Source organism: Paenibacillus sp. FSL W7-1287 (genome assembly GCF_038004245.1).
Taxonomy (GTDB): Bacteria; Bacillota; Bacilli; order Paenibacillales; family Paenibacillaceae; genus Pristimantibacillus; species Pristimantibacillus camelliae.
In genome coordinates this window covers 627,844-743,186 of sequence record NZ_JBBORD010000001.1, presented here as the reverse complement: position 1 = coordinate 743,186, position 115,343 = coordinate 627,844, and the positions used below count along the sequence as shown (strand labels likewise).

The 115,343-nt window shown below is 42.7% G+C and carries 95 protein-coding genes and 3 pseudogenes (2 of these 98 only partly in view); 28 read left to right on the top strand and 70 right to left on the bottom strand.

Going from position 1 to position 115,343, the window contains the following annotated elements; translation table 11 throughout:
• Positions 1 to 1,247, bottom strand: the 5' portion of a protein-coding gene (locus NSQ99_RS03485) for a glycosyl hydrolase 115 family protein (protein ID WP_340835073.1). It extends 1,618 nt beyond the left edge of the window; only the first 1,247 of its 2,865 coding nucleotides appear in the window; its start codon is at positions 1,245 to 1,247; the stop codon falls past the left edge of the window.
• Positions 1,248 to 1,306: 59 nt separating this feature from the next.
• Here NSQ99_RS03485 and NSQ99_RS03480 point away from each other — a divergent pair, with 59 nt between their 5' ends.
• From NSQ99_RS03480 to NSQ99_RS03460, 5 genes are all read left to right on the top strand, one after another.
• The gene (locus tag NSQ99_RS03480) at positions 1,307 to 2,113 is read left to right on the top strand and encodes a helix-turn-helix transcriptional regulator (protein WP_340835072.1); all 807 of its coding nucleotides are present in this window, start codon (positions 1,307 to 1,309) and stop codon (positions 2,111 to 2,113) included.
• 230 nt (positions 2,114 to 2,343) lie between these two features.
• A complete protein-coding gene (locus NSQ99_RS03475; RefSeq protein WP_251666953.1) occupies positions 2,344 to 2,946 on the top strand; it encodes a glycosyltransferase family 2 protein in 603 nt (200 codons plus the stop codon).
• 52 nt (positions 2,947 to 2,998) lie between these two features.
• Positions 2,999 to 4,033 carry a polysaccharide biosynthesis protein gene (locus tag NSQ99_RS03470; RefSeq protein ID WP_340838720.1) on the top strand — a complete coding sequence of 345 codons (1,035 nt, stop codon included), beginning with the start codon at positions 2,999 to 3,001 and terminating at the stop codon, positions 4,031 to 4,033.
• Between the two features lie 70 nt (positions 4,034 to 4,103).
• Entirely contained in the window at positions 4,104 to 4,703 is a 600-nt protein-coding gene (locus tag NSQ99_RS03465; protein WP_340835070.1) for a glycosyltransferase family 2 protein, read from the top strand.
• A 66-nt stretch (positions 4,704 to 4,769) separates the two neighbouring features.
• A complete protein-coding gene (locus tag NSQ99_RS03460; RefSeq protein ID WP_340835068.1) occupies positions 4,770 to 5,618 on the top strand; it encodes an SDR family oxidoreductase in 849 nt (282 codons plus the stop codon).
• A gap of 70 nt (positions 5,619 to 5,688) precedes the next feature.
• Here the strand turns inward: NSQ99_RS03460 and NSQ99_RS03455 are convergent, their stop codons facing one another.
• Both NSQ99_RS03455 and NSQ99_RS03450 read right to left on the bottom strand, forming a co-directional pair.
• Positions 5,689 to 6,591: an SDR family oxidoreductase gene (locus NSQ99_RS03455; protein WP_340835065.1), complete on the bottom strand. Its 903-nt coding sequence runs from the start codon at positions 6,589 to 6,591 to the stop codon at positions 5,689 to 5,691.
• Positions 6,592 to 6,758: 167 nt separating this feature from the next.
• Positions 6,759 to 7,025, bottom strand: coding sequence for a hypothetical protein (locus NSQ99_RS03450; RefSeq protein ID WP_340835063.1), 267 nt, complete (start codon positions 7,023 to 7,025; stop codon positions 6,759 to 6,761).
• Between the two features lie 149 nt (positions 7,026 to 7,174).
• On the opposite strand from NSQ99_RS03450, the gene NSQ99_RS03445 reads away from it, so the two are divergent.
• The gene (locus NSQ99_RS03445; protein ID WP_340835062.1) at positions 7,175 to 8,746 is read left to right on the top strand and encodes a BCCT family transporter; all 1,572 of its coding nucleotides are present in this window, start codon (positions 7,175 to 7,177) and stop codon (positions 8,744 to 8,746) included.
• A 36-nt stretch (positions 8,747 to 8,782) separates the two neighbouring features.
• On the opposite strand, the gene NSQ99_RS03440 is transcribed toward NSQ99_RS03445, so the two are convergent.
• The 13 genes from NSQ99_RS03440 to NSQ99_RS03380 all read right to left on the bottom strand — a co-directional run bounded on the left by NSQ99_RS03440 (position 8,783) and on the right by NSQ99_RS03380 (position 21,294).
• Positions 8,783 to 9,652, bottom strand: coding sequence for a DMT family transporter (locus NSQ99_RS03440; RefSeq protein ID WP_340838719.1), 870 nt, complete (start codon positions 9,650 to 9,652; stop codon positions 8,783 to 8,785).
• A gap of 380 nt (positions 9,653 to 10,032) precedes the next feature.
• The gene (locus NSQ99_RS03435) at positions 10,033 to 10,164 is read right to left on the bottom strand and encodes a hypothetical protein (protein WP_340835061.1); all 132 of its coding nucleotides are present in this window, start codon (positions 10,162 to 10,164) and stop codon (positions 10,033 to 10,035) included.
• A 577-nt stretch (positions 10,165 to 10,741) separates the two neighbouring features.
• A complete protein-coding gene (locus NSQ99_RS03430; RefSeq protein WP_340835059.1) occupies positions 10,742 to 11,611 on the bottom strand; it encodes an NAD-dependent epimerase/dehydratase family protein in 870 nt (289 codons plus the stop codon).
• 222 nt (positions 11,612 to 11,833) lie between these two features.
• Positions 11,834 to 12,688 carry a MetQ/NlpA family ABC transporter substrate-binding protein gene (locus NSQ99_RS03425; RefSeq protein WP_251666961.1) on the bottom strand — a complete coding sequence of 285 codons (855 nt, stop codon included), beginning with the start codon at positions 12,686 to 12,688 and terminating at the stop codon, positions 11,834 to 11,836.
• Positions 12,689 to 12,709: 21 nt separating this feature from the next.
• Positions 12,710 to 13,372: a methionine ABC transporter permease gene (locus NSQ99_RS03420; RefSeq protein ID WP_340835058.1), complete on the bottom strand. Its 663-nt coding sequence runs from the start codon at positions 13,370 to 13,372 to the stop codon at positions 12,710 to 12,712.
• Positions 13,365 to 14,114, bottom strand: a complete 750-nt coding sequence (locus NSQ99_RS03415; protein WP_340835056.1) for a methionine ABC transporter ATP-binding protein — start codon at positions 14,112 to 14,114, stop codon at positions 13,365 to 13,367. Before NSQ99_RS03415 ends, NSQ99_RS03420 begins: the two co-directional genes overlap by 8 nt.
• 145 nt (positions 14,115 to 14,259) lie before the next feature.
• A complete protein-coding gene (locus tag NSQ99_RS03410; RefSeq protein WP_340835054.1) occupies positions 14,260 to 15,225 on the bottom strand; it encodes a M15 family metallopeptidase in 966 nt (321 codons plus the stop codon).
• A 216-nt stretch (positions 15,226 to 15,441) separates the two neighbouring features.
• Complete coding sequence (locus NSQ99_RS03405; RefSeq protein WP_340835051.1) at positions 15,442 to 16,275, bottom strand: creatininase family protein; 834 nt, start codon at positions 16,273 to 16,275, stop codon at positions 15,442 to 15,444.
• A 45-nt stretch (positions 16,276 to 16,320) separates the two neighbouring features.
• Positions 16,321 to 17,691 (bottom strand): MFS transporter, encoded by a 1,371-nt coding sequence (locus NSQ99_RS03400; RefSeq protein WP_251666966.1) that lies wholly within the window; start codon positions 17,689 to 17,691, stop codon positions 16,321 to 16,323.
• A gap of 312 nt (positions 17,692 to 18,003) precedes the next feature.
• A complete protein-coding gene (locus tag NSQ99_RS03395; protein ID WP_340835050.1) occupies positions 18,004 to 18,261 on the bottom strand; it encodes a hypothetical protein in 258 nt (85 codons plus the stop codon).
• 71 nt (positions 18,262 to 18,332) lie between these two features.
• Positions 18,333 to 19,082, bottom strand: coding sequence for a helix-turn-helix domain-containing protein (locus NSQ99_RS03390; protein ID WP_340835049.1), 750 nt, complete (start codon positions 19,080 to 19,082; stop codon positions 18,333 to 18,335).
• 137 nt (positions 19,083 to 19,219) lie between these two features.
• Positions 19,220 to 19,669 (bottom strand): DUF1801 domain-containing protein, encoded by a 450-nt coding sequence (locus NSQ99_RS03385; RefSeq protein WP_251666968.1) that lies wholly within the window; start codon positions 19,667 to 19,669, stop codon positions 19,220 to 19,222.
• Positions 19,670 to 19,791: 122 nt separating this feature from the next.
• Positions 19,792 to 21,294, bottom strand: coding sequence for a malate:quinone oxidoreductase (locus NSQ99_RS03380; RefSeq protein WP_340835048.1), 1,503 nt, complete (start codon positions 21,292 to 21,294; stop codon positions 19,792 to 19,794).
• Positions 21,295 to 21,777: 483 nt separating this feature from the next.
• On the opposite strand from NSQ99_RS03380, the gene NSQ99_RS03375 reads away from it, so the two are divergent.
• A complete protein-coding gene (locus NSQ99_RS03375; protein WP_340835046.1) occupies positions 21,778 to 23,040 on the top strand; it encodes a phytoene desaturase family protein in 1,263 nt (420 codons plus the stop codon).
• A gap of 4 nt (positions 23,041 to 23,044) precedes the next feature.
• Positions 23,045 to 23,899, top strand: coding sequence for an RNA polymerase sigma-70 factor (locus NSQ99_RS03370; RefSeq protein WP_340835044.1), 855 nt, complete (start codon positions 23,045 to 23,047; stop codon positions 23,897 to 23,899).
• Positions 23,900 to 24,175: 276 nt separating this feature from the next.
• Here the strand turns inward: NSQ99_RS03370 and NSQ99_RS03365 are convergent, their stop codons facing one another.
• The 5 genes from NSQ99_RS03365 to NSQ99_RS03345 all read right to left on the bottom strand — a co-directional run bounded on the left by NSQ99_RS03365 (position 24,176) and on the right by NSQ99_RS03345 (position 31,023).
• Positions 24,176 to 25,285, bottom strand: coding sequence for a glycoside hydrolase family 88/105 protein (locus NSQ99_RS03365; protein ID WP_340835043.1), 1,110 nt, complete (start codon positions 25,283 to 25,285; stop codon positions 24,176 to 24,178).
• 442 nt (positions 25,286 to 25,727) lie between these two features.
• Positions 25,728 to 26,603, bottom strand: coding sequence for a carbohydrate ABC transporter permease (locus NSQ99_RS03360; RefSeq protein ID WP_251666973.1), 876 nt, complete (start codon positions 26,601 to 26,603; stop codon positions 25,728 to 25,730).
• A 21-nt stretch (positions 26,604 to 26,624) separates the two neighbouring features.
• The gene (locus tag NSQ99_RS03355) at positions 26,625 to 27,569 is read right to left on the bottom strand and encodes an ABC transporter permease (RefSeq protein WP_340835041.1); all 945 of its coding nucleotides are present in this window, start codon (positions 27,567 to 27,569) and stop codon (positions 26,625 to 26,627) included.
• A gap of 98 nt (positions 27,570 to 27,667) precedes the next feature.
• Entirely contained in the window at positions 27,668 to 29,218 is a 1,551-nt protein-coding gene (locus NSQ99_RS03350) for an extracellular solute-binding protein (protein WP_340835039.1), read from the bottom strand.
• Positions 29,219 to 29,517: 299 nt separating this feature from the next.
• On the bottom strand, positions 29,518 to 31,023 hold the full coding sequence (locus NSQ99_RS03345; RefSeq protein WP_340835037.1) for an extracellular solute-binding protein: 1,506 nt from the start codon (positions 31,021 to 31,023) through the stop codon (positions 29,518 to 29,520).
• 148 nt (positions 31,024 to 31,171) lie between these two features.
• Here NSQ99_RS03345 and NSQ99_RS03340 point away from each other — a divergent pair, with 148 nt between their 5' ends.
• Positions 31,172 to 33,499 (top strand): helix-turn-helix domain-containing protein, encoded by a 2,328-nt coding sequence (locus tag NSQ99_RS03340; RefSeq protein WP_340835034.1) that lies wholly within the window; start codon positions 31,172 to 31,174, stop codon positions 33,497 to 33,499.
• Between the two features lie 121 nt (positions 33,500 to 33,620).
• Here the strand turns inward: NSQ99_RS03340 and NSQ99_RS03335 are convergent, their stop codons facing one another.
• The 7 genes and pseudogenes from NSQ99_RS03335 to NSQ99_RS03310 all read right to left on the bottom strand — a co-directional run bounded on the left by NSQ99_RS03335 (position 33,621) and on the right by NSQ99_RS03310 (position 39,000).
• A complete protein-coding gene (locus NSQ99_RS03335) occupies positions 33,621 to 33,872 on the bottom strand; it encodes a hypothetical protein (protein WP_340835032.1) in 252 nt (83 codons plus the stop codon).
• A 15-nt stretch (positions 33,873 to 33,887) separates the two neighbouring features.
• Positions 33,888 to 33,989, bottom strand: a pseudogene (locus tag NSQ99_RS23225) (S-layer homology domain-containing protein); the annotation flags it as partial.
• A gap of 123 nt (positions 33,990 to 34,112) precedes the next feature.
• Positions 34,113 to 35,678 carry an alkyl hydroperoxide reductase subunit F gene (gene ahpF, locus NSQ99_RS03330; protein ID WP_340835030.1) on the bottom strand — a complete coding sequence of 522 codons (1,566 nt, stop codon included), beginning with the start codon at positions 35,676 to 35,678 and terminating at the stop codon, positions 34,113 to 34,115.
• A gap of 199 nt (positions 35,679 to 35,877) precedes the next feature.
• On the bottom strand, positions 35,878 to 36,441 hold the full coding sequence (gene ahpC / locus NSQ99_RS03325; RefSeq protein ID WP_251666980.1) for an alkyl hydroperoxide reductase subunit C: 564 nt from the start codon (positions 36,439 to 36,441) through the stop codon (positions 35,878 to 35,880).
• Positions 36,442 to 36,733: 292 nt separating this feature from the next.
• Complete coding sequence (locus tag NSQ99_RS03320) at positions 36,734 to 37,360, bottom strand: nitroreductase family protein (protein WP_432806919.1); 627 nt, start codon at positions 37,358 to 37,360, stop codon at positions 36,734 to 36,736.
• A gap of 25 nt (positions 37,361 to 37,385) precedes the next feature.
• On the bottom strand, positions 37,386 to 37,880 hold the full coding sequence (locus NSQ99_RS03315) for a MarR family winged helix-turn-helix transcriptional regulator (RefSeq protein ID WP_340835027.1): 495 nt from the start codon (positions 37,878 to 37,880) through the stop codon (positions 37,386 to 37,388).
• A gap of 244 nt (positions 37,881 to 38,124) precedes the next feature.
• Positions 38,125 to 39,000, bottom strand: coding sequence for an AraC family transcriptional regulator (locus NSQ99_RS03310; RefSeq protein ID WP_432806920.1), 876 nt, complete (start codon positions 38,998 to 39,000; stop codon positions 38,125 to 38,127).
• Positions 39,001 to 39,218: 218 nt separating this feature from the next.
• On the opposite strand from NSQ99_RS03310, the gene NSQ99_RS03305 reads away from it, so the two are divergent.
• The 5 genes from NSQ99_RS03305 to NSQ99_RS03285 all read left to right on the top strand — a co-directional run bounded on the left by NSQ99_RS03305 (position 39,219) and on the right by NSQ99_RS03285 (position 44,359).
• Positions 39,219 to 39,680 carry a helix-turn-helix domain-containing protein gene (locus NSQ99_RS03305; RefSeq protein WP_340835026.1) on the top strand — a complete coding sequence of 154 codons (462 nt, stop codon included), beginning with the start codon at positions 39,219 to 39,221 and terminating at the stop codon, positions 39,678 to 39,680.
• A 190-nt stretch (positions 39,681 to 39,870) separates the two neighbouring features.
• A complete protein-coding gene (locus NSQ99_RS03300) occupies positions 39,871 to 40,563 on the top strand; it encodes a response regulator transcription factor (RefSeq protein ID WP_251667087.1) in 693 nt (230 codons plus the stop codon).
• Positions 40,560 to 41,564, top strand: coding sequence for a sensor histidine kinase (locus tag NSQ99_RS03295; RefSeq protein ID WP_251666985.1), 1,005 nt, complete (start codon positions 40,560 to 40,562; stop codon positions 41,562 to 41,564). The genes NSQ99_RS03300 and NSQ99_RS03295 overlap by 4 nt, the downstream gene beginning before the upstream one ends.
• A 106-nt stretch (positions 41,565 to 41,670) precedes the next feature.
• Entirely contained in the window at positions 41,671 to 42,432 is a 762-nt protein-coding gene (locus tag NSQ99_RS03290) for an ABC transporter ATP-binding protein (protein WP_340835024.1), read from the top strand.
• Complete coding sequence (locus NSQ99_RS03285) at positions 42,422 to 44,359, top strand: ABC transporter permease (RefSeq protein WP_340835023.1); 1,938 nt, start codon at positions 42,422 to 42,424, stop codon at positions 44,357 to 44,359. Before NSQ99_RS03290 ends, NSQ99_RS03285 begins: the two co-directional genes overlap by 11 nt.
• A gap of 129 nt (positions 44,360 to 44,488) precedes the next feature.
• Here the strand turns inward: NSQ99_RS03285 and NSQ99_RS03280 are convergent, their stop codons facing one another.
• The 12 genes from NSQ99_RS03280 to NSQ99_RS03225 form a co-directional block, all read right to left on the bottom strand.
• Positions 44,489 to 52,750, bottom strand: a complete 8,262-nt coding sequence (locus NSQ99_RS03280; protein ID WP_340835021.1) for a GLUG motif-containing protein — start codon at positions 52,748 to 52,750, stop codon at positions 44,489 to 44,491.
• Between the two features lie 36 nt (positions 52,751 to 52,786).
• Positions 52,787 to 54,007 (bottom strand): nucleotidyltransferase domain-containing protein, encoded by a 1,221-nt coding sequence (locus tag NSQ99_RS03275; protein ID WP_340835020.1) that lies wholly within the window; start codon positions 54,005 to 54,007, stop codon positions 52,787 to 52,789.
• Complete coding sequence (locus NSQ99_RS03270; protein ID WP_340835019.1) at positions 53,997 to 55,694, bottom strand: ABC transporter ATP-binding protein; 1,698 nt, start codon at positions 55,692 to 55,694, stop codon at positions 53,997 to 53,999. Before NSQ99_RS03270 ends, NSQ99_RS03275 begins: the two co-directional genes overlap by 11 nt.
• Entirely contained in the window at positions 55,691 to 56,161 is a 471-nt protein-coding gene (locus NSQ99_RS03265; RefSeq protein WP_340835018.1) for a hypothetical protein, read from the bottom strand. The genes NSQ99_RS03270 and NSQ99_RS03265 overlap by 4 nt, the downstream gene beginning before the upstream one ends.
• Positions 56,158 to 56,421, bottom strand: a complete 264-nt coding sequence (locus NSQ99_RS03260) for a PqqD family protein (RefSeq protein ID WP_340835017.1) — start codon at positions 56,419 to 56,421, stop codon at positions 56,158 to 56,160. Before NSQ99_RS03260 ends, NSQ99_RS03265 begins: the two co-directional genes overlap by 4 nt.
• The gene (locus NSQ99_RS03255; protein ID WP_340835016.1) at positions 56,418 to 57,302 is read right to left on the bottom strand and encodes a hypothetical protein; all 885 of its coding nucleotides are present in this window, start codon (positions 57,300 to 57,302) and stop codon (positions 56,418 to 56,420) included. The genes NSQ99_RS03260 and NSQ99_RS03255 overlap by 4 nt, the downstream gene beginning before the upstream one ends.
• A 373-nt stretch (positions 57,303 to 57,675) precedes the next feature.
• Positions 57,676 to 58,281, bottom strand: a complete 606-nt coding sequence (locus NSQ99_RS03250) for a hypothetical protein (RefSeq protein ID WP_340835015.1) — start codon at positions 58,279 to 58,281, stop codon at positions 57,676 to 57,678.
• A gap of 204 nt (positions 58,282 to 58,485) precedes the next feature.
• Positions 58,486 to 58,632 carry a hypothetical protein gene (locus tag NSQ99_RS03245; RefSeq protein WP_340835014.1) on the bottom strand — a complete coding sequence of 49 codons (147 nt, stop codon included), beginning with the start codon at positions 58,630 to 58,632 and terminating at the stop codon, positions 58,486 to 58,488.
• 78 nt (positions 58,633 to 58,710) lie between these two features.
• Positions 58,711 to 59,112, bottom strand: a complete 402-nt coding sequence (locus NSQ99_RS03240) for a response regulator (RefSeq protein WP_340835013.1) — start codon at positions 59,110 to 59,112, stop codon at positions 58,711 to 58,713.
• 13 nt (positions 59,113 to 59,125) lie between these two features.
• Entirely contained in the window at positions 59,126 to 60,448 is a 1,323-nt protein-coding gene (locus NSQ99_RS03235; RefSeq protein ID WP_340835012.1) for a sensor histidine kinase, read from the bottom strand.
• Between the two features lie 136 nt (positions 60,449 to 60,584).
• Positions 60,585 to 61,256: a YdeI/OmpD-associated family protein gene (locus tag NSQ99_RS03230; RefSeq protein WP_340835010.1), complete on the bottom strand. Its 672-nt coding sequence runs from the start codon at positions 61,254 to 61,256 to the stop codon at positions 60,585 to 60,587.
• A 91-nt stretch (positions 61,257 to 61,347) separates the two neighbouring features.
• Positions 61,348 to 62,001: a FusB/FusC family EF-G-binding protein gene (locus NSQ99_RS03225; RefSeq protein ID WP_340835008.1), complete on the bottom strand. Its 654-nt coding sequence runs from the start codon at positions 61,999 to 62,001 to the stop codon at positions 61,348 to 61,350.
• Between the two features lie 437 nt (positions 62,002 to 62,438).
• On the opposite strand from NSQ99_RS03225, the gene bioB reads away from it, so the two are divergent.
• On the top strand, positions 62,439 to 63,434 hold the full coding sequence (gene bioB / locus NSQ99_RS03220) for a biotin synthase BioB (RefSeq protein ID WP_340835007.1): 996 nt from the start codon (positions 62,439 to 62,441) through the stop codon (positions 63,432 to 63,434).
• Positions 63,435 to 63,526: 92 nt separating this feature from the next.
• Here the strand turns inward: bioB and NSQ99_RS03215 are convergent, their stop codons facing one another.
• The 4 genes from NSQ99_RS03215 to NSQ99_RS03200 all read right to left on the bottom strand — a co-directional run bounded on the left by NSQ99_RS03215 (position 63,527) and on the right by NSQ99_RS03200 (position 65,852).
• On the bottom strand, positions 63,527 to 64,252 hold the full coding sequence (locus tag NSQ99_RS03215) for a 3-ketoacyl-ACP reductase (RefSeq protein WP_251667000.1): 726 nt from the start codon (positions 64,250 to 64,252) through the stop codon (positions 63,527 to 63,529).
• Between the two features lie 72 nt (positions 64,253 to 64,324).
• The gene (locus tag NSQ99_RS03210) at positions 64,325 to 65,101 is read right to left on the bottom strand and encodes an AAC(3) family N-acetyltransferase (protein WP_251667001.1); all 777 of its coding nucleotides are present in this window, start codon (positions 65,099 to 65,101) and stop codon (positions 64,325 to 64,327) included.
• A 130-nt stretch (positions 65,102 to 65,231) separates the two neighbouring features.
• Complete coding sequence (locus tag NSQ99_RS03205) at positions 65,232 to 65,531, bottom strand: hypothetical protein (protein ID WP_340835006.1); 300 nt, start codon at positions 65,529 to 65,531, stop codon at positions 65,232 to 65,234.
• A gap of 120 nt (positions 65,532 to 65,651) precedes the next feature.
• Complete coding sequence (locus NSQ99_RS03200; protein WP_340835005.1) at positions 65,652 to 65,852, bottom strand: YwbE family protein; 201 nt, start codon at positions 65,850 to 65,852, stop codon at positions 65,652 to 65,654.
• Positions 65,853 to 66,006: 154 nt separating this feature from the next.
• On the opposite strand from NSQ99_RS03200, the gene NSQ99_RS03195 reads away from it, so the two are divergent.
• A complete protein-coding gene (locus tag NSQ99_RS03195; RefSeq protein ID WP_340835004.1) occupies positions 66,007 to 67,839 on the top strand; it encodes a dihydroorotate dehydrogenase in 1,833 nt (610 codons plus the stop codon).
• A 624-nt stretch (positions 67,840 to 68,463) separates the two neighbouring features.
• Positions 68,464 to 69,363, top strand: coding sequence for an EamA family transporter (locus tag NSQ99_RS03190; RefSeq protein WP_340835003.1), 900 nt, complete (start codon positions 68,464 to 68,466; stop codon positions 69,361 to 69,363).
• A 102-nt stretch (positions 69,364 to 69,465) separates the two neighbouring features.
• Here NSQ99_RS03190 and NSQ99_RS03185 read toward each other — a convergent pair whose 3' ends face one another.
• Positions 69,466 to 71,154, bottom strand: a complete 1,689-nt coding sequence (locus NSQ99_RS03185; protein WP_340835002.1) for a methyl-accepting chemotaxis protein — start codon at positions 71,152 to 71,154, stop codon at positions 69,466 to 69,468.
• 208 nt (positions 71,155 to 71,362) lie between these two features.
• On the opposite strand from NSQ99_RS03185, the pseudogene NSQ99_RS03180 reads away from it, so the two are divergent.
• A pseudogene (locus NSQ99_RS03180) lies at positions 71,363 to 72,913 on the top strand (IS1182 family transposase); the annotation flags it as partial.
• A 214-nt stretch (positions 72,914 to 73,127) separates the two neighbouring features.
• On the opposite strand, the gene NSQ99_RS03175 reads toward NSQ99_RS03180, so the two are convergent.
• Together NSQ99_RS03175 and NSQ99_RS03170 are read right to left on the bottom strand one after the other, a co-directional pair.
• Positions 73,128 to 74,309 (bottom strand): amidohydrolase, encoded by a 1,182-nt coding sequence (locus NSQ99_RS03175; RefSeq protein WP_340834999.1) that lies wholly within the window; start codon positions 74,307 to 74,309, stop codon positions 73,128 to 73,130.
• Positions 74,310 to 74,385: 76 nt separating this feature from the next.
• Entirely contained in the window at positions 74,386 to 75,819 is a 1,434-nt protein-coding gene (locus NSQ99_RS03170; RefSeq protein WP_340838718.1) for an MFS transporter, read from the bottom strand.
• Positions 75,820 to 76,137: 318 nt separating this feature from the next.
• Here NSQ99_RS03170 and NSQ99_RS03165 point away from each other — a divergent pair, with 318 nt between their 5' ends.
• On the top strand, positions 76,138 to 77,253 hold the full coding sequence (locus NSQ99_RS03165; protein WP_340834996.1) for a GGDEF domain-containing protein: 1,116 nt from the start codon (positions 76,138 to 76,140) through the stop codon (positions 77,251 to 77,253).
• A gap of 66 nt (positions 77,254 to 77,319) precedes the next feature.
• Here the strand turns inward: NSQ99_RS03165 and NSQ99_RS03160 are convergent, their stop codons facing one another.
• The 3 genes from NSQ99_RS03160 to NSQ99_RS03150 all read right to left on the bottom strand — a co-directional run bounded on the left by NSQ99_RS03160 (position 77,320) and on the right by NSQ99_RS03150 (position 80,940).
• The gene (locus NSQ99_RS03160) at positions 77,320 to 78,711 is read right to left on the bottom strand and encodes a DHA2 family efflux MFS transporter permease subunit (protein WP_445670473.1); all 1,392 of its coding nucleotides are present in this window, start codon (positions 78,709 to 78,711) and stop codon (positions 77,320 to 77,322) included.
• 36 nt (positions 78,712 to 78,747) lie between these two features.
• Entirely contained in the window at positions 78,748 to 79,299 is a 552-nt protein-coding gene (locus NSQ99_RS03155; RefSeq protein ID WP_340834992.1) for a TetR/AcrR family transcriptional regulator, read from the bottom strand.
• A gap of 276 nt (positions 79,300 to 79,575) precedes the next feature.
• Positions 79,576 to 80,940 (bottom strand): MFS transporter, encoded by a 1,365-nt coding sequence (locus NSQ99_RS03150; protein WP_251667011.1) that lies wholly within the window; start codon positions 80,938 to 80,940, stop codon positions 79,576 to 79,578.
• 312 nt (positions 80,941 to 81,252) lie between these two features.
• Here NSQ99_RS03150 and NSQ99_RS03145 point away from each other — a divergent pair, with 312 nt between their 5' ends.
• The gene (locus tag NSQ99_RS03145; protein ID WP_340834989.1) at positions 81,253 to 82,665 is read left to right on the top strand and encodes a LysM peptidoglycan-binding domain-containing protein; all 1,413 of its coding nucleotides are present in this window, start codon (positions 81,253 to 81,255) and stop codon (positions 82,663 to 82,665) included.
• 80 nt (positions 82,666 to 82,745) lie between these two features.
• Here the strand turns inward: NSQ99_RS03145 and NSQ99_RS03140 are convergent, their stop codons facing one another.
• Positions 82,746 to 84,269 (bottom strand): methyl-accepting chemotaxis protein, encoded by a 1,524-nt coding sequence (locus tag NSQ99_RS03140; RefSeq protein WP_251667013.1) that lies wholly within the window; start codon positions 84,267 to 84,269, stop codon positions 82,746 to 82,748.
• Between the two features lie 293 nt (positions 84,270 to 84,562).
• Here NSQ99_RS03140 and NSQ99_RS03135 point away from each other — a divergent pair, with 293 nt between their 5' ends.
• Positions 84,563 to 85,138 (top strand): DUF421 domain-containing protein, encoded by a 576-nt coding sequence (locus NSQ99_RS03135; protein ID WP_340834986.1) that lies wholly within the window; start codon positions 84,563 to 84,565, stop codon positions 85,136 to 85,138.
• 74 nt (positions 85,139 to 85,212) lie between these two features.
• Here the strand turns inward: NSQ99_RS03135 and NSQ99_RS03130 are convergent, their stop codons facing one another.
• The 3 genes from NSQ99_RS03130 to NSQ99_RS03120 all read right to left on the bottom strand — a co-directional run bounded on the left by NSQ99_RS03130 (position 85,213) and on the right by NSQ99_RS03120 (position 87,076).
• Positions 85,213 to 85,437, bottom strand: coding sequence for a sulfurtransferase TusA family protein (locus tag NSQ99_RS03130; protein WP_251667015.1), 225 nt, complete (start codon positions 85,435 to 85,437; stop codon positions 85,213 to 85,215).
• 20 nt (positions 85,438 to 85,457) lie between these two features.
• Entirely contained in the window at positions 85,458 to 86,510 is a 1,053-nt protein-coding gene (locus tag NSQ99_RS03125; protein ID WP_251667016.1) for a YeeE/YedE family protein, read from the bottom strand.
• A 203-nt stretch (positions 86,511 to 86,713) separates the two neighbouring features.
• Positions 86,714 to 87,076: a winged helix-turn-helix transcriptional regulator gene (locus NSQ99_RS03120; RefSeq protein WP_340834985.1), complete on the bottom strand. Its 363-nt coding sequence runs from the start codon at positions 87,074 to 87,076 to the stop codon at positions 86,714 to 86,716.
• A gap of 196 nt (positions 87,077 to 87,272) precedes the next feature.
• On the opposite strand from NSQ99_RS03120, the gene NSQ99_RS03115 reads away from it, so the two are divergent.
• Both NSQ99_RS03115 and NSQ99_RS03110 read left to right on the top strand, forming a co-directional pair.
• Entirely contained in the window at positions 87,273 to 88,499 is a 1,227-nt protein-coding gene (locus tag NSQ99_RS03115) for an MFS transporter (protein WP_340834984.1), read from the top strand.
• An 82-nt stretch (positions 88,500 to 88,581) separates the two neighbouring features.
• Positions 88,582 to 89,424 (top strand): aldo/keto reductase, encoded by an 843-nt coding sequence (locus NSQ99_RS03110; RefSeq protein WP_340834983.1) that lies wholly within the window; start codon positions 88,582 to 88,584, stop codon positions 89,422 to 89,424.
• Positions 89,425 to 89,807: 383 nt separating this feature from the next.
• Here the strand turns inward: NSQ99_RS03110 and NSQ99_RS03105 are convergent, their stop codons facing one another.
• The 6 genes from NSQ99_RS03105 to NSQ99_RS03080 all read right to left on the bottom strand — a co-directional run bounded on the left by NSQ99_RS03105 (position 89,808) and on the right by NSQ99_RS03080 (position 95,707).
• On the bottom strand, positions 89,808 to 91,115 hold the full coding sequence (locus tag NSQ99_RS03105; protein WP_340834982.1) for an ABC transporter substrate-binding protein: 1,308 nt from the start codon (positions 91,113 to 91,115) through the stop codon (positions 89,808 to 89,810).
• Between the two features lie 2 nt (positions 91,116 to 91,117).
• Entirely contained in the window at positions 91,118 to 92,947 is a 1,830-nt protein-coding gene (locus tag NSQ99_RS03100) for a GGDEF domain-containing protein (protein ID WP_340834981.1), read from the bottom strand.
• A gap of 254 nt (positions 92,948 to 93,201) precedes the next feature.
• On the bottom strand, positions 93,202 to 93,525 hold the full coding sequence (locus NSQ99_RS03095; protein ID WP_340834979.1) for a hypothetical protein: 324 nt from the start codon (positions 93,523 to 93,525) through the stop codon (positions 93,202 to 93,204).
• Positions 93,522 to 93,980 (bottom strand): hypothetical protein, encoded by a 459-nt coding sequence (locus tag NSQ99_RS03090; RefSeq protein ID WP_340834978.1) that lies wholly within the window; start codon positions 93,978 to 93,980, stop codon positions 93,522 to 93,524. Before NSQ99_RS03090 ends, NSQ99_RS03095 begins: the two co-directional genes overlap by 4 nt.
• Positions 93,981 to 94,189: 209 nt before the next feature.
• Positions 94,190 to 95,182, bottom strand: coding sequence for an LLM class flavin-dependent oxidoreductase (locus NSQ99_RS03085; protein ID WP_340834977.1), 993 nt, complete (start codon positions 95,180 to 95,182; stop codon positions 94,190 to 94,192).
• Positions 95,183 to 95,227: 45 nt separating this feature from the next.
• Positions 95,228 to 95,707 (bottom strand): RrF2 family transcriptional regulator, encoded by a 480-nt coding sequence (locus NSQ99_RS03080; protein WP_340834976.1) that lies wholly within the window; start codon positions 95,705 to 95,707, stop codon positions 95,228 to 95,230.
• A gap of 210 nt (positions 95,708 to 95,917) precedes the next feature.
• Between NSQ99_RS03080 and NSQ99_RS03075 the strand changes: the two genes are divergently transcribed.
• Complete coding sequence (locus tag NSQ99_RS03075) at positions 95,918 to 97,522, top strand: acetolactate synthase large subunit (protein ID WP_340834975.1); 1,605 nt, start codon at positions 95,918 to 95,920, stop codon at positions 97,520 to 97,522.
• Between the two features lie 50 nt (positions 97,523 to 97,572).
• On the opposite strand, the gene NSQ99_RS03070 is transcribed toward NSQ99_RS03075, so the two are convergent.
• Complete coding sequence (locus NSQ99_RS03070) at positions 97,573 to 98,373, bottom strand: SDR family oxidoreductase (protein ID WP_340834974.1); 801 nt, start codon at positions 98,371 to 98,373, stop codon at positions 97,573 to 97,575.
• A 236-nt stretch (positions 98,374 to 98,609) separates the two neighbouring features.
• Here NSQ99_RS03070 and NSQ99_RS03065 point away from each other — a divergent pair.
• Positions 98,610 to 100,163 (top strand): annotated as a pseudogene (locus tag NSQ99_RS03065) (IS1182 family transposase); the annotation flags it as partial.
• A gap of 345 nt (positions 100,164 to 100,508) precedes the next feature.
• Here the strand turns inward: NSQ99_RS03065 and NSQ99_RS03060 are convergent.
• The 6 genes from NSQ99_RS03060 to NSQ99_RS03035 form a co-directional block, all read right to left on the bottom strand.
• Positions 100,509 to 102,539, bottom strand: coding sequence for a serine hydrolase (locus tag NSQ99_RS03060; protein ID WP_340834971.1), 2,031 nt, complete (start codon positions 102,537 to 102,539; stop codon positions 100,509 to 100,511).
• A gap of 266 nt (positions 102,540 to 102,805) precedes the next feature.
• Positions 102,806 to 103,579 carry a TerC family protein gene (locus tag NSQ99_RS03055; protein WP_340834970.1) on the bottom strand — a complete coding sequence of 258 codons (774 nt, stop codon included), beginning with the start codon at positions 103,577 to 103,579 and terminating at the stop codon, positions 102,806 to 102,808.
• Between the two features lie 182 nt (positions 103,580 to 103,761).
• Complete coding sequence (locus NSQ99_RS03050) at positions 103,762 to 105,117, bottom strand: polysaccharide deacetylase family protein (protein WP_340834969.1); 1,356 nt, start codon at positions 105,115 to 105,117, stop codon at positions 103,762 to 103,764.
• Positions 105,104 to 105,826 carry a hypothetical protein gene (locus NSQ99_RS03045; RefSeq protein WP_340834967.1) on the bottom strand — a complete coding sequence of 241 codons (723 nt, stop codon included), beginning with the start codon at positions 105,824 to 105,826 and terminating at the stop codon, positions 105,104 to 105,106. The genes NSQ99_RS03050 and NSQ99_RS03045 overlap by 14 nt, the downstream gene beginning before the upstream one ends.
• A 292-nt stretch (positions 105,827 to 106,118) precedes the next feature.
• Entirely contained in the window at positions 106,119 to 107,444 is a 1,326-nt protein-coding gene (gene ltrA, locus NSQ99_RS03040) for a group II intron reverse transcriptase/maturase (protein ID WP_251670020.1), read from the bottom strand.
• A gap of 719 nt (positions 107,445 to 108,163) precedes the next feature.
• The gene (locus NSQ99_RS03035; protein ID WP_340834964.1) at positions 108,164 to 109,126 is read right to left on the bottom strand and encodes a helix-turn-helix transcriptional regulator; all 963 of its coding nucleotides are present in this window, start codon (positions 109,124 to 109,126) and stop codon (positions 108,164 to 108,166) included.
• A 108-nt stretch (positions 109,127 to 109,234) separates the two neighbouring features.
• Between NSQ99_RS03035 and NSQ99_RS03030 the strand changes: the two genes are divergently transcribed.
• Entirely contained in the window at positions 109,235 to 109,714 is a 480-nt protein-coding gene (locus tag NSQ99_RS03030) for a GyrI-like domain-containing protein (protein ID WP_340834962.1), read from the top strand.
• A gap of 20 nt (positions 109,715 to 109,734) precedes the next feature.
• Positions 109,735 to 110,205 carry a phage tail protein gene (locus NSQ99_RS03025; RefSeq protein ID WP_340834959.1) on the top strand — a complete coding sequence of 157 codons (471 nt, stop codon included), beginning with the start codon at positions 109,735 to 109,737 and terminating at the stop codon, positions 110,203 to 110,205.
• A gap of 131 nt (positions 110,206 to 110,336) precedes the next feature.
• On the opposite strand, the gene araA is transcribed toward NSQ99_RS03025, so the two are convergent.
• The 3 genes from araA to NSQ99_RS03010 all read right to left on the bottom strand — a co-directional run bounded on the left by araA (position 110,337) and on the right by NSQ99_RS03010 (position 114,488).
• Positions 110,337 to 111,755 carry an L-arabinose isomerase gene (gene araA / locus NSQ99_RS03020; protein ID WP_340834958.1) on the bottom strand — a complete coding sequence of 473 codons (1,419 nt, stop codon included), beginning with the start codon at positions 111,753 to 111,755 and terminating at the stop codon, positions 110,337 to 110,339.
• 418 nt (positions 111,756 to 112,173) lie between these two features.
• The gene (locus NSQ99_RS03015; protein WP_251667037.1) at positions 112,174 to 112,869 is read right to left on the bottom strand and encodes an L-ribulose-5-phosphate 4-epimerase; all 696 of its coding nucleotides are present in this window, start codon (positions 112,867 to 112,869) and stop codon (positions 112,174 to 112,176) included.
• A 2-nt stretch (positions 112,870 to 112,871) separates the two neighbouring features.
• A complete protein-coding gene (locus NSQ99_RS03010) occupies positions 112,872 to 114,488 on the bottom strand; it encodes a xylulokinase (RefSeq protein ID WP_251667038.1) in 1,617 nt (538 codons plus the stop codon).
• A 372-nt stretch (positions 114,489 to 114,860) separates the two neighbouring features.
• Here NSQ99_RS03010 and NSQ99_RS03005 point away from each other — a divergent pair, with 372 nt between their 5' ends.
• Positions 114,861 to 115,343, top strand: partial view of a GntR family transcriptional regulator gene (locus NSQ99_RS03005; RefSeq protein WP_251667089.1) — the start only. It continues 609 nt past the right edge of the window; 483 of the gene's 1,092 nt are visible here — the first part of the coding sequence; it begins with the start codon at positions 114,861 to 114,863; the stop codon falls past the right edge of the window.

The window sequence follows — 115,343 nt, the reverse complement described above, 5'->3', positions numbered from 1 at the left end:
CCTCCATGATAATCAAAATGATAATATATCCCCCAACCGGACGGACGATTTCTATCTTCCTCCACCGGTAATGTTCGCATATTACCAAAGTTATCATCAGATAGCATGATCGTTACATCATTGAGCACATCCCAATGCTTCAAGCCAGGAATGGTATCACTGCCATGCCAGAACTCCTCGACTTCCTTATAGACGACCAACGCTTGCGGAGCATGCTCCAGTCCGTGCTTCTTAAGCAGCGACTTTTGCGTCATAATAATATCCTTTAATCGATTAATATTCTGTTCGAGTGTACCGCCTAGTTCGGAATCACGCTCACCGCGCATACCTAGCGTAATGATGCTCTCTAGGTGCTTATTGCGAATGACGCCATCCTCCCAAAAACGTGTAATGGCTTCGCGATTCACTTCAAAATCCCACTCGTTACTTTCAGAATACTGCTTATAAATGTGCTGCCACTCTTCCCCTGCACGGAATAATGGCTCATGATGTGAGGTACCCATCACGATGCCGTAAGCGTCGGCAAGTTCAGCATTGGCAAGCGGATAGCTTTTTCCATTCTCACTGAATACAGCACTCCACATCGCCGGCCACATGAAATTTCCTTTTAGACGAAGCACCAATTCAAATATCGGCTTGTACATCTCTTCATTAAAGCCGCCGAACTGATTCATTGCCCAAGAGCCAAGAGATGGCCATTCATCGTTTAAGAAAAATCCGCGGTATTTAATCGATGGCTCCTTAGACGTGTAGCTCAGCTTGCTCGCTGGAATGCTTATTTCACTTGACTTGGCTGGTTGAACATCGCCCCAATACACCCAAGGACTAACACCAATTAGACTAGATATATGATAAAGTCCGTAGAACGTACCTCGCTTTTCGCTGCCGACAATGACGATTGCTTGTGCAACATTGTCAAACGGCTGCTCAATCACTTGAATCTGAAACGATTCACGCTTATGCTTTAAAGAAGAAAGCTCCAGCTTACCTTTGGCAACCAGCTCATCAATCAGCTTACTGCTGCCAAGCGTACCCGCTACGATCGCCATATCGCAAGCGGTCTCTGCTTGCTCTGTTACGACAGTCGGCAGCACACCAGTTACGAGCTCGATGTCTGAAGCTAGGGATTGAGCAACAAGCTTAAGGCCTGATCCATCCTGTCCGGATGCATCAATATAGATAGGAGCAGCTTTTCCATTGTGAACAAGTGTAACGTTATATTGCTGTTGCGTAAGATGATGACTCATCTTAAACACCTCCATGATATCGAATTTAACTATTACCTGAATACTGAGGTGGTCAAGCCTTGAATATTGAAGCCTACCACAATCTTGTCCCGAACATATTTTTGTTCAATGAACGAAAATGTTTTCCCGATTGGATCATAGCCAAACGCAAAAATGACTTTCACGATCTTACCTTCGTCATTGATGGCAAGGCTAATTACTACATTAACGGAGTGAAATATACGGTAGAAGCTGGTGATCTGCTATACATTCCAGCTGGAATGATACGAGAGGCACATACGTTTGAAGCTTCTCCGATGCATGCTTTTCCATTTAACTTCCACTGGGAGGCACCCTATAACGATTTTAAGCTGCCGTTCGATATCGTAACGAAGCAGCTTATAACGAAGGAAATCCTTGACTACATCCGAGAATTCAAGCATGTATGGATTACTCAGCAGCCTCTTTATCAGCTGCATGCTCGGGCGTTGTTCGAGCTAATTCTTCATCGTTTGCTAGCTAATTTTTACCGTATATCTGCCGATCCTATCGACCCTCGCGTTACAAAAATGATGCGTTATGTCAACGAGCATTATGCGCATCCACTGAGTGTGAAGGAAGTCGCCGATTTGCTACAGCTGCATCCGGTCTATGTAGGAAAGCTGTTCAAGAAGCATACGGGCACCACCTTCAAGGAATATCTCAACCGTGTTAGGGTGAACCATGCCGAAATGATGCTCTCCTCCGGAGACTTTACCGTTACAGAAACGGCGGAGCGCTGCGGTTTTTATGACGTTTCATATTTTAGCAACCTATTTAAAGCGATGAAGGGCTATCCGCCTTCAACGGTCAGTAAGCCGCTTCCACCCAGCACACCTGCATTATAGCTTTCCTTGCTATTTATCCACCATAGAGGATTACAACATCATTTGTAATTATTAAACATAACCTGCCCGTACAACTACCTTCCAGCGCCCAGCGGCTCTCGATTACTCGAGAGCCTTTTCTAGTTTTTCTATAAATCTACTAGGCTCTCTCACTGCTTTATGAACCCTTCAACCATTGTCCGCATATAGTATTTGAGTGAATTATCTCATGATTGAAATGAGGGATATCGTTGAAATTTAGCTTTTTGAGTCCTGCCTACAATAGCGCAGAATGGATTATAACGATGCTAGACAGCATTCCAAAGGAGTACGCCTATGAAATTTTAATATGTGATGATGGGTCTACTGATCAAACACTTGCTATTTTACAAGAATATCAGAAGCGCTGTCCGCAGCTACGAATACTAGAAAACGGGATAAATCAAGGGGCTAGTTTCTCCTATAATCGTCTCATTGCAGAGGCTACCGGTGATTATATATGCATCATCGATAGCGATGATATGTATCTGCCAACGATTCGAGACGTGCTGGCACAGGTTGATGGTGAGCACGATATTTATTATTACAATATGATCACAAAAATTGGGCAGCAATTCGTCATTACAGAAGCGAGTCGCTATGAATGGTGCGGACAATTCAAGATTATTAGACGCCTTGCCGTAGGTCCTGCTGTGTTCACGGTAAGAACAGACAGATCGGGTGATCGCGACTTTAATAATGTATTACTTAGTCAAAATCCGCGACGCAAATATACGGGAATTTTCGCCTATTGGTACAACTTCCCTCGTACAAATTCAGAATATGACTTATTCAGAAGAGGTCTGAAGGGATGAGTAGCATCGCAATAGGCCTAATCGATAGAACAACAGGAAAGGTGCGGAGATGATGTTTAAGGACAAAACACTGCTTATTACAGGGGGCACAGGCTCTTTTGGCAATGCGGTATTGAAGCGATTCCTGCAATCTGATCTAAAAGAAATTCGTATCTTCTCTAGGGACGAAAAGAAGCAGGATGATATGCGTAAGCTTTACAACAATAACAAGCTTAAATTTTATATTGGAGATGTACGTGACCCAGGGAGTATTGCTTATGCGGTACATGGAGTCGATTATATATTTCACGCTGCAGCATTGAAGCAGGTTCCTTCCTGTGAGTTTTATCCGTTAGAAGCTGTGAAGACGAATGTAATTGGCACCGACAATGTACTATCAGCAGCTATTCATGCAGGGGTAAGAAAAGTCATCTGCCTGTCGACCGATAAAGCCGCTTATCCTGTTAATGCAATGGGTATTTCAAAAGCGATGATGGAAAAAACCTTTATCGCCAAATCAAGATTAGTTGATCCGTCAACCACATTAATATGCGGGACGAGATATGGCAATGTTATGGCTTCTCGTGGATCAGTTATCCCTTTATTCGTAGAGCAGATTAAAGCTGGTAAGCCACTTACGATAACCGACTATCATATGACACGGTTCATTATGAGTCTTGAGGAAGCGGTGGAGTTGGTGCTCTATGCGTTCCAGCATGCTGAAAACGGAGATATTATGGTACAAAAATCTCCTGCTTCTTACATTGGTGATTTGGCGCAGGCACTAAAGGAGCTGTTCAAAGCTGACAATGAAGTTCAAATCATTGGCACACGGCATGGGGAGAAAATCTATGAAGTGCTGCTTACAAAGGAAGAGGCTGCTAAAGCGATTGATTCAGGGAATTTCTATCGCGTCCCTGCGGACAACCGAGATCTTAACTATGGAAAATATATAGAAACTGGTTCTCAGAAAATTACACTCACCGAAGAATATAATTCGAACAACACCAATATTCTTACGGTCAACGAAATTAAAGAAAAGCTGCTTCAACTTCCATATATTCAAGAGGAGCTGTTACAGTGGCATGGTAAACCTTCTGTCGGATAGACACAAGCGAACTGTTTTAATATCGAGATATGTGAATCAATATCCGATGAAATGGCAACGAGGTGATACGATGAAGATTAGTTTTTTATCTCCGGCCTATAACAAAGAGGAATGGATAATAGCGATGCTAGACAGCATTCCAAAGGAATATGCTTATGAAATTATAATATGTGATGACGCGTCTACGGATCAAACATTAAGTCTATGTATTGACTATCAGAAGCATTGCCCCCAATTAAAGATAATTAGAAATGAGACGAATATTGGCGCAAGTGAAAGTTATAATCGCCTCATACAAGAAGCAACGGGCGACTATATTGCGATTATTGATAGTGATGACAAGTATTTACCTGAAATTCGAGACGTGTTAGCACAGGTCAACGGAGAATACGATATTTACTACTACAATATGATCACAAGAGTAGGAAGATTGATTCGCAAATTGCCTACTGATGGTTATCTTTGGCCTGGCCAATTCAAAATTATTAGAAGAAGCTTTATAGGTGATGCTAGATTTACAACAAAAAAAGCCTATGCCGGAGATTGGGATTTTAATAAAGCGTTAGTCGATAAGCAGCCACGCTGTAAATATACCGATATCATTGCATACTGGTACAATTACCCGCGTCCTAACTCAGAATCAGATTTGCACGTACGTAGATTAAAATAATTGAAAAGCAAAGCTATAGACAAATGGTCATGAATGCAATGCTTACAGAAAGAAAGGAGAATGGTCATGCATATCCTCGTTCTTGGAGCGAGTGGAATGGCTGGTCATACGATAGCATTATACTTTTTAGAGCAAGGTCATAAAGTAACTTCCTTCTCCCGCAAGCCAGTTCCTTATGGCAACAATCTATGCGGTGATATTACAAATCTGCATCTACTGGATACGCTCTTATCCTATCCATATGACGCCGTCATTAACTGTATTGGAATGTTGAACGATGCCTGTGATGCTAACCCCTCACTGGCCGTTTATGTGAATAGCTACTTGCCGCATGTTCTGTATGAGAAGCTACAGAATTCTCGAACATTGCTTATTCATATGAGCACAGACTGTGTGTTCTCAGGGCAATCTGCTCCATATGATGAGATTAGCTTTCCAGATGGCAGAACCTTTTATGATCGAACGAAAGCATTAGGTGAGCTTCATAATCGCAATAGCTTAACATTCCGCAACTCGATTATCGGACCTGATATGAACGAAGCTGGAATCGGACTATTTAATTGGTTTATGAAGCAGCAAGGAACGATTTACGGATATGAACGGGCAATATGGACTGGCGTCACAACCCTGACACTAGCCAAGGCAATGGAGGCAGCTATACAAGAACAGCTAACAGGTCTTTATAATCTAGTTCATTCAACCAGCATTAACAAGTACGAGCTGCTCAAGCTGTTTAACAAGCATTTCAAAAATAATGAGCTTATAATTCGGCCATCCAGCTCTGTTAGAGTTGATAAAACATTAATTAACCATCGTACTGATTTTAGCTTCAAGGTTCCTTCGTACGAGCAGATGATTGTGGAGATGAAAGAATGGATTGAGCGGCATCCTGATCTATATCCTCATTATAAATAATGCTAGGTATTAAACAGCCAGCTTCCTCGGTAGGAAGCTGGCTGTTTAGTTGTTTATGATGGGGCTGAAACTATGACTCTGTCATTGTACCGCCATTGACATGCAGCACTTGGCCTGTCACATAGGACGAGTCATCCGATGCCAGATAAATATAAGTTGGTGCCAGCTCGAATGGCTGTCCTGCGCGCTTCATCGGAGTATCTACACCAAACTTCTTAACATCCTCTTCTGAAAAGCTTGATACGATGAGCGGGGTCCAGATTGGACCAGGAGCGACTGCATTGACTCGAATGCCCTGACCTACGAGCTGCTGAGACAAAGATCGTGTGAAGGTGACGATGGCTCCCTTCGTTGCAGAATAGTCGAGGAGCTTTTTGTGTCCTTCATAGGCTGTGACGGAAGTTGTACATATTATCGTACTCCCTTGCTTTAGATGAGGCAAAGCAGCCTTTGACATGTAGAAAAATGGATACACATTCGTACGAAAGGTTTGCTCGAGCTGCTCATCGGATATATCCAATATACTTTCCTGAGGGTACTGAACCGCATGATTCAAGACAAGCGTGTCAAGCTTGCCATAATGATCAATGGTTTGTTTAATAACCGATTTGGAGAAAGACGCATCTCTTAAATCACCCTCTATAAGTACGATTTTCTGTCCGCATGCCTCTATCATTTGCTTCGTAAGCTCAGCATCCTTGCGTTCATGGGGCATATACGTAATGACGAGATTGGCGCCTTCCTTTGCGAAGCCAATGGAAACGGCACGACCAATGCCACTATCGCCTCCCGTCACGATCGCTACCTTATCCTTTAATTTTCCACTCCCCTTGTAATCAGGGTTATCAGATATCGGTAACGGAGACATCTCATATTCGAGACCTGGTTGGATATTTTGATGTTGAGGTGGAAAGGCGATCGGACTCTCCTTGCATTCTGTTTCCGAGCCATAATGAGGATAACCTGGAATCATAACTACTTCCTCCTTTCGTTTCTGCTGTACTACACTATTCGCCTAACTATAATTGGTGACAACAAGTATTTAAGCTATCCATGACGTGTAGATGATTGATTAGAAAAGTTTTGTATTGGCCGAGCATGAAGCGGATATTGCTCCATGCTCGGATTGGATATGATCGATTATTGTCCCTCAGTATCCTGCAGCTGCTGCTTCATTATCTCAAGCTGTTCTTGATTTTGCTGCACAATGTCCATATGCTCGTTGAACTGAGCAGCGTTTTGAAATGCATTCTCTGCATGAGAGATGGATTGATATGCTTGATCAATGACTTGATCCGATGGATGTGACATCGCTTGCTTTACCGCGCGATTAGCTCTCTGAACAGCGTAGCCGAACAATGTACTCGGGTGATCCTGCTTCCAACTGACTTCTGAGTGCTTAGCCATATAATTTCCTCCCTTAATCAACAATGATCAAATATCCAAGGTTAGTGTTGTAACGGTGGCCGATAATTATGCGCAGCTCTTCTTCTATTTGTTCCTTGCTGTCATTGCATATATTAACCGAGTCGGTGAAATAATGATCTAGAGGTGACATGATGATTAAAATGTGGAAAAACCCAGTATTCGCAGTTTCAGCCGTAGTAATTTTAGTTTTTGCGATTATCGGTGCAATCGTACCGAATTGGTTTGGTGAGGTAGCGAAAAGTATCTTCTCCATCATCTCAAAGTATTTCGGATGGTTTTTCCTGCTAGCAGTCTTTATCATTGCTGTATTTCTAATCGGCCTCGTGTTCACAAAATATGGGAGCCTTCGACTAGGAGAAGAGCATGAAAAACCCGAGTTCCCTTATTTCTCTTGGATCGGTATGTTATTTGCAGCAGGACTTGGGGTAGGCTTAGTATTTTGGGGAGTCGCAGAGCCAATGAGTCATTTCTATACTCCACCGTTCTTTGATATGGAAGGACTAACTGAAACTTCAGCGAGAGTCGCCATGGGCTATGCATTTTTTCATTGGGGTATTAGTCAATGGTCAGTGTATGCCATCGTTGGCTTAGTCATGGCCTTTCTACAATTTCGCAAGAAGAAAGACGCGCTGATCTCCACAGCTTTAGAGCCCGTAACAGGAGGGCGGCCACTCGTTAAGCATACGATTAATTCCCTATCTATCATTGCAACCGTTATGGGTATTGCAACATCGATCGGACTAGGCGTTATGCAATTGAGCGGAGGGCTAAATTCAGTACTAAACATCAAAAGCTCGAATTGGATTCAAATCCTTTTAATTGCGATTATCTTCCTGCTGTATATGCTCTCGTCTTCATCCGGGATATATAAAGGCATGAAGTATTTAAGTAATTTGAATCTTGCACTCGCCGTAGGCTTACTGTTGTTCGTATTTATTACCGGTCCAACCGTCTTCATATTGGAAACCTTCACCTTAGCGATAGGGGATTACCTATCGAATTTTATCTCCTATAGTCTAAGACTTCAGCCTTATCGAGGAGGTACATGGATTCGAGATTGGACTATTTTTTATTGGGCTTGGGCCATTGCTTGGTCACCATTTGTCGGCGCATTTATTGCGCGCGTATCTAAAGGAAGAACGATTCGAGAATTTATACTCGGAGTCATTATCTTCCCTCCCGTTATCGCCTGCTTTTGGATTGCAGCCTTCGGTGGAACCGCACTATGGTTAGACCTGAAAAAAAATACTGGAATTGCAGAAACGGTACATGCAGATGTAACCTCTGCGCTATTCGAACTGTTTCGATACTTACCGATTTCGGGCATTACGTCTATCGTATCGATGGTGCTTATTTTGATCTTCTTAGTTACGTCTGGTGATACAGCAACTTATATTTTGGCAAGCATGACCTCTGAAGGAAGCTTAAATCCGCCCCAAAAGCTAAAAGTAGTATGGGGAGTGTTAATCTCTGTCATTGCTGGCGTGCTGCTTTACGCAGGTGGACTCGAAGCATTGCAAACGGCCTCGCTTATTGCAGCGCTTCCGTTTACCATCCTACTTATCCTGTTAATTGCAGCGGTTATTAAGCTGGTACGCTTTGAGCCTCTGCCGATACGTAAAATTGACCTTAAACGATTCCGTCAGCTTGAAAAGCTAAGTCAACAGGAGCTAGATAAAAAGAAAAAAAACAATAAGTAGAACAATGTTTCTACTTGTTGTTTTTTAGTTAGCACTCTAAGAATTAAGCCGAGCCTTCAGACGAGGCATTGGAATATTAAGCAACAACAGCCCCGCTACAAACACAAACGTGCCTGCAAGAACATAAATGGTGATCGGATCGTTGAAGAAAAGATACGACCACAGAATCGTAAATAATACTGTACAGTTACCAGCAAGCGCGACAATCGTAAATGGTACACGTTTAATCGCTTCTGCCGACCATAAAAAGCTAAACCCTGTAATTAAGCCTAGCAGCAGCAGTGCTCCCCAAGCCCAAACCGTAACTGGACCAACAAATCCTTCAGATTGAAAGGGAATAGGCAGCGTGACTAGACATGTACTAATGATAAAAATGGAAACATTCATATTACCATTGTCCATCGTCTGGATAAGCATACGTTGACTTAATACATGTACGGCCGCTCCGATACCAGCAAGTATAAACAGAATAGTTGTTATACCACCACCGTTAAGCAGCTCATGCAACGGAACACCATTCCAGCCTACGATGATTACACCTATAATACATAGCACGGCGGCGACCCAGCTGCGCTTCGTAATTTTATCCTTGAACAGCAAAGCTGCAGCCAGCAGTAATACGACCGTCTGCACAGGTTGAACGAGAATATTTCCGTAGGAATAGCCAATATGAATAGCAATGTTCTCGAATATATAATTGAGCGCCTTACCGATTGCCCCTATCCATATCCACTTGAGGCCGAGACGCACATTAATTTTACCGTTGCGGATGTAAAGATATAGTCCTAAAAAAACAACACCGAAAAAGAATCTTGCAAACGTTATGATGGCGCTATCGACCATCGTTGCGCCTGTTTTTACTAACACTCCGACAAAGCTCCACGCTAGGGTTGCGAGGAGTAGCATGATATAGCCCACACTTGCACCTTCTTCTTAGAGGATGTTAAAAGCGTTTGGCTTTGATGACGATGTCTGGCTTCGTCGTTGATTCGACGGCGAATATGGGGCTCAACCGAAAACTCCGTTGCTCACGTACCAGTACCGTACGCTGCGCTACTCGTTTTCTAGTTTTACCCCATCTTCTTGGTCCTGAAAGCCCAACGCTTTTAACTTTTATTTTAGTTGTTGTTAAATATGTTCGTCTTTGATGACGATGTCTGGCTTCGTCGTTGATTCGACGGCGAATATGGGGCTCAACCGAAGGGTATGCTTCCGTAGTATGTTTTCTACGAAAAAATTTTAGGTTCTCACATACCAATACCGTACGCTGCGCTACTCGTTTTCTACTAACTTTCAATCCCCATTGGTACACTAACAACAACTACAGCGGAGCTTACCATCTCTAAAGCGACCTCCTGACGAAGGAAGGTTCGAGCGTAGAGATGGTTAAGCGGAGCACCGAAAACTCCGTTGCTCACGTACCAAAAACGTAAGCTGCGCTACCCGTTTTCTACTAACTTTCAATCCCCTTGGTACACTAACAACAACTACAGCGGAGCTTACCATCTCTAAAGCGACCTCCTGACGAAGGAAGGTTCGAGCGTAGAGATGGTAAGCGGAGCGCTGAAAACTCCGTTGCTCACGTACCAATACCGTACGCTGCGCTACCCGTTTTCTACTAACTTTCAATCCCCTTTGGTCACTAACAACAACTACAGCGGAGCTTACCATCTCTAAAGCGACCTCCTGACGAAGGAAGGTTCGAGCGTAGAGATGGTAAGCGGAGCACCGAAAACTCCGTTGCTCACGTACCAATACCGTACGCTGCGCTACTCGTTTTCTACTAACGTTCAATCCCCTTTGGTACACTAACAACAACTACAGCGGAGCTTACCATCTCTAAAGCGACCTCCTGACGAAGGAAGGTTCGAGCGTAGAGATGGTTAAGCGGAGCGCTGAAAGCCGAACTTTTTTAACGCTTATTTAAATGATGTTAAATAATATAACCCTCTATTTAATGGTAGAAGAGATTGCCCTTGGGCAATCTCTTCACGCTTATTTATTCAGCTTATCCAGCTCTTCACGCCATCTGTATTTAGGCTTCCAGCCTAGTAGCTTCATTGCTTTATCACTGCTTAGCAATGCTTCATGCCCTTCTAGCGGCGCACGGAAGTCTTGAACCTGAGGATAGCGCGCTTCCATAAGCTCACGACTTGGAACCGCCATGCTTGTTTCATCGGAAGCTAGATTAAGTGCAACAGATCCAAGTCCATCAGCTTCAATAGCTAGACGGCATGCCTCTGCCACATCACGAGTATCAATATAACTCCATAGTATACGCTCGCGCTCCTCCGGATTGTTAATCCATGAAGGGAAACGTTCGTACCAGTCTGGCTGAATGACGTTACCTAGTCGGAATGACACCACTTGAATTCCCGTTCTGCGATGGAACATATCTGCCGTTAATTCGTTAACTACTTTGGACAAACCGTAGCTATCCTGAGGCAGCTGTGGATGTGCTTCGTCCATCGGTACATACTCTGGAGCTAACGGATGCACAGCAAAGCAAATACCGTACGAGGATTCGCTTGAGGCGATAACTACTTTCTTGATGCCTAGCGTAGAAGCCGCTTCCAAAATATTATACGTACTCATAACATTGTTGCGGAAGGTAGCATCGTTAGGGACGATACCTACTCTTGGAACCGCTGCCATATGAACGACGGCATCTGCTCCAGCAAGCACGCTATACGTCTGTCCTAGATCATCCAGATCAGCGATCAGTGTGGGACACACCGCCTCCTCTGGTTGGCGTGTATCTACGCTGAGCACTTCATAGCCTTGCTCAACAAAGTGCTTCACAACCCACTTCCCTAACATACCACTGCCGCCAGTTACGACGACCTTCTTTTTCTTTTCTGTCATTATTCGTTACCTCCTCACTTTATGGGTACAGATTATATCATTTCATGGTTTCATTGCAGGATGTCTCACAATAGCTGTCGTTCAGACTGCCTTGCAGGACAACCACAGATTATCATACTTTGTTTAATCAGTAAACAATCTTTTGACAAATGACACTTTCGTATGCATAGCAAAAGCCATTCACATCATTGTGAATGGCTTTGCTTTTCAATCAATATTGAATTAAAACGCTGGAATAGCCGTTTCATCGTAATTTTGTTGTAAAAATTCGCGTACCTCGTCACTTGTCATCGCCGCTGCTAATTTCTGAATCGGCTCAGAATTAGCATTATCGCTGCGTGCTACAAGGGTAATAGCAAAATCGTTTTCTACCCCTTCAGTAAGCAGCGCATCGCTTTTAGGCGTTAATCCAAGTGGAGCAGCGTAAGCTGGTGTCATGACAACCGCGTCTGCATCATCATACATTCTAGCAAGCATAAGCAGGTCAACTTCTTCAAATTTATAGTTTTTCGGGTTCTCGATAATATCCTTTTGTGTGTAGTAAGGACCTGTTTTTTCTTGAAGCGTGATCACCTCATGCTGAGCTAGCAGCGATAGTGAGCGGTCAATATTAGACACATCGTTCGCGATTGCGATAACAGCACCTTCAGGCAGCTCCTCCATTGAAGCATAATCCTTAGCATATACTCCGTAGTTAGCAAAATATATAGGAGTAACCGGTACTAGCTCTGAGTCATTGTTGCGATTGAACTCCTCCATGTAAGGGACATGCTGGAAGAAGTTCGCATCAACTTCTTTCGCCCAAAGCGCGCTGTTTGGTTGAACGTTGTCACTTAATACAAGTACTTCAAGCTCGATACCTTCTTCTGCCAACATAGGCTTCGCAAGCTCTAATATCTCTGTCATTGGCGGAATTAGTGACGCAACCTTTAATGTTGTTACTTCGGTTGTTTGTTCAGGCTGGTTACTGCTTGTATTATCCACATTTCCAGCATTGTTCGCATTGCCGGCATTGTTTTGGCCGCATGCAGTTAAAAGCAACGCACAAAGCAGCACAGAGTAAAGTATTTTTTTCATGTTGTTTCTCCCACTTTCCAATTATCTTTTGTCTATTTTTCTTGATATTGTCGTGCCCGCAAATTGAATAAGCTGCACTAGAATAATCATGATGATAATAACATAGAACATCAAATCTGTCTTGAATTGCTGATAGCCATATCGAATCGCAAAATCTCCAATCCCTCCACCCCCAACGACGCCCATAATGGTGGAATAAGATATAAAGCTCACTGTAGATGTCGTAAGACCAAGCAATAGACCGCTTCTAGCCTCAACATATAAAAACTTAAAAATAATATGCTGAACGGATGCCCCCATCGATACCGCTGCCTCCAATACACCTCTCGGCACATCAAGCAGCGATTGCTCGACCAAGCGGGCATAGTGCGCGATTGCAATAACCGCCAAAGGAACCGTAGCTGCAATGGTGCCTATTGCTGTGCCTACAATGATTCTCGTAAAAGGAATCATGAACACAACGAGCAATAAAAACGGAAATGAACGAATCGTATTAACTAGCACATTAAGTATAGAGTAAACGAATTGGTTTTGCAGCAGGTTCCCTTTACTGCAAAGATAAAGATAAGTGCCTATCGGCAAACCGATTAGTATAGCAGCAAGCACCGATATTCCTACCATGATAAACGTTTCACCAATCGATTCCATAATTTCAGATTGATACTGTACTAATATATCAGGCAAGGTGATCGCCTCCCCTTTCCTTCAGCTTCTGCACGAAGCTTTGAGGGGTTTTCTCAAGCTGCTGTATGCCAGTAGGCTCATTAACAACCGTCTCGTATAACGCGCCCTCTGAGATAACCGATACGCGATGACATAGGCTTCTAATGATATCCAGCTCGTGGCTTACGATCACAATCGTTACACCTAGTGTTTGATTTATTTTTTGTAATACGTGCAGCACTTCCGCTGTTGTACTGGAATCCAGTGATGACGTTGGCTCATCACATAGTAACACCTGCGGTTGATTAGCGAGTGCTCTAGCAATGGCTACCCGCTGCTTCTGTCCACCGCTAAGCTGAGCTGGATATTGTTTGGCTGCATGATCAAGCCCAACAAAAGCAAGACATTCCATCACTCGTGCTTCTTTCTCACTTTTGGAGTAACCAGCCAACTCTAATGGAATCGCGACGTTCGCATACACCGTTTTATTACTTAATAAATTAAAGTGCTGAAAAATCATCCCTATCGATTGCCGGGCCTTCCTGAGCTCTGCTTGGCTTAATTGGGTTAATTGCTGACCATTGACAACAACCTCTCCCTGATCCGGTTTTTCAAGCACATTCATTAAGCGCAGTAATGTTGATTTACCCGCTCCGCTTGGTCCGATGATGCCGTGTATTTCGCCTTTATTAACGGTTAACGATACCGAGCGAATAGCTCGATATTGTGCAAAGCTTTTGCTCACATGACTTAATGTAATCACGACAATAGCCCCTTTCTACGGTGTAGAGGGATGTTACAGCGATATTAATTATAGCCTAAACTCGTCGGCGTGTCATATTGCTGGGAGCCCTAACCAACTGTTAATCATAAATCATGACTAAAAATATGTATAATAACAGATTGTATTATTGCACGTCAAAATCAAAATAAGTTGTTGGATAAGGCTCGTCTCTTAAGACGTAATGCCACCATTCCTTACTATATTCCTTAAAGCCATGCTTGTTCATGACTTGCTTTAACAGCTCCCGATTCGCTGCTTGCTCTGGTGTAATCTGCTTTGTAGCAAAGGTGGAGATCTCATCAAGCAAATCATAAGGACTTCCCATATCAACCAGCTCGCCACTACTAGCATGCACAAGCGTTAAATCAACCGTGCTGCCACGCGAGTGTCCTGACTTCTTCGATAAATAGCCTCGTTTGAATAACTGTCTTTTGTCCTCATTAGGGTAAAAGTCTTCCTTCATCAGCGTATCATCCACATCCTCGGACCACTCTTTGAAAAATTCAACCGCCTTCGCCGGTCGATAAGTGTCATAGATCAGCAGCCTGTAGCCCGCATCTCTCATCTCGTCACTAACCTGCATCAATGCCTCAGCCATTTCCGCTGTTGCAATGGCATAGGGTGCAAGATATCCCTCAACTTGTCTGCCAACAAAATTATTTTCGCCATAATATCTTAGATCATACTCCGCATCAAGTAGAACATCCTCGAGATAGACAAAGCCCTCTGGCAGTTCATAAGCTTTGGGTGGTACTGTTGGCTCAGCTGGGTGCTGCATGAAGTCTGTTTCTTCAGTTTTACTCAAGCCTGCTTCATCAATAAGCTCCGCTCCGTCTTCCTGTTCCTCTTCCACATCGACAGCGCTGATTACTTCCTCTTTCTGACCTTCATTAACGGACTGAGCGCCGCCTTGTAGATGCTCAGCTCTACTTGTCTCTTTGCTTGTCTCATTACTATTATAGGAAGCTTGTCCATCCATGAATGGTTCAGCTGTCTTTTCCTCTGACGTATGCTCCGTACTGCAGGCTTGCAGCACTATACATAGCAGCATCACTGTCAAAGCGCGCCACACGAAGCTGCTCATACGCATCTCTCTTCCCCCCTGTCTAATAACCGAGTAGTTTTGTATTGGCATGCTTAATATCAATAAAAAGCCGCTCACATAACTGGCTACCGCTTGCTTATTAGCATTATACCAAACTCAATTAACTCTCAATAAAAACCCCCTTTGTATATGCCGTTGCTGTAATGATGCAGCGGTTCTACAATAGGGGGCGATATCCTCTATTTCTATCTTAAGCAAGCACTAGCAATGACTATATCTCTGCACGCTCGTCTGATTCGTGTATTGATCAGCTTCACGCAGATTTTCAACGATGGCTGGCATATCAAGCGCCTTCACTAAATCATTAATAGCCATTACTCCTCTTGCAGCATATTCAGCTCTCTGCTCAGCAGTTGTTAGCTTAGGAGTCGTCATATGATCGGAAGGTGCATCAAAGTAAGAGCCTACTGCTCCTGATTGATAGGCATACTTTCCAAGCTTATTGGCTGGGTTTTTAGCCATGCCATCGAGCATATGCTGAACATTATACGTAACCGACGAAGACTCTGGTATATTAAGCGGCACATCCTCCAATCTTCCAAGCTTATCGTAAGCACCGATAACCAGGTCGTGGAAAGAGCTTAGCAGATCAATGTTTACAGCTTCTGCGGTTTTTAGCATGTCCATATATAATAGCGGAACTTTGGTCTCGTCAAAGAAATCGCGCACCATGCTGCTAACGGTTAAATAAGCAGGACCATGACTTGTTACATACACTTGTCTTCGAAAGCCTTGCTTCAGTAATGAATTTGCAATCTTTTGCAAATAGGCTTTGCCGTCCGCTATGCTCATTTGCACAGTACCTCGACCTACCGTTGTACCCCCTGCGAAAAAGTAAGGCAAATTATGCAGCACTAGTCCATCGACTGCTTCAGCCATCGTAAGCGCGACTGCTTCCGCTAACACCGTTTCCGCATCAAGTGGCAATGCACCATGTGTTTCCGTAACGCCTACCGGTACAAAAATAATATCATTGCGCTCCAAATATTGCTCTACTTCCCCATTCGTTAGCTTAGAAAGAAATCTAGTTCGCATCGTTATCCTACTCCTGTCTACTATGATGTCAAAGATTCAGCTGCTCTATTGAACTGTGTTTCTTCTTGCCTTTAGTGCAGCATACATCTCACTTGTTTTCTGCGCGTTAAGATTATAGATTAATGCCACGCCGATAAGAATAATAATGAAGGCGACAATTGGCATGCCTGTATACATTTTTAGTACACCTTGAGCCACTTCAGCTGATTGGGACTTAGCGCCGGATACAAAACCAACCCAGCCGAGTGCAAAGCTACCAATTGCTGAGCCTAGGCCCATACCAACTTTTCGTGCAAATGAGTAAAATGAAAATAGTGTTCCTTCGTAGTGCTTACCTGTTTGATACTCTGCAAAGTCAATGCAATCTGTTACTAGTGCCCATACAACCATAATGAATACAGAAGAACCAATCATTGCGATATTGTAAAGCACCATAAACACATAGACATTCTCAAAGGTTACAAGCGTCATTAATGTGGATGCTGCTAGGCTAAAAATGGCTGAAGCAATGACAAGATTTCGCTTGTTGAACTTTGCGACAAGCTTAGGCACGATAACAAATAAAACAAGGGTTATGCCAATACTGATAAAAGAGTTAATTGCAAAGGCACCTGGCATGTGATAACGCTCTGCAAATACGATTGGAGCAAGCTGGTTGACCCCGTTAATAATGAGAAGCGATCCGATGGATGCCACCATCATACCTATTAACGGTCTATTTTTCATCGCAGTCTTAAATGCATCCTTAAAGCTGTAATCCGACTGCACGCCAGCTTGCTTGTCCTCACGAATACGCTCTGTCGTTAATCTAACTAGGCCAGTATACGCAAGCACCGATAACACACTGAATACGATAGCGATCTGGAAAAATGCTTCGGAAACGACTTCGCCTGATTGATCATAAATAAACATAGGAACAAAGGATAAAAAGCCGAGACCTACAACCATACCACCAATTGCACGCGCACGAGAAAGCTTCGTACGTTCAACGGGATCATTTGTAATAACAGACGCAAGCGAGCCATACGGAATGGAATCCGCTGTATAAGCGACACAAAAGAATAAGTAAACAAACACAACCCATACATGGATTGCCGATGAGCCCCAGCTCGATACGTCAGCAAATGCTAGTAAGCAGGATGCTGCTAGCAGCCATTTAGAAATGGTAATGTAGGGCAGAAATTTATTACCAGACTTACCGAGCTTCCAACGGTCTGGGAGCGTGCCCATAATGATGTTACAGATTGCGTCAAAAACTTTGCCTAGTAAAAACATCGTCCCCATGAAGTAAGGGCTTACACCAAGCACATACGTACAAAATATTAAGAAAAAGCTACCGATGTATAGGTTTACAAAGCTTCCACCTATATCCCCTAGTGCATATCCAACCTGATCCCTCACACCAAATTTCCTCATATGTGCCCTCCTTAAGTGTTCAAAAGTTTATCATGTAGTACGCTGAGACAATTGAATTAAAAATGTCATTAACTGTCTCATTATTGTCAGAAATGCTTCCTTCGATTCACTTGTACTATTAAAATCCTCTATTGAATGTAAACGCTTTTACTAGAAAGTAGTTAAAGTATAACTTGAATATCTCCAAAGTGTTTTCACTGTAATTGCACGATTTTACACTATAATTGCATCCTTCGTTACCCAGCGAAAATAAAAAAGCACGCAACAAATTTATTGTTACGTGCTCTAATCTATATGTAAGTATTCATTCATCTAACGATATTTTTTAGAGACAACGAATTCTGTAACCGGCAGTATTACCCATGCAAGTCCTATAACAATAACAAGTGGAATATTCTGTATATCGTTCATTGCAGTTACACGTTCCGATATAATTAATACGATCACCATTAATAGGATCAACAAATAGTAGCTGATTTTTGAGCTTAATAGTGTAATATGCTTTTCTAATTCATCCTTTTTCCCTTCGTGCTTCCCTTCCATTTCTCCCCATGTTAGAGAATGAAACAAAAAATCCAACTCCTAAAAAAAATAAAAGAACAGTATAACTGTTTTAGCAGTTATGCTGTCCTTAATTTGCTTTATTCTTTAACTTTATTCCTTTGCTTCATCCTTTTTCTATACTCCAGAGGAGTCATTTCTTCGATATCTTTGAAAAAAGTAGAGAAATATTGAGGATTGCTAAATCCAACCATTAAAGCAATTTCAGTCATCGATAGGTTTGAAAATTGAATAAGCTCCTTCGCTTCTTTAATTCTTCTTAAATTGCGATATTGACTGATCGTTATCCCTTTTTCTTTCTTAAACACACGCATCATATGTGACGGATGAACATGCATCTTTTTAGCCATTTCATCCATCGATGTATCTTCCGTAAAATACATTTCTATAAATTGTTCTGCTTTTTGCACAACGGTTAACATATTATGCTTTGTTCGGATGTTAGGATCCACATATTCCTTGACCATCTTGTCATGAATCTCATCAAGCTCTGTAATGGTTTTCGCGTGTTCAATCATAATCGCATATTTCTCAGAAATATAATGGCATTGCCAGGCGCTTAAGCCACCCTTCTCAGCAACATAGCTGTACAATGTATTATGCGACAGCAGAATGTTTTTATATGAGCGAGTTTGATTATTCGGCACCCGCTTAAGAATATTCAAAAACTCATCTCTAAACTTATTCGTAAAATCCTTATTAAACTGATTGATCCAATTGATGTCACTTCGCTGAATGGCCGCTAAGTATTCCTCCCTAAGCTTATGGGCAGATTCAATATATTCAGGCGTAGGCCCTTTGCGGTTTTTATCCACTGCTTCATCTGTCATTAAAAGTCCCCTGCCTTACATTGCTTATACAAAGAATGTTGCCCTAATTTTTTCTTATTTTAGCGAAGTCGTTAGCACGCGTCAATTAAAGTACAGCTTTTGAAAGTAACGTAGCACATTAATTAATATGTTAATCGTTACGAGAGCAGCTTATTCCGTTCACCTTCATAAAGGTTAATCCACTGCTCAGGAGTCATTTTTGAAGCTAGCTCACCAATTAATGAATAAGGAATTTTGTTTGGATTCGTAAACCGAATACAGCTTTTACCCATATTTAATTTAGTTGGCATAATCTTTGCATATTCCTCTTGAAACCATGTAAGGAGCTCAGGATCCGCATATACACCCATATGGTACAATGCGAGATGTCGCTTTTGTGCAACGATACTAATAAACGGAAGTGGTGTGTTTGGCGTACAATGATAGCCTTGAGCATACGTAGTTAAGGGAACAACAAACCCGATCCCCCCATATTGGGATACCTGCTCAAAGCCTTCTGGAATATGACGCTCCACCGTATCTACAAGCTGTACAAAGCTTTCTTTCCACTTTTCATCGATCTGTTCCATCAATTCTTCTTTCATCATTAGCCCTCCTCGGCAGTAAACAAAAAGAAGCAAAATGCCTGTCAGCCATTATGCTTCTTTTCGTATCATTCTATTTATTTCCTTTATTTATCCCAAAATACTACATATGAATAATTACGTTACTAAAGCTTTGCCGGTTGGTTGCTTACAAGACCTAGAGAACGTGACGTTGAGCTTTCTAACTTTTGCAGCAGCTCTGGATGCTCCAGCACGGATAATCCGTATGATGGAATCATTTCCTTCAGCTTCGGCTCCCACTCTTTCACGTGCTGCGGGAAGCAACGATGAATGACATCAACCATAACCTGCACAGCAGTTGAAGCACCTGGAGATGCCCCAAGCAAGGCAGCAATAGAGCCATCCTCAGCGCTAATTACCTCTGTCCCGAACTGAAGAGTGCCTTTACCGCCAGCCTCTGTATCCTTAATGACCTGCACACGCTGACCGGCTACGACAATACCCCAATCCTCAAGCTTTGCGTTAGGAATAAATTCACGCAGCTCCTCTAAACGCTTCTCATTAGAGAGCATCACTTGTTGGATCAAGTATTTCGTAAGCGCCATTTCCTTCACGCCAGCAGCAAGCATCGTTGTAACATTGTGCGGCTTAATGGACGTAACAAGATCAAACATCGAGCCAGTTTTAAGAAACTTTGGTGAGAAGCCCGCAAACGGCCCAAACAGCAATGACTTCTTGTTGTTAATATATCTAGTGTCCAGATGTGGCACGGACATTGGTGGTGCTCCAACTTTAGCTTTTCCGTACACCTTGGCGTGATGCTGCTCAACAATTTCTTGATTGTTGCACACCATAAACAATCCGCTTACCGGGAATCCACCAATATGCTTGCCTTCAGGAATGCCTGACTTTTGCAGCAAGTGCAAGCTTCCTCCGCCCGCACCTATAAATACGAATTTCGCTTGATGACGCTCAACGGTGCCGCTCTCCATATTACGGACCTTCAGCTCCCATAAGCCATCACTTGTACGCTTCATATCATTGACGCTGTGCTTGTAGTGGATAGCAACGTCTTTGCTTTTCAAATGGTCGAACAGCATGCGGGTCAAGGCACCAAAATTGACGTCTGTCCCCGAATCGATTTTAGTCGCAGCAATCGGCTCGTTCGCTGTGCGTCCATCCATAATAAGTGGAAACCATTCCGCCAGCTGATCTCGACGTTCAGAATATTCCATACCTTGAAATAAAGGATTCTTTGATAGCGCTTCAAATCTTTTTTTCAAAAACGCAACATTTTTTTCTCCAAGCACCATGCTCATATGCGGCAGAGGCATAATGAAGTCCTGAGGGTTGCTGATTCGTTTGTTGTTTACAAGATAAGACCAAAATTGCTTAGAAACTAGAAACTGTTCATTGATTTTAACTGCTTTACTAATATCTATTGAACCATCAGCCTTTTCAGCAGTATAGTTAAGCTCACAAAGTGCAGCATGCCCAGTTCCGGCATTATTCCATTCGTTCGAGCTTTCCGCTCCTGCCTCTTCCAGCTTCTCAAACACTTTAATATTCCATTCTGGTACTAATTCTTTTAGCAGTGATCCTAGTGTCGCACTCATAATTCCGGCACCAATTAAAATAACGTCTGTTTTCGTCTCTCTGTTACTCATTTTAACCGTCCTTACACTCTAAGATTTGAAGAAAGGTTGTAGGCGCTCCTGCGTAGGCTCATACAAGGCAGAGTGCGACCTAGTCACACACCTTTTCTAGACCGATAACACTTAACTATAGTTTATCACTATTATTTACAGATTAACATATGTTCTATTATATGATAGTAGCACTAGTTTTAATAGACGCAAATAGTAAGACGCACCGTTTTAGGTACTAATTTATGCCATATGTATGTCACAAACACTTCTGCTTCATCGTCTCATCATCAGTAATAGTGAAATAAAGGTTAAATATGTTTGGATTTCAGGACCAAGAAGATGGGGAGAAACTAGAAAACGAGTAGCGCAGCGTACGTAATTGGTACGTGAGCAACGGAGTTTTCGGTTGAGCTCCATATTCGCCGTCGACTAAGCTACAGCGCAGTGCATCGTCATCAAAGTCGAACATATTTAACTTCCACTAAAAGGAGGCGTTGATGTATGAAGGATGTCATAATCATAGGCACAGGCCTAGCCGGCTATACTGCCGCTCATTATTTAGCGAAAAGTAATCTATCGGTGCTCATGTTGGAGAAAAGTAAAACCGTTGGTGGGAGAGCTCAAACGAAGAAAATCAGTGGACAGTACTTTAATATGGGGCCTCATGCCGTGTACAAAAAAGGAGAAGGTGCAGCCATTCTCGAACATTTAGGTATCGAGCTGCATGGTCGATCTCCTAAGCTAAGCGGAGAGATCTACGAGCAGAATGATGCATATACCGCACCTTTTACTGCATCTGGGTTGCTGGCATCCTCTTATCTTAGCTGGAAAGAGCGTAAGGAATGGATGTTGCTTATAATGCGACTGAGCAGCATGAAGATAGATGATGTACCACAGCAATCGTATGAGCAGTGGATTGAGTCGAATGTAAGATCCGATAGGGTAAAAGGCTTGCTATATGCGCTCGGAAGGCTCGCTTCTTACTGTCATGCTCCTGATATAATAAGTGCCAAGGTCATGCTTGCCCAAGTAAAGATTGCATTGGGAAAGGTTCTGTATCTCGATGGCGGCTGGCAATCACTTGTGGATCAGCTGCACAACAAGGCCGTACTATTAGATGTACAGATTAAGAAGGAAAGTAATGTGCAACAGATTTGCACAGATGAAAAGAACGGGTTTAAGCTAACACTATCTAATGGTGAGATTATATATGGGAAGCACGTGATCTTTACCGGGGAGCCACAGGCACTGAATCAAATGCTCGATATCGAACACCCCTATCGTGACGATTTATCGACGATGAAGGCGGTTAAAGCAGCCTCTCTAGACGTCGCGTTAACGAAGCTTCCGCAGCCGAAACGATTGTTTGCGATGAGTACTACAGATCCGTTATACTTTGCCGTTCATTCCTCTTATGCCAAGCTGTCTGAGCATGGGGATAGTATCGTTCTGCACTGTCTAAAATATCTCCGCCCCAGTGAACAGGCTAACAATGAGCAGGTCAGAATCGAACTGGAGCAATTTATTGAAAGACTACAGCCTGGCTGGAAAAACGAAGTAATTACGAGCCGGTTTATGCCGAGCATCACAGTCAATCATCGATTACCACGGGCAAATGAGGAATCACCATTATTACAATCATTAGCTGTTATTCCAGGAATCTATGTTGCTGGGGACTGGGCTTCCCCACACTCGATGCTGTTAGACGGCGCAGTCAGCAGTGGAAGGTTAGCAGCAGAGCATATTATTCGAGAGATGAGGTGATCTTGTGCAAATTAGTAATGAGGAATATCGTCAGCTTAAGCCGCTGTTGTTTTCACTAGGCTATCGACTGCTAGGCTCGGCCAATGACGCTGAGGATATGGCACAGGAAACCTTTCTTAAAGCGTATCAAATCGAAGAAGAGCTAGTCGATAACAAGAAAGCCTATCTCTGCAAAATGATGACGAATCGCTGTCTCGATCTATTAAAATCAGCACGTCATAAAAGAGAAATTTATACAGGGCCATGGAATCCTGAGCCATTAATGCTTGAGGGCGATCCATCTGAGTACGTTCTACAGAGAGAAGGTCTTAGTATAGCTTATTTGCGGATGATGGAGCATTTATCACCTGATGAGCGAGCCGTTCTGCTTTTAAGGGAGGCTTTCGATTTCACGTATAGCGAGATCGCTGGCATGCTGGATAAAAAGGAGGACAATTGCCGAAAAATATTCAGTCGTGCTAAGCAAAGAATGGTCGCGGTTGAAGGGGAAAGCTTAGACTATGAAAGTAATCGCTCGATCATTCTACGGTTTATTGAGGCGTTTCAAATGCATAATATGGATGCTTTGCTGGAGCTAATCTCAGATAATGTAACGCTCTTTTCCGACGGCGGTGGAAAGGTACACGCAGCCGTACGTCCGATACATTCCCGCTCCAATGTTATTGCGTTTTTATTTGGCATTATTAGTAAGGCACCAGATAACTTCTATGTTGAGGTGAATACCGTCAACGCTCAGCCTGCCATTCTCATCTATATCGATGATGCTCTTCAAAGCGTCATTAGCTTCTATATTAAAAACATAACTATACAAGAAGTGTATATTACGCTAAACCCAGATAAGCTGCCTACTCTAAGATGATAAATTCAGATAAAAAGCAAGAGAAAGTCTAAAATGCGATGAATCCCTTCCAGTTAGACCGATAGAGGACTATAGCTTCTATCATCTACTTAAATGGGAGCCTATCATCTAAGACCTGCTCTTGCTATTTCTGTTTGTCGCATTTCATTCATTTATTGTTTCACAAAAGAGTACCAGAATTGCTCCTCATGGTACTCTTTTTATTTATTTCTTTTTATAAGTTCGGTATGCAACTTATCTATAAATGATCACTCTTATTCTGTACACTATCTTTCACTATTTACTAGGCACGCTTGCTAAGATTTTCTCCAACTCAACAGATGCTAATACAAAGGCACCTACTCCGTGAAGATCATTCTCGCTTGTTGGACGCGTCACATAGTTCTCATAGTCTCCCGCAGACGTTCCAATGCATATATGTGGCAGCACAAACTGATCTTGCTCATCGATGACCGCATCAAGCAGACCAAGATAGCCCTTCTTGGCCACTGCTAATGCCTCGTCTTCAACTAAGCCACGCTGATAAGCTTTAGCGATCGCATATACAAATAAGCAGGAACCAGATGTTTCCAGCCAATTATCTTCTCGCTCGCCTTTGTCTACAACCTGGTACCAGAGTCCGGTCTTAGCATCCTGGTAAGGAATAATCGCTTGCACAAACTGTTGAAGCGCCTGTTCCCACTGCTTATTGCGAGGATCTGATTCTGGCAATTCATCAAGGAATTGACTGAGCGCTAAACCATACCAGCCTAATGATCGAGCCCAAAATTCTGGTGAGCAGCCCGTTTCTTGGTTAGCCCAAGGCATCTTTTTGCTCTCATCCCATGCGTGATAAAGCAGTCCAGTCTGCTCATCGCGCATATGTCTACGCATTAGCCTCTCCTGCAAAAATACAAAATCTCGAAGCTCAGGATCGTTATATTGATTAGCGTACTTCAAAGCAAATACGCCGCCCATATATAGCCCATCCAGCCACATATTGTACGGATATTTATCCTTATGCCAGTAGCCTCCCTCGCTCGTCTGATTGAGCGTATCGAATAAATGACGCAGCTTGCGAGCCGCAATGCTATAGCGCTGATCTCCCTTGTACTTCTCTGCCAGTCGGAACAGCAGCAGCCCAGGCTGGATTGCATCCAGCTCATCGCGCGCAAAGTAGAAGTTCCCCTCTGCATCAATAAGCTTGTCGACGTAGCGCTTAATGTACTGCTCATAGCGCTCATCACCACTATGCTCCAGTACCTCCTCCATGCCGCAAAGAAAAACCCCTTGATGGTAATGCCAGCGATAAGCTGGCGGCAGCTCCTCAGGCACATACTGTGCCATTAACGTATCACAAGCAAACTCCGCCCACTGAATGGGCGTCCAATCGGTTCGTCTATTCATTAGTTACCTCCTATAATCAGCGCTCCGCTAATTCATCTCTAACGCTCGGGCCTTCCTTCGTCAGGAGGTCGCTTTTAGAGATGGATTAGCTTCGCTGTAGTTGTTGTGTGTGTTCAAGATTCGACGTCGAATCACGGCAACGCAATGCATCGTCATCAAAGCTGGACATATTGAACTACCCTTCCAATAAGGGTAAAAAAGTTCGGCTTTCAGCGCTCCGCTTAACCTTCTCTACGCTCGAACCTTCCTTCGTCAGGAGGTCGCTTTAGAGATGGTAAGCTCTGCTGATGTTCTTTGTTATTAAACTAAGAAGCTTGGACGCTAGTAGAAAACGAGTAGCGCAGCGTACGGTGTTGGTACGTGAGCAACGGAGTTTTCGCTAGCGTTCAAGATTCGCCGTCGACTAAGCTACAGCGCATTACATCGTCATCAAAGTCGAACCCTAGCCTTTGATGGATCCTAGCATAGCCCCCTTCGCAAAATGCTTCTGCAAGAACGGATAAACGCACAGTATCGGCAGCGTAGCTACGACGATAACGGCCATCTTCACCGTTTGCTCTGGTGGAGGCACGGAGGCATCGAGATCTGGACTGTATTCTAAGCCGCTGGCAAGTACAACAATTTGACGCAGTAGTACTTGAATTGGCCACTTCGCACTGTCATTCAAGTACAGAATGGCACTCAAGTACGTATTCCAGTACGTTACCGCATAGAACAGCGATAGCGTGGCAATGGCCGGCATGGATAAAGGCAATACGATGCGGAATAGTATGCCGAAATCGTTACAGCCATCAATTTTAGCGGACTCCTCAAGCCCTTCTGGAATATTTTGAAAGAAGTTCTTCAATATAATGAGATTAAATGCACTAATCGTAGATGGAATAATTAGAGCCAAGTAACTATCGATCAGCCCCATCTCTTTAACCACAAGGAAGCTTGGAATTAGACCACCGCTGAATAGCATCGTAAATACGACTAAAAACATAATATACTTACGGCCATCAAGATCACGTCTTGCTAGACCATAGGCCATTAATGATGTAATTAGCATGCTGAATAAAGTACCGAAAAACGTAACTCCAACGGAAACACCCATCGCTTTAAATATGGTATTGGTCGAGAAGATAAAGCGATATGCCTCAAAGCTCCATTCCGTCGGTATAAGAATAAATCGTTTGACCGCGAGCTCCGCACTTGTTGTGAATGAACCTGCGACGACGTGCATAAAAGGCAGCACCGTTAACAATGCAATAATCGAAAGCAGCAAATAATTGACGGTGGCAAATATGCGACCATTTAACGTACGATCCTCAATCATGAGGTCCCCTCCTCAGCCAAATTAATAAACGCCCTCTTCGCCCATTTTCTTCGCTAAATAATTTGCGAACATGACGAGCACTAGGCCTACCAATGATTTAAAGAAGCCGATGGCTGTACTATAGCTAAATTGCCCCTGACGTACCCCAGCTGTATAGACATAGGTATCAATAATCTCAGCCACATCGCGATTCATTGAGTTAAGCAGCAGATACACATGCTCAAAGCCAAGCTCCAGCACGTCACCAATTTTCAAAATGAGCAGTACGATAATAACGCTGCGTATCGCTGGCAGCGTAATATGCCATACTTGTCTCATACGAGAGGCACCGTCCATGCGTGCAGCTTCATAGAGCTGTGGATCAACCGATGCAATCGCTGCCAAATATATAATCGTTCCCCACCCTGCTTCACGCCATATCACCTGTATGATATAGACTGGTCTGAACCATTCATTGCTAAGGAGGAAATTGACTTTTTCGAATCCAAGTAACACAATCAACTCATTAATTATCCCGCCATCCATCGTAAGCATAACAAAGCTGATCGATACGATAATGACCCAGGATAGAAAGTGCGGCAAATAAACTAATGATTGAAATAATCGCTTAAAGAAGTTAATCCGTACCTCATTGAGCATTAACGCTAATATGATAGGCACCGGAAAATAAAACAATAGATTCATACCAAACAGTATTAACGTATTCGATAATATATTTAAGAAATCAGGCTCTGTAAACAGTCGGGTGAAATGCTTGAAGCCTACCCACTCACTTCCCGTAAATCCAAAGAACGGCTTAAAATCCTGAAAGGCTATCACTAGTCCAAACATCGGTATATATTTGAATATTAAAAAATACAGAATTCCAGGGGCAATCATGACGTACAACCATTTGTTGCGCCATATTCTCTTTTTTCGTTCACTGCCCTCTGCGATCGGGATGCGCTCTACTGTAGCTTCCTGCATCGTACTTCTCTCCTTCCATATTCGAGAGGAAGAGAAGGGCATAAGCTCACTTTGCCTAGCCCCTCTACCTTCCTAGCCTGCGCTGCTATGTCTGGCTACTATTTCGCTGCATTAAATTCATCGATAATTTGCTGACCACCGCGAGATTTCCAATCCTCAATTGCCGCATCAAAACCAGCGCGATCAATAGAACCGTACATGTATTTATAGGTCGCATCATTAATAAGCTCTTGAAGCTGTGTGCCTTTCTCTGCAAATGTCGCAGAGTCTAGAGCAGCTGTTGGATCATGGATCGCAACTTTTTCATTATCTACTACGAATTGTTCAGCAAGCTTTCTTGCTTCTAAATCAATATAAGCTTCCAGCTGACCATTCGTTTCTGGTTCACCGATAACACTATCTCTAAAGCCTTTCACTTCGCGCTCTGTTAGCTCTTTGTCATCGGATGCCTTTGCTTTACCGTCTTCAACGGTATAGTGAACACCTTCAATTCCCCAATACATCATGTTCGCCACTTCAGGAGTCATCATGGCATCGAAGTACGCTAGAACGCTTTTTAGCTCTGCCTCGTCTTTAATTGCCGTTTTCGGGAACAACACGACGTTGTTATAGCCAGGAATCGCCCATGTCGATACATTACCGCCTGGACCTTCAACTAACGCATGCACACTCGCATTGGCATCCGGAACGTTCTTAACTAAGTCTTTATCTAAGGAGTTAATGTCCTGCATCGAACCGATATATACACCTGCTTTACCGCTAGTGAACAAAGCAACTTGATCCGTTTTACTTGTTCCAGCAAAGTCTACGTTCATTAAGCCGTTATCACGGATTTTTTTAATATAATCCATAGCTTGAACGTATTCCTCGAACATAAATTCAGGCAGCAGCTTTCCATCCTTCTCGCCCCAATTTGTTGGCGTACCGAACCAAGAAGCAACTGTTTTGAAGGCACCATAGACTAGATCATTACGATCTGCTAAACCAATCGTATCGTCAACGTTGTTGCCATCTGGATCCGCTTTCGTAAACTTCTCAATCATCTCATACAGATCATCCACTGTTTTCGGAGCTTCTAGACCAAGATTATCTGCCCAGTCTTTACGATAAATGATCCCTTGACGTGCCAGTGGGCGGCCAATATATAAGGAATACAGCTTGCCATCCACCTTCGTATTGTTCAAAATTTCAGGCTTTAATTTGTTTAAGTTAGGGAACTCCTCAAGGTAAGGTCCGATTTCCCAAAACTGTCCATCACGAATCGCTTCCTTCATTTGCATAAAGGTTGCCTGGTTTTTCAAATAAACAACCTGTGGCAGCGAGCCCGTAGCGAAGGATGCATTCAGCTTTTCCTCATACGTATCAGCTGGGAAAAACTGATAGGTCAGCTTCGTATTCGTTAGCTTTTCAACCTCATTTTTAATTGTGTCAGGCGGTGTTTCAGCAACGTTTAGCGGTAGCATTATTGTAATCTCAGTTGGCTTTGCTGGTGTCTCTGATGAGTTATCATTGTTGCCGTTTGTGCTCGTTGATGAATTTGGTGTAGACGTTGCATTCGTACCTTTATTGCTATTCCCTCCACATGCGCTTAACACCATCGTAAGCGCTACCAAAGTACTTAGTAGAACAACGGCCGGCTTTCTTTTCATACATCATGACCTCCATTTTAGATTGATATAGATGAAACCTGTCCCATCGTTTGTTTACTTGGAACAGCTTAAACGTAACATCATGAGTTGAAGTGCGGAAACAATCATTTGTTCATACTGCGGCTTAAAAGACTGCATATGAGCTAATGATTATGGCAGATGATAATGACACCTTAGTCGAAGCATCTAGCAATTTATCGCGTTAACGCTACATTCTCACGCTGAATTTAAACAAAAAACAGCAGCATGGCGATCATCCTTTCGCCCTGCTGCTGTTTATATAAATTCATCGTTATACTCTAGTTAAAGTGGTTTGCCGTATACTCTGCAATAATTTTATTTCCGCCATTTTTACGCCATAGCTCAACCTGCTGCTTGAAGCCCTCCTCATTAATTGAACCTAAAATATAATTGTACGTGGCGTCAGAGATAATTTTATAAAGCTCAACTCCACGCTCATCATAGGTCATCGATTCTAGACCGACCGTCGGATCAGGCACAATAAACTGATTATTGTCCTCCACTAATTGCTCAGCATAGCTCCACATATGATGCTGCTGAGCGACCTCCATAAGATTATCGTTACCCAAATCTGCGATCATTAAGGAATACAGTGCATTAACCTCTTTCGTGCGTAGCGCTGCCAGCTCCTCAGGCAAGATCACTTTATCATTCTCTACATAATAATGCTTATCAAGGATGCCGTAATGCAATAAATGTGCTACATCAGCATCCATCGTACGGTCGAAGAAGGACAACACCTTAAGCAGCTCCTCCTCAGTAGGGATGGCTTTTTTCGAAAATAGATACAGTCCATTAAAGTTAGGAATCGACCATATACGGTAGCCTAACGGTCCTTCAATTCGGTTGACGATCGTAAATTCCACCTGCTCATTAAACTGCTTCGCTTCTTCATATAGTCGCTGCACATCAGTCATTGCGCCGATGTACACGCCGGCATGACCACGAATAAGCAGCTCTCGCTGTACATCCTTGCTCGTCACGGGAAAGTCTACATTGATCAGCTTTTCATCATATAGCTTCTTCATAAAATTCATCGTATCAAGATAGCCCTGCGTTTCGAATTCCGGTATAAAGCTGGTCTCTGTCAGCTCCCAGTTATTCGGTGTACCAAAATAAGAGCTTAATGTTTTAAATGCACCATAGATCAAGTCATTACGATCAGTCAGTCCAATCGTGTCATGCTTGCCATTATTATCGGGATCCTCATATGTAAAGGCATAAAGGATGTTATACAGCTCATCGATGGTTGAAGGCTCCTTCAAGCCGAGCTGGTTAAGCCAATCCTTGCGTAGAATAATGCCTTGGCGAGACGATTGTCGCTCCGTATACAGACCGTATATCTTATCATCCACGGCAGTCTGAGCCAATATATCACGATCCAGCTGTTTAAGATTAGGAAACTGCTCAAGATAAGGGCCGATCTCCCAAAAGGCACCTGTTCGGACCGAATTTTTTACGGAGAGATAATCAATATATTTTACAAACATAACCTTTTTTAATGAGTTTGTTGTCAACGCGGTGTTCATTTTATCGGAGTAAATCCCATCAGGCACCCATGACAGCTCCAGCTTAGTGCTTGTCAGCTCCTCGAGCAATGCCACACTTTCCTCGCTTGGCGAGTGAGGGAAATGCAACGGTGCCATAATGGATATTTCGGTAGGCTTCGTATCGTCGACCTTGGAAGTAACAGCAGAAGCAGCACAACCGCTTAAGAGTGCAACGATTAATAGCAGCAATCCTAATCTTGCGGCAGTACGGATGGAGCAATTATGCTGTATCATTGTCATTCCCCCTTTATTTATTGGAAATTTATTGTAAAAGTGAGATAATGATTATAGATGAGTGATATGATTATTGTATAAAATGTATGCGTTTACTAAAATAATGCTAATAACATTCTTCCTATCATTGATAAGGTGTTGAGATGCGATGCGATCATTAAACTACTTTGCTAAGCTAACGATCTTCGGATGCTTACTTAGCACAATACCGGTTATATTTATCGGAATTTTTGCCTATGTGACCTCGACGAATGAGATTCAAAAAAATGTTAATGAGGGTAAAAAGCAGTTGATTATGCAAATTAATTCAAATGTAGAGCAGAAATTAACGACTGTCAACCATACGATGAATCAGGTGCTCGCCTCAACCGTTCTGAAACGGGCGATGTCTCAATCGTTAACCGCAGCGGATTTTATGCTATATGATGACCTTCGGAATGAAATTCGTCACATGCAATCATTCGATACGAAGCTGGAAGATGTGATCTTGCTAAACCAGCGCCATCAATGGCTAGTAAAAAACTCTGGACTTTACGATCTCGATCAATACGAATATAGCGAACAGCTGCTTGAGCTGATGGAGCTGCCTGAATATTCTTCGTGGGTGTTAACGCCATCGTATTTGTTCTATAGTGAGGAGTTTGCGAGAAATACGGCGGTGTGTCCATACAATATGACGCTCGTTAAGCAGCTGCCTGCTAACAGCATCGATACGTATGGTCTTGCTCTAGCTACCATTCCAACCTGCAGCCTGCAAGAAATGGTGGAGCAAAATATTGACTCTAGCTCTAGTGTAATCATATTTGACGATCAACTCAACATGATCATTCATAATGATCAAACGCTTATTGGACAATCGGTTGAAGCAGCAGGTATTGATGCTAGCAAGCTAACGGAGACGAGTGGGCAGTACGATGCACTCATTCAAGATATGAACTCCGCGGTCACCTATTATAAATCGCCGGTTACGGGCTGGACATATATGTCGATCTCCTCCATTGAGGCGTTGACCGCTGAATCGAAAAAAATCGGGATGTACACCTTGTATATTTGTATGGGTCTCATTGTGCTATGCATCGTGCTTGTATGGCTAGGCACAAAACAGTTTTACAGCCCAATACGTCGTCTGCTGCAGCAGATTGGCGTTAAAGAGCTCGGTTATCGCAGCCAGCAGCAAAGCTCCAATGAATTTCAGCTTATTAGTGACCGTGTTCATGATCTGTTTCAATCCAAATCAGAGCTGGAGCATCAGCTGCAGCAGCATATCCATCAAGTACGCACCTTATTTTTTATGAAAGCGTACCAAGGGCAGATCAAACCTTCCGAGATTCGTGCTCAGCTGAAGCAGTTTGGCTACTCGAGCCAGCTGGAAAGCTGGAATACGATGGCGGCGATTACGATTCAGATAGACTTTCACCCATCAAGCAGTCATTCGATTAAAGATATCGATCTGCTATTGTTTGCACTGCATAATGTTGTCGAGGAATTTATTCCAGCAGAGCAGCGTCTCGCTTCCGTTATTCTAGATCAAAGCGTTGTGACGGTTATCGGCTCTCCATCAACAGAGGCTGACAGCTTTCATACGATGCAGTATAGTTTGACGGAATCATTGCAGCAGCAAATTAAACAGCTGTTGAATTTGCAGATTAGCATCGGCATTAGTACGCCGTTCTATGAGCTGAGTGGCTTTAGTGCTGCTTATCGTGAAGGTCTGGATGCGTTGAAGCATCGCATGATTCTAGGCGAAGGCATTATTATTCAATATGATCAGCTCAGTGAAAACCGGCATGTTCTTCAGCTTAATTATCCTCAGCAGCTGGAGAATGAGTTGCTTGATGCGATTAAAGTGGCCGAGGAAGAGCGAGCTAGAGAGCATTTGCTGCAGCTGCTGTCTACTATCTTTCAGACTGATCGATCACCACAGGAGTTTCAGTTCCCGCTAACGAGGCTGCTTAATAATCTAGTAATGATGATGCAAGAATCGGGCATTACGATTAAACAGCTAAAGCATCATCATGGCTCGCTGCTGGAGCAGCTGCTTAAAATTCAGCACAAGCAAGAAATTGAGCGTTGGTTCTGGAAGGTCGTTATTCATCCGCTCATTGTGATCTATCGTGATCGGCAGGAAGAGCAGTATCATAAGCTGTCTGAGAAAATCATCGATCTAGTACAGCGATATTACGATACTGATCTAACGCTAGAGGAATGTGCTTCACGTCTGCACTATAATGCGAATTATTTAAGCAGTGTGTTCAGAAAAGAAACAAACGTATCCTTTAGCGATTACTTAACGATGTATCGCTTCAAGATGGCGAAGAAATGGTTGTCCGAAAACGACATGCCGATTAAGGATATAGCAGCAAAGCTGCGCTACAATAACTCACAAAACTTTATTCGCTCATTCCGTAAGCTAGAAGGAATGACGCCAGGTCAGTATCGGGATAAGTATAAATCGCAGGAGGATCGAGTGGTGTAGCACAGCAGGTGGTAGGAGGATATTTACGTAATTTCCGTTCAGGAAAAAGGACCCATTCCGGATTGGATGGGTCCCTGCTTCATATATTTGCATGTTTATCGTTTGCGGTACTGAACAATTATTACTTAAGCTGATAACTATTAAGCAATCGCTTCATCGAGATAATCGCTTGCTGCTTCGTGTAGGTAGACTTTGGAGCAAACTTGCTATTGCCTACACTGCTCATAACCGCTGAATTGTTCGATGTATCCTTGATCGAGGAAATATACGCAACGGCTTCCTTTGCCCAGCTTGCAATGCTTTTATCGTCCGCAAATGTAACTTTTTTGCTCTGCTCAGGCATATGGAGTGACTTCGCGACACGAGCAATCATTATCGCTGCCTCCTGGCGCGTAATTAGACCTTGCGGATCAAGCTTGTCATTCCCTTTTCCAGTGATGATACCAAGTGAATAGGCCGCTAATACTTCAGCATCATAGGTATCTTGGATAAGCTTAGATTGGTTGTTCTTGCTGGCTTTTTTCAGCTATTCAATAAAAAGTAAAAAAGCTCTCCCTCATACATCACGAAGGATGAATAGGGAGAGCTAACCGCAATGGTTAAAACGATAATGTTAAACGGTAACCGTTTCTTGTTCAGGCGCTACCGCTGTATTGCGGATCATATAATCGAATGCAGCCAACGCTGCTGTTGCACCAGATCCCATAGAGATGACGATTTGCTTATAGACAGTATCTGTGCAATCTCCTGCGGCAAATACGCCCGGCATGCTTGTTGCGCCTTTCTTATCAACAATGACTTCACCATATGGTGTTAAGTCAATAGAGCCTTGTAAAAACTCTGTGTTCGGCAATAGACCGATCTGTACGAATACACCTTCCAGCTCGACGTGGTGTGTTTCACCTGTCGTCTTATCGAGGTACGTTAAGCCGTTCACTTTATCTGTACCTGTAATTTCTTGAGTAGAAGCATTCAACAGTACAGTGACGTTCGGTAAGCTGCGCAGACGCTCCTGTAGTACTTTATCGGCTTTTAGCTCATCACGATGCTGCAGCAAGGTAACATGCTTTACAATACCCGCAAGATCGATGGCAGCCTCAACACCGGAGTTACCTCCACCAACGACAGCGACACGCTGCCCTTTGAAGATCGGTCCATCACAGTGTGGGCAGTATGCTACACCTTTATTTTTGTACTCTTGTTCGCCAGGAACACCAAGCTCACGATAACGCGTACCTGTTGCAAGGACAACCGTTTTCCCCTTTAATACCGCACCATTCTCGAGGGTAACCTCTACCATCTCTTTACGCTCAACTTTCGCTGCACGCTGAGATCTCATCACATCGATATCGTAGTCAGATACATGGCCTTCTAAGCTTGCAACAAACTTTGGACCCTCAGTAGCTTTTGTACCAATGATGTTCTCGATCGACAATGTATCATTGACTTGACCACCGAAGCGATCAGCTACAATACCTGTACGAAGACCTTTACGAGCGGAATATATCGCTGCGCTAGAGCCAGCAGGCCCGCCGCCTACAACAAGCACATCAAAAGGCTCTACGTTCGCAAACTCTGAGCCATCAGATGAGCTGCCTAGCTTCGCTAAAATATCCTCGATTTCCATTCGACCGTTGGCAAAGCTTTCACCGTTTAAGAAAACAGTTGGTACAGCCATAATGTCTCTCGACTTTACTTCATCCTGGAACGTTCCGCCTTCAACCATTACGTGCGAAATATTCGGGTTCAGTACAGACATGATGTTCAAAGCTTGAACGACATCCGGACAGTTATGGCATGTTAAGCTTACAAACGTTTCAAAATGCATTGGTTCTTTAATCGCTTGGATGCGCTTAATGACCGATTCATCTACCTTCGGTGCACGACCACTAACCTGAAGTAATGCAAGTACTAGGGATGTGAATTCATGACCTAATGGCAGTCCTGCAAACACAACTCCTGAATCCTGACCTGCTTTGTTAATGCTAAAGCTTGGTGTGCGTTCTAGCTGCACACGTTCTACTGTAATTCGTGAAGACATCTTCTCTAGCTCAGTTACTAACTCTAGCATATCCTGAGAAGTCTTATCATCACCTGCGCTTACTTTTATGACCAAATCACCTTCCAGCATGGTCAAGTATTGCTGCAACTGCGCTTTTATCTGATTGTCTAATACCATATGCGTTACTGCCTGTGCGGGTATAGATGGGAACCATCTATCCTGCTTGCGCAGTTATTCACCTCTCTTTTTCTGAAGTTGTATAATAGAATCTATAATAAATGTATAAATACAGAATTTATTAAAAATAGAGCGACAAAAACAACCGCAAGGATTGTTCCTGTCGCCTCTATTGTGCAATGTTCGTTCAGTTAGATACTTAGATTTTACCTACTAGGTCTAAGCTTGGCGTTAAAGTTTCAGCGCCTTCTTCCCATTTAGCTGGGCAAACTTCGCCTGGATTGTTGCGAACGTATTGAGCAGCTTTGATCTTGCTAACAATTGTAGAAGCGTCACGGCCGATACCGCCTGCATTTACTTCATAAGCTTGAACAATTCCGTCTGGGTCGATAATGAATGTACCACGCTCAGCCAAGCCGTCTTCTTCGTTAAGTACGTCGAATGCTCTAGAGATTGTGTGATTAGGGTCACCAATCATGATGTACTCGATTTTGCCGATCGCTGGAGAATGATCGTGCCAAGCTTTGTGTGTAAAGTGTGTATCTGTAGACACGGAGTAAACTTCTACACCAAGGCTTTTTAGTGTTGCATATTGGTTTTGAAGGTCTTCTAGCTCAGTAGGACATACGAATGTGAAGTCAGCTGGATAGAAGCATACTACGCTCCATTGACCTTTAAAGTTTTCTGAAGATACGTCGATAAACTCGCCTTTTTGGAAAGCTTTCGCTGTAAATGGTTGAATTTCTTTACCGATTAATGCCATGACAGTTTCCTCCCACTTTCTCTTTAGTTTTTCGTGTAATTATAATTACATTGAAATAATTATAATTATTAATTAAATTATCTTACATTATTCGCGCTTAGTCAACTTTAAATGCGTGACTAAAGTTAAAATTTTCTATGACAATCTATTCTCTACAGGAAAAACCATAGAGAATAGAATTCACTCTAGCTACTTTACTTACGTCTATTTTGTGTCGATCCTTGCTTCTTCTACTTTAATAAATATGACCAATTATGAAAAATTTATACGCGCTCTGACTTGTACCCTCGTGTTAAACAAAGCGTACAACTTGCTTAAGAGGAAGACGTGATGAACCGTAAGCCTGTGCTGCTGCCTCACCAATCGCAATCAGAAGAATCGGAATCTCATGCTGTGGCAGGTTGAACTTTTCGGCAAACTTCACTTTATCAAAGCCGCCCATTGGAACAGTGTCGTAGCCCATGTCCTTTGCTAGAAGCATGATTTGCATCGAGATTAATCCAGCATCAAAGGTTACAATGTTTTTAAGAACATCCTCTGGCAATCCTCCATATAGAGCAACTGAGCTTTTAATCATATGGTCGGCAATTTCACGTGCCATATAGCCATGTTCAAAATTAGCGTTATAAATTTGCTCCGCATTGTTATACATCGTCATGTCGCCTAGCACAGCGATAATCGCTGACGAGGTTTCTACTTGCTCTTGATTGTTCGCAATTGCACGTAAATCCTTTTTTGCTTCGGGATTATCAATGACAAGAAAACGCCAAGGCTGCAAATTGCTTGAGGATGGAGCCGACGTTGCCTGCTCAAGTAGATATTCCAGCTTCTCACGAGGAATGACTACCCCTTCTTTATATTTGCGCACTGATTTACGAGCATGCATAATTTCTTCTAGCTTTGTATGTGTTTGTATCACCATTAACAACTCCTCTTCGATGTATTTACCAACGACTTGTATTGTCATTCAGCTTTTTAATGAGCAATTGCAGCTGATCGATTTCCTCGTTCGTAAACTCCGCATATAGCTCATTCATAAATTGTTTCCTGTTATCGTCACAGGAGGTTAGTCGTTCTCTGCCAATCTCAGTAATTTGGACAATAATCTCACGATTATTATGCTCATTACGTTGACGATAAACGAGCTGTTGCTCTTCGAGCAGCTTTAGATGCCTTGTGATTGCTGCTTGATCGATATTTAATTGCTGCTGCAGCACAGATTGTGGGGTTTTCCCATTGCTTAAAATGACGTTTAGCAATTCGTAACGCGTTAAGCTAATGCCTGCCCTTTGCTCGAAGCACTGTGCAATCCTTCGATCAATCGTTTTTATCATCAAAAACAACTCTTTTAGCTCTTGATGTGATTTCTCCATGCAGTGATCACTCCCATCTAAAGCATGACCAGTCAATGATTGACTAGTCAACGATTGATTAGTCAATCATACACCCTCATTTAATTATTTGCAAGCTAGCGAAGTGCATCGCCTTCAAAATTATGTAAATTTTCACAAACCGACTTGAGTGATGGCATTCGCCAATTGACGAAGCATACTGGGGGAATACACATTTCACTAACAATGATAGTGCCACTGGTTGAATTTGTCCCCTCATAATTACAACGATTGAGTATACTATCTACTTATCGTTGTTAACTAGAGGGGATTTACTATGTTAGAAACAATCTTAACGTTGAATTTTTCCAATAGGAATCCACAGCTCGACTTCTTTTTCCTCAGTAAATACTTGCTTTTGACCAACTTGGATTTCCGGTCCAACTTGTATTTTAGGTCCCTCAACTTGTTCATAGCCTGAGGATGGAAACCATTCCCCATAAATTTGCTTCCATTTATCAGGTGACCAAGGTACTTTCACCTCGAATACAACCCATGTTAGCTCAGGCACAAGTAATGTTGTAAATCCAACCGGACAGGGCTCCTTTGTAGCTACCCCCATGTAATAGTCGTATTCTGGGTTGCCTCTCCCCACATCGCCTACATCAACATGAAGAATACCAGAAGGATCCTGATTACTGAGAGACTTGAGTTGATTGTACGTTTCATCACTAGTAGATAGCCACACCTGCTCGACACCTGGATGCTCACCATCCTTAATGGCTGTCACCTTGTTTTTGATTCCGACCACCTGAAACGATTCCTTTTTGACGATTCTAAACTTCATTGGATCACTTCCTCCTATCGATAATCGGAAGGTCATTGGTGGATATGCTTTTAGTGGACTAGTATTGCTTCTCGCTTCTGTAGGCGTCATTCCATGTAGGCTTTGAAATGCTCGTGTAAATGCATCTGGGGAATTGTAACCGTATTTGATCGCAACATCTATTACCTTAATTGTGCTGTCCTGAAGATTCATCGCCGCAAGCGATAGTCGTCTGCGGCGTATATATTCCTGCAAAGTAATACCCGCTAGGAACGAAAACATCCGCTTAAAGTGGTAGATCGAGCAGCATGCACGCCTAGCTATCTCTTGCTCGTCAATATCATGCTCAAGGTTTTGCTCAATGTAAGCTAATGCACTATTTAAATGATTTAGCATATTCATCATATAACCTCCTCTCAATTAAACAATAGCAGGATGTAGCAACTAGCATCCGATATTTCAGAATCAATTATTGCAGGGTAACCGGCACTACTAACTTCCATGTCCACTTTGCAGTTCCTTCCCGCAACAAAATAATTACCACTTTATTACATGTAAATCATTTACATATGTAACAATAGATGATAATATGTAATCAAACGGACACGAGGAGTGATAATATGGCTGATTTATTAACGGTAGACATATTAGCTGAGATACTCGAAATGCATCCCAGAACGATTAGGAGGTACATTCGCGACAATCAACTTCCAGCAACTAAGGTTGGCGGTGAATGGAGAATACGAAGGGAGGATGCAGAAATGTTCATTGGTAGTAAGCTCGAGCACATAAAATCAAATGCGATCCAGGACGTTCAAGCATTTATGGATGGTAAGGACAGTGAGGTTGATGGGAAACTTCAGGTCTGTTCAGTACTCGACTGTTATGTAGAACAAGCTGAAGCGTTCAAAATTTCAGAAGCGATTATGTGGCATATGAATCAACCTGATCCTACTCGCGGAAAAGCGAAGTTTCAATACTTTTTCGACGAAAAAGAGAATAAAGGGCGTTATATTATATGGGGAACGCCTGCTTTTGTCGGTAAAGTTCTTGCAGCAGTGGACTCAGCTGTAGGTAATTAAAACAATATCAGTATACAATCACATCTACGAACAACGTGCTATTCACGATATTCAAGGCTCCTTTCATTGGGAGCCTTTCTTCTTTATCTACACTAACAGCCAACACAAGACATTTAAGAAATCAAACTAGCAGAGAGATGGAAGATACTATACAATTTAGAAAAATGACATAATAAGCGTGGTGACGATTCTGTTTAAGATACTTTTAATTGAAGACGATACATCGTTATTTAATGAAATAAAAGATAGACTGATGGGCTGGTCGTATGATGTGCATGGGATTACCGACTTCAATGACGTCCTTCAGCAATTCACCAGCATTAAGCCAGATATCGTGATCATCGATATACAATTGCCGAAATACGATGGCTTCCACTGGTGTCGCTTAATCCGCTCTCATTCCAATGTACCGATACTATTCCTGTCCTCTAGAGATCACCCTACCGATATGGTAATGTCGATGCAGCTCGGTGCTGATGACTTTATTCAGAAGCCCTTTCATTTTGATGTGCTTATCGCGAAGATTCAAGCGGTGCTTCGTAGAGTTTATCATTATAACAATGAGCCAATTCTTATACGAACATGGTGTGGTGCAACGGTCGATTATGAGAAAAACACCGTTTCCAATGAAGCCGGTGCGATAGAGCTTACGAAAAATGAAATATTTATATTGAAATGTCTTATCGAGCAAAAGAACAAAATCGTTAGTCGTGAGCAATTAATAAGAAGCCTGTGGGACGACGAGCGTTATGTCAGTGATAATACATTAACTGTCAATGTTAATCGATTGAGAAAAAAACTAGAGGAGCTTGGGCTAGATCGCTTTATCGAAACAAAGGTGGGACAAGGCTATGTTGCGAAGGAAGAGGATGATTACCGTTGATTAAGCATTATATCGTGGAGAGGCGCAGCTGGATTCTACTGTTTGTTGTTATCCATGGATTAATCCTCTTCATATCGTATGTCGATCCTCAGATCCCATTTATGCCGATACTTTATATTGTTTTTCTATCAGCACTAGTGTTCATTCTTTTTCTAGCTATCCGCTACAATAAAGAGACAAAATTTTACAAAAGCATGGAAGCATGGGAAAACGACCTAGATCTCGCTGCTTTAGCTCATTCTAGCAGTCCGTTCGAAAAAATAGTTGAGGCTAGTGTCATCAATCAGACGGAAAGACTTAAGCAGCGAGCTGAGTATAATCAAATGCTCGTTGAGCAGGAAAAGGATGAGCTATTATCGTGGATTCATGAGGTTAAAACACCGCTCTCTGCGATGCGATTAATCGTGGATCGTGTTGATGATGAGGCGATACGATCACAAATCATGTATGAGTGGTTAAGAATTCATCTCCTCCTTGATCAACAGCTGCACCAAAAGCGAATTCCTTTTATGGAAAACGATCTTTATATCGAGCTCATCCAAATTAAATCACTCATCACCAAGGAAATGATTGAGCTGCAATCATGGTGTATGCAGAAAGGGATAGGCTTTGAGCTTAATCTTGAAGTGCAAGAGGTGCTTAGCGATGCCAAATGGCTTGCTTTTATTATGAGGCAGCTGCTTACTAATGCTGTAAAATACAGCCATTCCTCTGACATTGTCATTAGCAGCTACCTGAGAGGCGAACAAGCCGTAGTTGAAGTTAAGGATACAGGACGTGGCATTGATGCCCGAGATCTACCTCGCATCTTCGAAAAGGGCTATACGTCAACCGCTATGCACCAGGATCATGCAGCAACGGGCATGGGATTGTATTTAGCAGAGAAGGCGGCTAAGCTGCTGCTCATTCACATCGAGGTTCAATCTGAGCCCGGAGCTGGAACAACCTTTTCTCTCGTATTCCCTAAGCATAATCCATTTGACCAAATAACAGGCATGTGACGAATTTGTCACATGCTTTTCTGTTTTGTATGATGAATCGAAGGAATTCGAAGATAAGGTCTCCTATAATGAAGCTATCAAATGTTAAATGAAAAGGTGTGGAGATATGAATATATTAGAAGCAACGAAAATCCATAAGAGCTACGGCAATAAATTCAATAAAGAAGAAGTTCTTAAAGGATTAGACGTTACTGTTAAGAAGGGTGAGTTCGTTAGTATTATGGGCCCATCAGGCTCCGGTAAAACAACGCTGCTGAATGTACTCTCCTCTATTGATAAGGTGAGCAGTGGTACTATTCAGATTGAAGGCAAGGATATGACAGTCATGAAGGAAAGACAGCTGGCTGAGTTTAGACAGCATCATTTGGGCTTTATCTTTCAGGACTACAACCTTCTAGACACATTAACCGTTAAGGAAAATATACTGCTTCCATTGTCCGTAACTAAAATCTCTAAGAAGGAAGCTGATCTGAAGTTCAGCCTGCTTGCTAAGGAGCTTGGCATCTATGAGCTTAAAGATAAATACCCGAACCAAATTTCAGGCGGACAAAAGCAAAGAACGTCTGCCGCACGAGCATTCATTAATGAACCGAGCATCATATTTGCCGATGAGCCGACTGGTGCACTGGATTCGAAGGCAGCCTCCGATCTATTAGATAAGCTGAGTGATCTCAACGATAAGCTTAAGGCGACGATTGTGATGGTTACACACGATCCGGTAGCAGCCAGCTACTGCAGTCGAGTGATCTTTATTAAGGATGGTCGCATCTTCACCCAACTAACGAAGGGCGAGGAATCAAGGCAGCATTTCTTCCAGGACATTATAAAAACACAAAGTGTACTAGGTGGTGTGCAGCATGAGCATTAATCACCTCATCGTACAGAATCTAAAAAAGAATATTAAAAATTACTTTTTGTATATTTTTGCTTTGATCTTTACCGTTGCCCTTTATTTCGCTTTTGTCACCCTACAGTATGATCCAGCTATGGACGCAACGAAAGGCTCGGTGAAGGGCGAAGCTTCGATTCGCGCTGCATCGGTGCTGCTTGTCGCAATCGTGACCATTTTCTTGCTGTATGCGAACAATATCTTCATTAAAAGACGCAGTAAAGAGATTGGGTTGCTTCAGCTAATTGGCATGCGAAAATCGAAAATTTTCCGCATTCTTACGCTAGAAAATTTAATACTGTACTCCAGCTCATTAGCTATTGGTGTTTTTGTTGGTTTTTCCGTATCAAGATTGTTTATGTTAATTCTATTCAAAATTACCGATGTAGAAGCTGACGCGACGTTAAGCTTTTCAACGGAAGCGCTGAAGCAAACGATCGTTGTCTTTGCTTGTATCTATCTACTTATTATGCTGATGAATTACTTGTTCATAAAGAAGCAGTCAATTCTATCCTTATTCCGAGTACGCTCATCAACAGAGGAAAATAACCGAAAGGTCACCGTTTTTGAGATGCTGTACGGTACAGCCGGAATTCTGCTCATTCTGTTTGGCTATTATCTGTCATCCAGACTATTCAATGGTGACTTTACGTCAATTAACGGGCTGTTTATTGCGATGCTCTGCATATTAGCATCCGTCATCCTAGGAACGTATCTGTTCTACAAAGGCTCGGTTCGCTTCCTGTTTTATATCATTCGTAAAAAGAAGGATGGCTACTTAAACATATCGGAGGTTCTTTCCCTCTCGACCATTATGTTTCGGATGAAATCGAACGCCTTACTGCTTACGATCATAACGACGGTATCTGCACTTGCCATTGGGCTGCTATCACTGAGCTATATTTCTCTCTATTCCGCAGAGCAAATGGCTAAGGATAATGTAGCTGCAGACTTCGCACTAGCCTCAGAACAGGATGCCCAGCAGTTCAAGCAAGCACTGCAGGAAGGGAATATCGCTTATACGGATCATACGATCGAGGTCATTCAAGCCAATGTAAATGTGGAGCAAATATCCGAGGCGAAAACTCAGGTGCTGGAGCTCGATCCTAACATAATGCTCACTCCAGTCATCCGTGACAGCAACACTGAGCTAGATGTAGCACCAGGAGAAGTGTACTTTACAGGTTCTAATGATCTACTGCGTAAGATGCTGCCGCTTAAAGATTCAGGCACAATCGAATTGCTAGGTATGAATAACACGATCCCTCTCACGTACCTCGGCATGCGAGATGAATTCTACGTATCCTATTACTATACTAGTGGGGGCGTTCCTCTTGCAGTAGTAGATGACAGTGTGTTTGAGCAATTGAAGCAGGACCTTGATCCTGAGCTGCAAAAGGGTTCCTCGCTATATATCGGAATTACGATAGACGATGAATCACAGCTAGAAAAGGCGAATGAGGCGTACAAGCAAGCGAATTTCATGACTCCTCATGAGTCAAGACTAGAAATGAGCAGCAACCAAAAACGAAATATGGGCCTAATTATGTTTATCGTTGGCTTTCTAGGACTGAGCTTTTTAGTCACGTCCGGTTGTATTCTATACTTCAAGCAAATGGATGAAAGTGAAGAAGAGAAGCCGAACTACACGATCTTAAGAAAGCTTGGATTCACGCAAGGCGATTTGCTCAAGGGAATTCAGGCGAAGCAGTTGTTCAACTTCGGTATTCCATTAGTGATTGGCCTAGCTCATAGCTACTTTGCAGTTAAATCCGGCTGGTTTATGTTCGGTACGGAGCTATGGACACCGATGGTTATCGTCATGTTGTTGTATACGGTGCTATACTCAATATTCGCCTTCCTATCCGTTCTGTACTACAAAAAGGTGATTAAGGCATCGCTATAGCTACTCTACTTGCGAGCCTCCCACCTTCAATGTATACAAAGCAGCCCATTGCCTGTACTAGGGCAATGGGCTGTTATAGCTTCTAAGACTTGTAGCTCTACTTGATTCTATGACAATTTCTACAGCCCTCTACGGCATCGTTCCAGAAACGATATCACTGTAGATCGTATGCACTTCCCCGCTAGCATCCATATAGATCAAGTATGTCCGCGCATACCATGTTTCTCCTGATTGAACGCCTGTCTTATTCATCATAAATTGTCCGGTCTCCGTCTGTGCACTAGACCTCGCTTTTATCGCGTTCTCTGTACCAAAATGCAGTTCAGTTATCGGAGTATCCGATTTCATGACGACAACACCCGTTTCAATAAATAAAAATGGTGACGTCATGTCATACTGACCGATGAAGGACATTCTTAACGTCAATGAATTCGCGATAACATCTGGCGATATCATAATAATTGGAGATTTTACGATAGGTGCGGAATCGTAAACCGCCGTTAACGTCGTGTTTCCAGTTATATAGAAGGTATACGCTTCATTATAGCTTACAGTCTTCAGATTGCTTTCCCAGTGTGAAAACTGAGTTCCCTCTGCCGGTTGATCAGCGATTACCGTTACCTTAGCATCAAATGGGTAGCTTGTTTCACCACTTGGAATGCTTCCTCCGTTTACTGTCACCGTGTACTGCTTTACCTTCTCCGAGTATACAGGCTTGAAGGTTACATGCTGTTGGATATTCGTGTAGTCTGATGACCATCCAATAAATTCAGCATCTGGCTTTGAAGGATTCGGTGGTGGTGTAGCATCTCCTCCCCGAGGGATTTGCTGAATGGAAAGCACATACCCACTTTCACTTACAAATCGTACCGTATATACTTCTTCTTCAAGCTTAGTTGATGTTGCGATCAAGCTCATATCTCTCGTAATATTGAAGCTGTAATTAAGCTGAGTACTAAGTACCTTGCCTGTCGCGACATCCTTCCAGCTCTCGAATTGGTACCCCTCTAATGGCACAGCGGTAAGCTGCACGGAATCTCCGTATTGATAGCTAGTCTCAGCACCAGTAACGATACTGTTTACAGGTGTGACCGATACAACAAGCTCGTTCTCCACGATCCACTTTGCGTAGAGTAAAGTATCTTCAGTAATCCACTCACTAGCTAGATCAAATCGATCTGCGAATGTTCCGTTATCTGTAAACCAGCCTTCAAAACGGTATCCTTCTCGAATGGGAGCAGTAGGAACCGCCGCAAGTTTCTCGCTAATAACCATTTGACTATTAACTGGGGTGCCTCCATTCGTTTCGAACATTACATGATATAGCGGTTTTACGACAATCTCATATATCACGATCGTTCCATCCTCAGCCATTACCGCTAACTGATCACCGATTACAAGCTGATCTGCAGATTGCTTTTCTGCTGCCAAGTCGAACTGCTCCGTCGTAATAATAGTAGTATTAGAAGCTACAACCTTCCATTGTGCCTTTTCAAACTTGTTGAGCTCACTCAATAGCTCAAGGACCGTTGTTTCCGTTGTAATATCCGTTTGCTGAGATACGATGGATCGCTCTTCTTCTAATACCGAGTATGCATCACCGACCGCTGTTACGGTTGCATCGTTACTTAGAATGGTCAACGTTACTGGCCATTCGGTGAAACTTAATAGCTCGTTACCTGCTAGATCAGTTACTTGACCTACAGCTGCATCATAAGTGAGCGTAACCTGTGCCTCTATAGCTACAGGCTCTGCCAGCCTAATTAACCAAACGTTTGGTTCATTCGTTGCAGCTGCTTCTAATAATGACCAAGCTTCACCATCTACGATTAATGTAAAACCAGCTTCAGTTAGCTGTACTTCCTCGTCAAAGGCTACCAACAACTGAGCGGGCTCATTACTCCGTATATTAGCTTCTAGCACATAAGGCTCTACCGTATCAAGTGGTTCATGGAATTGCTGACCTTGCAAGTACGGATAAGCGCGCCCATCATGAATCTTCCATATGCTGTCGAAGTCCCAATCCGTAAACATCGCCTGCTGTTTTAATTCCTTTGTCGTCTTACCTACACCGCCGTAAGCACTATTACCACCATATTGGTCAAGATTCCAGTAGGTGCTCTCAACGACCGGCATATTCAGCTCCCGTCCTTCACCTATTAGAGCTCCGATATACGTTGATGTCGTTGCTGACACAGATGAACTTGTATAGCTATTACGCAGCAAGCCACCAAACATTGCCCCTGCAATTCCACCTACCGATCTGTTACCTGTAACGGGTGCAGTATTGTAAGTATCAATAAATGTTGCACCTCCGACACCTGCAGCCATACCGATCAGTCCACCGACTTGATTGTCGCCTGTTACAGCTCCACTGTTATAGCTTTGTTCGAATGTACATGCATAGCTAACACCAGCTAGACCGCCAATTGAAGTTAACTGACCTGTTACTGTGCCTTCATTGTAACTGCCTTGCACAATACAGCTATCCAAGCTATAGCCTACCAACCCGCCGACAAAAGATCTCCCCGCTACAACGCCTTCGTTATAGCTGTTATGAATCGTTGCATCCTGCAGCAAGCCTACCAACCCGCCTGTATAGGTTTCGCTATTAATGTTCGCTAGGTTATAGCTGCCTTCTATCGCTATACGAGGCAGCCCTGTGATCGAGCCAGCCAAACCACCAGCAATCGTTGAGCTTATAATTTCTCCTGCATTATAGCTCGAGGCAATCGCACCTTCATCCTCTACATTACCCGCAATTCCTCCAGCATTTCTTCCACCCTGTACAGTAGCATGGTTCTCACTACGTGCGATACGACCGCTCCCCTTTAGATTAGCGACAAAACCGCCAACCATCCCGGAGCTAGACTCTACATTAATTGAGCCGCTAACAAAGCTGTCCTGAATCGTTCCGTATAAGGTTTTCGCAAAGCTACCGTTGGATTGATAGGATTCAAGATTCACATTAACGACTGCTAGATTCGTAATGGTGGCTCCAGCTTCAACCGTATCAAACAAACCGTGCTCGCCGCTTAGTCCACTAATCTCATACCCCGCGCCATCTAGATGTCCACTGAAGGATGGGATGGAACTCCACCCATAAGCTCCAGCCTCTCCGGAAGCGATATAATCTGCTAAATCAATGTTTGCAGCCAGCTTAAAGTAAATGCCTTCTTGATCCTCATAGTTTCTAATATTGCTTACATGCTCTGGAAACAGGATCAACCAAGGGTCTTCCTTAGAGCCGCTGCCTCCGACAAATTCCTGCTCCAGCCATAGGTCGATGACTGTCATATTCGTAAAGCTGGTCATTCCATTGCCAGCAGCGTCGGCAATGGCACCTTCCTCCGCTTGATAGCCTAGCTTCACGGTATGAAGCTTTGTTTCCGGCAAGCTGATGGATTGATCAAGCTGAACGATCCATTCCGTACGATCCTCGTTGTGATTAATGATCCCAGTCACAGCAATGGAAGATACTTTATTTGCGACAGTAAAGCCTTCTTCATCTACTGCGTATGCTGGTTCGTCAAACGTAAGGATCATTCTGTCCCGCTCCTGAACGGGAATCTGTGCGCTAATTACAGTAGGCGGAGCGATATCCTTCTGTTTTGCCAGATCTATGCGACGTAAGAAAGGATACATAGCACCTTGATCAATATTCCATATGGCGTCAAAGTTCCAATTGGCAAATGTTGAACGTTGTTTGAGCGCTGTCGTTCCCATTCCCTGTCCACCGTAGCTTGAGCCAAGCGTTGTTTGATCTATATTCCAGTAGCTGTCAGTTATCGCTACTCCTTGTACTCCTCTTCCGCCGATAATAATACCGGTATGCGTGATGCCTTCAACTTTGGCGAGACTATAGCTATTAGCAACCTTACCCTCATAATAGCCTGCTAAGCCACCAACATAATCCACCCCACTAACGTTGGCTACACTATAGCTGTCCTTAATATTCGTACCACCGTTAGAGCCTAGACCTATTAGGCCACCTACATTGCTTTCACCAGTAATCGATCCTTCACTATAACTGCCCGATATGGTTCCCCACGTATACTGCCCGTAAAGACCGCCTACATTCTCCTTACCAGTTAGTGACATGGAGCTATAGCTGTCCTCTACCATGCCGGAGCCTGATCCTACTAAACCGCCAACATAATATAAGCCTGTAATCGATCCCTCTGTGAAGCTATTAATTATTTGGCCATCCTGCATCGTTCCAATTAAGCCGCCAAGCTCAGCTTCCCCATTTACAGGTCCCTTCTTATAGCTATCGCGAATTACACTTCTTTCATAATATCCAGCTAAACCGCCGAGCTGAGTCTGTCCTTCGACGACAGCCTCTGAATAGCTGTTTACAATCGTAGTATCACGATTGGCATTACCAATTAGACCACCAACCATGGATATTCCATTGACTTGTCCTTTACTGAAGCTGCTATCAATCTCGCAGCCGTACTGTAAGTAGCCACCTATTCCACCAACTTGTTGATTCCCGCTTACAGAGCCTTCATAATAGCTGTTTTGGATCAAGCAGCCCGTACCATATCCTACAAGACCACCAATATTATTTGATGTGCCTGTAACATCCCCTGTACTGCTGCTTCCAACGATATTTACTTCTTCCAGTTCGCCTACAAGACCACCGCTGCTAGATTCTCCTTTTATGCTCGCTGAGCTCGTACTGTTGTAAATACCTACTCGAGCGGAACCAGCAACTTGTCCCGCTAAACCTCCGAGAGAGGAAGAACCCTCCACCGAGCCTTGACTGCTGCTATTGCTAATTTTCCCGTTGTCTAGCATTCTTCCAGCTATTCCACCTAAATGCCAAATTCCTTTAATATGTACATCACTATGGCTATTCATAATTTGACCGTTACCTAGCAGCTGTCCGGTAAATCCGCCGAGCACATAGCCAGCCTCGTTGGTAATTGATCCGCTAACTGTGCTGTTCTCAATGGTTCCTTTAACGAAAGCTGCCATTGCTCCAGTATCATTGGCTTTCTCTAGTGAAACATCCTGCAGTGTCAGGTTTTTAATCATTGCCTGTTCATCTAGAGTTACAAATAATCCTCCGTAGCGGTTACTCATCTGTAGACCCTTAATTGCAAAGCCTGCTCCATCTAGTGTTCCATTGAACTGCGGAATCGGCAGCCAACCATCAGCATTGAATCCTTTACCACCCTCACTTAAATATTCCGTAAGGTCTATGTCATTCGTAAGCTCAAAATACACATCTGTCGTATCGCCATAGCTTCGGATGAGATCTAGCTGCTCCGGCGTAGCAATCCGTATAGGATCATCTAACGTACCACTACCACCGTCAAAGAAGTCATCCAGTATTAATTGGTTATCTACTGGCTCCCCGTCTATGCTAGCTAATGAATTGCCGGCTTTATCTTGAAAGTACGTCGTATTTACATATGAAAACTTGACCGTATCCTTAATATTGATCGGCTCGGAAAGGTCAAACACCATCGTTTTACTATCTATACTTGTGACATCATCTAATCGAATAGTGACACCCTGTCCTGTTAGTAGATTATAATCATTCGTCCAACGAACAATGGTAATCGGCTCATCGAAAAGCATCGTTAACTTGCTGCGATCTGATGGACCGATAAACGCGTCTATTAAAATCGGTGAGGCAATGTCTGGCTGTACACTATGATCTATTCCTTGTAGATACGGATAGCTTTCCCCTTCTTCTATGGCCCATATCTGATCAAAGTCCCAATCGGTGTACATAAGTGATTGCTTCATCGGTGTCGTTTGAACACCTACTCCATCTGAAGACTGAGCAACCTCTGATCTGCGAATATCCCAATAGCTATTCTCCACTAATCCAGCCTGCTGGCCGTCTTTACCACCAATTATGCCACCAGCTGATGGGGAGGAGCTCATGTTACCAGCATTAAAGCTGCTGCGGATGGATGCATTAGCCCCTAAAAAGCCAACCAAACCTCCTACTAGCTCTTCTCCGGTTACTTTTCCGATGTTATAGCTGTTTATCACTTCAGCATCTTCACCTGACCCAAGTAAACCACCTATTGCATGTTCCCCTGTAACAGAGCCATTACTGAAGGCCTCTGAGATGCTACTTTCATTGACAGCTGTCCCTGCTAGGCCACCAACATGCTCTGTACCACTAACTTTCGCTTGATTATAACTGTTGCGAATGGTGCCCCCATCCAATTGACCAACGAGTCCACCTACATGTTGACTACCTTGAATATTACCCGTTACATGTATATTCTCAATCGTGCCCTGTGCTATCGAAGCTACTGCTCCGCCACGGCCCAACACTTCAATATCAGTATTGATAAGCTTTACGTTACGAACAGTACTGGATTCACCTAGCTGTTGGAATAATCCACCTTGCTCCCCTCGCATATAAAGCCCTGTAATCGAGTGGCCTGTGCCATCGAAGTGTCCGTTAAATTGAGAAATGGATGTCCAGCCTTTCCCATCGTTATAACCTACTCCGCCCGACTGTAAATAAGAAGTAAGATCAATATCAGCAACTAGCTTAAAATAGCTTTGATCTGATATGTTCATAAAACGAATGCCGCTTAATTGTGAAGGCGTAGCGATTTCCCATGGGTCCTCTTGTGTACCGCTTCCAGCATATTCATTGTTATTCTCAACCTGGAGATTATTAATAGAAAGCATTTTGTTCTTTCTTGCATCTGAAATACTACCTTTCTCAGATTGATAGGAAAATGTTACGCTATCGGTGAACAGGATTGGACTTGCAAGCGAAATCTTCCACTCTGAGCCATTTATATTAATAGCTTCAATGGTCTGTAACGTCTCACCATTACGCTTGATTATCAATCCCTTCAAGCTGCTTATAGCTACCTGATCATTAAAGGTTAAATGAAGATGCTCGCGATCCTCTAACTTCACCTCAGCATGAATGATGAATGGAGCTTCCAGCTTCTGGACATTCATATCAATACTCTTTAAGTAAGGGGTCGATATATTTTCTTCAATTGCCCATGTCGTGTCAAAGTTCCAATTACTAAACGTGCTCTTCATCTTTGTAGCTTCGGTTGAAACGCCTATGCCACCATACATTGACGATGTATGTGTCTTATCTTTATCCCAATACGTATTTTCAATGATGAGCTTTGTATCACCCGTTCCTGAATCATTGTTATAGGCTAGAATACTGCCTAAATGCCATGTTCCATTAATCTGAGCTGCACTATAGCTATTTTCTATTCTTCCGCCATCTGCATCAAAATTCATTCCGATTAACCCACCAACATAGCCTTGCCCACTAACCTGAGTAACACTATAGCTGTTTGTTATTACCGCATCACGTGATAAGCCAATTAATCCTCCTATGTAGTCAAAATCACCGCTTACAATTCCACTGCTAAAGCTATTATCTATTGCGCACATCGGCACACTTTCGCCGATTAAACCACCTACTTTTGTATAACCTTTAATGGCTCCTTTACTGTAGCTGTTTTCAACCAAGCATCTACCGCTACTAATGTAACCAATTAAACCACCAGCAGCTCCTGCACTTTCTACAGTTCCCAAAAAGTAACTATTACTAATGATAGCTTCATAGTATTGATAGGCACTCCCAACCAATCCCCCAGCATGTGCATAGCCAGAGGTGGATTCAACGTATACAGAGGCTGTACTGTAGCTATTCGTAATGTTACCTCCCCCGCTACCAACTAATCCTCCTGCTATGCCAATTCCACTTACGGCCCCTGAGCTGTTACTATTGATAATTTGTGCAGTTCCCAGTGCCAACCCAACTAGCCCGCCTGTTCCACCGCGACCTCCTCGTACGTTTGCCTCCGAATAGCTATCCACGATTCTAGCATTTTCCGACATTCTAGCAACTAGCCCTCCAGTATAATTGCTGCCCTTTACACTTCCAGTAACCGAACTCTCTAGAATTTCTCCATCTAATAGATAGGTGATACCGCCACTATTCATGGGTACATCAATATCGACCTCTAAGTTCAGACGTGTTACTCTAGCAAACCCATCTAACCTGTTGAATAGTCCCCCATCCTGACCTCTAACATATAACCCCGTAATATGATGATTGTCACCATCCAATGTGCCGTTGTAGCGATCTATGGGTACCCAGCTTCCGTCACCGTAGGATGACAAGTCAATATCATTGACTAACTTAAAATTTTTGTCTTGGTAATGTCTGACCTCATCCAACTGCTCCGCTGTAGCAATTAACCATGGATCCTCTAGCGTCCCGCTGCCTCCAGCAAATGGCACGCTGTCTGTACTAACCACTTCATTGGCTTGTACGCTATAAAGCCCGATATTACCCATCACTGTCGTAAAAACAATCGCAGCAATCGTCAACATCGAGACCCAGCGTCTTGTTATTAACCTGCTCATCTTATTCCTCCCGATATGTTATGTACACGCTAAAAGCTATAATCCTAATTCCTCAAGCAGCTTATCCTGCCGATCATATTCCTTCTTACTAGTTACAACCCCAAGCAGCAGCCTCCATGTGCGCTTCCATCTATACAATAAGCTGCGCGCAGCTCGAAGTCCCCAGGCCAAGGGCAAAAACAGTGGTCGGTTTTTCAAGAAGGAATATGCAGCCATGCCGCTTAATGTTCGATAGCTCGGAAAGCAAATGCTCCAATACGTCCTGATTGTACGCAGACCGGTATGCTCCTGCTTCCTTTTTGCTCCGAGCGTACGAAGCATCGCTACATATCCGTCGCGCCGATAGTAGCCAAAGACACCTGCTGAGTAAATATATTCACTGATTTGCTCATAGAAACGCTCATTCATTTTCAATATTGTTATGGGCAAAGTGACGTCGAACCATCTTTGGCATAGATCAAGTACATGATTAGCGAATATATCGAGCTTCAGTATGCGCAGCTGAGCTTGAATATAGGGCCAATTCAATGGATTATGATCGCGCTGAATGAGGGCTGCGATATCCATAAACATACGAATGCCACAGCCGGTGCTGTAAAAATGCTTCGCCATATGTACGAATAAATAAATGAGATGATCATTCTCTGTAAATTGATAGGTAAAGCCTTGCTGAGACTTCTTAACAGCATACTTCCATGCATCGTTATAGTAGTCTCTGTAATCAGCTTGATCGTTAAAGTTGCGCGAAATGAGATGGTCATGAATTTCGAGCTGAACGGCGCCCCTCACGTATGTCCACACATTTCCCGCCGTATAGGTTGCCTTGTAGCCTATAGCCTCTAGCATGGCATGGCTTCTCTGTCTATCCGAGGATTGTATAAGAATATCAATGTCCCCCATCGTCCGCATATCTGGAGTAGGATAGATGTCCTTTAACGCATAGCCTTTAAATAAAACATGCTTCATCTGGTGATTGTTGAAGCATTCAATAACTTTCTGCATCTCCTGCTGCTGCAACGCGGCTCTTGAGATCGTAGAGACAAAGTCTTGCTTCCATGCCTGCTCCAGACTCTCCGGTATGTCGCCTAACTGTCGCTGCGCTTTAAGCGACATATAAAGCATCCCACTGACAGAATGAATTTTCCCTAACGTATAAAGCCGTTCGTAGTCGATCTGCTCCATATGTGAAGGATGGATCTGGCTCTGCTTAAGATGTGAGGATAGCAGTGCAATAAATGAAACGGTGTTATGCTCCATGGCCAAGCTCCTTTCCGTGTTTTAACGTATCTAAGCTGATCACTCGATCACAGCCTTTAAGAACGAATGTACTATGAGAAATAAAGATGACTGTACGACCTTGTAGTGTACGAAGTCGACGTAGCACTTCTTTCTCTAGCGATTCATTCAGAGCTGAAGTGCTCTCATCCAGCAGCAATATCGGAGCTTTCGACAATACAGCTCTTGCTATCGATAATCTTTGCGCTTGTCCCTCGGACAACCCTACATTGTGCTCACCTATCATCGTATCCAACCCATGAGGAAAGGCCGCTATTTCCTCTGAAAGACATGCTATGTTGAGAGCATCGTTAATATCCGTATCGGTAGCTTCCTCGTTAAACATCGTTAGATTTTCACGAATTGTACCTGAAAACATAAGCTGAATCTGTGGTACATAAGCAAGCAACAAGCGAGCTGCCATGTTGTTTAACACGTTGCCCTTGCGCATTCTAAAGCGAAGCTCTCCTGAGTCCGGTTGAATGAAGCCAAGAATAAGCTTGAATAACGTGCTCTTTCCCGCTCCAGATGCACCCGCAATTCCAACAAATTCACCCTTATTGATCGTAAATGAGGTTTGATGTAACACTTCGTTAGCTTGACCATATCGATAGCTCACTTGATCAAGCTCAATCGCCTCTAACTCTTCAATCATATGAGCTGCGGAGATATAGCTCTGGTTAATGACATCACGGTTAGGCTCGTCATTCAGCTGCTCTAGCTCCTGCAGCCTCTCAGCGGAGGCAAGCATCGCGTAATATTGAGGCGCCAAGCCTGACATATTACGAAATGGCCCCTTAACTTGATCGATCATTTGTAAAAGTGCAAGCATTGACCCAAAAGTTATACTTCCTGCCGATAGCTGCATTGCACCCCAAACGAGTACTGCGAAGTATCCGATAGATAACATGAGGTAGGAGGAGGAGGTTGCCGCTATAGTCACCATATTGCGCGCTAGTTTTGCCTTGTAGTTTGTTTGTTGTTTCTCCTGCAGCTTGAGATGAATAAGCTGCTCCCTGCAATAGCTTTTTATAAGCACAATATTTTCAAAGCATTCCTGAAGAAAGGACCGAGTATGCCCTTCGGTGCTTTGGCAAGCTTTATGCAGCCCCTTATACTTTTTGCGGTACAGTCTACCTATGGTGTACATGAGGACGCCAGCACTGACAATCGCTACTGAAAAAATAGGGCTAATGCTCACCATGACAATAAAACCAACAATTAGCTTGGTCGCCATCGATATGAACTGAGGGATTAGCTGAACGACGCCATTTACTACAAGCTGTACGTCACTGTATAGTCGATGCAGCATATCACCAGAGTGCAGCTGTGATCGTTCCATATATTGCTTCTCGGTTAATCTAATGAAAAGTGTCTGTCGTAAATTCATCTCCAGCTTGCCTGCAATTCGAGTACGCATATGACTCGCAAGTCCCTGTAATAAGGCCAGCAGCACGATCATGATGAATAAGAGAATAATCCAGTACGTGAGCACACCAACCTTAGCACCTGTTGCAATGTCCAATATGTAACTAGATACGACGACAATTAAAATAAAGCCACCTGCAACAGCACTCCCAATGATCGACAAAAGTAAAATGCTCCACAAATATGGCTTAGAAAATTGATACGTCCAGTTAAGAGCTGTTGATCTCGACTCCTTGTTCATGCGGTAAGTCTCCTCCAGCGTCTATACCCGTTTCTGACTACCCTTCTTGCTGGCCTGAGTAAATGCCACAGCACAGAATAAAGCACGTAGCTGAGCTGCTTATTACTGTATTGGCGGCCGTTTCTAGTAAAGCTTGTCATTACGGCTAACACCTGTTGCTTGGGAAGACCCCGTTCAATGTCCACTTGCGCATCGCCACAAAGATCATAGCTTTCCTCATTCACCTTGACGATTCGATGAAGAACGATCTGACCTGTCGCTCTTCGGTATAGGACGACATCACCTTTTTTTAACGTGTATGGGTCACATGATGTTAGAACTACGCTATCTCGATTATGCATCCATAGGGGCTGCATACTATTCCCCGTTACGGGCAATGAAATATCCCATTGCTGCTCTAATGTCGATTGAAGAATGGGATGCAGCTTTTCCGAATCCAGCTTAGTCAGCTTTCGATCCAACGTCATTGTAAAAAGCCTGCTCGAGAAAGCACCTCAACAAATTGCTTTACATCTAGTAGAGCCGTCTGCTCGTCAATCTCGTATTCATCCTGCAGTGCTAGAACGAGTTCTGTCTCGGTTTTGTCCGTTCCAAGCTGTTCCCACAGGAAGGCACCGCTCCCGTTCAAGGTGATCATTCCCTTAAAATTTATTGTCGTTTCTCCTACTGGCACGACTACTCTACTATCTGCGATGGTACGCAAGCTAAATCCACTGATCAGCTTCATATCGTTATCTCCTTTTCAGCAAAGATTTTATTGTAAACGACCTGAACGGCCTCATAGCTGATGTTGCAATGTAATTGATAGACAGGAACCGTTGTGATCAGCTGCTCAATGACATCAAGCGTCTGCGCCCCTAGTTGACCGTCATAATAAGGTCTTTCGATTTGGCTCGATAAGGCAAATATACTGTCACGTGTATTTAATCGTTCAATATCGTTGCGATCTGAGCGCTTTATGAAGACAATCGCTTTAAGCGGAGCTTGAACATTTGCATTCAGTTCGGTTTTTCCGCTCCACGGTGTTCCGAACATATATGGAAGGCCATTCAGCATGCGAATAGCTGGCTTATCGTCATTCACAATTGTGACTTCATCTTTGAAATATTGCTTCCACAAATTCGCATGTGTAGATTTTCCTACCCCGCTATTTGCAGAAAAAATAATGCCTGCATTGTTCATTGCAATGGCAGATCCGTGCAATACAGCACCGCCAAGATAAGTTAATCTATCCTTAAAGGCAAAGCCGGTGTACATATATTCGTAATCTGTTAGCGTGAAGATGGGATGACTTCTATGCTTCCATAATTGGATCTCCACCTCAGAATAATCAGGCTTGCTTCTCACAACTGCGGCAATTTTACCCGTTTCCCGATCTAAAATGGATCTAGCAATATGTCCATCCTGCGCTTGAACAATCGTTGCTGATTTAATCTGTTTAATGAATTGTCCATGTGGTGAATCGATATGTTCATGAACGGTTGTACGTAGCAACAGATCCCTATCTGCTATGTCATGACTCACATAGCTGCGCAGCCGATAATCAAAAAAAGCAGCGTCAGCCATACTGTATTCAATATGTAGACCCGCGATATTAGCACGTTTCATGAACGTACTCTCCTCCGATCATGTACTGTATTAGAGAACGGGAAGTTGATGGTGACAACTTCCCCGCTCCCTTTCATGATGAACATCTCTTCATGTTGCTTTAGAAGTCTTCTCCATCACCTAATCCACCAGATAAGAAGCAAATATCGGTTAGCTCGTACTCCTCAATCTCAATCTGTGGCTTTTCATACTCTTTTTTCATCTTGATCCCTCCATAGCTTTACATAGTGGAGGCACTATAATAGTTACCCTATGCCTATTATATTTCGCTAGATTCCACCTATATAGTGGACAATTTAACGTCTACCCTTGCTGCTTTAAATATAAAAAAACTACACCTCTCATGTTATGCCTACATGTAGAGGTATAGCTGTTAGAGAATTCCCCACTTTGCACACTTGTCTGCCAACTGCTGAATTGAGCCTTTCCAATTAAACATCTGATGAAGTTGGTTAATTTTTTTTGCTATGGCGGCTGTGCTCATCGAAAGCTCTCTTGCAATTTGCGGCTGTGATTTCCCTTTTACAATTAAGTGAAGTAATGGACCATAGCCATCCTGCACAAGGAGCTTCTTTCTCCCATGAACAAGCGTATGTAATTGATCACCAAAGGTATAGGAACGACAGGCTGCTGCTTGACGAATGATATGAGGCAGCTGATCAAAATCACTCATTTTTACATATTCATTAGCCTCATGCAAAAACGCTTCATTGAAAATGTCATCGGCCTGATCAAGTGATGTAAACATGATGTATTTTATGTTTGGATCTATATGGTGTGCGTCGAGCATGTTATAGAGTGCCGATCGATCGATTGTATGCTGCATCGTATCAATGACGATGACATGGATATGGTATTGATCTAGCATCGCAGCAACCTCACCTGCTACAGGGTTATACGATATCCAGTTAATATCTTTATGACCGGATAAAAAATCATTCAACCCATCTCTCCATTGCTCATCTTCCTCGATGTACAATACATTAATTTTGTTATGGATGACACGCTCACCTACCTATTACCTGATCTCACGTTCACTTTTGAATTTATTACCAACGTAAACCATAATAATCGGTAATAGGCGATTACATAAGTAGACAATTACGCGTCTACCCCCTAGCCTGCTTTTGAACATAAAAAGACTGCTGTCATCCCTGGATAACAGCAGTCACTCTAACAGCGCTCAATCGAGAACTCCCCACTTTTGGCATTTATCTGCCAGCTCCTTGCTTGATCGATTCCAATTAAATTTTCGTTTAACGCGTCCAACCTGCTTTTTCACAGCCGCAATGCTCACATTCAGCTGTTCTGCCATTTGTGTTTGTGTCATATTCAGTAGCAGCAGCTTAAGCACAATAATATCACCCTCGCTAAGCAGGCTTTTCTTTTTTTCGTAGACTAGTTTTTTTTATCTTTCTCCGTATTTCGTTTGTTGATTGCTAATCGCTGCGGATATGACATTAGGAAGCTGCTCAAATTCGCTTTTGTATACATAGTCGTAGGCCCCATTCAAAAATGCTTCATTGAATATATCATCGTGTTCATCCAGTGAGCTAAGCATAATTATCTTTATATTCGGATAATGGACGGATAAATCTAATGCACCATCCAAGCCAGAGGTCCCATATTCATCGAGAACAATATCCATAATAACAATATCTACTGCATTAGCCTGCAGCTGCTCAAAGCATTCATTCAATGTGGGTACACACGCTATCAACTCAAATTCTGCATAGCTGGAAAGAAATACGCGTATTCCTTCACGCCAATCTGGATCATCCTCGACATATAATACTTTTATTCGGCTCAACGTATGATCACCCTCATTTTGTTTTTAACGTCACCGTGACTGTTGTTCCTTTGCCTCGCGCACTTTTAATATCGATTTTTCCATTGTGAGCGTCAATAACCTTTTTGGCTTGATACATCCCTAGACCAAAATGATTACGAGTCCGTTGTTTACTAGAGTAAAACGGCTCAAACACATTGTGTACCTGTAATCGATCCATACCACAGCCCGAATCACTAATCGTTAAATGCACCTTTTTTCTGCGTTGCTGCAATTTGATGCGAAGTGTTCCAGCATCCTTTATCGCTTCAATCGCGTTATTGCATATATTTTGAATACATTCCGTTAGCAACAGACGGTCAACAACAACGATAACGGAAGGACAATCGATGTCGATTGTAATGGTTGAATCTCTTCTTAGTCCCTTTACAACATCCGATACAATAGCTGCCATATCCGTCTCCTGCTTCTGCAACACGAGCTGATTGCTTACTGCCTTTGAGATATTGGACATGGTCTGCATCATCGTGTCATGAATATCTAACAAATTGCCAACGTAATTGTCGATATGTTCATATTGTTTTTGCTCTAGGCTATTACGAATGTTGAGCGAATTAAGCTTAACTTTGCCAATTGAGTTCTTAAGTGAATGATGCGTAAGAACCGTACTTATATGAACCATCTGAATTGACTTTTTCTTAATACCTAGGAAGGCACCACGGACATAGAGCAGCAAAATAATAATGAGGCATAGCACTAAAATATAGGGAATTGCAATTAAAATGCGATCACTTGTAGCACTCGAAGCAAAGTGAAACACATTGAGAACAGCGATTGGAATGCAAAAAATAATTGCGATGATAAAATGATGCAGTCGGTAATGAGGTTCTTTTTCAATAACGGTAGAGAAGATTGCAAGACTGAAAATACCTATCGTATAGGCTAATCCCCAAAAGGATAAAAACGTCGTATCCAAGTAATTTTTAGATAGATTTGAAGATAGAAATAGCGTAACCCAGATCGGGATGCTTAAGCCCCCTATTAACCATCGATCGTATCTCATAAAGCCATTAAACAGCAAATAAAATACGAGAATCGCAAAGTAGGGAAACGTATTGATAAATAGATTGAGCGCACCTGTTATATAAAGCAGCATAGCAGGTACTAGAGAATCCGTACTCATGTCGAGCCTTGGGATGATTTGTTTCTCAAGAATGACCTGTAATCCAACTAGCCCACAGCACACAATAACTGCGGCCACCCAAAACATTAGTCGATTCTTATTGTTTCTTATTCTTAAGTAGATTCCAATAAAAGTTAATCCTATGAATAGCAAGAGAAACATAATATTGTACATTGCTGCCTCATCACCTCGGTCTAGCTAAACCTAATATGTTTCAGTATACAAAAGATATGTTCACTATAACAGTGAATAATGTTGTCAAAAGAGTAAGAGCGAAGAATGGGCATATGCCGTTTCTTCGCTCTTCTCCTTATCTCTGACGATAGAGATCCATGCTTTTATAGCCCTGTGAAAGTACTGCGATCATCTCTTTCCTGCGCTTAGCTCTCGTCTCTTCCTGTACAGTACTGTACACGTAACGGGCCCAGCTTTTGCGATAACCTGGCGTAAGCGACTGATAGAAGGCTAGCTCAATAGGTGCGTCGATTAAATCCTCTTCTATATTCGGAATAAAACCGGTATAATCATCGACACGTTGGCTAGGCTTTGCTGCAGCTGATGCTTTGGCTGCTTTCTTAGCCTCATGCTTAAGTCCAACAACGGTAAACACATCGTTCATGCCAACCCTACGACTAAATTTGAGATGGCTTGTCCCAATATATCCATCCTCACCTGCACCTAAGCCTTCTAATAGTTCATCTCTATGTATAAAGGTAGCATAGACCTTATTGCCCTTCTTAGGATAGGCAGCGAATAAGTAACCGCCCGCCTTAAGACTGCTTTGCTCGATGACTTTATGTACGAGCTCCTGCAGCGATTTCATATCAAGCACATAGGCGAATATCATATCGTAAGGTTCATTGGTGAGCTCATGATCTGCATCGTGAAGCTCATCTAAGCTATGCTCCCCTTCCGGTGTATATAAAACGGCCGTCCGTTGATATTTTTTTAGATTCAGCTTTTCAACGATTGTTTTAGACATTTGCACCCATTCCCTTCTAAGCTTTCCTGAATGACTAACAAAAGGCGGCCGTTTCGGCCGCCTTCTGAAGTAACGATGGTGAGCATAAGAGCTACGATTGCACCGATTCAATGTATGCTTCTAGTGTAGAAACAGAGGTGATGTTGCGGTTACAATCTTCGCTATTTATGCATATATAATTGCCAACTGACTTGAAATAATCCTGTGAAGCGTGTGCTGGACGTTTCTTGGACACTGCCGAGAATAAGACCAATTTCTCATAACGATTGCATGCGAAGCAATAGCTTTTCTTATTCGTTTCAGTAAATCTACCTTCAATGCCTATATGTTGTCCATCCTTTTCATATACGAGGAACATTTTATTACTCGAAATATCGATCCAGCTCATATAGGTCACAAAGCGGAAATCTATCTGTTCAAGGTCAGGCAGCTTAAGCTTCTTGTTTTTCTTGAATAGCTTCCGAAGCTGGCTTTCCGTAATGGCAGGGAACTCCATAAGAAATGGCTCAAGCTCCGTTAAATATTTTTGGACGTCATTCGGTGATCTCAGTGCCTCAATCGACTCTAGCATCGTTTTATGCTCAGCCGTGACTTCTGGAAACTGCTCCAACACTTTAGTTTGTGCATTAAAACGAACGCTATCCAATACCTTCGGATCGTTAATCGTTTGGTATGCTTGAATGACTGAATTTGCTGATTGTTTGATGACGTTATATTGATAGTTTCTAATAAATGGTTTACACATGGACGTCAGCCCCTTCTTTGTATGATGTTTACAAGGAGCAAAACCATTATTAGATAACGATAATTGCTAAAACCGGCGACGTTATTGGTCACCCTCACACAAAGTATCGCCCCTAATTTAGGCTTTGCATGAGGCTTTTCCAATCCGGCAATCTCTGATTGCCATCAGTATCACTCTCCACTCCTGTAGAATGTAAATATTATAACGGAATGATGATTGAAATTAAAGTTCAAAAATTAAACAGCACCGCTCCACCCAATGCATCCCTCGATATTGCTGCGCTTACAGCATCTTTTTCTTGTACAAGCCATCTTTACAAATTATTCCTCGTTTGCTAGAATAACATCATTCTATTGTTAACCAAAAATTTAATTATAATGGTTAACAATAATAAGGCATCATGCGATTATAGAAAAGAATTTGTAGGAGGATGCTTAATGAGTGTTGTTGTAGACAATTCGTGGAATGCACTAGCCGATAAGGCGATTGATGGACAGTGCTTAACGATGGAGGAGGGACTTGCTGTTCTCGAAGCTGACAATGATGAGCTGCTGCCTCTCATGCAGGCTTCCTTCCTCGTACGAAAGCATTATTTCGGAAAAAAGGTGAAGCTGAATATGATCATTAATGCGAAGAGTGGATTATGTCCCGAGGATTGCGGGTATTGCTCACAGTCGATTGTATCTTCAGCTCCTATTGAAAAATACAGCCTACTCGACAAGGATACTTTGCTAGCCGGCGCACGCGAGGCGTTAGCGCGTCAGGCAGGTACGTACTGTATTGTCGCTTCCGGAAGAGGGCCGACTGAGCGAGAGCTGAACCAAGTCGTAGAAGCGGTTAAAGAAATTCGTGAAACGATGCCGCTTAAAATCTGTGCATGTCTTGGAATTTTGAAGGAAGGACAAGCCGAGCGATTAGCCGAGGCAGGCGTGCACCGCTACAATCATAATCTGAATACAAGCAGAACGAATTATCCTTCGATTACTTCGACTCATACCTATGACCAGCGAGTTGACACGGTGGAAAAAGCAAAGTCGGCCGGCATGTCGCCATGCTCTGGTGTCATTATTGGGATGAATGAGACCGATCAGGAAATCGTGGAGCTCGCCTTCGCACTTCGAGCGCTGGATGCAGACTCGATTCCTATTAATTTCTTAAATGCGATACCGGGAACTCCATTAGGGAAAGCAACTCCTGTCCTTCCTCTAAAGGCGCTAAAAGTGCTCGCGCTCTTTCGACTGATCTGTCCAACGAAGGAAATTAGAGTGGCAGGCGGACGCGAGGTCAATCTACGCTCGCTGCAGCCACTTACCCTATACGCTGCAAACTCCTTATTCGTCGGTGATTACTTAACGACCGAGGGTCAGGATATTCAAGCAGATTATCAGTTCATTGAAGACTTGGGATTTGAGATTGAGCAATACGCGATTTAAACATAACAGCCCCTCGCGGTGTATATTGGATCAATGACCAATAGCACTCACGAGGGGCAAGAGATTAATAAATTTATTTGTGTCGACTTAGTTTAGAACGGATTCGTTGCGATCATCGTTGCATTCTTCACGTAAATACGCGGGTTTAGCTTCAATTGATGTACGATAACCTCTGCAATGTCTTCAGCCTGCATATATTTCGAATCATTGTTTTCTTTAATTAAGCTAAGATCAAGCGCTAGATCTGTCGCTACTGTGCTGGGATTCAACGCTGTAACACGGATGTTGTTACGACGAACCTCCTGTGCTAGCGATTCTGTAAAGCCAATGACCGCAAATTTTGAAGCGCTATAGGCACTCGATGTCGCGGCACCGCTTAATCCACTAGTAGAAGCGATATTAATAATATCTCCACCATTTTTTTCGATAAGCTGAGGCAGCACCGCACGTGTTACATAGTATGTACCGAGTACATTCGTATCTATAATGCTTTTCCACTGCTCAGGGTCCATCTCCATAACAGACGCGAATGATGCGATACCTGCATTGTTAATTAGAATGTCTGCACTGCCGAGCTGCTTCGTCAAAGCTGCGATAGCTGCTTCCACCTGTAGCTGGGAAGAAACGTCAGCCGCTGCATAAGCAACCTTTACACCTAAGCCCTCTAGACTTGCTGCAACTTGCTTCAAAGTATCCTCTGTACGAGCAACTAATCCGACGTTTACGCCTTCCTTCGCTAATGCGATAGCTGTCGCTTTCCCAATTCCTCTTGCTGCTCCTGTAATAAATGCTACCTTACCCTTTAATGATTGTGCCAAAGCTAGCAGCCCCTTTCCATCAAGTAAACGTTAATTTAATCATTATACTATAATCGGTTTGATTCCGTTAAATCATACTTTATGTGCCGATTGATCTAACGGAAGATTATCTGAGAACAAGTCAGGATTGTCCTGAAGCATCTCCGTGATCACGTTCGCAATGCCCTCTGCATCGCACACTCTAACCTCTGCATCGCCGAGCTTCCCGATAAACATGACACCTTTATCTTGAAGGACTTCATCCACTTTCCAGAAATGCTCAGACCAAGACAAGCCGCAATGTCTGCGGGATGGGACGGATATTTCTGTTCCATCAGGTAACACGGTGACAAGAGCCTCGTGACCATCCGTCATTCTGCCCGGGATGTCCACCCACTCCTCTACGCCATGAATAAAGGTGTTGCGCTTCAGGTCTACTCCAACTAATAGAATGGTTGCCTTGCGATCAAGCAGCTTCCCCCAAGCGGAGCCTCTAGCACAAGGGGTATCGAATAAATGATCATCCTTCGTAAACTCTGCCGCATCTCGTCCCAAAGCAGCAACAGAATGGGTAGGATGCCATGACCGGACGACACCAGGTCGCTTACGGAAAATTTCAGGCAAAATTCCGACGCATGAAGGCGAGCTTTCGACGTAGAACTTAGGATTATCCTTATTAATATATGACCATGTATGAGTCGGTAAAGCCAGCAGTCCGTCCTTCATGTAATCCGAAAACACATCAAGCACGGTGTCCGCGCCGCCTTCCACTGGACCGATGCTTTTCATAGACGAGTGAATGAACAATGTTCCTTGGCGATCAATGCCTAGGTTCTCTAGCTGCTTCATTAAAGTCTCTTTCGTATGCATATTACTCTCTCCTCTCGCGCTACTCGTTTCTTTCCATCGCGCTATACCTATTATAAGCCAGTTTCAAGCTATAGGCCTCTTTTCTAATAAAAATGGCGCTGTATACTTGCGCAAGTATACAACGCCATAATTATTCAACGCCATCCTCAAAAATTTGTGTATAGTTTTTATCACCTTTATGCTCTAGGTCACTTAGCGTTTTTTCGAGCGTAATAACAATTTGCTCCTTAGCTTCCTGAATCGTATTGTAGAACAATGCTTCCTCACTACCAATGATTTTAACTCCACTAATGGCTTGTATCGAGGTGAATTTTCGATGTTCTTCTGCTAATTCGTCGAGTGCACTTAAGGTATGCTTCGTCTGCAGGAACAGATCCTTATGATGCTGCTCTGTCAAACGCTGCTCTAATTGACTCATTCTTTCATTCATGGTTGATCGACTCCTCCATTGTCCCTATGAAGTGTACTTTGCATTAGTATAGGGACGTTGCCCTTCATTCTATACCTCTGTTCGTGGACGATCATGAGCTAGCATTGTCTTGCTCCTTCCTTAGCTTCTAATTGCTTGTACTCTACCTACTTGACCGTCCTCCAGCCTCACTTTAATGCCATGTGGATGACTCGGTGAATTTGTCAAAATATCCTTTACTATACCACGCGTTAACGCCCCTGTTCGTTGATCCTTCTTTAACACAATATCAACGTCCATGCCAGGGCGAACATTACTTCTTAATTTACCGTCTGCTGTCATATGTTTTCATGTCTCCTATTAAAAGCTTCATTATAGTTGCTTGGCGTACTCTTTCATTGTAACATCATAAAGAGTATAGCAATCAATGGAAAGCTTAACGCTATCCGCACTTTGCAAGCATGTTCATTTGGTTTCATAAAAGCGAGGTGTTGTCATGCCAGACTGGTCATATCATCCCTTGAAAAAGGGAGTATTAGATTATATTCCTGCCAAAACTAGCCGAGATGTTTTGCTTCGAGCAATGGGACAAATAGCTACCATTCCTGGCGGCCGCTCACTGATTCGCTTTTTAGGCCATATGTCGCCGCCTGAACCAATGAACAAACAACTACTTAATATAACGTTCCCTTCACCGATCGGTTTAAGCAGCAGTCTCATAGATCCTCACTTATCAGGTTTAGCCGCGTTTCAAGAGCTTGGCTTTGGCTTTGTAGAGATAGGACCGATCGTATTGCGTGAGCCGCAGTTGCAGAATGCTCCCACCATGCATAACAACCATGTCGCATATGCACAGCAGCAAGAAAAGCTTCAGCTTAAGCACGCCCTGAACAAGCTGACGGCGCTCCCATCTCATATTCCAATTATCGCAAGCATCGATCCTCATATAACACGTACAGAATATCTCACGATTACTCAGCATCTAACACCCTATGTCGATGCTTTTATTATATCCAGTCAACAGCTCTCTGAATTCAGTAATGTCGAGCTGCCTGCATGCCCAGTCTTACTAGCATGCTCCGCGGAAGAAGCTATTGCTCCTGAGCTTATTCAGCTAACTACGCAAAGAAATGTGGCAGGAGTCGTATTACAACCGCCTAAGCAGAGGTTAGAGCACTCGTGGCAAGAGGCGAAGCACACTCTGGAGTACTTCATAACAACGATTAAAAAACTTAAAACCGAACACCCTGAGCTGATCATTATAACCTCAGGTGGTGTAGCAACACCAGATGATGCCTATGGGCTCATTGCAGCTGGTGCAGACCTTATTATGCTAACCGAAGGCTATGTGCATGCAGGACCTGGCTTACCGAAGCGAATCCACGAAAGACTTATGTACGATGAGGCTAATGTAACCTCCTCCACGAAGCAAGCAGGCTGGCATTGGTCACTGCTTTTCGGCTTATCTATCCTCATCGGGGGAATGATCGCCTTATATTTTGCATTTACAAGCATTATTCTTCCTTACGATGAAGCATTTATAGGACTAACAAGAGCTGATCTTCTGCAACTCAATCCGCGTATTCTATCCTTTATGTCTCACGATAGGATGGCACTTGCCGGAACGATGATCTCTGGTGGCATATTGTACATTCAGCTGGCACGACACGGGCTGAGGCGTGGCATGCACTGGGCGAGGATAGCCTTTCATAGCGCCGCAATCATCGGTTTTTTAGGTATTCTATTATTTATAGGCTACGGATACTTTGATTGGCTCCACGGTCTGTTATGGCTTATTTTATTGCCGTTTTACTATGCAAGCTATAAAGAAGGAAAGACAGCACTTGCTGTACCTTGTTCTAAGCATGGACACAATGATCGAGCGTGGCAGCTTGCCAATTATGGCCAGCTTATGTTCGTTATGCTCGGCTTTGCTATTTTAATCGGAGGCATCGTTATCTCTACGATAGGCGTCTCCCGTGTATTTGTATCTACCGACATTAGCTACCTCTGTATGTCCCCTGAGATGCTGGACAGTATAAACAGTAAGCTTATACCCGTGATCGCACATGATCGAGCAGGGTTTGGGAGTGCCTTAGTTAGTGTAGGTATGCTTGTCCTTATGCTTTCCCTATGGGGCTTCAGACAAGGAGAACGCTGGGTATGGAATACGCTTGCTGTTGGTGCATTGCCTGCATTTATCGCGGGAATCGGTACACACTTCTATATCGGCTATACTACATTTATACATCTGCTGCCTGTGTACTTTTTAATCGTACTCTATGCGCTTGGCTTGCTGCTTACCTATCCCCACTTAAAAGGAAAATAAAAAAAGCCATAACCATGGCAACACATGGTTATGGCTTTGCAATTGTTAAGGCAAAGAAGTCCTTCGGTTTCGCCCTACCTCTCGAAACAGTCACCACTCTATAGTGGCTCCACTTACAGATCTGTACTACGGCAAATTGTTCATTCATCTCTCAAGTGAGAGCGTATCCTTCACCTAAAAAAGATTCAACAATTCCATTCTGCCTTGATCTGTTAGATACATCCGTATTCCCTAGTTTATTGGTCGTGATATTCAATAAACCTCATTAACATAAAAATCTATTATTTGATAAGCTTATATTGTCATATTCAAATTTACGTTTATCTCATATACAAGTAGTTGATATGTTCCACAGCCGCATATTCACATATTAAATTCATCAATTTTCATATTAATATCCCGTTTTATGTATGCTAAGCACTACTAAAACTTGAAAGGATATATATAACAGTAAAAATTTATTATATCATGAAATTATTGAATGGTCAAGGCGCTTCAGCTGTCAAGTCGCAGTAATCGATTTACCAAAGACCATTCCTTTATTAAATGCGAAATTATTAGTAGAATAATGCTAATTGGATTCGAGTAATATGACAGCTAGTTTCAGCAGCAGGAGGGTTTATCTTGAGGTTCAACAAAGGTATAGTTTTCATACTAATTGGCGCTTCATTTTTCGGTTTTACACCGATCTTTGCTAAATTAGGGTTTAGCTATGGCTACTCCCTTGGTCAAATTAATATTGTTCAGATGATTATTTCCGCATGTATTCTATGGTCCATCACGCTCATTAAACGATCTAGCTTTCAAGGGCTGACGTTTAAGAGCATTCTGCAAATGATGATGACTGGATGCTTTATTGGGTTAACCAGTATATTTTATTATGGCTCCATGCAATATTTACCCGCTTCCGTATCGATTATATTAATGTTCCAGTTTGTGTGGATTGGTATCCTATTAGAATGGGTGTTTAGTAAAATTAAACCATCGCCAGTTACGATATTGTCGATATTCTTTATATTAATCGGGGTATTTCTTGCATCGAATATATTGAACGGAGATGTTCAGAATCTACCGATTAGAGGGTTTGTATTCGGGATCTTGTCAGCGATGACGTATGCAGGCTTTATATTTTTCAGTGGAAAGGTTGCCGTTACGGTGGATGCGTGGACACGTAGCTCCTTTATGGTTAGCGGCTCACTCATATTAGTGCTTATTCTCTTTATGCGTGACATTCCTTTTATCTTTCCTCTTGAGGGAGATTTATTGACGACTGCGCTTGGCGTTTCATTGTTTGGTGCTGTACTGCCTCCACTATGCTTTGCTATTGGTGCTCCTCTCGTGCCAGGAGGAATCGCGAACATATTAACGTCGATCGAGCTGCCGATCGCCATATTGTCGGCCAGCATCATCCTATCTGAAACGGTAACCCCGCTTCAGTGGATCGGTACAGCCGTTATACTTGCCGCAATTGTATGGAATGAGCTGGGCTCGAATATACTCTACAAGAGAAGGCAGCATAGGTAAGCTAAATACACATTTTGCTAGAGTGTAGCAAAAGACTATAAAAATGCAGACCACATCATACCGATGGGTCTGCATTTTTTATTGCTATGTTCACTGCACCTATTAAAGCTTGAACTGATTAACTAACTCATCCAGCTGGTCTGCCAGCTTAGCAAGCTGAGCTGAACGATTAGCGACTTCATCAATAGAGCTGCTAATTTGCTGAGATGATGAACTTGTTTGTTCAACCCCAGCAGCCGATTCCTCAGAGATAGCTGCAATTTCTGAGATCGATTCATTCATAGTTTCACTTTTTGCAGCGATAAGTGATAGACTCTCTGAGGTAGCTCGAATACTGTCTGTCATTCCGGTTACAGCTGAGCTTATCTCATAAAACGTTTCTTGCGTAGATTGAATTTGTATCGTTCCTTGCATAACTTCCTTATAGCCATCTTTTAGTGATCCCGTCACGATACTAGACTCATCCTTTATACTTTGAACGATTGTTGTAATGTCCTCTATTGAAGCAGATACCTGCTCTGACAGCTTTCTTACCTCATCAGCAACGATAGCAAAGCCTCTTCCATGCTCGCCTGCTCTTGCAACCTCTATTGCTGCATTCAAGGCAAGCAGGTTCGTTTGGCTAGCGATATCATGTATAACTGATACTATGCCAGAAATCTCCTGTGAATTTTTATCTAAGCCCTGCACCTTCTGAACGGCATCTCGTACAATTCGGTTTATTTTTTTCATCTGCTTGCTAGAGGTCTCCATGTACTGACCTCCCTTGCGAGTCATCTCAAGCACTTCATTAGAAGATTGCTCCATACGGCCGCTGCTTGTATTCACTTCTTGAATCCTTGTTGCGTATGTACCCGCAACGGATGCTAATTGGCTTGCATTGGAGGCTTGTGATTCTGTGCCAACGGCCAGCTCTTGCATCGTACTGGCAATTTGTTCAGAACCTAAACTAATGTCAGCTGCCGATTGTGTTAACTCTTCACTTTGGGATGTTATCGAACCAGATACACTGTTTATTTCGCTTAATAGATGATGTAGACTACTGCTCATCTGATTCGTTGCATCTACAAGCTGTCCTACTTCATCGTTAGATGTTGTACTAAGTGCTTTCTGCGTTAAATCGCCACTAGCTATCAGCTTCATACGATGCATAACTTTAATGATAGGCGTTGTAATAAGTCTTGAGCTAACGATTGCAATTGCTATACTTAGAAAGATAACTAGCGTTGTGAAGGTTACCGCAACAACGGCTGTTTTCTGACCATTCTCCACAATCGTACGCTGAATTTCCATAATGGAAGCTCTCTTTTCCGTTGCAAGCTCTTGATAGCCTCCTATAAGCTGGCGAATCATCGGATCTTTATCTGCTAGATTTTTTCGAGCTAACTCCACATTCCCTTTTTCATACTCATTAAATACATGCTCTGTAACGTAGGTTTGCCACGCAACCGTCTGTTCAATTAGCTTGTTGAACTCTTCAGAAACACCAATTCCTCTAGCGATTTCCTCGTAGCCTTTTCCCTCTTCCGTATAGCTGTCAAATCGTTCGCGATAGTCTCCACCATATAATAAGTAAGCGCGAGCTGTAGATATTCGCGTTGCAATAGTAAGTTGCATACCTTCATTCGCCATTAATAGCGGCAATTCTTTTTCTAATATATTTTCAGCTTCCTCGTTACTTTTTACAATGACCGAAAACGTATAAATGCCAAAAATAACAACCAAAACAATAATTATTGAAAAGCTAAGCAGCATTTTTGATCGCAAGCTTTTCAAACGTATCCATTTCATTTCATTTACCTTCCTTCAATTTTATGTAATTCTTGCTGTAAAAAAGTAATGAGGCTGGGACAAAACCCAGCCCTAACAAACAAAGAAAGCCGTTGAAATTTTACGACGAGTAAAATTTCAACGGCTTTAATTTTTTTAAATACAAAAAGAACACCATCTGTTAAAATTGAATCACCACAAAACAAATCCAACAGGAAAGGTGTTCCTTATGTTTAAAGATTATAACATGAATCAATTAGTTTTGCCTCTAGATTTAGAAGTTAAATTACAAGAAAACGACATTGCGTTTCATATCCATCATCTTGTAGAAACTATTCCAGATGAAGCCTTTGCTTCATTTCTTCGTCATTCAGGTTGTCCAGCTTATCATCCACGTATGATGCTCAAACTTATTTTATGCGGCTATACTCAGTCTGCTTTTTCAGGTCGAAAAATCGAAGCATTAACGAAGGACAGCATTCGTATGATGTGGTTAGCCCAAGGATATGAGCCTAGCTACCGCACCATTAATCGTTTTCGTATTCATCCTGAAATGAAAACTCTTATCCGTCAATGTTTTATTCAGTTTCGTTGTCAATTAGTTGAAGAAAGGCTCATTGATCAGGAGGCTATTTTTATTGACGGTACAAAGATCGAAGCCAATGCGAATAAGTTTACATTCGTCTGGAAAAAAGCCATCGAAAAGCATCACCGTAGACTCATTGAACAATCGAATCAGCTCTACAACGAATTGCTAAACAACAAAATTATTCCTGAAATAGCAAGTGAACAGGATGGGCAGCTTTCCAATGAACAACTGCATGAAATCGCAGAAAAACTCGAGGAAGTTGTAGAGGACTATACACAAGCTATTGCTCATACAGAGGACGTCGCTGAGCGTAAGCAGCTACGCCGTCAACGCAAAACACCTAAGCAAATGGTCAAGCAGGTTCGAGAATGGATTGGACGCAAACAAAAATATGAAAAGGATCTAGACATTTTAGGTGCACGCAACAGCTATTCTAAAACAGATCATGATGCCACCTTCATGCGTATGAAAGACGACTACATGAAAAACGGACAACTCAAGCCTGGTTACAACGTCCAAATTGCAACCGAAGGGCAATACACGTTGGCCTATGGCATTTTCCCTAACCCAACCGATACAAAAACGTTGATTCCATTCCTACATACCATTGAAGAAGAATACTTTGAATTACCTCAACATATTGTTGCGGATGCAGGCTATGGCAGTGAACAAAATTATGATCATATTTTAACGAAGATCAACCGTACACCTCTGCTCACGTATGCTCATTACTTGAACGAGCAAAAAAGAAGATTCAAGACAGACCCTTTCCAAACGAGTAACTGGGAGTACGATGCAGAGCAAGATGTCTATCTATGCCCGAATGAAAAGAAACTATGGTTTCAACGCAAGGTGACACGAAGAGATCGATCGGGCTTTACACGTCAATTCAAGTTGTATGAGTGCGAGGATTGTACCGGTTGTCCATTCCGTTCTACCTGCACCAAGGCGCAAGAAGCGAATCGTACGCTCATGATCAATGAAACATGGGAGCAGCAAAAAGCCTATGTGAGAGAGAAGCTTTCAGAAGACAAAACAAACAAGCTCTACCGCCAACGAAAAATTGACGTAGAGCCAGTTTTTGCCTTCTTGAAGGCTAATTTAGGTTTCACTCGCTTTATGCTTCGAGGGAAATCTAAAGCTGAACATGACATCGGTTTAGCATTAATGGCTGTAAACTTACGAAAATATGCGGTGAGGACGTAAGTTTTCACCTCGAAATAACAAGTAAATACGCAAAAGGATGAAATCTGAATCGATTTCATCCTTTTGCGTTTATGAGAAGCTAGTTTTGTCCCAGCCTCAAGTATTGCTGCTCACAGGTATCTGAACATAAACACAACAAGTATAAACTGACGGTAATGCTGAGGTCAATGAAAGAAAATGTCATATTCAGGAATTAACTTCACTTGTAGTAATCACATACCACCTGACCTACTGCTTTAGCTGCTACAAGCAGTGCATCCTCATCAATATCGAATTTTGGGTGATGGTTGAAATAAGGCTTGTCCACCCCTTTAGGGGAGCATGCAATGTAAAAGAAGCAGGCTGGAAACTTTTCAGCGTAGTAAGCAAAGTCCTCCGAAGGAGATAAGGCCGGAAATTCTTTAACTTCTTTTATATCTTGATCATTCATGCTTCGCAAGCTCTCTGCTACCTTAGCTGTAAGCTCCGGATCATTATATAGAGGTGGATAATCAGGTGTATAGGTCAGTTCACAGGTAACATCGAACTGCTCTTCGATTCCTTTGGCGATCCGCCGAACTTCCTTCGCAATGATCTCCTTCGTTTCGTTCGTCATATATCGAATATCGCCTTCAAGCTCTACACTATCCTTGATTACGTTGAATGTCCCTTTGCCGTCAAAGGATCCGATCGTTATAACACCAATATCGAAGGGGTTTAACCTGCGGCTTATAATCGTTTGTGCTGCAACAACAAAGTGCGAGGCAGCGACGATGGCATCATTCGCCAGATGAGGGGAGGATCCATGACCTCCTCTTCCTTGTACAATAAGCTTCATGTATGCCCGTCCGTTGAAGGAATAACCTGCATGATATCCAACCGTTCCTGCTGGACCCATCGGCAGTAAATGGATGCCAAAAACAGCGTCCAAATCATCAATTAAGCCTGACTCGACAATGCTTTTCGCTCCTCCAGGCGGAACCTCTTCTGCATGCTGGTGAATGATTTTAATTGTGCCTGAAATAGCATCCTTTAGTTGAATTAAGCAATCCGCCAATACTAATAGATACGCGGTGTGTCCATCATGACCACATGCATGCATGACACCCTCGTTCTTTGATTTGAATGATACATCTGCTTCCTCTTGAATAGGGAGCGCATCAAAATCTGCGCGTAGGCCTATCGTTTTCCCCGGCTTTCCACCCTTTATCGTTACGACAATTCCGTAGCCATTACCAACATTCGTATGAATCTCAACAGCTTTTCCTTTATAAAAGTCAGCGATATACTGCGCCGTTTTTTCTTCCTTGAATGAGACCTCCGGATTTTCATGCAAATGTCGGCGAATCGATGTCATCTCATCCTTGCGCGCTTCTAGCATGCTCATTAATTCATTCTTCATGTTCTTCTATCTCCTTTATGACGAAACACCAAGCGGTTCTTTCCTAGGCACATCTTGCAGCAGCCTTATATTAGTGCTAATTTGTTGCCTTTTTTGGCATTCGAAATGTTCTTCTAGCGCTAGCTTCAGCTGGTTTGCCGGCATCATGAGGTACCATAATCATAATCGAAATTAGTGACAAAATTCCAAACACTACGTTGACAATGATTCCTACAGATGCAGCCATCTCAACACTTCCTGCCGCGGCCACTGAGCTATACACCGTAGCTGAAATGGCTACACCGATTGCACTGCCTAGTGAGCTCGCCATCTTGTAAACCCCTGCAGCCTCTCCGACCTTATTCGATGGTGCATTGGAGACAGAGGTGTCTGTAGACGGTGTTGCATAGATGCCGAGCCCAAGACCAAACAGAACAAAGCCAACGAATACGGCAATAGTGTAAGAGAAACCAGGCAGGAAGGTTAACCCCATTAGCCCAACACCGACCGTCGTAATAATGGTCCCCCATACCATAGGTGCTTTCGCCCCAACTCTTTGTAGGATCTTCTCCCCTACACGGATCATAGCACGGACAACAACCAAGTAGCCAATCGATAGCATTCCCGACTGAAAAGCAGTAAAGCCTCTGCCTACTTGAACATACGTATTCGCAACAACGAGTGTACCAGCGATCGCATTTAACAAAAAGTTGGAATAGGTTGCACCAGCATAAGGCTTGTTTTTGAATAGGTTGAAGTCAATAAGCGCAATCTTTTTTCCTTTTTCGACTCGGAAGAAAACAATCGCTCCTACAATTGTCACAATGGCTAAAATTATCGTAATTGGACTTGTCCAACCGAGATCTGAACCGAACGTAATGACTACGTTTAAGGCAATCATTGTGACGGCAAATATAGCTAAGCCACTGTAATCGAATTTGAAGGCTCCGTTTCCTTCGACTTTACTCTCTGGCGTGTCTTTAATGAGCCACATAGCAAGCAAGGCAAATACAATCGAAAATATAAATATCCATTTCCAGCCCAAATACGTAGCGATGGCACCTCCGGCAAATGAGCAGACGCCTGAACCGCCCCAAGATCCAATAGACCAGTAGCTAAGGGCACGCTGTCGTTCCTTCCCCTCAAAGTAAGCCTTCATTAGTGCAATCGTTGCTGGCATAATACAAGCAGCAGAGATACCTTGAATGACACGTCCAATGATTAACAAGGTCGCTCCTTGAGCAAAAACAAGACATAACGAGCCAATTACACTTAACACTAATCCAACATACGTAATTTTTTTACGTCCAATTTTATCTGCGATTCCACCAGCCGCTACGATAAATAGACCAGAGAATAACGCTGTTAGACTAATCGCAATATTTAGTGTTCCGTACGTAATTCCTAGATCAGACTGAACAGCGGGAACTACATTGACCATTGCCTGAGCGAAAAGCCAGAAGGTGATTACCCCGAATACAATTCCCGTTATTAATTTGTTGGTACCTTTATAGGTTGTGCTTGTCTCCATCACTCGTCCATCCTCCATCGAAGTTTTACTGCATTGATCGTGTGACTACTTAGTAAGTAACGATGCAACAAATACAGATTGGGATGTTGACGAAGCTGTGTTTGTTTATCATGTTGTACTTGCTGTTCATCTCATCTTCAGTGTTTAATAAAAAGTATGCTCCCGGGCGAACAGTTTAATTCTCGTCAATAAGCTAGACCAAAATGGTTCGTTACGTGATAGAATAAAGACAACCTACAAGCTTAGAATGGAGCATTAATTATTATGACCCTACATTAAAGCTTCTCCTAGAACGGACAACGAAGGTGGGCTGGTTTTATGAATCTACAACATATGAATACCCGAAGCCTGTATAGAGATATTATAAGAAGCTGCTGGGCAATTACTGTCATTTATGTAATCGGTACAAGCATCGAATTATCCTTTACCGATTATGATCGAACGTTATTTTTTTGGAATGCCATTGCTTTGCCTGCAATAAAAATGATTGCATTAAACGCTACAATGGGGTGGGTGTTTCGGAGAGTGCAACCCTTCTCAAAATATATACTGATTACTGGCATTAATCTGTTTATCTGTATCATTATTTTTTCACTGTATAATTTACCTATTGTCATTTACAGCTTGATCATTCCAATTTTACTATCCCTTTACTTTTATAGTAAGCGCTTAATTATATTTGCATTAGTTCAATCTTTACTGACTGTAGCTGTTATTTTGTTTACATTACCTGGCATTAGAGCTGGACTCAGCTCCAGTAATTTGATTATGCTGCTAGCACTTCTATCAGCGACCACTTTAATTATTAACAGCTTACGTAAGCATGCCTTTGCTCTATTCGAACAACTCATTAAGGTCACACAAGAAAAGCAAGATCTTCAAACAAAAAATGAACTGATGGAGCAATTAAACCGAGTGGATTCTGCAACTGGTTTATACAATCATCGTTCCTTTCACGAACATCTCGTAAAGGTGATCGAAACGCCTGACAACTATGCGGATCCGACTCATCTCGCTATTTTAGATATTGATCATTTCAAAAGGGTGAACGATACGTATGGACATGCTGTAGGAGACGTTGTCATCAAGTTTGTCGCTAGACAATTAAGTCTTGCAATGGACCCAAGTGACTTTGTAGCAAGGTACGGTGGAGAGGAGTTCGCTGTCGTATGTACCGATAAACGTACTGAGCATGTAATTGAGCAGCTTGAACAGCTTCGGCAATCGATTGCTCAGCATAAGCTGGATCATCTAGGCGGAGAGTCTGTAACGATCAGCATCGGGATACAGAAGCTGCTTCCAGGAATGAGTAAGGAAGAGCTATTCCATCAAGCCGACGAGGCTCTATATCGCGCGAAAAAATCAGGAAGAAACCAAACGATGGTTGCCGGCCGTGATGGATGCATGATACAAGAGCAAAGCCTTAAATGCTAAATACACATTACGCGCTAATCTAATAGATACACAAAAGAGCTGCCAGAGGGCAGCTCTTTTGTGTCGTTAACGAGCAGAACGACTATTTTTAATAAATAGCGAGGTCACTAATCCGACAATTGCAACAATGAGCACGGGGATAAACGCATGGTTGACACCATATGCTAAAGCTTCAAGCGGCTGTTCAGCCCCATTTGTTGCAAAATATTGTTTCTGTCCTGCTGTAAATACAGTAATCGCTACTGCAGTACCAGCAGCACCCGCAACTTGCGTTAAGGTGTTCAAAGCAGCTGAACCGTCAGCATATAGATGAGCTGGCAGTGCATTCATCGCATTCGTCTGAGCAGGCATAATCGTCATTGATACACCGACAAAGAAAATACATAGTAAACCAACGATTTGCCAGACTGGTGTTATTGCTGAGATCGTTAAGATAAATAGGATTGCTGCAATCGTAATGAGCAAAAAGCCGATTCTCGTATATATCTTAGCCCCTACCTTATCGAAGCTGGTACCTACAACAGGTGACATAACGATATTCAGCACGTTACCTGGCAGCATTAGAAGACCAGCACTGATTGCGGTGTAAGCCAGTACGCTCTTTAGATAAAGTGGTGTAAGAATCGCAACGGATAAGATGATAAACATCGTTGCAAACATCATAATGATACCTAATGAGAACATTGGAAATTTAAATACCGTTAAATTAATCATTGGCTCAGCCATTTTCAATTGTCGCACCCCGAATAATAACAATGCAATGATTCCTACAACCAATGGTACCCATACTTTAGGTTCTGTAATTGAAACCTCTGCCATTGTCGCTAGTGCATATACGATACCACCAAATCCGATCGAAGAGCATAGTAAGGACAAAATATCAATTTTAGGCTTAGTAATCGAGGATACGTTATCTAATTTAGAGTAGCCAATGACTAGGATTGCTAGATAAAGCACGATCATAATCCAGAAAATATAGTGCCAGCTCGAAGAGCTTATAATTAAACCTGAAATCGAAGGACCAAGTGCAGGGCCTGCTGTTAATACAAGACCAACGATCCCCATAACCGCACCGCGCTTTTGAATTGGGAAAATTAAAAGAACGACACTAAACATCAAAGGAAGAAAGATTCCTGTGCCGATGGCTTGTACCATACGGCCTAACAATAAAACGGTAAAGTTAGGTGATAGTGCTCCCATTAATGAGCCAATCGTAGATATGATTAACGCACTAACGATAAGCTGACGTGTCGTAAACCAACGTACTAAGTAAGACGATAGTGGTACGAGGATCGCTAATACGAGCAGGTAAGCAGTTGTTAACCACTGAGCCGTGCTCGGGAAGACCGAGAAGTCATCCATAATATCCGTTAATGCCATATTTAGCGCCGTTTCACCGAACAAACCGATAAATGAGCTAAACATTAAAACAAATGCCATTAATTTGGGACTTTTCACTTGTGTATGAGCTTGCATGTGTTACCTCTATTCTGTTTATATGATTTGACCTAGTTGCTGTGAAATAATATGAAGTGGCCTACTCGTCTTCTTCGTTAAGGAAAGCACAATACCACCTTCGATCGTTGCGGTTATTAGCAGCGCTCGCTGCCTAATCTCATCAGCGGCTAGCCCATCCTGTTCAAGCTTATGAGCGATCATTTGCTCAATACGCTCATACACACGCTCACAGGCTATACGTACATTTTCGCTTAACGAGCCCATCTCACTCACTATGCTTGTAAAGGTGTAGCCAACGATCGTACCCTCCGTATCATAAGCATCAATGAGCTTATCAAGCACTGCTAATAGTGCTTCGCGGGTTGTGTCGTAAGTGTCAAAGATACTTTGCATATCCTGTGAAATCATATCATTTAACGCTTCTAAGCATGTGATTAGCAGCTGCTCTTTTCCTAAAGGAAAATGATGATAGAATGCACCCTTTGATATATCGCAGGCCTGCAACAATTCGGTGAGTCCAACCGTCATATATCCTTTTTTCTGAAACAGTGACGTAGCCGTTTCAATAATATAAGTTTTTGTATCCATACCATTTTCCTTTCACCAGACCAACCAGTCTGTTAGTTACTATAGCAAAATTTTTCTCGTAAAGACAAGCATTTTTTTCTGTACTTTTTTGTAAAAAACTATGTAAGCTCTGCAATGTAGATTTATTATATCGATTTTGTCATGCGTTTACCAAATAAGAGAAGTAGTAGGGAGCCGTAGTAACCTCTCCTTACTGTTAGCGCAATTTATGAATAAAAAAGCCGTATGATTCGATATGAATCACACGACTTTATACTTGTTATCTTGCTTATCTTTCTATGATGCTCTGCTGTTCTTTAATGCGGCATACATTTCATTCGTTTTCTTTGCATTTAAGTTATAGATTAATCCGACACCGATAAGGATAAGCACAAATGCGAACACCGGTAGAGCAGTGAACATTTTCAATATCCCTTCAGCAACCTCTTGGGTTTGAGATTTCGCTCCTGACACAAAGCCAACCCAGCCTAAGGAGTAGCTCCCCACTGCCGCGCCCAATCCCATTCCGACTTTACGACCAAAGGAATAGAGTGAGTATAACGTTCCTTCAATTTTCTGACCTGTTTTATACTCAGTATAATCGATACAGTCTGTTACTAATGCCCATACGAGCATAATGAACACGAATGAACCAAAAGTAGCGATATTGTATAATGCAGCAAATACATATACATTTTCAAACGTAACAAATGTCATTAAAGCTGTTGCAACTAAACTAAATGCAGATGTAGCAATAATCAAATAGCGCTTATTAAATTTCGCGACAAGCTTTGGAATGACTAAAAATAATGCAAAAGTAATTCCCATGCTAATGAATGAATTGATCGCAAATGCGCTTGGCATGTTGTAATACTCAGCGAACACATAGGCAGCTAGCGTATTAGCTCCAGCGATAATTAAAGTCGAACCGAGTGTGGCAACCATCATCCCAAGCAATGGTCTGTTGGAGAATGCTAATTTGAATGCTTGCTTGAAATCATATTCAGACTTAGCACCAGCAGGCTTTTCATCACGAATGCGCTCCGTCGTTAATTTTACGAGCCCTGTGTAGCACAGCAGCGATAAAATACTGAATAAAATAGCGATATAGAAGAATGCCTCTGGCACGATATTGCCAGCTTTGTCGTAGATGAACATTGGCACAAACGATAAAAAGCCAACGCTTACAATCATCCCACCGATGGAACGGGCACGTGATAGCTTTGTACGTTCAACAGGATCATTCGTAATGACGGACGCTAATGAACCATAAGGTATAGCATCTGCTGTATAAGCGACACAGAAAAACAAATACACAGCAACTACCCAAATGTGAATAGCTGTAGACTGCCAGCTAGATACGTCAATAAAGGATAATATACAAGATGCTGCTAGTAGCCATTTAGAAAAGCTGATCCAAGGTAAAAATTTATCTCCGCTTTTACCAATTCTAAAGCGGTCAGTGACAATACCCATAATCGCAGTGATGATCGCATCAAATACTTTTCCAACTAAGAACATTGTCCCCATAAAGTAAGGGCTTACACCTAATACATAGGTACAGAATACAATAAAGAAGGTACTAATGAATATGTTAACGAAACTGCCTCCGATATCTCCGAGTGCATATCCAACTTGGTCTCTGACTCCGAACTTTCTCATGATGCTCTCCCCTTTTTAACCGTTTTCAGTATAGTTAGCCATTAAGTTTGTAAGCGTTATTAGCTTGCGTGGTGTTTACAGTATACATCGAATGCCCATCATACTTTTTCACTACAATTGCACGTTTTTCTACTATAATTGCATACTTATCAACCAAATTGCTCCAGTATATATCCACAATCGTTGAACCATCATTACGCACCACAATACATACCAATTCTACCTACTCCCTACAACGCAATAGGCATATACACACTTTTGGTTTTTTAGCATAACATGTAGCAACAACTTATCGCTTAGGGGGAGTCCCGATTGCTTATCTATGTAGTCAAGGCTGGTGACACGCTATGGAACATAGCTAACAGCTATCAAGTTAACATAAATGAAGTTGTACAATTAAATGGATTACAATATCCAGATCAATTACTAGTTGGACAATCTTTGATCATTCCAACATCAACGACTTCGCATATCGTTAGATCTGGGGAAAGCTTGTGGTCGATTGCCTTACAATATGGAATCAGCTTACAATCGCTTCTGCAAGCCAACCCACTTACGAATCCTAATCTGATCTACCCAGGAACTCATCTACGAATTCCACCAATCGTTCATACGATTCAACCAGGTGAATCATTGTATAGCATTGCCCTGCGCTATAACACAACGGTTCAAGCCCTTGCACTAGAGAATCAAATTACGAATCCTGGTATGATTTTCGCTGGAATGACTCTGAATATTCCAAGACCTAAGCCAACGATTGAGGTCAACGCTTATACGTATCAATCCAGTGAAGATGCAGTGAATACGCTCAATGCCATTGGATCATTGCTTACTTATTTTAGCCCTTTCGCTTATATGATTAAGGAGGATGGAACATTACAGCCTTTCGATGACAGTGAAATGATTGCTGCCGCAAGCTCTCAAGCTGTTGTACCTATGCTGGCTATTACAAACTTCACCTCAACCGAAGCTGGATCAAATTTAGCTAATGTGGTCTTGTCAAATCCAGCTCTCCAAGAGCGATTAATAAACAATATCGTGCAAGTGATGGATGAGAAAGGATATCGTGCTCTAAATATCGATTTTGAGAATGTATTACCTGAGGATCGTGAAAACTATACTCAATTTCTTCAATTAGCTGTAGATCGTCTTCACCCTAAAGGTTATCTAGTGTCGACTGCTCTAGCACCTAAAACGAGTGCCGAGCAAGGTGGACTTTTATATACGGCACATGATTATGAAGCGCACGGTCGAATTGCTGATTTCGTAGTGCTTATGACATATGAATGGGGCTATCGAAAAGGTCCTCCTCAAGCAATCTCTCCTATCAATGAGATGGAAAAGGTTATACAATATGCGTTAACAACTATGCCGCCAGAAAAGATCTATCTAGGCTTTCAAATTTATGCTCGTGACTGGCTGCTGCCACATGTTCAAGGCCAAGAAGCGGAAACCTTCAGCCCTCAGGAAGCGATAAGAAGAGCTGTGCAATATGGGGCAACGATCCAATACAATGAGCTAGCTCAATCTCCGTTTTTCCGTTATGTGGATGAGCAAGGAAGAACTCATGAGGTATGGTTTGAGGATGCACGCAGTGCACAGGCCAAATTCGACCTCGCTAAGAGATATAATCTTCGTGGAATAAGCTACTGGGCGCTAGGCTATCCTTATCCGCAAAACTGGGTATTGTTAAATGACAACTTTAATATTAAAAAGCTAATGTAATAAAGCTGCATGGCAACGGCTTTGGAAAAGCATAAAAAAGGCGAATGATTTTAGTTAACAATAAAATCATTCGCCTAATATTATTTTAAATCTTCAATTTTTTGAATCTGGTCTTGTAGCTCCAATGTAATTGCATTAAGAGTAGTCATAACCGTAGATAATTCAGTAATTGTTGTCAATTGACCTTCAGATGCAGTAGCGACATCCTGTGTAACAAAAGAGGTGGCTTTTGCATAGCTTTCAACCTCATGGAAGGAGGCTGCCACTTCTTCTGTTGAAGCCGAAACCTCACCAGCTGATGCGGATACCTTTTGAATTTGATCCGCTACGGTATTGATCGATGCATGAATGCTTCCAAAGCGTTCACCTGTTTCCACTACCAGTTCGAGTCCCGACTTCACTTCTTGTATAACCTGTTCCATCGAAACGACTGATGAGTTGGTATCCTGCTGAATGGACTGAATAATATCTGAAATTTTATTGGCTGAAACAACCGATTGTTCTGCCAACTTCCTTACTTCACCCGCAACGACACCGAAGCCTTTTCCATGCTCACCAGCTCTCGCTGCCTCAATGGCTGCGTTCAGCGCGAGTAGATTCGTTTGAGAGGCGATTTGCGTAATTAAATCAACGATGTCGCCTATTTCTCGAGAACGGGCATCAAGCTGTTTGTTAATGTCTGAGGTCTCGCTCACCTTATTATGGATTAACTGCATTTGCTCCGTTGTTTTTTGTATCATGACATGGCCTTCGCTTGCAGCATCGGCCGATTGTACAGAAACCTCAGACACGGACCTCGATGTTTCGGAAATTTCTTGAATCCCTTTAGCAATTTCCTCGATAGCCGTCGTACTTTCTTCTGTTTGTCGTTTTTGAGTCATGGCACTGTTTGAGATTTCTTGAATATTCAAAACCATGCCCTCAATCGCTAATTTGCTCGCTTGGTAGTTATTATTCAATTGAGTAGAAGCATCGATTAGCTTTTCCGAGCTAGTTGAAAGCTTCTCGATAATGCCAGAGATGATTTGCTGCTTTCTGTCTTTTTCGTTTAATACGGCAGCAAGCTTTCTCTTGTGAACAATCTGCCAAGAGATGGCTCCTGATGTTCCAATTAAAAATAGCGCGTGTAGCACAAGCATCGAAAATGGGTAGCTTGTTGCCCCAAAGACATACTCCGTTAATACAAAGTAACCTGCCACATGCTGGACGGCAAATATAGATGACATCACGGTAATCAGCTGGATTCGTTCATAGTACCCTAGAATCGCGACAACCATAAAAATTGAAAAGTGATACTCCACCATTCCTTCCCCACCAGCAATCATAGACATACTACTAAATGTTAGAGTAAGCGTATTCAATAGAGGGATTGCTCTGTGCTCTTTATCTATCTTGTATACGATAACCGTTGCCAAAAATATTAAGATCGGGACGATCAAAAATATATTCGTTATGAAGCTTAATTGTACAGCTTCGTGACTGCCATGCGCATCCATCCAATACACAGAAACATTAGCGACACGATGTAAATAGTGGACAAGCAATGTAACAATAAGTACGATCATTGATAATATAAGCATGATACGGTTCTTTACATATTCCACCTCTAATGTATCCTCCTAATGGTTATCCCAAAAATTGTTTTGATCATTACATTTTTATTTCTTATCTAGAACAAATGACTTTTTCACTACTTTATCACTATTTATTCATACTTTAGTCCTTCATATTTTGACAAAATATACTGGTATACTACCATATAAATTAATAATTATCCATATTTTTCTTAAGCGCGCTTTAAGTCCCATATTTTCTATTTAGAATGCACTCCTGATGAATAATTTAAGGAAGTATTCCCCACCATATTCAAGTAGTCTTATTAAAGGGGTGTATACCTATGGAACTAGCTTGGATATGGAAGTCTATTTTTATAGTATTTGCAGGAATGATTCTTTTACGTTTCGCTGGGAGAAAGTCTATTTCCCAAATGAGCGTAGCTACAACCGTTATCATGATTTCGATTGGAACTACAATTGTTCAACCAATAGCTAATCATGCGATGTGGATAGCCGTAGGCTCAGCGACAATGTTCATCATTTCACTTATTATCATTGAATATTTACAACTTAAATATGATTGGTTCGAAAAGCTTATGAGTGGACGCTCAAAAGTCCTTATTGAAAACGGACAAATCAATCAACATAATCTTCGGAGCATGCGTATGACTGTCGATCAACTAGAAATGCGACTTAGACAGAATGGCGTAAGTAGCATTAGTGATGTTAGCACCGTTACACTGGAGCCTAATGGTCAAATTGGATATGAATTAATGAGACATGCCAAGCCTGTTACTATAGGAGATTTGGAACGCATCCTCGGCTTGAAATTTGAATCCACTCCAGATCAAAGCACTCTTTTTCAGGAAGTAAAATCAAACCAGCATGCGTCGTCAATCGACCCTAAGCTGCAATAAGCTAAATAAATTATGATATGTACAAACGCGAACATATAAAAAACTCACCCGCATGACTACGGGTGAGTTTTAACTTATTTTTTCTTTACGGTAATCGTCCAAGCAGCTTCGCCTAATTGCTCATACTCAACGACTTCATGACCTTCTTCAGCTGCCCAGCGAGGAATGGATTCTGTACCTTGTGTGCAATCGAATTGTACTTCAAGCTCATCGCCTGAACTTAAGTCTTTCATCGCTTCCTTTGCTTCGATTAATGGGAATGGGCATACCATGCCTAATACCTCTAATGTCTTTTTCATCTTCCACTCTCTCCTTTATATTATGCTGTTACAGCTGTCGATGCTGCAGCGCGTTGTTTTGCAGGACGAACAAATACAAAATATGATGCTGTCCACGTACCTAAAATCATAAACACTAATGCGATCCAGCCGGACCAAGTCATCATTGCTGTCATAACTAAGCCATTACCAATGGAGCATCCACCGGCTAAGCTTGCACCAAAGCCCATCAGTAAACCGCCTGATGCGCTGCGTACGCATGTTTTTGTGTCAGGCACACGTAAGCGGAATTCGCCGCTCATTTTTGCACCGAAAAATGATCCTAAGAATATACCAAGCACTAGAAATACGCCCCAATTGATGAAATCAATGTCGCCCGATACTAGAAACTGCAGAATGTTCGCTGATGGTGCCGTAATACCTAATCCGAACACACGACCAGTCGCTGCACTTAGCGGCCAAGCTGCTGTTGCAATTAAACCAATGAGAACCGCTGTAACGAACGGGTTCCAACGTTTTTCGAATAATATATGCGCTAATCCCGTTTTCTTAGGCTTTAATTGCGGAATTTTCACCTTTGGCTTTTTCAGCTCACGGTAAACAATAAACGCCACTAAAGCAACGAATGGAACAACTAAAAACCACACGTTAATTCCAAATGTATCCGCTATGGAATCTGTGCCAATGACCGGCTCACGCGCTGCCGTTGTAAAGCTTCCTAACGGACCTGTTCTCATAATAGCTGACATGAGCATGTACATCGCTAATGCAATCCAGCTTCCTATTAGCCCTTCACCTGCACGATACCAGGTTCCTGTTGCACATCCACCTGATAATATAATGCCAATACCAAAAATAAACGATCCAATCACAACTGCAAGGATTGGCAATTGACCTGCTGAATATTCAAATACACCCGCACCAATTAATGCAAACACGCCGACGCTCTGCACGGCAATGGCAATGAGGAGTGCATAAAACATACGATTATCTTTCGCTATATACATATCGCGGAAACCACCGGTTAAGCAGAAGCGACCGCGCTGCATTACAAATCCAAGTAGTACACCACATATGATGCCTGTTAGTAACATAGCATGTCCTCCTTAATACCAAGTTTTTCGATATGAATATAATACATTCGATCCTACCTATATTCAAGAACCTTTATTTAGCAATAAATAAAAAACACTAGAAAGTATCGATACATACTTCCTAGTGCCACTGTATTTGTCGGTGTAGAGATCCTTAGATTGTGCAGCATCATTTATTTCTGCGATCAGACGTTACGGATCCGTTACTCATTTAGAATATTCTCTTCTAGTACAGCAAATTTATCGCCGTAAACCTTAATAATATGTTTTTCTCCCCAAGCACAAAGTGAATCTAATATTTCTTTTAGACTCCAGCCATACTCACTTAACTCGTACTCCACCTTTGGAGGAACTTGGTTATAGATGATTCGTTTGATCACGCCATCGTCTTCTAATTCGCGCAGCTGTTGGGTGAGCATCTTCTGCGTAATGTTGGGCATAAGACGCTTTAGTTCACTTGTTCTTCTCTTTCCATGGGTGAGATGGCATAGGATGACACACTTCCACTTTCCGCCGATCACTTCGAGCGTTGCTTCTACCGATATGTTGTATTTTTTTCTCTGCATTTGAAACCCTCCACTTATAGGCACTAAAAAGTACCTATATTACTTTTTGGTACTTATATTACAAAAAAGTACGTACTTTCCTAATAAACCTCTTTCGTACATAATAGCATTTGCCGGCGGAACATGACAGTAGTTATCAAGGCTGTCATGTCATTACAAGTTACGAACTCACTTCAATACTTCAGGAGGAAAGAAGATGTCTTTGGACAAGAAACGAAGCATTTTTGCCTTACTGGCATTAGCAGTAAGTGCTTTTGCGATTGGTACAACCGAATTTATAAGTGTTGGACTATTACCTTTAATAGCACAAGACTTACAAGTCTCTATTACAACAGCCGGCTTAACGGTTTCCTTATATGCACTAGGCGTAACATTTGGGGCTCCAATTCTTACATCGTTAACCTCATCGATGTCCAGAAAGTCACTATTACTGTGGATCATGGTTGTTTTTATTGTTGGGAATAGCATCGCTGCAACGGCTACAAGCATTGAGATTTTGCTTGCAGCTCGCATAATTTCTGCCTTTTCCCATGGTGTTTTCATGTCCATTGGCTCCACTATTGCGGCTAGCTTAGTGCAGGAGGATCGAAGAGCCAGTGCGATCTCTATGATGTTTACTGGGCTAACCATCGCTACAGTAACCGGAGTTCCATTTGGAACATTTATTGGTCAGCAATTAGGCTGGAGAATTGCTTTTGTCGTTATTGTAGCAATTGGCCTTATCGCATTGCTGGCAAACAGCATACTCGTTCCATCGAATCTACAGAAAGGAAAGCAAACATCCATTAAAGATCAGCTTAAGCTAATTACGAATGTCCGATTATTGCTTGTCTTTATCATTACTGCACTAGGCTACGGGGGAACATTTGTCGTTTTTACTTATCTATCCCCTTTGCTGCAATCCGTTACCGGCTTACATGAAGATCACATCACACTCATCCTGCTTATCTATGGCATTGCTATTGCATTAGGAAATATGGTGGGTGGTAAATTATCGAACCGTAATCCAGCGAAGGCACTATATTACATGTTTATCGTTCAAGCCATCATTCTGTTTATGATGTTCTTTACACTGCCTTTTAAGGTTGCGGGATTAATTAGCGTTGGCTTAATGGGGCTGATGGCTTTTATGAACGTTTCAGGCTTACAAATTTATGTTGTCCTATTAGCAGAGCGGTTCGTTCCCTCTGCGGTAGATGTAGCTTCTGCGATGAACATCGCAGCATTTAACGCCGGAATTGCTCTTGGTTCTTTCCTAGGCAGTGTCGTGACTGACTCCATTGGTCTGATTCACACCACTTGGATAGGGTCACTCATGGTTCTCAGCGCTGTGCTGCTAACGGGATGGTCTCGTTTGCTTGAACGAAAAGACCAGAAGGCTGAAGCAGGTGAAGCGCATATGAGCTCAAGCCTGACATTGTAAGGGGGGGGATGTGGTGGACATATCAACTACAGTAACTACAGCTTGCTTATAACATTCACATAAAAACGGAGGTTTATATTCTATGATTAATCATTTACGTTCAACAGCAACATTATCAAACGGTGTTCAGATGCCTTGGCTAGGCATTGGTGTATTCAAAGTCGAGGAAGGTCCCGAGCTTGTTCAAGCGGTGAAGTTCGCGATTAAGCATGGTTATCGCAGCATCGATACAGCTTCTATTTACGGTAACGAGGAAGGTGTAGGCCAAGCCATTCGTGAAGCTCTTGAAGAAACTGGTCTGACTAGAGAGGATTTGTTTATTACCTCTAAAGTTTGGAACGCTGATTTAGGCTATGATTCAACCATTGCTGCCTATGAGACGAGCTTACAGAAGCTTGGGCTTGATTATTTAGATCTATATTTGATTCATTGGCCTGTCGAAGGGAAGTATAAGGAAGCTTGGCGTGCATTAGAAACCCTTTATAAGGAAGGAAAGGTTAGAGCAATTGGTGTAAGTAACTTCCAAGTCCATCATCTAACAGATGTCATGAAGGACGCAGAGATTGTGCCTATGATCAATCAAGTGGAGTACCACCCGCGACTCACTCAGAAGGAGCTGCAAGCTTTTTGCATGGAGCATAATATTCAGTTAGAGGCTTGGTCTCCATTGATGCAAGGTCAACTATTAGATAACCCCGTGCTTCAGGAAATTGCAGCCTCGTATCATAAAACCGTTGCTCAAATTATTATTCGATGGGATTTACAAAACGGAGTAATCACAATACCTAAATCAACAAAAGAGCACCGTATTGTCGAGAATTCATCGGTATTTGATTTCGAGTTAACGAAAGAAGATATGGCTCGCATTGATCAGCTGAACGACAATCTTCGTGTTGGTCCTGACCCTGATCATATCGACTTTTAAATCAATAGAACGGACGCTATGTATAGATAGCGTCCGTTCTTTCATGCTGCGAACAAGCTCAGCACGCAGCTCGCTCTGCAATTACTGCTTAGCGACAATTAGTTTTGATGATGTCGTAATATTGCGTATCACCTAGCCCGTAATGTCTGAATTCGGCCATGAGCTTCATGACTAGCTCTTTCTCGGATAAGTGCGGGTGACTTTAAAAGGAATCATTCGCTCGCCATTAAGAAAATTTACTGCCTTATATTTATGATACATGGCTTGGCCATTCAATACATGCAGTGTTCGATTGTCAGTCATATAGACTCCTTTTTAGAGCTACTCAACACTCATATCAACTCTCATCATCCGGTCTAGAAACGAACGTAAGTAAGAAATAATTATTGGAGGTCGCGCTGAATATATAATTGCAGCTGCTCTTGTGCAACGGAGGTAATATCCATAACATCCTGAGTTGCCGCATTGAGTGTATCGTCCGTCGTGTATTGACTTTGTCTGGATTGCTCTACAGATGAATACCATACCTCGAAAAGACGGGAATCAAGCGGAGTTGGTACTGCACTCGATCTATTCCCTCTAAGGATATCCAAGTATAAGCTGCCGCTATCCTGTCCTCCAAGAAATTCGCTAGCTGGAGCTGTCTCCATCCAATTAAATACCGTTGAGGTGTTCATAACATGTTCAAGGAACTTCTCAGCCTCTGCTTTATGCTTACTATGCTCGGTTATCGCGATAGATAAGCTTGTGTTAACGTCCACGGCTTCGATACCGAGCGGCAGCCTTGTCACCCGCCACTTGCCTGCTTGATCAGGCGCCCATTCTTCAATCGAGCTTTCTCCGAACGATTGCATATAAACGGCTACTAGCTCGTTGTTACGTAGCATCTGCTGTCCGTATGTACTCCAAACCGATATATTAGCTGCGTGATCGAATAGCTTTAAGGTTGTGTCGATCACTTGCATATACTTATCCGAGTCACGTTCATATTCAATATCTCGATTAAAGAAAAACTGTCCGTAATTTAACAATGTAATGAGATCATTTTCCCATTGAAGAAGCCACTGTCTATCCTGCTGCAGATCAGAGACAAGCTGCAGCAAGTGCTTAGGCTCACGCAAGTATGCCGCTAATGCATCGGGCTCAGCAGGATAACCTTTTTCTTCTAGTATATCGTAGCGATAATAGAACACGTAGGGATAAGCTTCAAACGGCAAGGCAATTGTGTGCTCTCCATCCAGCGACTGGTGAATATCCCACAGATGCTCACCCATCATTTTGCGATAACGGTCAAGAGGGAGATGGCTCTGCGATAAATCCGCGATTAAATCTACCGAGTTTATCGATCCAAGCATCGCTTGTGGAAGCAGCATAATATCAGGTGCTGTGCCTTCCGCCAGTGCGTTCAGATAACGCTCAGATAGTCTTGGTTCACCTTGTAAGCTCGTAAATTGTATGCGAATGTTCGGATTGGCCTCCTGGAAGCTTTGGATCTCGTAATCCAGTATAGGCTTTGGCGACCAAATCGTTATTACAACCTCTTGTTCAGCATTCTCTGTTACCCATTCTTCGTCTTGCAGATGTACTTCACCAGACTCATTGCTTTTTGCATAGCTCACATAGATATATGTCGAAAGCAAGAGCATGAAACCCAGCAGGAGGTTAAAGGCAAACAGTAATTTGGGTTTCATTATTACGCCCCTCCTTTCGGAAAATTCATCGTTGCGCCTGTGCTCAGCTTGACACGATTTCGCCCGCTTACTTTGGCTTGATACATCGCGTGGTCACTGCTGCGCAGCAGAATTTGAGCATCTTGACCGTGATCAGGATAGATAGATATACCAGCACTTAGCTCGATTTGAATGGGCTGATCATGGTACATAATGACGTCGTTTATTAGGCTTGCTTGAATATCTTGCGCCCACTGTACTAAGTCACGAGGAAAAGGCTCTCGCAGCACCACGACAAATTCATCTCCTGACAAGCGGAAGGCCTTGGTCTGAGCTGTGTTGTATTCCTTTAAGCGTGCCCCTACTTCCTTTATCACAGCATCTCCAGCCTCGTGTCCATAGTTGTCATTGATCAATTTGAATCGATCGAGATCGATGAATAAACATGCAATTTTCGTATGATCCTTCTTCGCTTCTTCGATAAGTGAAGGAAGATACAACCCGAAGGAATATCGATTGCCTAGACCGGTTAACGTATCGTAGTGGGCCATAACGCGCAGCTTGTCTTCTCTTTTATTAACCTCGCAGAACATGCTGGCTAATTCCTTGGACATATCTTCAAAGTTATTTTTTAATATATTGACTTCATGCAATGGGCTCTCTTCCCATGTAATGGTCTCTCGCAGTCGAATTCTTCGAGGAAGACCCGTCGTAAAGCTCCCAAGCTGAGTGATCGACCTCGATAATTGGTTCATAACCCGATAAGCAACGAAAGCCGCTATTAAGGTGGACATGCCGACGAGCAGCACGCTTATGACATACAGATTGAACATATTGTGTTGAAATCCTATAGCTGGTTGCTTAACAACGAGCGTATAGGGAACACGATCAAAGTGATACACCGAGACAAACTCACTTTTAGCCCATCTGTACACTTTATTGTACGAAGGAATCTCCTCTGGCTGCCACAAATATAATGAATCCGTGACTTGCTTAACAATCCCACCAGCACTCCATTCATAAGCGAAGTTGTCAGCTATTGCGGGTTCTAGCGTAGTGACCACGTTATGATTGTCATCGATGAGCGTTATCTGCACATCTGTACCTGTCGTAATGTTAGAGAACATATGCTGCAGCGATGCTTTCTGCACCATCGACCTTACTTTAAGATCTCGAAGCTCTGTCTCTGTCAGATGATTCAATCTCTCATTGACATGGCTGTATATCGTGTCGAGCCTGGATGAAATCTCAGACAAGCTCCGCTGATAAGTAAAATATCCGCTGACAAGCAGATAGATTAATGTCGGAACAATTAACAGCACCATGCAAAGATGAAAGGTAATTTGACCAATGCGCCATTTCTTCCTCGTTTTCGATGCCCCTACTGGCAAATATTCGGCAGCCAGCTTGCCAAAGAATATATTAATTAACCCATTAGCTACGGAGAACAGGAAATAAGTCATCCCATTGGAATCTGACCAATCCGTTAACCATCGATAAGCTGGGTAGAAAAATAATAATCCAAGCGTCAGCCAATAGATAGCGTCCCACAACACTGCAGATCGTTTACTTCTCCTAGCAATCCAGCCGACTAATAATATCTCGAGCGGATATAACGCAAGCAGAGGCGATTGATTCCATATATAGATGCCACAAGCGGCAGCAAAAATAATAAGTAACAACGCATAGTTTAGTGAATAGCGGAAATAAACAAACCATGCAATAGCAGTAAATAGATACAGCTCAATGCCGTATAGGAATGGGATGGGATAGTTCACAAAAAACAGCATCAATATCAACGTGAAAGCGGTTACGGTTAAAGAGGATCTGTTCAAATTATGCCTATTACTCAATTGGATGACCTCCCATCGTACAGTGAAGAAATTCTAGTTGTCGTCATTCCGTAAGCAGTGCAGTTAGTTCTAATCCACCCCTGCTTGAATATGCGAATAAAGTGTTTATTTACTTCATACTATAGCATGGTTTGTCGAGATTTGTTTATCAATCTTAATAATTAACTAGGAGCATATGCCTTGCTTCCTTTTATATAACCAGTTTTTGGAACAGATTTTAGGCCACCCTTTGCAGGATGGCCTAAGTTGATTCTTTATTCACTAAATATATAGATAAGCACACTACTAATAAATATGAGCGCAATGACACCGAGGAGTACGATGACCCGAGTTCCAATCCGCCACCACCATGGTCTCTTAACGATCCTCTTATTGATGTACTCCATCGCAAGTGCCCCGCCAGCAATAAGAACGACTAATCCGTTAAAAAAATAATCTCCTACCGTCTTGGGCCTTTCTGTGAAGGAGGATATGCCCGTCTTATTTCTCATCACTTCATCTCTTGGAAAAACAGCCATTAGCAGCGCCATGACAATTTGTAGTACAACATACGCAAGCACGATCTCTAGAACAGTCACGAGACTACTTGCTCCTTTCGTTTCTGCCAGAGAAGCGTGAATAAGATCAGCTCAAAGAGAGCATAAAACACGAACGTCAAGCTTAATGTACTACCTAATGAATCAAGAAAATGATCCGACCCTGTTGGATTCATGTCTCGGTATGTCTTTACATAGTCCCCGTATTCCGTATTGTAAGTAAACAAGAAGAACAGGACCGTGGGAATAACCGGTACAAATCTTAACGTCCTGCGAAGCTTCAAAAAGCTTAGCGATGGCTCAACAGCTGTTTTACTCCTCAGCCATGGGCGAAGGATGAAGTATAGTAACGTAACTCCGAGCAGCACAAGGCTCATAAACATAAGAAATACGGAGCCAAATATTGCAGCAAGCCCGTCAGACAGGCCTATATTTCTAACAAATGCAGAAGCCAATGCTAGCCATAGGTAAATGACGAAGTTTCTAGCATAACTCATAATGAATTTCCCCTTTCCCCCTATGCATTTTGGATTTACATGCCAGTCCATGTGAATCTATGTACTCATGATGTCTATTATAACTACCTTACAGGAAGTTTCGAGAGACATCCGAATCATTTTGATGACATAGGTTTATGGGGAAATCGGGTCACTGAAAGCTCATTGCTTCATTACATATGACATTGTATCTATTGTGGCTACATCGACTACAGTAATTCCCGTGCTAACAATCGATAAACGTCTAAACGCTTCTCTTGCGTATGAGGAATACTACAAATCATTGCTTCATCAAAGCCATAATGAGCTTGCTCCTCTTGTAGCAATGTCGCAATTTCCTTGGCTGAGCCCACTAGATGAATTTTACGATTTTCTTTAATAATCATACGATCCATCTCCGTCAATGGATAATCTCGAGCTTCTTCAGGTGTCAAAGTAGCACCAAACTGACCTCTCATAAACAGTAAACGCCATATATCCTGAGGCTTTGCTTCATACTCCGCTTCTTCCTTTGTTTCCGCTGTAGTCACCATATAAGAAACATTGATTTGTGGTTTCTCCATAAATGCTGAAGGTTGAAAATTCTTCTTGTATGCATCTAAAATTTCTTTCGTCATTTCACCATTGAAAAACTGTGCAAATGAGTAGCCTACACCTCTTCTGCCAGCTTGAACAGCACTATTGCCCGTTGATCCTAGCAGCCAGGCTTCTGGTAATATGACTTGAGCAGGTGTAGCGATTGATTTTTTATATAAGTCATCCTCGGGTACTTCGTCGTTAATCAGCTGCAATGCTGTATCGAATTTCTCATACATATTGTGAAACATCGGTTGGCGTCCTTCCGATAAAGCATAGGTCGAATAATTATCTCCCCCAGGAGCACGCCCAACACCAAAATCAATGCGGCCTGGTGCGAATGCACTTAATGTTTTAAATACCTCCGCAAGCTTCAATGGGGAATAGTGCATCAGCATGACGCCTCCGGTTCCGAGCCGAATGTTTTTAGTTTTTGCAGCTAAGTAGCCTGCAGCTACCTCGGGAGCTGAGCTTGCAAAGGTATTTGTTGCATGATGCTCTGCCATCCACATACGATGGTAGCCTAACTCATCTCCTAGAACAGCTAATTCTTCAGCCTTTTTCATCGCACCTGCTGCCGTGTTCCCTTTCGTTACAGGGGCTTGGTCTAATATACTTAGTCTCATGTATTACATCCTCCCTACACGCCATATATCGTTATCACATGAATGTTATAAAACCATTTTTTCTTGTATCCATTGCTCTGTCAGCTGCATATTCGGCTGATAGCTTTCTTTTATTTCTTCATATAATGATGCGATCGTTTCGCGTTTTAATACGGACTTCCAGGATGACTCTGCTTCTTCCATTAACGCTGTGAGCAAGCAGCAGCTTTTTTCTTCAGTCAAGTCAAGCATGTCATGCAGAACACCACATGAAGAATAAAGAGTCTGCTGGCCTTCGATAGCAACATATATATCGTATATCCGAATTTCATCAGGCTTCTTCTTTAATTTAAATCCGCCTTTTACCCCTGGCACAGAAGAAATCAGATCCGCACTAACTAGCTTCCTTAGCAGTTTCTGAAAGTACGTGGGTGAAGCTCCCAATTGTTGACTAATGGCCTCCCCAGGCAAAACCGCTTTATCTGGCAGCATGCTAAGGATTAGGATGGCGTACACCGATTGTTCTACTCCTGTTTTCATCTGCATGATCAACACCTCCTTTATTGTTCATGATCGATGTACTTATTATCCAAGCATAAGTTTATAACGCGGATAATTGTTATCCACGTTAGTGTAGTATTTTATGATAGATATGTAAAGCTTACTGTCCTGCACCATTCACCTTTAGTATCGTATAGGTGCTTAACATTTATGGGTAACATAGGGTAAACATAGCAAGCAGAGAGGCGAAGTATAATGAAAAAGGCAACAGATCTACTTGTTCAGTGCTTAGAGGATGAAGGAGTCGAGTATATTTTCGGTATTATGGGTAAGGAAACCCTTGATCTAATCGATTCTTTATCTCAGTCTAAAAAAATCCAGTTCATTCATGTTCGTCATGAACAAGGGGCAGCTTTTATGGCAGATGTATACGGTAGGCTAACCAATAGAGTTGGTGTTTGCTTATCAACTTTAGGACCTGGAGCGACAAATTTATTGACCGGAATGTCTAGTGCACATTTAGACCATTCTCCGGTTGTAGCTATTACAGGGCAAGCAAGCTTCGAAAGACAGCATCAAGAATCTCACCAATATTTAGATATCGTTAAAATATTTGAGCCTGCTACCAAATGGAGCGTTCAAATTAAAGACCCGCAAACGATACCAAAAATCATACGTAAGTCTTTTAGATTAGCACGAATGGAAAAGCCAGGCGCGGTATTAATTGAATTACCTGAGAACATTGCATCACAAATGACTTTAACGGAGCCATTGCCAGTACTGCCTAATCCAAAGAGTACGTCAATCTCGCAAGCTATAGAGGATGCATGTACGTTAATAGACCATAGCCAAAAGCCACTTGTCATCGTCGGGAACGGGGTTATTAGGCAAGAAGCTATGTCAGCACTTCTGACTTTTGTAGAGAAACTACAATCACCTGTTATCCATAGTTTTATGGCAAAGGGGATTTTGCCTAAAAATCATGAACAAAATTATTTTACATTTGGCTTTAAAAAGAATGATGCGGTATTACCAATCATAGAGCAGTCTGACCTACTCATTGTTGTTGGTTTTGATGTTGTGGAGTGTCCGCCTCAGGATTGGAATAAAATGAAGCGACCTATTTTACATATCGATTCATTGCCCGCCGAAATGGACGAGCATTACCCTGTTGCAGGAGAATTAGTTGGTGATGTGAATGAGATTCTTCACGCTCTTAATAAACAAGCTATGCCGACTAGACGATGGGTTCCGAGTGGACATTTAAAGGAACAGATTAAGAGAGCTTATCATATTGAACTAGATGTTAAAGAAATTTTATCATTTACGATAGAGAATATACTAACCGTTATTGAAAAAAATGCATCGGAACAAACCATCGTTATTTCTGATGTAGGTGCTCATAAGCTCTCGATTGCCCGTACCTATCAACCAAAGCAGGCAGGTAGAGTTATTATCTCCAATGGACTTGCCTCAATGGGTATAGCGTTACCCGGTTCTATTGGTGCTAAATTAGCCTGCCGAGACGCTCCAGTCATTTGTATTACTGGGGATGGAGGGGCTTTAATGAATATGTCTGAATTAGAAACTGCTAAACGACTTGGTCTGTCTTTTATTATTATTGTATTAAACGATTCAACGTTAAAGCTAGAAGAGCAAATGATGCAAGAAAAATTCGGCAATAGCTTTGGTGCGGCCTTTGAAAACCCTGACTTTGTACAGCTTGCTAATAGCTTCGGAATAAAAGGAGTTAGACCTAAACATTTGAATGAATTCGATCAAATACTGGAAGAGGCTTTGAAACAAAACAACGAAGTGACACTGATCGATGTCTATATGAAAGGTATTAAATCAATCTGAGTCATGTATAAGCAGATAGGGCCATCCTTAGCGGATGACCCTGTAAATTTTTAGCTAAAACCGCCTCTAGAATGAATGATCTCACCGGTTATCCACTGAGAATCATCGCTCGCAAGAAAAGTAATCAGCTTTGCCACATCCTCTGGAACACCAATCCGCCCCATCGGGAATTGTGGCAGCAGCGCTTTCTTGATTTCTTCGGTCATCCAGCCAGTATCGGTAGGTCCAGGGTCGACCGCGTTAACTGTAATATGAAGTGGCGCCAGCTCTGCAGCAAGTGATTCAGTAAACACGGAAATTGCCCCCTTAGTTGCTGCATAGGCAAGATTTCCGGGCATAGGTGATTTTCCTTGGCCGGAAGTCATGTTAATAATACGCCCGCCAAGTGTATGGCTGGAACCTATATTTTTCATTTCCGCTTCAAGCATTCGAGCGAATTCCGCAGATAACATAAAGGTACCTCTAATGTTCACAGCACAATGAGCGTCAATAAGCGACTCATTTAATTGACGAAAATCAGCATCCACGCTATACGTTGCGTTGTTAACGAGAATGGTTGGCAACCCCAAGGTTTTCTGAACTTCAGCCAGCAGATCGGCTGCGGAGCCTGACTGGGCAAGGTCTAGCTTCATATGTGCGGCTTGAACACCCATTTTCCGTAATTCTTGTGCAAAGATATCAGGCCAATGCTCATCTACACTTCGAGGATATACCTCTTGGTCGTATTCACACAAATGCGTGAAGAACAAGCTGGCTCCCTCGTTAGCTAGTGCCCTGCAAATCGCTGCCCCAATGCCGCCTTCACGACTTACACCTGTAATGATAGCAATTTTACCTTGTAATTTATTCATAGATCATACCTCCGATAAGGAAGTTGAGCGTGCCGTTCTACGCTTGGAGATGAATGATGTGCCGCTCAATAATAAAAAAGAAGCTGGGACAAAACCCCACCTGACAAACAAAGAAAGCCGTTGAAATTTTACGACGAGTAAAATTTCAACGGCTTTAATATTTTTTAAATACAAAAAGAACACCATCTGTTAAAATTAAGTCACCACAACCAAATCCAACAAGAAAGGTGTTCCTTATGTTTAAAGATTATAACATGAATCAATTAGTTTTGCCTCTAGATTTAGAAGTTAAATTACAAGAAAACGACATTGCGTTTCATATCCATCATCTTGTAGAAAGTATTCCAGATGAAGCCTTTGCTTCATTTCTTCGTCATTCAGGTTGTCCAGCTTATCATCCACGCATGATGCTCAAACTTATTTTATGCGGCTATACTCAGTCTGCTTTTTCAGGTCGAAAAATCGAAGCATTAACGAAGGACAGCATTCGTATGATGTGGTTAGCCCAAGGGTATGAGCCTAGCTACCGCACCATTAATCGTTTTCGTATTCATCCTGAAATGAAAAACCTCATCCGTCAATGCTTTATTCAGTTTCGTTGTCAACTCGTTGAAGAAAGGCTCATTGATCAGGAGGCTATTTTTATTGACGGTACAAAGATCGAAGCCAATGCGAATAAGTTTACATTCGTTTGGAAAAAAGCCATCGAAAAGCATCACCGTAGACTCATTGAACAATCCAATCAGCTCTACAATGAACTGCTGAACAACAAGATCATTCCTGAAATGGCACGTGAACAGGATGAACAGCTTTCCAATGAACAACTACAAGAAATCGCAAAAAAACTAGAGGAAGTTGTAGAGGACTATACACAAACCATCGCTCATACAGAGGACATCGCTGAGCGTAAGCAGCTACGCCGTCAACGCAAAACACCTAAGCAAATGGTCAAGCAGGTTCGAGAATGGATTGGACGTAAACAAAAATATGAAAAGGATCTAGACATTTTAGGTGCACGCAACAGCTATTCTAAAACAGATCATGATGCCACCTTCATGCGTATGAAAGACGACTACATGAAAAACGGACAACTCAAGCCTGGTTACAACGTCCAAATTGCAACCGAAGGGCAATACACGTTGGCCTATGGCATTTTCCCTAACCCAACCGATACAAAAACGTTGATTCCATTCCTACATACCATTGAAGAAGAATACTTTGAATTACCTCAACATATTGTTGCGGATGCAGGCTATGGCAGTGAACAAAATTATGATCATATTTTAACGAAGATCAACCGTACACCTCTGCTCACGTATGCTCATTACTTGAACGAGCAAAAAAGAAGATTCAAGACAGACCCTTTCCAAACGAGTAATTGGGAGTACGATGCAGAGCAAGATCACTATCTGTGCCCCAATGAGAAGAAACTTCTATTTCAGCGCTATGTTACGCGCAGAGACCGCTCAGGCTTTATGCGAAAATTTAAGCTATATGAATGTGAAGAATGTACAGGCTGCCCATTCCGTTCTACCTGCACCAAAGCACAAGAGGGAACGAATCGTACGCTCATGATCAATGAAACATGGGAGCAGCAAAAAGCCTATGTGAGAGAGAAGCTTTCAGAAGACAAAACAAACAAGCTCTACCGCCAACGAAAAATTGACGTAGAGCCAGTTTTTGCCTTCTTGAAGGCTAATTTAGGTTTCACTCGTTTTATGCTTCGAGGGAAATCTAAAGTCGAATATGATATTGGTCTAGCATTATTGGCTGTTAACTTGAGAAAGTATGCGGTGAGGACGTAAGTTTTCACCCATAAGTAACAAGCAATATGCAACAGGGATGAAATCTGAATCGATTTCATCCCTGTTTTGTTTATGAGAAGCTAGTTTTGTCCCAGCCTCATGAGCAGTTGTAGCAACGGTAGCCTCGCGTCCCTTGAATTGGTTGCGACCGGCATAATTGAACAGAGCTATGGCACACCATGACCCCGGATTATGCAGCGATCAACTTATTACACCATTACAAGGAAGTACACATTAACTCGCGAGTCCCCTTTCCGTCATCTCCATATTTTGTATTATTAACCAAAAATATAATTCAGTCAATCCCGAGAGCAACTAGGGAAGCTTATTTTATTGCTGAGGAACTTGGACGAGCTTTGCGAGCATCGCCGCAGCTTCCTTACGAAGCATAGTTTCCTGTGGTCGGTAATTCCAGTCTCCATCCTCATCGACAGAAACCTCTGGTCCGTAGAAGCCTGCCAGAAGCATCATATTCACTGCGTCTGCTGCCCAAGGTGATGGTGTATCCTTGAGTTTAGCCTGAGGAGCTACTCCTGCCCCTTGCAGCTGCATCAAACGATATACGATAGCAGCAGCCTCCTGCCGCTTTAAAGGTTCATCTGGTGCAAAGCTTCCACCCGGCATCCCTTTTAATAGCCCGAGCTCCAAAGCTGTTTGAATTTCCTTCTCCAGCTTATGACCCTTTGTATCTACGAACATGGCCTCACTCTCAGATAGAGGAAGCTTTAACAAACGTATGAAGTAAGCAACATATTCGCCACGAGTAATTACATCATCAGGACGGAAAAGCTCCTGAACATCCTCAAAAATATTAAAGCTTTGAAGATCGTAAATATACGGAGCATAGACGTGGTCATTTGCTACATCTGCATAGATCTTTTCTTCAATGCGGATTGAATACCCAACGTTTCTGTACTTAAAGTAATGAGGCTCGCCTGCAGCATTGTTCTTAAAGACAAGCTCTCTTTCCTCATCATCAATAAAGGTCATCGGGTCAACCTGTGTAAATTCAATATTACCAAGCATAGTATCCTCCATGCTTAGCTTACCGTCACCAGTTACTTTAATTTTAGATCTCCAGTTGTCCAATCTCAGATCTGTATAGATACCCTCGAATTTAGCTAATTCCTCTTGTGACGTATTGAGCTGTTGATGTTGTTCCCCAATATTCGGAATGAATGTCTGCATAAATTCACGATACAACTCTTCTCTTATCATCCCATTGTTTCCATTCACATTCACAAATACCCCGATCTCATGCTCAGGAAGCAGCCACATGTAGGAGCTGAAGCCGAGAATATCTCCACCTTTAGCAATAACACGCTGGCCATTATCATATTGTGGATACATAGAAGCTTCGAAGCCATAGGCCATAACAGGCTTGCCCGGCTGAATATATACCTGATACTCCTGCATAAGCTTTGCTGTCTCTGGCTTTAGAATACGAACTCCCTGATAGCTGCCTTCATTCAAATGTGCCATCATAAAAATCGCAGCATCCGCTGCTGTTGTATACCAGCCACCATGAGGATGATCGGACGGCTTAATGCTATATTGTGGGTATGGCTGCCCGTCAGGCATATAACCAGTTGCCATGCCCTCAGCAATCTCCGGTGTTAGACGGAAGCCAGAGTTCTCCATGCTAAGCGGTTTAAATATTTGCTCCTGCACGTAGTCTTCAAACTTTTGTTGGCTAACATATTCAACGATATAGCCTTGTAGCATCGATGCAAAATTGTCGTACATAAACACTTCTCCTGGCTTTCGCACAGTTTTAGGAATGCTAGCTTTCACATAGCTCTCCAGATCGTAATAATCGTCAAGTGTATAGTAAATATCTCCAGGACGTATATCCATACCGTTATTAAAGCCTGTTGTATGAGTAAGTAAATGTGCGATCGTTACAGGATTCTCTTCTGAGTATTGAATCCATGGCTCTGGCAAGTAGTCATTCACCCCTGCATCAAGTGAAATCTTGCCTTGCTCAACAAGCTGCATAAGAGCAGTAGCGGTGACAAGCTTAGCAATTGATCCTGTACGGAATAGTGTTTTGTCTGCAAGCACAGCTGTTTTCGTTGCGACATCCGCTTCACCAAAGCCTTGTTGATATAATACGTTGTTTCCTTGAACAATGGAGATAATTGCACCTGGTACATTCCATTCCTCTAGCTTTGCTTTGCTGAAGAACCGTTCTGCAAACTTCTTCAATTCTGACTCATTCAACTGAACGCTGACAAACGTGTGATTAGACACTGAGCTGGCTGCAGGCGAATCAGCCATTACGGTAACAGGTACAGCTGACGTAACGATTAGACCTAATAGTAGAACAGCCATTGCTGTTTTTACAAATCTTTGCTTCACTATTTCTCCACATCCTTTATTATTGTTATCGATAATGATAATAATAAATATGTGTTCAGTCAACGTATATTTATCGACATTATCCGAGGAACTATACCCCATTTCAACTAGGCTAGTTGCTTGTCACTTATTTATCTTATGCATAACATCAATAAAAAAAGCACTCTCATGTGCTGCATCCTGTAATCAGATTGTAAGACCTAATTATTAGAATCAGCGCCAAGGAGCACCTTTTAATTTTCGTATATAACCATGCAGCTTATTGATTAAGCATGGTCTGCCTTTTGAACCTTGTTGCTAGGAGCAAACCATCCTAATAGCGCGATCGCAACTAGCACAATATAGAAAATGGACGTCCATAACGTACCATGAGGAAAATGAGGATCTAGCACTCCAATATCCCCGTGAGCGAGTGTAATGATGGCTAGCTTAACCCCTACCCACGCAACGATTGCATATGCCGTTGTCTCAAGCGCTGGACGTTTTGCAAGCAGCTTAACAAACCAAGTCGCTGCAAATTTGATTAGAATCAAGCCCGCAATACCACCAAGCACGACGACTATAAATTGTCCACCGTCCATGCCTCCAAACTCTCCAAGCGGTGAATCTGGAAGTCCAAGCGCGAGCGCTACTGCAGCTAGAATGGAGTCAATCGCAAAAGCAAGGTCCGCTAATGCTATTTTTCCTACCGTAGGCCAAAAGCCTTTTCCCGCTGCTTCTTTCTCTGTTTCCTTACGATTTTCCTCATTCTTCTTACCGAACTTAGCCTTGATAATGTGCTTCAAACCCAAATACAAAAGATAGGCTGCACCGATTGCCTGTACCTGCCATACATTTGCGATAAAAGAAATGGCAAATAAAGCGGCAAACCGAAAAACAAAGGCCATAATAATTCCATAATTAATCGCTTTTTTCTTCTGATCGTCAGGCAGATGCTTCGCAATAACCGCTAAAACAAGTGCGTTGTCAGCTGACAGCAAACCTTCCAAACCGATTAGAATGAGTAAAGCCCACGCATACTCTAACCATATTGAATCCAACTTATTTTCTCCCTTCTCCAACCAGTGTAGATACAGCAACGTATACATATTGTTTGCTTAGAAATAATACGTATACGTAAAACTGATCTTGGAGATTTCATTTTTTTATAAAGCTTTATAAAAATACACTCGAACAGAATAATAATACCAAAAATTACACTATTCTCGTCAATAGGGAGGAATTATTTAAAAGTGACAAAGGTTAAATTTTTATCTTTTAAGTATTTTATAATTTCGGGTAATGCTTCGACCGTATTTTTATCCTCGTGCAGCACATATATACCACCTGAAGCTTCGACCTGATGAAAATATCGGATAATGTCTTCTGGATGCTTCGCATTCCAATCTTCCGGGTCTCGATTCCACATAAGGGTCTTCATGTTCAACTTCTTTGCCTCTGACACAAGCTTATCGTTAACCTCACCGTATGGAGGGCGAAACAAAGTAATGGCATGATCCGTCAACGATTCCAGAACGTCGTTTGTCTTCATTAAATTCTCATGCTGTTTTTGTGCGTCAGCTTTAGTTAGCACACTGTGATCCCATGAATGATTCCCGATAGCCATCCCATTCTCAAGCGTATAGGTCACGGCATCCTGATTGCGCGCCACATTCTGTCCTACGAATAAAAACGTCGCCGCTACGTTCTGTTCCTTCAAAATATCTACGATCTGCTCTGTAAGCGCAGACGGACCATCATCAAAGGTTAATGCGACGTATTGCTCCGGTAGTCCAAAAAGCTTCATCTCCTCAGTGATCTCAAAAACTTCATAGTCCCCCTGAAGTGGATTGCTACTAGACTGCATCGAGACCTCTAATACGTCAGATGGATCTGCAATAATATCGTCATTCTGCACTAGATCTATACCCGCCACATCATTTATGATGCCCTGGTCATGAATTGCTTCTGAATGCTCCGTTGTTACCTCTGCCTTCACGATACCAATGGGCTCGCTAAGCTTTCGCACTAAATCGCCCTTGCCTTGCGAGCTGGTAGAGAATACCGCCAATATACTGAATATAATCATTACGATCATCGATACCTTTGACGTGCGTGTAGAGAAAATCCTTAGAAGTTGTGCTTGGTGTAGGTGTTCCTCATGTTCAGCTGCATTCGATACTCCCTGTTCTTCCTCGTTCTTCAGAGTAGGTGGGAAGGATCTAAGATCCGTTAATTGCTGTATGTAATGCTCGGTGCATGGAAAATACTGAATATCCCGAGTAACACCTGAACCTTTTATTAGAGAGCTGTAGAAGGTATTTTGGTATGGATCCCATTTGGCATAGGGAGATAGTCTAACTCTGTCTCCGATCCATGGCTTTAACGATTCAAGCCCCTGATACGTTAACTCATCGATCTTTATCTCATACGTAGCTTGCCTTTCCTCTTGAGTAACGATGAGCTTCATCTGATTGAAACCGTCTATCGTTTTCCCGAGTGATAGCAGCTCGATGACTTGCGTGTTGTATGTTTCCATTCCATCCCCGTCTTTCTTCCCCGAACCCGATAGTTTTCTAATCGATTCAAGCTCCCTCATTAGCCCCTGTATTCGATGCATAAGGAGATGTCAGACGGTTAGTAAAGTCATTTACAATATTAAGGAGATGCTCCTTCTCCTGGCGAAGGGCGTCAGATCTCTGCTTCATTTGATTGAGCTCAGCTTCAAGTCTCATATTCTTCTCCTCAAGCTCATTAATCCTCTTCGTCTTATCGGCAGTCGTCTCATTGTGCTTCTGGAGCAAGCCTGCATAGTTTTGTCGTTCAAGCTCAATGACACCCTTTAGCTGCTCAATCTCACCAGATAGCGTAGTATGTAGCTCCCGATAGTCCTCCATCATCTGATCAACCTTCAGATTGTTATCTGATAGCCTACGCTCTAGCTCCATAATGCTTTTCTCACGATCCTCGATGACCTTACCCAAATTCCTCAAGTCTTTGTTCATTCGGTCATTCTGTCCGTTCGCTTGATTTAATCGATCCTGCATCTCGTTATAACTCAGCTCAACATGCTGCTTCGCCTTAACCATCTGCTCTACGGCGATGACTAGATCAAGCGTGCTTTTATCCATATGACCTTTATTGTTGAAAAATGAGCCTAGAGTCTCTTCATTCGTTTCGGAATTAGTCGAATATACCGACTCCACCGCTTCATTTTGTGTTTCTTCCAAGTCCCTACTAATGCCGAGGTCCTCTCGCGAATGCTCCTGCTCAAGACTACTCTTCTTCTTTTTGAACGGAGAAAACATAGTTGAAATCACCTTTTCTGAGTGTAATTGTTGAATTTTGTTGAAATATGTATTCTTTCATTATAGTTGAATCTCCCAATTAAATTAGTAGGTCAAATATACCCATTTGTCGTTGAGGGGTAAGACTTAGGGATGGGTCTCTCGTGAAGTTTGGTACTATTTTACTAGAATATATAGAGATTGGGATCTAAAAGAACTGTGAAACTCAACAAATCGAGTAGGCCTATGCGCATGCGCATAGGCCTCTCACAGATCCGGACATGCGGGTCATCGCATCCGGCTCCTCCAGTGACTATCCCCTCTGGGGATGAAGTTCTTTGTAAATCATAGATAGACTGCAAAGACCGATTTCTTCAAACCATTGATTTGGCATCGCATATTGAGCATAAGTGGAATGAGAACTGCGCCATGCTGTCATACGTAGCCCAGGTAGGTCACGGCTTTTCCATCCTCTTCTACGCATCTCTCGGTGAAGTTTCCGCACCTTTCTCCAGCTTCGCAACTGGACAGAACGAAGCCTTCTTCTTATCCATTTGTCCAGATCCCGAAATCTCATCTGTACATCTGCCATTCCGAAATAGTTGCCCCACCCACGGAGATAGGGATTCAATTTTTTCTTCACCAATTGCTGCACATCCACCGTTTGGTTTCGTCTTGTGATTTCCTTCACACGTTTCTTGAATTTTGTCATCGCTTTATCTGACGGTACCATCCATTTCCCTGGTTTGAATTCATGCCCAAGAAACTCGAAAGATTCCCTCTTGCTATTGACGATTTTCGTCTTTTCTGGATGAATGATAAGTCCCATTTCTCTCTCTAGCAGCTTCGTTACCGATTTTAGAATCCGCTCTGCTCCTTTTTGCGTACGACAACAAATCACAAAGTCATCTGCATAGCGTGTCAGTCGATGCCCGCGTTCCGTCATCGCCAGATCTAACGGATGTAGATAGATATTGGCTAGCAGAGGGCTGATGACTCCCCCTTGTGGTGTGCCCTGCTCATTTAGGTGAAAGCTTCCACCGTCTAGGATACCTGCCTTCAGGAATTTCTCCAACAAAGTTAACACACTTCCATCGACTACGGTTTCTTTCACCATGCGGATGAGCTTCTCATGCGGAATGGTGTCGAAATAAGACTTCAAGTCTGCATCAATCACATATCGATATCCATCGTTTAGATCTTGACGGATCTTCTTCAATGCCATGTGTGCACTTCTTCCCGGTCGAAACCCATAGCTACAATCCATAAACTTTGATTCATAAATCGGTTCCAATATGCGCCTCGTTGCGGCTTGAACCACTCGGTCTCCCACGGTAGGAATGCCCAGCGGCCTTGACGTTCCGTCTGCTTTGGGGATGTAGACACGACGTACGGGTTTTGGGTGATACGTCTTGTTCTTTAGTGTCTGCTGAACCACTTCTAGATGGTGTTCCAACTGCGATTCGAATGCCTGGATGGTCATTCGATCAATCCCTGCTGAACCTCGGTTTCGCTTGACCTCTTTAAAGGCTTCCTCTAGGTTTGGCTTCGCCCATATCTTGTCGATGAGGCTGTACCATTTGCGTTCCTTTTGATTTACTCCTTCACGAGAGTGATTGGTTGTTCCTTGTTCTTCCATGTTCGTTTTCCTTCCCGATTTCGTTCCATGATTTGTAGCCTTACGGCAATCTTCATTTCCAAAATAGTACTCGCCCCAGACGGCTTCTCCTTATGTTCATTCCCCGGATCTACGCACATCCTAGCTCCCCGGCTTCTGTCTGGCACATGGCTTCTCTCCATCTCTCTTCTTCCACGGTTTCGGGCTTCACACAAGTCTTCGCCTTTTGAGTCGAAGCTTGTATTGACGACATCGCGCCAATTCATTTGCCTTTGCGGTCTTTCCGGCAAACTTTGTAACTACTATCCCTACGTCTGACTTCTCACCACTCTTAACATTGTCTTGATCCTCACGATCTCGAGCAATGGTTACCACTTGATATGGAAATGATGAGATCTCCTTGGGTCACGTCAACCGACTTTCCCCCGAATCCAGTCCTCTTAACTTACGGAGTCTATGGTGGTACAGGACTTCCTCTTCTTTTGCAGAGTTATCCGACTCCGTCAGCCAACATGGTTAAACCGCCTATTCCGGGTTTTGCCTTCGCATCCTCCGCACGCATTCTCGCGAACTACGCACTATGCGTCAGCTATGCACTTCCGCCACCTGCGGTGTGCTGGAGACTTTCACTCGTTAGTCGATTGCGCTGCCAAGCGCACAAAAGAGAGAGGATAGGCTCGATGTATCAAGCCTATCCTCTCTTATATAAATTACATCTGATGCGTTCTAATGCGCACTAATTATGGGCAGAATATACGTATTCTCTCGTTTAAAGTCTCTATTACTTCTTGCGGGACTTGCTTGACCTTAATATCTCCGCCTAGAAACAAGATCCAATTCGTTATTTCAGTCACTTCTTCGGCATGATTTACATTAACATATGTCCTTAAGATAGCTGTAGTTTGATAAGGATTCGTATAGTTAATCGATGCCTTCAGGGGGCGGTACTTTTTGAATTGGGCAATCGCTTTTGGACCAAGCTCGATTATAAGATTAGCCGTCTCTTCTTGCTCGCTTAGCTTTTCTAAGATCTTTTTCTTACTGAATCTTTTTTTGGAAGCGTATAGCTGAACATCAATAAGATGATCTACCTTATAAATTTTTCTTCTCTCTTCCTCTAGATCAAAGCCTTCTATGAACCAAAAGCTTTTCTCTTGATAAAGGTGCAGTAGGTAGGTCGGATAGGTGTTAACCACATCCCCTTCTTGAATGGAAAGCATTAAAGAACGATCCAATAGAAGCGTTTGTATTAGCTTTTCTAGCATCGGGTGAGGAAAATCTGACAGATCGAGCAAGTCAGGATTGTGCGGGTTTGTGCTGCTAAAAAGTAGCACGCTATTCAGTAGCACAAGATCATCCTGCTGATGCTGTGAGATGAGCCCGAGCAGCTTCTCCGCAATCGAATGGCGATTCTGTAGATAAGGTAGCTGTTGATTGCGCGTAGCCATAAAAGCAATAAAAAGAGCTTTAACCTCATTATCTGTAAAGCGAACAGTAGGCAGAAGCGTGTTATTCATAACAAAATAACCGCCGTCTCTTCCAACCTCCGCAACTAGCGGCATCCCCATGGCTTCAATTTCTTTAATATCTCTAATCGCTGTTGAACGGGAGATATTGAATTCTTGCATAATTTCGGAAATCGTAAAGTGGGCACGGTTGTTGACGTAACGCATAATCGTATTAATTCGTTCAACTTTTTTCATCGGGCCTCCTAAACAGTATCACTTTTTGACATGATTTAACGCTATTATAAACCTAACAAAAGAAAATAACTACATGAAACCAATTTAAGAAAAAGGAAGGGATTATCGATGGCAAACTACACGTTAGAGGAAAAAGAGAGCTTTACAGTACTTGGAATTGGGGTTGAGCTTAAGAGCGACTACACAGACTATGCAGGCATCAACAAGGAAAAGTCAGATTTCTGGGAATCCATTAAACAAGACGGAACGCTTGATAAGCTAAAGGCTGTAGCTGCAAATGAGTACATCTTTGTCGTAAACGAGGCAGTGAATAACAAAATGATGCATTATGCAGGTGTTTTGTCAGATGTAACGCTGCCTGAAGCGACTAGAGTTATTCAATTTCCTAAAGGGGAATATGTCGTTGTTAAAGGAGAAGCGAATACAGCTGATGAATTGAATCATTTGCTGACCGGCACGGCTTTTGGTCAAGTGTTGCCTGAAGCAACGAATGTTGCATACGTTGGCGGACCTAATACAGCCGTTCAGATGGGCGAGCGAGATGGCGTATTGTTCGGAGAGATGTGGATTCCTGTTGTTAGGAAATAAGATTGGAAAGTGGGTTGTCGATGTCATATCTTGTTGATTTTAAGAATGTATCTACCGTTGGTCTAGAATCATCTCCCGTAGCAGAAGCGCTTGCCGGCTTGCGCGCTAATGAAGCCCGCTATTTTATGAACAAATACAAGCATGAATTTGTCGTCGTTCCGGCTAGCGAAAGCAAGGAAGCCCTCGATTATGTGAATCGAATCTTGCATGAGGAGCGTAATATTGAGTTCGCAGCCAGGCCTTTAGAAACATCTTCTTTTCAAGTAGAAAACATTAGGTTTACGTATGTCTTTTACGAGGATGGTCTTGCGCTTAATGTGTTATATACGTTGGATGGTCCTAAACCTAAGCGAGCTGTTGGCTTTAAGCTTTCTGAAGGGATGGACATCCCGCAGGAGCTAGAGGAGAAAAAGTTTAAATTCGCTAAGATGAAGTCTAAGTTAGCCGGAACCATTCGGGGCTCATTCTTTGTCATTAAGGGAGAGTATTAGAAGATAGTAAAAACCGTTTCTTCAAAAGGAGGTGCGCCAGGCACCCCCTAAGGAGAAACGGTTTTTTTTCATTTTATATATAAGAGCGATGTTTGTTATTGATTGTTCTGCCTTGTAGCATGAAGGGCGTGTTATTTAATAACAACGTATTCTAGGTTAACCAGCTTAGCGTAGGTTACGATCTGGTCTGTCGTTAGATTCAAGGAAACGACAGTATGGTGACCGCCACCATTCTCGATCCAAGCCTTCACGCCGTCCTGGAAGTTTGGCTTAACTGTCCATAGCACACGTGCAACTGGTAGATTAGGAGCTGGAGTTGTCGGCTCGAATGCAGACACTTCATTAATAAGCAGCTTATAATGCGTACCGAAGTCAGCCATGGATACTACGACGCCTTCACCAGCTTTACCGTCGAATACAAGACGAGCTGGATCCTCACGATCGCCAATGCCAAGCGGTGATACGATAATTTTCGGTTTGTTGCTTGCCAAGGATGGATCAACCTCAAGCATATGCGATTGCAGGATAGCTTCCTGTCCAGCAGCCATCTCGTAAGTATAATCCTCCATGAAGCCTGTGTTTTGATTGCGGCTCATCACCTTCATCAAACGATCAAGTGCAGCAGTTTTCCAGTCACCCTCACCAGCAAAGCCATAGCCCTGTGCCATTAAACGTTGTACAGCTAGACCAGGCAGCTGCTTCATGCCATGCAAATCCTCAAAGTTTGTAGTAAAGGCATTATAGCCCTTCTCATCAAGGAAGCGTTTAAGCGCAATCTCGTAGCTAGCTTGAATTCTTACACTAGCTTCCCAAGCTTCCTTGCTGTTTGTGCCATAATCGAACTCGTACAGCTCAGCATACTCAGACATCAAAGCGTCGATTTCCTGCTCTGTAACGGCATTCACGTACTGAACAAGATCTCCGATACCATAGTAGTCGACCGTCCAGCCAAACTGGATTTGTGCTTCTACTTTATCTCCCTCGGTAACACCAACGTTACGCATGTTATCACCGAAACGAGCAACTTTAATATTGAAGCCTTCGTTGTAAGCAACCGCTACATCCATCCAGTCTGCAATTTGCTTCTGCACTTCTGGACGCTCCCAGTAGCCGACAACGATTTTATTTTGCTTATTCAAGCGGGCATTGATGAAGCCATACTCACGATCACCGTGAGCAGCTTGGTTCAGGTTCATAAAGTCCATGTCAATCGTTGCCCAAGGAATGCTTTCATTGTACTGCGTTGCAAGGTGAAGCAAAGGCTTTTGCAGCAGCTTCGTACCGCGAATCCACATTTTTGCAGGTGAGAAAGTATGCATCCACGTAATGACACCCGCTACCTCGTCACGATAGTTAACCTCTTTCATAATGCTTGTAATTTTATCTGCACTTACCGCTAGATCCTGCAGTACAAGTGGATATGGAAGCACACCGCTATTATTCAAGGCATCCGTCATTGTCTGTGCATGCGCCTTAACCTCTGCAAGTGCTTCTTCTCCGTATAAATGCTGCGAACCTACGACAAACCAAAATTGTTTAGCTGTTGACATATGAATCATCCTCTTTTCTATGATTGATGGTTTTTTGAACTTCCACTTCAATAAAGGTTCAAAAAGTTCTGGCTTCAGGACCAAGAAGATGGAGTAATACTAGAAAGCGAGTAGCGCAGCGTACGGTGTTGGTACGTGAGCAACAGAGCTTTCGGTAGGACTTCATATTCGACGCCGATTAAGCTACAAAGCGTTACATCGTCATCAAGCCTGTACTTTTTGAACGACCACTTCAATAAAGGTTCAAAAAGTTCAGCTTTCAGCACCGAGAAGATTGAAAGAAGCTAGAGCTTGAGGAGCACAGCGTACGTTATTGGTACGTGAGCATCGGAAAGCTCGGCTGAATTCAATATTCGATGCCGAATAACCATTCAGTACTTGCTTCGTGATCAAAGTTGAACTTTTTGAACAACCTCTATTACTTTTGGCCGTAATAGGCGTCTTTTCCGTGTTTACGCAAATAATGCTTATCCAAAATACCCTGTGGCAGTTCTTTCGCGAAGTTGTTCAATTGTCGTGCATATAGATTCATCTTGCACACTTCCTCCAGCACAACACTGTTCACTACCGCAGACTTTACATCCTTGCCCCAAGTGAATGGCGCATGGCCTTGAAGCAAGATTGCTGGAATCGCCATCACATCTAAACCACGCTGCTCGAAGGTCTCGATAATGACATGCCCTGTCTCCGCTTCATATCCGCGGTCAATCTCCTCTTGCTTCAAAAAGCGTGCGCAAGGCACTGCGCCGTAGAAGGTGTCCGCATGCGTCGTGCCCATCACAGGTACATCTAGCCCTGCTTGCGCCCAGATCGTTGCCCATGTCGAATGAGTATGTACAATACCGCCGATTTGCGGATAGTGCTTATACAACACCGCATGCGTAGCTGTATCGGAGGATGGTCTCATGTCCCCCTCAACGACATTACCGTCAAAGTCAACAACGACCATATCACTTGGCTTCATCGTCTCATAGCTCACTCCACTTGGCTTAATGACAAACAAGCCGCTTTCACGATCAACAGCGCTCGCGTTGCCCCAAGTGAATTTAACTAGCCCGTGCTTGGGCAATTCGAGGTTAGCCTCATATACTTCTTCTTTTAATTGTTCTAACAACGTTATTTCCTCCCGTTCTCTAGCAGATGATCTACTGCCGCCTGTTCAATAGCAAGACCTGCTACGTAACGTTCCATAAATACTTGGAAGCCTTCAACATCGACGACATCTGGGGTAATCTCTTGTCCCTCTGCATCCTTGAATACCTTCTGCTCAAGGAAATGATCTAAGCTTTCTCCTTGATCCTTGTTTACCATATAAGAAGCGAGAATTGCCATTCCCCATGCCCCGCCCTCACCGGCTGTAGACATGACGGTGATTGGAATATTAAGCGCACCTGCTAATATTTTTTGTCCCACTACAGGAGTCTTGAATAACCCGCCATGAGCCAATATACTATCAATCGCTACCTTTTCCTTCTCGGTCAAAATATCCATGCCAAGCTTCAGTGCTCCGAAGGCTGTCAGGATATGAGTACGCATAAAGTTAGCTAGATTAAAGCTGCTTTCAGGCGAGCGTACGAACAACGGACGCCCCTGGTCAATTCCCGTTATATTTTCACCGGATAGATAGCCGTAGCTAAGCAATCCGCCTCCATCCGGGTCAGCTTCTAATGCCTTGTTCAGCAGTACACTGAACAATTTATTGGAATCTGCACCATAGCCCATCGCCTCGGAGAACTCGCGGAACAGTCCCATCCATGCATTAAGATCACTTGAGCAGTTGTTGGCATGTACCATAGCTACTGGACTACCGTCAGGTGTTGTCACCATATCAATCTCTGGGTACACCGTCGATAAATCTTTCTCTAGTACGATCATCGCAAACACGGAAGTCCCTACGGAAATATTGCCCGTGCGCTTTCTAACGCTATTGGTGGCAACCATACCCGTTCCTGCATCACCCTCCGGAGGACAAAGTGCAATACCTGGCTGTAGATCACCCGCAGGATCTAGAATAGCTGCTCCTTCAGCGCTTAGCTCACCTGCGTGCTCGCCAGAGAGAAGCACCTTCGGAAGAAGCTGCTCAAGCTTCCATGGATACGCATTGGCCGCAGTTAACTCGTCAAATTGCTTCATCATTGCCGCATTGTAATGATGAGTAGCCTCATCGATTGGGAAGATGCCAGCAGCATCGCCGATTCCGATGACTTTACTACCTGTTAGCAGCCAGTGAATGTATCCAGCAAGCGTCGTTAAATAATCAATACGAGGCACATGCTCCTCTTGGTTTAAGATCGCTTGGTACAAATGTGCAATACTCCAGCGCTCAGGGATGTTAAACTGGAATAGCTCCGTTAGCTTTCTTGCCGCCTCGCCAGTCGTTGCATTACGCCACGTACGGAACGGAACAAGCAGCTCTCCAGATTGATCGAATGCCATATAGCCGTGCATCATAGCAGAGAAACCAATCGAGCCAACGGTTTGAAGTTTTACTCCATATCGCTCCTGTACTTCCTGCTTCATAGCGCGATAAGCGGTTTGCAGGCCTGTAATAATCTCCTCCTGGCTGTATGTCCAATACCCGTCCTTCAACTGGTTCTCCCATTCGAAGCTGCCTGATGCAATCGTTTCGAATCGACGATCGATCAGTACTGCCTTGATTCGTGTAGAACCAAACTCGATGCCCAGTGAGGTTTCCCCTCTCGTTATCGCTTCCTTCAAGTCTACATGACTCATGATCATATACATCCCCTCTCTATTTGTCGTTTTACATTTCCTATGTCATTCATATAAGCTCGACCTTCAAATCGACTTCGCTACGCTTATACAACCTATGAATTTCAACCGAAAGAAGGCGCTTTCTATAATAGATAATCTTTTCAGCCTTAGTATATTTTCTGTACGTACATTTGTCAATACAATACCTTAGTTATACTAACATAATTGCTGCACTTCGTTAGCTTGTCTTCATTTGTTGTTTTTTCGAGCTTATTGCATAAATATGTACGGTCCCATGCATAGCTCAGCATGACAGCACTTGCAACCTGTACAATTTGTGCTAAAATATGTACGTACAACTTCTTGAACAATGATGAAAGTAGTGAAATGATGAAGCCAAAGTATCAGCTTATTATTGATGATATAAAAAGCCATATCCTCTCGGGAACATACAAGCCCGGTGATAGAATACCTTCGGAGTACGTGCTGCAGGAAAACTATCAGGTTAGCCGGCAAACCGTTAGAAAAGCAATTCTAGAGCTATCTAATGAAGGATTCCTACGCAGCGAGAAGGGATCTGGTACGTATGTTAGCACTCATTACCGCTCCAAAGCCGGTGTAAGATCGATGAATAAGACGATTGGGGTCATTACAACTTATATCTCTGATTACATCTTTCCTTCAATTATTCGCGGCATTGAAAGCCGATTGAATGAAGATAATTATTCTCTGTTGCTAGCCAGCACAAATAATGATATCGAACAAGAGAAAAAGGCCTTGGAAATGATGCTGTCGTATGGTGTGGACGGGCTAATCGTAGAGCCAACTCGAAGCAATGTTTACAATCCAAACATCGCTTATTACCTATCCTTT

Excerpts from the sequence above, each read along its gene's own strand:
- NSQ99_RS03470 (WP_340838720.1), top strand. The coding sequence starts at position 2,999 with ATGTTTAAGGACAAAACACTGCTTATTACAGGGGGCACAGGCTCTTTT.
- NSQ99_RS03465 (WP_340835070.1), top strand. The coding sequence starts at position 4,104 with ATGAAGATTAGTTTTTTATCTCCGGCCTATAACAAAGAGGAATGGATA.
- NSQ99_RS03460 (WP_340835068.1), top strand. The coding sequence starts at position 4,770 with ATGCATATCCTCGTTCTTGGAGCGAGTGGAATGGCTGGTCATACGATA.
- NSQ99_RS03455 (WP_340835065.1), bottom strand. The coding sequence starts at position 6,591 with ATGATTCCAGGTTATCCTCATTATGGCTCGGAAACAGAATGCAAGGAG.
- NSQ99_RS03450 (WP_340835063.1), bottom strand. The coding sequence starts at position 7,025 with ATGGCTAAGCACTCAGAAGTCAGTTGGAAGCAGGATCACCCGAGTACA.
- NSQ99_RS03445 (WP_340835062.1), top strand. The coding sequence starts at position 7,175 with ATGATGATTAAAATGTGGAAAAACCCAGTATTCGCAGTTTCAGCCGTA.
- NSQ99_RS03440 (WP_340838719.1), bottom strand. The coding sequence starts at position 9,652 with ATGCTACTCCTCGCAACCCTAGCGTGGAGCTTTGTCGGAGTGTTAGTA.
- NSQ99_RS03430 (WP_340835059.1), bottom strand. The coding sequence starts at position 11,611 with ATGACAGAAAAGAAAAAGAAGGTCGTCGTAACTGGCGGCAGTGGTATG.
- NSQ99_RS03425 (WP_251666961.1), bottom strand. The coding sequence starts at position 12,688 with ATGAAAAAAATACTTTACTCTGTGCTGCTTTGTGCGTTGCTTTTAACT.
- NSQ99_RS03410 (WP_340835054.1), bottom strand. The coding sequence starts at position 15,225 with ATGCGTATGAGCAGCTTCGTGTGGCGCGCTTTGACAGTGATGCTGCTA.
- NSQ99_RS03405 (WP_340835051.1), bottom strand. The coding sequence starts at position 16,275 with ATGCGAACTAGATTTCTTTCTAAGCTAACGAATGGGGAAGTAGAGCAA.
- NSQ99_RS03400 (WP_251666966.1), bottom strand. The coding sequence starts at position 17,691 with ATGAGGAAATTTGGTGTGAGGGATCAGGTTGGATATGCACTAGGGGAT.
- NSQ99_RS03390 (WP_340835049.1), bottom strand. The coding sequence starts at position 19,082 with ATGACAGATGAAGCAGTGGATAAAAACCGCAAAGGGCCTACGCCTGAA.
- NSQ99_RS03385 (WP_251666968.1), bottom strand. The coding sequence starts at position 19,669 with ATGATGAAAGAAGAATTGATGGAACAGATCGATGAAAAGTGGAAAGAA.
- NSQ99_RS03380 (WP_340835048.1), bottom strand. The coding sequence starts at position 21,294 with ATGAGTAACAGAGAGACGAAAACAGACGTTATTTTAATTGGTGCCGGA.
- NSQ99_RS03375 (WP_340835046.1), top strand. The coding sequence starts at position 21,778 with ATGAAGGATGTCATAATCATAGGCACAGGCCTAGCCGGCTATACTGCC.
- NSQ99_RS03365 (WP_340835043.1), bottom strand. The coding sequence starts at position 25,285 with ATGAATAGACGAACCGATTGGACGCCCATTCAGTGGGCGGAGTTTGCT.
- NSQ99_RS03360 (WP_251666973.1), bottom strand. The coding sequence starts at position 26,603 with ATGATTGAGGATCGTACGTTAAATGGTCGCATATTTGCCACCGTCAAT.
- NSQ99_RS03355 (WP_340835041.1), bottom strand. The coding sequence starts at position 27,569 with ATGCAGGAAGCTACAGTAGAGCGCATCCCGATCGCAGAGGGCAGTGAA.
- NSQ99_RS03350 (WP_340835039.1), bottom strand. The coding sequence starts at position 29,218 with ATGAAAAGAAAGCCGGCCGTTGTTCTACTAAGTACTTTGGTAGCGCTT.
- NSQ99_RS03345 (WP_340835037.1), bottom strand. The coding sequence starts at position 31,023 with ATGATACAGCATAATTGCTCCATCCGTACTGCCGCAAGATTAGGATTG.
- NSQ99_RS03340 (WP_340835034.1), top strand. The coding sequence starts at position 31,172 with ATGCGATCATTAAACTACTTTGCTAAGCTAACGATCTTCGGATGCTTA.
- NSQ99_RS03335 (WP_340835032.1), bottom strand. The coding sequence starts at position 33,872 with ATGATTGCTCGTGTCGCGAAGTCACTCCATATGCCTGAGCAGAGCAAA.
- ahpF (WP_340835030.1), bottom strand. The coding sequence starts at position 35,678 with ATGGTATTAGACAATCAGATAAAAGCGCAGTTGCAGCAATACTTGACC.
- ahpC (WP_251666980.1), bottom strand. The coding sequence starts at position 36,441 with ATGGCATTAATCGGTAAAGAAATTCAACCATTTACAGCGAAAGCTTTC.
- NSQ99_RS03310 (WP_432806920.1), bottom strand. The coding sequence starts at position 39,000 with ATGAATATGCTAAATCATTTAAATAGTGCATTAGCTTACATTGAGCAA.
- NSQ99_RS03305 (WP_340835026.1), top strand. The coding sequence starts at position 39,219 with ATGGCTGATTTATTAACGGTAGACATATTAGCTGAGATACTCGAAATG.
- NSQ99_RS03290 (WP_340835024.1), top strand. The coding sequence starts at position 41,671 with ATGAATATATTAGAAGCAACGAAAATCCATAAGAGCTACGGCAATAAA.
- NSQ99_RS03285 (WP_340835023.1), top strand. The coding sequence starts at position 42,422 with ATGAGCATTAATCACCTCATCGTACAGAATCTAAAAAAGAATATTAAA.
- NSQ99_RS03280 (WP_340835021.1), bottom strand. The coding sequence starts at position 52,750 with ATGAGCAGGTTAATAACAAGACGCTGGGTCTCGATGTTGACGATTGCT.
- NSQ99_RS03275 (WP_340835020.1), bottom strand. The coding sequence starts at position 54,007 with ATGGAGCATAACACCGTTTCATTTATTGCACTGCTATCCTCACATCTT.
- NSQ99_RS03270 (WP_340835019.1), bottom strand. The coding sequence starts at position 55,694 with ATGAACAAGGAGTCGAGATCAACAGCTCTTAACTGGACGTATCAATTT.
- NSQ99_RS03265 (WP_340835018.1), bottom strand. The coding sequence starts at position 56,161 with ATGACGTTGGATCGAAAGCTGACTAAGCTGGATTCGGAAAAGCTGCAT.
- NSQ99_RS03260 (WP_340835017.1), bottom strand. The coding sequence starts at position 56,421 with ATGAAGCTGATCAGTGGATTTAGCTTGCGTACCATCGCAGATAGTAGA.
- NSQ99_RS03255 (WP_340835016.1), bottom strand. The coding sequence starts at position 57,302 with ATGAAACGTGCTAATATCGCGGGTCTACATATTGAATACAGTATGGCT.
- NSQ99_RS03245 (WP_340835014.1), bottom strand. The coding sequence starts at position 58,632 with ATGACACAAACACAAATGGCAGAACAGCTGAATGTGAGCATTGCGGCT.
- NSQ99_RS03235 (WP_340835012.1), bottom strand. The coding sequence starts at position 60,448 with ATGTACAATATTATGTTTCTCTTGCTATTCATAGGATTAACTTTTATT.
- NSQ99_RS03230 (WP_340835010.1), bottom strand. The coding sequence starts at position 61,256 with ATGTCTAAAACAATCGTTGAAAAGCTGAATCTAAAAAAATATCAACGG.
- NSQ99_RS03225 (WP_340835008.1), bottom strand. The coding sequence starts at position 62,001 with ATGTGTAAACCATTTATTAGAAACTATCAATATAACGTCATCAAACAA.
- bioB (WP_340835007.1), top strand. The coding sequence starts at position 62,439 with ATGAGTGTTGTTGTAGACAATTCGTGGAATGCACTAGCCGATAAGGCG.
- NSQ99_RS03210 (WP_251667001.1), bottom strand. The coding sequence starts at position 65,101 with ATGCATACGAAAGAGACTTTAATGAAGCAGCTAGAGAACCTAGGCATT.
- NSQ99_RS03205 (WP_340835006.1), bottom strand. The coding sequence starts at position 65,531 with ATGAATGAAAGAATGAGTCAATTAGAGCAGCGTTTGACAGAGCAGCAT.
- NSQ99_RS03200 (WP_340835005.1), bottom strand. The coding sequence starts at position 65,852 with ATGACAGCAGACGGTAAATTAAGAAGTAATGTTCGCCCTGGCATGGAC.
- NSQ99_RS03195 (WP_340835004.1), top strand. The coding sequence starts at position 66,007 with ATGCCAGACTGGTCATATCATCCCTTGAAAAAGGGAGTATTAGATTAT.
- NSQ99_RS03185 (WP_340835002.1), bottom strand. The coding sequence starts at position 71,154 with ATGAAATGGATACGTTTGAAAAGCTTGCGATCAAAAATGCTGCTTAGC.
- NSQ99_RS03175 (WP_340834999.1), bottom strand. The coding sequence starts at position 74,309 with ATGAAGAATGAATTAATGAGCATGCTAGAAGCGCGCAAGGATGAGATG.
- NSQ99_RS03170 (WP_340838718.1), bottom strand. The coding sequence starts at position 75,819 with ATGGAGACAAGCACAACCTATAAAGGTACCAACAAATTAATAACGGGA.
- NSQ99_RS03165 (WP_340834996.1), top strand. The coding sequence starts at position 76,138 with ATGAATCTACAACATATGAATACCCGAAGCCTGTATAGAGATATTATA.
- NSQ99_RS03155 (WP_340834992.1), bottom strand. The coding sequence starts at position 79,299 with ATGGATACAAAAACTTATATTATTGAAACGGCTACGTCACTGTTTCAG.
- NSQ99_RS03150 (WP_251667011.1), bottom strand. The coding sequence starts at position 80,940 with ATGAGAAAGTTCGGAGTCAGAGACCAAGTTGGATATGCACTCGGAGAT.
- NSQ99_RS03135 (WP_340834986.1), top strand. The coding sequence starts at position 84,563 with ATGGAACTAGCTTGGATATGGAAGTCTATTTTTATAGTATTTGCAGGA.
- NSQ99_RS03130 (WP_251667015.1), bottom strand. The coding sequence starts at position 85,437 with ATGAAAAAGACATTAGAGGTATTAGGCATGGTATGCCCATTCCCATTA.
- NSQ99_RS03125 (WP_251667016.1), bottom strand. The coding sequence starts at position 86,510 with ATGTTACTAACAGGCATCATATGTGGTGTACTACTTGGATTTGTAATG.
- NSQ99_RS03120 (WP_340834985.1), bottom strand. The coding sequence starts at position 87,076 with ATGCAGAGAAAAAAATACAACATATCGGTAGAAGCAACGCTCGAAGTG.
- NSQ99_RS03115 (WP_340834984.1), top strand. The coding sequence starts at position 87,273 with ATGTCTTTGGACAAGAAACGAAGCATTTTTGCCTTACTGGCATTAGCA.
- NSQ99_RS03110 (WP_340834983.1), top strand. The coding sequence starts at position 88,582 with ATGATTAATCATTTACGTTCAACAGCAACATTATCAAACGGTGTTCAG.
- NSQ99_RS03105 (WP_340834982.1), bottom strand. The coding sequence starts at position 91,115 with ATGAAACCCAAATTACTGTTTGCCTTTAACCTCCTGCTGGGTTTCATG.
- NSQ99_RS03090 (WP_340834978.1), bottom strand. The coding sequence starts at position 93,980 with ATGAGTTATGCTAGAAACTTCGTCATTTACCTATGGCTAGCATTGGCT.
- NSQ99_RS03085 (WP_340834977.1), bottom strand. The coding sequence starts at position 95,182 with ATGAGACTAAGTATATTAGACCAAGCCCCTGTAACGAAAGGGAACACG.
- NSQ99_RS03080 (WP_340834976.1), bottom strand. The coding sequence starts at position 95,707 with ATGCAGATGAAAACAGGAGTAGAACAATCGGTGTACGCCATCCTAATC.
- NSQ99_RS03075 (WP_340834975.1), top strand. The coding sequence starts at position 95,918 with ATGAAAAAGGCAACAGATCTACTTGTTCAGTGCTTAGAGGATGAAGGA.
- NSQ99_RS03070 (WP_340834974.1), bottom strand. The coding sequence starts at position 98,373 with ATGAATAAATTACAAGGTAAAATTGCTATCATTACAGGTGTAAGTCGT.
- NSQ99_RS03050 (WP_340834969.1), bottom strand. The coding sequence starts at position 105,117 with ATGAGGGAGCTTGAATCGATTAGAAAACTATCGGGTTCGGGGAAGAAA.
- NSQ99_RS03045 (WP_340834967.1), bottom strand. The coding sequence starts at position 105,826 with ATGTTTTCTCCGTTCAAAAAGAAGAAGAGTAGTCTTGAGCAGGAGCAT.
- ltrA (WP_251670020.1), bottom strand. The coding sequence starts at position 107,444 with ATGGAAGAACAAGGAACAACCAATCACTCTCGTGAAGGAGTAAATCAA.
- NSQ99_RS03035 (WP_340834964.1), bottom strand. The coding sequence starts at position 109,126 with ATGAAAAAAGTTGAACGAATTAATACGATTATGCGTTACGTCAACAAC.
- NSQ99_RS03030 (WP_340834962.1), top strand. The coding sequence starts at position 109,235 with ATGGCAAACTACACGTTAGAGGAAAAAGAGAGCTTTACAGTACTTGGA.
- NSQ99_RS03025 (WP_340834959.1), top strand. The coding sequence starts at position 109,735 with ATGTCATATCTTGTTGATTTTAAGAATGTATCTACCGTTGGTCTAGAA.
- araA (WP_340834958.1), bottom strand. The coding sequence starts at position 111,755 with ATGTCAACAGCTAAACAATTTTGGTTTGTCGTAGGTTCGCAGCATTTA.
- NSQ99_RS03010 (WP_251667038.1), bottom strand. The coding sequence starts at position 114,488 with ATGAGTCATGTAGACTTGAAGGAAGCGATAACGAGAGGGGAAACCTCA.